The sequence below is a fragment of the Sphingomonas sp. MA1305 genome (genome assembly GCF_016107325.1).
Classification (GTDB): Bacteria; Pseudomonadota; Alphaproteobacteria; order Sphingomonadales; family Sphingomonadaceae; genus Sphingomonas.
In genome coordinates this window covers 170,215-285,557 of sequence record NZ_RCVT01000003.1, presented here as the reverse complement: position 1 = coordinate 285,557, position 115,343 = coordinate 170,215, and the positions used below count along the sequence as shown (strand labels likewise).

The 115,343-nt window shown below is 68.1% G+C and carries 95 protein-coding genes, 1 pseudogene and 2 riboswitches (1 of these 98 running past the window's edge); of the genes and pseudogenes, 44 read left to right on the top strand and 52 right to left on the bottom strand.

The genetic code is table 11. The annotated features are described in order from the left end of the window. The 5 genes from D9601_RS14270 to D9601_RS14250 all read right to left on the bottom strand — a co-directional run. Positions 1-403 carry the 5' portion of a GNAT family N-acetyltransferase gene (locus tag D9601_RS14270; RefSeq protein WP_198354705.1) on the bottom strand. 131 nt of this gene lie to the left of the window's left edge, so 403 of the gene's 534 nt are visible here — the first part of the coding sequence; its start codon is at positions 401-403; its stop codon lies beyond the left edge, outside the window. Continuing rightward, complete coding sequence (locus D9601_RS20150) at positions 400-984, bottom strand: 4'-phosphopantetheinyl transferase family protein (RefSeq protein ID WP_198354704.1); 585 nt, start codon at positions 982-984, stop codon at positions 400-402. The genes D9601_RS14270 and D9601_RS20150 overlap by 4 nt, the downstream gene beginning before the upstream one ends. Further along, positions 981-5,009: a Pls/PosA family non-ribosomal peptide synthetase gene (locus D9601_RS14260; protein ID WP_232474225.1), complete on the bottom strand. Its 4,029-nt coding sequence runs from the start codon at positions 5,007-5,009 to the stop codon at positions 981-983. Before D9601_RS14260 ends, D9601_RS20150 begins: the two co-directional genes overlap by 4 nt. 57 nt (positions 5,010-5,066) lie before the next feature. Then, positions 5,067-5,609, bottom strand: coding sequence for a DUF4337 domain-containing protein (locus tag D9601_RS14255; protein WP_332838009.1), 543 nt, complete (start codon positions 5,607-5,609; stop codon positions 5,067-5,069). 118 nt (positions 5,610-5,727) lie between these two features. After that, positions 5,728-7,188: a DUF4403 family protein gene (locus D9601_RS14250; RefSeq protein WP_198354702.1), complete on the bottom strand. Its 1,461-nt coding sequence runs from the start codon at positions 7,186-7,188 to the stop codon at positions 5,728-5,730. Positions 7,189-7,399: 211 nt separating this feature from the next. On the opposite strand from D9601_RS14250, the gene D9601_RS14245 reads away from it, so the two are divergent. From D9601_RS14245 to D9601_RS14215, 7 genes are all read left to right on the top strand, one after another. Next, positions 7,400-9,439: an HAD family hydrolase gene (locus tag D9601_RS14245; protein WP_198354701.1), complete on the top strand. Its 2,040-nt coding sequence runs from the start codon at positions 7,400-7,402 to the stop codon at positions 9,437-9,439. Further along, the gene (locus tag D9601_RS20145; protein WP_198354700.1) at positions 9,436-10,581 is read left to right on the top strand and encodes a glycosyltransferase; all 1,146 of its coding nucleotides are present in this window, start codon (positions 9,436-9,438) and stop codon (positions 10,579-10,581) included. The genes D9601_RS14245 and D9601_RS20145 overlap by 4 nt, the downstream gene beginning before the upstream one ends. After that, entirely contained in the window at positions 10,578-11,501 is a 924-nt protein-coding gene (locus D9601_RS14235) for a glycosyltransferase family 2 protein (RefSeq protein ID WP_198354699.1), read from the top strand. The genes D9601_RS20145 and D9601_RS14235 overlap by 4 nt, the downstream gene beginning before the upstream one ends. After that, positions 11,498-12,571 carry a glycosyltransferase gene (locus D9601_RS14230; RefSeq protein ID WP_198354698.1) on the top strand — a complete coding sequence of 358 codons (1,074 nt, stop codon included), beginning with the start codon at positions 11,498-11,500 and terminating at the stop codon, positions 12,569-12,571. Before D9601_RS14235 ends, D9601_RS14230 begins: the two co-directional genes overlap by 4 nt. Further along, positions 12,568-13,464: a polysaccharide pyruvyl transferase family protein gene (locus D9601_RS14225; protein ID WP_332838008.1), complete on the top strand. Its 897-nt coding sequence runs from the start codon at positions 12,568-12,570 to the stop codon at positions 13,462-13,464. The genes D9601_RS14230 and D9601_RS14225 overlap by 4 nt, the downstream gene beginning before the upstream one ends. A gap of 2 nt (positions 13,465-13,466) precedes the next feature. After that, positions 13,467-14,387, top strand: a complete 921-nt coding sequence (locus D9601_RS14220; protein ID WP_198354910.1) for a glycosyltransferase family 2 protein — start codon at positions 13,467-13,469, stop codon at positions 14,385-14,387. 79 nt (positions 14,388-14,466) lie between these two features. Then, positions 14,467-15,084, top strand: a complete 618-nt coding sequence (locus tag D9601_RS14215; RefSeq protein ID WP_198354697.1) for a 5'-methylthioadenosine/S-adenosylhomocysteine nucleosidase — start codon at positions 14,467-14,469, stop codon at positions 15,082-15,084. A gap of 16 nt (positions 15,085-15,100) precedes the next feature. Here D9601_RS14215 and D9601_RS14210 read toward each other — a convergent pair whose 3' ends face one another. The 4 genes from D9601_RS14210 to D9601_RS14195 form a co-directional block, all read right to left on the bottom strand. Next, positions 15,101-16,570, bottom strand: a complete 1,470-nt coding sequence (locus D9601_RS14210) for an HWE histidine kinase domain-containing protein (protein WP_232474224.1) — start codon at positions 16,568-16,570, stop codon at positions 15,101-15,103. A 163-nt stretch (positions 16,571-16,733) separates the two neighbouring features. Next, positions 16,734-17,018 carry a CsbD family protein gene (locus tag D9601_RS14205; RefSeq protein WP_198354696.1) on the bottom strand — a complete coding sequence of 95 codons (285 nt, stop codon included), beginning with the start codon at positions 17,016-17,018 and terminating at the stop codon, positions 16,734-16,736. Next, on the bottom strand, positions 17,015-18,355 hold the full coding sequence (locus D9601_RS14200) for a mechanosensitive ion channel (protein ID WP_198354695.1): 1,341 nt from the start codon (positions 18,353-18,355) through the stop codon (positions 17,015-17,017). The genes D9601_RS14205 and D9601_RS14200 overlap by 4 nt, the downstream gene beginning before the upstream one ends. A 42-nt stretch (positions 18,356-18,397) precedes the next feature. Beyond that, on the bottom strand, positions 18,398-18,745 hold the full coding sequence (locus D9601_RS14195) for a hypothetical protein (RefSeq protein WP_198354694.1): 348 nt from the start codon (positions 18,743-18,745) through the stop codon (positions 18,398-18,400). Positions 18,746-19,072: 327 nt separating this feature from the next. Between D9601_RS14195 and D9601_RS14190 the strand changes: the two genes are divergently transcribed. After that, positions 19,073-20,620, top strand: coding sequence for a cation:proton antiporter (locus D9601_RS14190; protein ID WP_198354693.1), 1,548 nt, complete (start codon positions 19,073-19,075; stop codon positions 20,618-20,620). A gap of 4 nt (positions 20,621-20,624) precedes the next feature. Here D9601_RS14190 and D9601_RS14185 read toward each other — a convergent pair whose 3' ends face one another. From D9601_RS14185 to gntA, 11 genes are all read right to left on the bottom strand, one after another. Continuing rightward, on the bottom strand, positions 20,625-21,137 hold the full coding sequence (locus D9601_RS14185; protein ID WP_198354692.1) for a hypothetical protein: 513 nt from the start codon (positions 21,135-21,137) through the stop codon (positions 20,625-20,627). A gap of 112 nt (positions 21,138-21,249) precedes the next feature. Next, positions 21,250-21,819: a hypothetical protein gene (locus tag D9601_RS14180; RefSeq protein WP_198354691.1), complete on the bottom strand. Its 570-nt coding sequence runs from the start codon at positions 21,817-21,819 to the stop codon at positions 21,250-21,252. A 60-nt stretch (positions 21,820-21,879) separates the two neighbouring features. Then, on the bottom strand, positions 21,880-23,328 hold the full coding sequence (locus D9601_RS14175) for a PAS domain-containing protein (RefSeq protein WP_332838007.1): 1,449 nt from the start codon (positions 23,326-23,328) through the stop codon (positions 21,880-21,882). Between the two features lie 89 nt (positions 23,329-23,417). Next, positions 23,418-23,582, bottom strand: a complete 165-nt coding sequence (locus tag D9601_RS14170; protein WP_198354690.1) for a hypothetical protein — start codon at positions 23,580-23,582, stop codon at positions 23,418-23,420. 13 nt (positions 23,583-23,595) lie between these two features. Next, positions 23,596-25,242, bottom strand: coding sequence for a histidine kinase famiy protein (locus D9601_RS14165; RefSeq protein ID WP_198354689.1), 1,647 nt, complete (start codon positions 25,240-25,242; stop codon positions 23,596-23,598). 219 nt (positions 25,243-25,461) lie between these two features. Next, the gene (locus tag D9601_RS20070) at positions 25,462-26,103 is read right to left on the bottom strand and encodes a methyl-accepting chemotaxis protein (RefSeq protein ID WP_269769685.1); all 642 of its coding nucleotides are present in this window, start codon (positions 26,101-26,103) and stop codon (positions 25,462-25,464) included. Between the two features lie 5 nt (positions 26,104-26,108). Continuing rightward, positions 26,109-26,495, bottom strand: a complete 387-nt coding sequence (locus D9601_RS14155; RefSeq protein ID WP_198354687.1) for a hypothetical protein — start codon at positions 26,493-26,495, stop codon at positions 26,109-26,111. 164 nt (positions 26,496-26,659) lie between these two features. After that, positions 26,660-28,933 (bottom strand): catalase/peroxidase HPI, encoded by a 2,274-nt coding sequence (gene katG, locus D9601_RS14150; RefSeq protein ID WP_232474221.1) that lies wholly within the window; start codon positions 28,931-28,933, stop codon positions 26,660-26,662. Positions 28,934-29,101: 168 nt separating this feature from the next. Then, a complete protein-coding gene (locus D9601_RS14145; protein ID WP_198354685.1) occupies positions 29,102-29,845 on the bottom strand; it encodes a VIT1/CCC1 transporter family protein in 744 nt (247 codons plus the stop codon). Positions 29,846-29,887: 42 nt separating this feature from the next. Continuing rightward, the gene (locus D9601_RS14140; protein ID WP_198354684.1) at positions 29,888-30,502 is read right to left on the bottom strand and encodes a DUF1989 domain-containing protein; all 615 of its coding nucleotides are present in this window, start codon (positions 30,500-30,502) and stop codon (positions 29,888-29,890) included. Between the two features lie 5 nt (positions 30,503-30,507). Next, a complete protein-coding gene (gntA, locus tag D9601_RS14135; RefSeq protein ID WP_198354683.1) occupies positions 30,508-31,206 on the bottom strand; it encodes a guanitoxin biosynthesis heme-dependent pre-guanitoxin N-hydroxylase GntA in 699 nt (232 codons plus the stop codon). A gap of 204 nt (positions 31,207-31,410) precedes the next feature. Here gntA and D9601_RS14130 point away from each other — a divergent pair, with 204 nt between their 5' ends. Next, entirely contained in the window at positions 31,411-32,880 is a 1,470-nt protein-coding gene (locus tag D9601_RS14130; RefSeq protein WP_198354682.1) for an aminotransferase class I/II-fold pyridoxal phosphate-dependent enzyme, read from the top strand. Positions 32,881-32,902: 22 nt separating this feature from the next. On the opposite strand, the gene D9601_RS14125 is transcribed toward D9601_RS14130, so the two are convergent. Beyond that, the gene (locus D9601_RS14125) at positions 32,903-34,048 is read right to left on the bottom strand and encodes an MFS transporter (RefSeq protein WP_332838006.1); all 1,146 of its coding nucleotides are present in this window, start codon (positions 34,046-34,048) and stop codon (positions 32,903-32,905) included. 120 nt (positions 34,049-34,168) lie between these two features. Next, positions 34,169-36,436, bottom strand: a complete 2,268-nt coding sequence (locus D9601_RS14120) for a beta-glucosidase (RefSeq protein WP_198354680.1) — start codon at positions 36,434-36,436, stop codon at positions 34,169-34,171. A 193-nt stretch (positions 36,437-36,629) separates the two neighbouring features. Between D9601_RS14120 and D9601_RS14115 the strand changes: the two genes are divergently transcribed. The 6 genes from D9601_RS14115 to D9601_RS14090 all read left to right on the top strand — a co-directional run bounded on the left by D9601_RS14115 (position 36,630) and on the right by D9601_RS14090 (position 44,736). Continuing rightward, positions 36,630-39,674, top strand: a complete 3,045-nt coding sequence (locus tag D9601_RS14115) for a TonB-dependent receptor (RefSeq protein ID WP_198354679.1) — start codon at positions 36,630-36,632, stop codon at positions 39,672-39,674. A gap of 105 nt (positions 39,675-39,779) precedes the next feature. Continuing rightward, positions 39,780-40,502, top strand: coding sequence for a SapC family protein (locus D9601_RS14110; protein ID WP_198354678.1), 723 nt, complete (start codon positions 39,780-39,782; stop codon positions 40,500-40,502). After that, positions 40,495-41,526 carry a cupin-like domain-containing protein gene (locus D9601_RS14105; RefSeq protein WP_198354677.1) on the top strand — a complete coding sequence of 344 codons (1,032 nt, stop codon included), beginning with the start codon at positions 40,495-40,497 and terminating at the stop codon, positions 41,524-41,526. Before D9601_RS14110 ends, D9601_RS14105 begins: the two co-directional genes overlap by 8 nt. After that, positions 41,523-43,016: a tryptophan halogenase family protein gene (locus D9601_RS14100; RefSeq protein ID WP_198354676.1), complete on the top strand. Its 1,494-nt coding sequence runs from the start codon at positions 41,523-41,525 to the stop codon at positions 43,014-43,016. Before D9601_RS14105 ends, D9601_RS14100 begins: the two co-directional genes overlap by 4 nt. After that, on the top strand, positions 43,016-44,068 hold the full coding sequence (locus D9601_RS14095; RefSeq protein ID WP_198354675.1) for a LacI family DNA-binding transcriptional regulator: 1,053 nt from the start codon (positions 43,016-43,018) through the stop codon (positions 44,066-44,068). Before D9601_RS14100 ends, D9601_RS14095 begins: the two co-directional genes overlap by 1 nt. Next, entirely contained in the window at positions 44,065-44,736 is a 672-nt protein-coding gene (locus tag D9601_RS14090) for a DUF6445 family protein (protein ID WP_198354674.1), read from the top strand. Before D9601_RS14095 ends, D9601_RS14090 begins: the two co-directional genes overlap by 4 nt. On the opposite strand, the gene D9601_RS14085 is transcribed toward D9601_RS14090, so the two are convergent. From D9601_RS14085 to D9601_RS14070, 4 genes are all read right to left on the bottom strand, one after another. Beyond that, positions 44,711-46,501 carry an adenylyl cyclase gene (locus D9601_RS14085; RefSeq protein ID WP_232474220.1) on the bottom strand — a complete coding sequence of 597 codons (1,791 nt, stop codon included), beginning with the start codon at positions 46,499-46,501 and terminating at the stop codon, positions 44,711-44,713. The two genes, D9601_RS14090 and D9601_RS14085, sit on opposite strands and share 26 nt — an antisense overlap. 284 nt (positions 46,502-46,785) lie before the next feature. Next, positions 46,786-47,637, bottom strand: a complete 852-nt coding sequence (locus D9601_RS14080; protein WP_198354673.1) for an outer membrane protein — start codon at positions 47,635-47,637, stop codon at positions 46,786-46,788. 38 nt (positions 47,638-47,675) lie between these two features. Further along, complete coding sequence (locus tag D9601_RS14075) at positions 47,676-48,659, bottom strand: ferritin-like domain-containing protein (protein ID WP_198354672.1); 984 nt, start codon at positions 48,657-48,659, stop codon at positions 47,676-47,678. A 28-nt stretch (positions 48,660-48,687) separates the two neighbouring features. Further along, positions 48,688-49,644, bottom strand: a complete 957-nt coding sequence (locus D9601_RS14070) for a ferritin-like domain-containing protein (RefSeq protein WP_198354671.1) — start codon at positions 49,642-49,644, stop codon at positions 48,688-48,690. 171 nt (positions 49,645-49,815) lie between these two features. Here D9601_RS14070 and D9601_RS14065 point away from each other — a divergent pair, with 171 nt between their 5' ends. The 6 genes from D9601_RS14065 (at position 49,816) to D9601_RS14040 (ending at position 55,711) form a co-directional block, all read left to right on the top strand. After that, on the top strand, positions 49,816-50,394 hold the full coding sequence (locus D9601_RS14065) for a sigma-70 family RNA polymerase sigma factor (protein WP_198354906.1): 579 nt from the start codon (positions 49,816-49,818) through the stop codon (positions 50,392-50,394). After that, positions 50,381-51,064: an anti-sigma factor gene (locus tag D9601_RS14060; protein ID WP_198354670.1), complete on the top strand. Its 684-nt coding sequence runs from the start codon at positions 50,381-50,383 to the stop codon at positions 51,062-51,064. Before D9601_RS14065 ends, D9601_RS14060 begins: the two co-directional genes overlap by 14 nt. Positions 51,065-51,145: 81 nt before the next feature. Continuing rightward, positions 51,146-51,694: a fasciclin domain-containing protein gene (locus D9601_RS14055; RefSeq protein ID WP_198354669.1), complete on the top strand. Its 549-nt coding sequence runs from the start codon at positions 51,146-51,148 to the stop codon at positions 51,692-51,694. 128 nt (positions 51,695-51,822) lie between these two features. Continuing rightward, entirely contained in the window at positions 51,823-52,695 is an 873-nt protein-coding gene (locus D9601_RS14050) for an SDR family oxidoreductase (protein WP_198354668.1), read from the top strand. Between the two features lie 45 nt (positions 52,696-52,740). After that, the gene (locus D9601_RS14045; RefSeq protein WP_198354905.1) at positions 52,741-53,022 is read left to right on the top strand and encodes a DUF427 domain-containing protein; all 282 of its coding nucleotides are present in this window, start codon (positions 52,741-52,743) and stop codon (positions 53,020-53,022) included. Between the two features lie 91 nt (positions 53,023-53,113). Next, on the top strand, positions 53,114-55,711 hold the full coding sequence (locus D9601_RS14040; RefSeq protein ID WP_232474219.1) for an ATP-binding protein: 2,598 nt from the start codon (positions 53,114-53,116) through the stop codon (positions 55,709-55,711). Here D9601_RS14040 and D9601_RS14035 read toward each other — a convergent pair. Further along, entirely contained in the window at positions 55,708-56,445 is a 738-nt protein-coding gene (locus D9601_RS14035) for an arylesterase (RefSeq protein WP_232474218.1), read from the bottom strand. The two genes, D9601_RS14040 and D9601_RS14035, sit on opposite strands and share 4 nt — an antisense overlap. 24 nt (positions 56,446-56,469) lie before the next feature. Here D9601_RS14035 and D9601_RS14030 point away from each other — a divergent pair, with 24 nt between their 5' ends. Then, entirely contained in the window at positions 56,470-57,144 is a 675-nt protein-coding gene (locus D9601_RS14030; RefSeq protein WP_198354667.1) for an ABC transporter ATP-binding protein, read from the top strand. Further along, positions 57,141-59,636, top strand: a complete 2,496-nt coding sequence (locus D9601_RS14025; RefSeq protein ID WP_198354666.1) for an ABC transporter permease — start codon at positions 57,141-57,143, stop codon at positions 59,634-59,636. The genes D9601_RS14030 and D9601_RS14025 overlap by 4 nt, the downstream gene beginning before the upstream one ends. Positions 59,637-59,643: 7 nt before the next feature. Here D9601_RS14025 and D9601_RS14020 read toward each other — a convergent pair whose 3' ends face one another. From D9601_RS14020 to D9601_RS14010, 3 genes are all read right to left on the bottom strand, one after another. Then, on the bottom strand, positions 59,644-60,243 hold the full coding sequence (locus D9601_RS14020; protein WP_198354665.1) for a TMEM175 family protein: 600 nt from the start codon (positions 60,241-60,243) through the stop codon (positions 59,644-59,646). A 135-nt stretch (positions 60,244-60,378) separates the two neighbouring features. Continuing rightward, positions 60,379-61,209 (bottom strand): exonuclease domain-containing protein, encoded by an 831-nt coding sequence (locus D9601_RS14015; RefSeq protein ID WP_198354664.1) that lies wholly within the window; start codon positions 61,207-61,209, stop codon positions 60,379-60,381. Then, the gene (locus D9601_RS14010; RefSeq protein WP_198354663.1) at positions 61,206-61,763 is read right to left on the bottom strand and encodes an alpha-ketoglutarate-dependent dioxygenase AlkB; all 558 of its coding nucleotides are present in this window, start codon (positions 61,761-61,763) and stop codon (positions 61,206-61,208) included. The genes D9601_RS14015 and D9601_RS14010 overlap by 4 nt, the downstream gene beginning before the upstream one ends. Before the next feature lie 239 nt (positions 61,764-62,002). On the opposite strand from D9601_RS14010, the gene D9601_RS14005 reads away from it, so the two are divergent. From D9601_RS14005 to D9601_RS13985, 5 genes are all read left to right on the top strand, one after another. Next, the gene (locus D9601_RS14005) at positions 62,003-62,470 is read left to right on the top strand and encodes a DUF2721 domain-containing protein (protein WP_198354662.1); all 468 of its coding nucleotides are present in this window, start codon (positions 62,003-62,005) and stop codon (positions 62,468-62,470) included. Then, positions 62,463-63,080 carry a ParB-like protein gene (locus D9601_RS14000; protein ID WP_332838005.1) on the top strand — a complete coding sequence of 206 codons (618 nt, stop codon included), beginning with the start codon at positions 62,463-62,465 and terminating at the stop codon, positions 63,078-63,080. Before D9601_RS14005 ends, D9601_RS14000 begins: the two co-directional genes overlap by 8 nt. A gap of 63 nt (positions 63,081-63,143) precedes the next feature. Further along, positions 63,144-63,974, top strand: coding sequence for an alpha/beta hydrolase (locus D9601_RS13995; protein ID WP_198354660.1), 831 nt, complete (start codon positions 63,144-63,146; stop codon positions 63,972-63,974). Then, the gene (gene kynU, locus D9601_RS13990) at positions 63,971-65,185 is read left to right on the top strand and encodes a kynureninase (RefSeq protein WP_198354659.1); all 1,215 of its coding nucleotides are present in this window, start codon (positions 63,971-63,973) and stop codon (positions 65,183-65,185) included. Before D9601_RS13995 ends, kynU begins: the two co-directional genes overlap by 4 nt. Positions 65,186-65,232: 47 nt before the next feature. Next, positions 65,233-66,111 (top strand): polysaccharide deacetylase family protein, encoded by an 879-nt coding sequence (locus D9601_RS13985; protein WP_198354658.1) that lies wholly within the window; start codon positions 65,233-65,235, stop codon positions 66,109-66,111. Between the two features lie 33 nt (positions 66,112-66,144). On the opposite strand, the gene D9601_RS13980 is transcribed toward D9601_RS13985, so the two are convergent. Next, the gene (locus D9601_RS13980; RefSeq protein ID WP_198354657.1) at positions 66,145-67,548 is read right to left on the bottom strand and encodes an MATE family efflux transporter; all 1,404 of its coding nucleotides are present in this window, start codon (positions 67,546-67,548) and stop codon (positions 66,145-66,147) included. A 319-nt stretch (positions 67,549-67,867) separates the two neighbouring features. Here D9601_RS13980 and D9601_RS13975 point away from each other — a divergent pair, with 319 nt between their 5' ends. Further along, a complete protein-coding gene (locus D9601_RS13975; protein ID WP_198354656.1) occupies positions 67,868-68,593 on the top strand; it encodes a CPBP family intramembrane glutamic endopeptidase in 726 nt (241 codons plus the stop codon). Positions 68,594-68,704: 111 nt separating this feature from the next. Then, on the top strand, positions 68,705-69,409 hold the full coding sequence (locus D9601_RS13970; protein ID WP_198354655.1) for a RibD family protein: 705 nt from the start codon (positions 68,705-68,707) through the stop codon (positions 69,407-69,409). 16 nt (positions 69,410-69,425) lie between these two features. Here the strand turns inward: D9601_RS13970 and D9601_RS13965 are convergent, their stop codons facing one another. Both D9601_RS13965 and D9601_RS13960 read right to left on the bottom strand, forming a co-directional pair. After that, positions 69,426-70,076 carry a UPF0149 family protein gene (locus D9601_RS13965; protein ID WP_198354654.1) on the bottom strand — a complete coding sequence of 217 codons (651 nt, stop codon included), beginning with the start codon at positions 70,074-70,076 and terminating at the stop codon, positions 69,426-69,428. Continuing rightward, positions 70,073-70,270 (bottom strand): hypothetical protein, encoded by a 198-nt coding sequence (locus tag D9601_RS13960; protein WP_198354653.1) that lies wholly within the window; start codon positions 70,268-70,270, stop codon positions 70,073-70,075. The genes D9601_RS13965 and D9601_RS13960 overlap by 4 nt, the downstream gene beginning before the upstream one ends. A gap of 81 nt (positions 70,271-70,351) precedes the next feature. On the opposite strand from D9601_RS13960, the gene D9601_RS13955 reads away from it, so the two are divergent. Beyond that, complete coding sequence (locus D9601_RS13955; RefSeq protein ID WP_332838004.1) at positions 70,352-70,831, top strand: YaiI/YqxD family protein; 480 nt, start codon at positions 70,352-70,354, stop codon at positions 70,829-70,831. Between the two features lie 16 nt (positions 70,832-70,847). Further along, positions 70,848-71,501: an FKBP-type peptidyl-prolyl cis-trans isomerase gene (locus D9601_RS13950; RefSeq protein ID WP_232474217.1), complete on the top strand. Its 654-nt coding sequence runs from the start codon at positions 70,848-70,850 to the stop codon at positions 71,499-71,501. Positions 71,502-71,510: 9 nt separating this feature from the next. Here D9601_RS13950 and D9601_RS13945 read toward each other — a convergent pair whose 3' ends face one another. Beyond that, positions 71,511-72,497, bottom strand: a complete 987-nt coding sequence (locus tag D9601_RS13945) for a glycoside hydrolase family 43 protein (protein ID WP_198354652.1) — start codon at positions 72,495-72,497, stop codon at positions 71,511-71,513. Positions 72,498-72,644: 147 nt separating this feature from the next. On the opposite strand from D9601_RS13945, the gene D9601_RS13940 reads away from it, so the two are divergent. The 3 genes from D9601_RS13940 to D9601_RS13930 all read left to right on the top strand — a co-directional run bounded on the left by D9601_RS13940 (position 72,645) and on the right by D9601_RS13930 (position 75,473). Then, positions 72,645-73,223, top strand: coding sequence for a DNA-3-methyladenine glycosylase I (locus D9601_RS13940; protein WP_198354651.1), 579 nt, complete (start codon positions 72,645-72,647; stop codon positions 73,221-73,223). Then, on the top strand, positions 73,220-74,584 hold the full coding sequence (locus D9601_RS13935; RefSeq protein ID WP_232474216.1) for an MFS transporter: 1,365 nt from the start codon (positions 73,220-73,222) through the stop codon (positions 74,582-74,584). The genes D9601_RS13940 and D9601_RS13935 overlap by 4 nt, the downstream gene beginning before the upstream one ends. 142 nt (positions 74,585-74,726) lie before the next feature. Further along, positions 74,727-75,473 carry a BPL-N domain-containing protein gene (locus D9601_RS13930; protein WP_198354650.1) on the top strand — a complete coding sequence of 249 codons (747 nt, stop codon included), beginning with the start codon at positions 74,727-74,729 and terminating at the stop codon, positions 75,471-75,473. A gap of 16 nt (positions 75,474-75,489) precedes the next feature. On the opposite strand, the gene D9601_RS13925 is transcribed toward D9601_RS13930, so the two are convergent. From D9601_RS13925 to D9601_RS13905, 5 genes and pseudogenes are all read right to left on the bottom strand, one after another. Beyond that, entirely contained in the window at positions 75,490-76,308 is an 819-nt protein-coding gene (locus tag D9601_RS13925; RefSeq protein ID WP_198354649.1) for a beta-L-arabinofuranosidase domain-containing protein, read from the bottom strand. Positions 76,309-76,469: 161 nt separating this feature from the next. Further along, a pseudogene (locus D9601_RS13920) lies at positions 76,470-77,483 on the bottom strand (glycoside hydrolase family 43 protein); the annotation flags it as partial. Further along, positions 77,480-78,520, bottom strand: coding sequence for an arabinan endo-1,5-alpha-L-arabinosidase (locus D9601_RS13915; RefSeq protein ID WP_198354647.1), 1,041 nt, complete (start codon positions 78,518-78,520; stop codon positions 77,480-77,482). The pseudogene D9601_RS13920 and the gene D9601_RS13915, both read right to left, overlap by 4 nt. Next, positions 78,517-79,614: a sialidase family protein gene (locus D9601_RS13910; protein ID WP_198354646.1), complete on the bottom strand. Its 1,098-nt coding sequence runs from the start codon at positions 79,612-79,614 to the stop codon at positions 78,517-78,519. Before D9601_RS13910 ends, D9601_RS13915 begins: the two co-directional genes overlap by 4 nt. Positions 79,615-79,624: 10 nt before the next feature. Continuing rightward, a complete protein-coding gene (locus D9601_RS13905) occupies positions 79,625-80,632 on the bottom strand; it encodes a cellulase family glycosylhydrolase (RefSeq protein WP_232474215.1) in 1,008 nt (335 codons plus the stop codon). Between the two features lie 610 nt (positions 80,633-81,242). Here D9601_RS13905 and D9601_RS13900 point away from each other — a divergent pair. After that, positions 81,243-84,101 carry a TonB-dependent receptor gene (locus D9601_RS13900; RefSeq protein WP_198354645.1) on the top strand — a complete coding sequence of 953 codons (2,859 nt, stop codon included), beginning with the start codon at positions 81,243-81,245 and terminating at the stop codon, positions 84,099-84,101. Positions 84,102-84,115: 14 nt separating this feature from the next. Further along, positions 84,116-85,123: a family 43 glycosylhydrolase gene (locus D9601_RS13895; protein ID WP_198354644.1), complete on the top strand. Its 1,008-nt coding sequence runs from the start codon at positions 84,116-84,118 to the stop codon at positions 85,121-85,123. Positions 85,124-85,142: 19 nt separating this feature from the next. Here D9601_RS13895 and D9601_RS13890 read toward each other — a convergent pair whose 3' ends face one another. Then, a complete protein-coding gene (locus D9601_RS13890) occupies positions 85,143-85,745 on the bottom strand; it encodes a class GN sortase (protein WP_198354643.1) in 603 nt (200 codons plus the stop codon). Continuing rightward, positions 85,742-87,892 (bottom strand): marine proteobacterial sortase target protein, encoded by a 2,151-nt coding sequence (locus D9601_RS13885; RefSeq protein ID WP_198354642.1) that lies wholly within the window; start codon positions 87,890-87,892, stop codon positions 85,742-85,744. The genes D9601_RS13890 and D9601_RS13885 overlap by 4 nt, the downstream gene beginning before the upstream one ends. Before the next feature lie 168 nt (positions 87,893-88,060). On the opposite strand from D9601_RS13885, the gene D9601_RS13880 reads away from it, so the two are divergent. Further along, positions 88,061-88,825 (top strand): helix-turn-helix domain-containing protein, encoded by a 765-nt coding sequence (locus D9601_RS13880; RefSeq protein WP_232474214.1) that lies wholly within the window; start codon positions 88,061-88,063, stop codon positions 88,823-88,825. A gap of 137 nt (positions 88,826-88,962) precedes the next feature. Beyond that, entirely contained in the window at positions 88,963-90,987 is a 2,025-nt protein-coding gene (locus tag D9601_RS13875) for a M13 family metallopeptidase (protein ID WP_198354641.1), read from the top strand. 302 nt (positions 90,988-91,289) lie between these two features. Here D9601_RS13875 and D9601_RS13870 read toward each other — a convergent pair whose 3' ends face one another. The 6 genes from D9601_RS13870 to D9601_RS13845 form a co-directional block, all read right to left on the bottom strand. Beyond that, complete coding sequence (locus D9601_RS13870) at positions 91,290-91,430, bottom strand: hypothetical protein (protein WP_198354640.1); 141 nt, start codon at positions 91,428-91,430, stop codon at positions 91,290-91,292. Between the two features lie 64 nt (positions 91,431-91,494). Beyond that, complete coding sequence (locus D9601_RS13865) at positions 91,495-93,291, bottom strand: glycoside hydrolase family 97 protein (RefSeq protein WP_232474213.1); 1,797 nt, start codon at positions 93,289-93,291, stop codon at positions 91,495-91,497. Between the two features lie 215 nt (positions 93,292-93,506). Then, entirely contained in the window at positions 93,507-95,819 is a 2,313-nt protein-coding gene (locus D9601_RS13860; RefSeq protein ID WP_232474212.1) for a S9 family peptidase, read from the bottom strand. 278 nt (positions 95,820-96,097) lie between these two features. Next, positions 96,098-98,272: a TonB-dependent receptor gene (locus D9601_RS13855; RefSeq protein WP_198354637.1), complete on the bottom strand. Its 2,175-nt coding sequence runs from the start codon at positions 98,270-98,272 to the stop codon at positions 96,098-96,100. A gap of 552 nt (positions 98,273-98,824) precedes the next feature. Continuing rightward, positions 98,825-99,862 carry a methionine synthase gene (locus D9601_RS13850; protein ID WP_198354636.1) on the bottom strand — a complete coding sequence of 346 codons (1,038 nt, stop codon included), beginning with the start codon at positions 99,860-99,862 and terminating at the stop codon, positions 98,825-98,827. Positions 99,863-99,890: 28 nt separating this feature from the next. Beyond that, positions 99,891-100,874: a putative oxygenase MesX gene (locus tag D9601_RS13845; RefSeq protein WP_198354635.1), complete on the bottom strand. Its 984-nt coding sequence runs from the start codon at positions 100,872-100,874 to the stop codon at positions 99,891-99,893. 123 nt (positions 100,875-100,997) lie between these two features. Then, a riboswitch (cobalamin riboswitch) is annotated at positions 100,998-101,222 on the bottom strand. Between the two features lie 114 nt (positions 101,223-101,336). Further along, positions 101,337-101,535: riboswitch (cobalamin riboswitch) on the top strand. A 104-nt stretch (positions 101,536-101,639) separates the two neighbouring features. Here D9601_RS13845 and D9601_RS13840 point away from each other — a divergent pair. Together D9601_RS13840 and D9601_RS13835 are read left to right on the top strand one after the other, a co-directional pair. After that, positions 101,640-102,401 carry an acyl-CoA thioesterase gene (locus D9601_RS13840; protein ID WP_198354634.1) on the top strand — a complete coding sequence of 254 codons (762 nt, stop codon included), beginning with the start codon at positions 101,640-101,642 and terminating at the stop codon, positions 102,399-102,401. Positions 102,402-102,872: 471 nt separating this feature from the next. Next, positions 102,873-103,868, top strand: coding sequence for an alpha/beta fold hydrolase (locus tag D9601_RS13835; RefSeq protein ID WP_232474210.1), 996 nt, complete (start codon positions 102,873-102,875; stop codon positions 103,866-103,868). Between the two features lie 299 nt (positions 103,869-104,167). Here D9601_RS13835 and D9601_RS13830 read toward each other — a convergent pair whose 3' ends face one another. Then, entirely contained in the window at positions 104,168-105,322 is a 1,155-nt protein-coding gene (locus tag D9601_RS13830; protein ID WP_198354633.1) for a YihY/virulence factor BrkB family protein, read from the bottom strand. Beyond that, positions 105,319-107,217, bottom strand: coding sequence for an AI-2E family transporter (locus D9601_RS13825; RefSeq protein WP_198354632.1), 1,899 nt, complete (start codon positions 107,215-107,217; stop codon positions 105,319-105,321). Before D9601_RS13825 ends, D9601_RS13830 begins: the two co-directional genes overlap by 4 nt. A gap of 286 nt (positions 107,218-107,503) precedes the next feature. Here D9601_RS13825 and D9601_RS13820 point away from each other — a divergent pair, with 286 nt between their 5' ends. Then, positions 107,504-107,884, top strand: a complete 381-nt coding sequence (locus D9601_RS13820) for a hypothetical protein (RefSeq protein ID WP_232474209.1) — start codon at positions 107,504-107,506, stop codon at positions 107,882-107,884. Between the two features lie 653 nt (positions 107,885-108,537). On the opposite strand, the gene D9601_RS13815 is transcribed toward D9601_RS13820, so the two are convergent. Beyond that, positions 108,538-109,671, bottom strand: coding sequence for a Gfo/Idh/MocA family protein (locus D9601_RS13815; protein WP_198354631.1), 1,134 nt, complete (start codon positions 109,669-109,671; stop codon positions 108,538-108,540). A gap of 187 nt (positions 109,672-109,858) precedes the next feature. Next, on the bottom strand, positions 109,859-110,194 hold the full coding sequence (locus D9601_RS13810) for a hypothetical protein (protein ID WP_198354630.1): 336 nt from the start codon (positions 110,192-110,194) through the stop codon (positions 109,859-109,861). A 120-nt stretch (positions 110,195-110,314) separates the two neighbouring features. On the opposite strand from D9601_RS13810, the gene D9601_RS13805 reads away from it, so the two are divergent. Continuing rightward, the gene (locus D9601_RS13805; protein ID WP_198354629.1) at positions 110,315-110,674 is read left to right on the top strand and encodes a hypothetical protein; all 360 of its coding nucleotides are present in this window, start codon (positions 110,315-110,317) and stop codon (positions 110,672-110,674) included. Between the two features lie 113 nt (positions 110,675-110,787). Continuing rightward, positions 110,788-113,088 (top strand): putative bifunctional diguanylate cyclase/phosphodiesterase, encoded by a 2,301-nt coding sequence (locus tag D9601_RS13800; RefSeq protein WP_198354628.1) that lies wholly within the window; start codon positions 110,788-110,790, stop codon positions 113,086-113,088. Between the two features lie 578 nt (positions 113,089-113,666). Here the strand turns inward: D9601_RS13800 and D9601_RS13795 are convergent. After that, positions 113,667-115,337 (bottom strand): FecR family protein, encoded by a 1,671-nt coding sequence (locus D9601_RS13795; protein ID WP_198354627.1) that lies wholly within the window; start codon positions 115,335-115,337, stop codon positions 113,667-113,669. Positions 115,338-115,343 lie beyond the last annotated feature (6 nt).

Here is a 115,343-nt window from a genome sequence, read left to right as displayed (position 1 = left end):
GCCACACCGCCGTGGTCTCGAAGCCGCAGCGTTCGAAGAACGGCGCGACCCGCGGCGAGGTGTCGACGGTCACCCAGCGCGTCGCCGGCTCCGCCGCCTGCGCCGCATGCGCCAGCCGCGCGAACAGCAGCAGCCGCCCGAGCCCGGCGCGGTGGAAGCGCCGCGACGCCATGCCCCAATAGAGCAGCGCCTTGTTGTAATGTTCCCAGAGCTCGTAACCGCCGAAGGCGGCGGCGGCACCGTCGACGGTGACGACGAAGGCCGGGCCATCGGGATCGTCCAGCGTCTCCTCCAGCCACTCGCGGTCGCCGGCGCCGAAATATTCGGGGAGGTTGCTGTCGAAGATCGCCAGCACCGCCGCCCGGTCCGCGGGATCATAGGCCCGTACCGCCACCCGGCTCATGCCATTCCTCCTGCATCGGTCGCCCATATCGCGACCGTTTCGATCGCCGTGCCGGTGTCGCGCGTCCAGCAACGCGACCGGCCGTGACATTCCGCCGTGGCGTGGACGGCGTCGACCAGCCGCGTCGCGATCGCCTCCGCCGCCAGCCGTCGCGGCGTGCCGACCAACTTGGCGTGCGCCTCCTTGATCGTCCAGCGACGCAGCCATGCGCGCGGCCGTTCGGGCGCGGGCAGCGCCCGCACCGCCGCCGCCTCATCGGCGGTCAGCATGTCCCACAACGGCGGCGCCGCATCGACGATCTCGCGGTCGACCGCGATCGGCACGTCGGCAGCGGCGACCAGACAGGTGCCGCCGCGCCGCGACAGGCTGATATGCCAGCCGCCGGGACTGGCGACGCGCGGCGCGCCCTCGACATCGCGGGCCAGCCGAACGCGGTCGGCCTCGCCGCCGGCGAGATGCGCGACCAGAGCCCGGGCCGCCGCCTGCCGCGCCATCGGCCCCTCGTCCGCCAGGGCCCAAACCACGGCGCGCGCTGCGGGGTCGATCGCGGCGAGAGGCCCGTCGTACCAGACCGGCGTCACCCGCCGGTTGCGAGCCGTGCCGGGCTGCCTTCCCAATTGGTGCCGTCGGGCAGGGTCTCGCCCTTCATCACCACCGACAGATCGCCGAGCTGCGCGTCGGCGCCGACCTCCGCATCGTAGAGCACGATCGCCAGCGAGCCAATCGTCGCCCGGTCGCCGACGCGGATCGCGCCGACCTTCATCACCCGGTCTTCGAACAGATGCGTCTGCAAGCCGGCGAAATCGTTGAGCGCGACGTCGTCGCCGATCGTCACCAGATCGTGCTCGGTGAGGTCGGTCGTGTCGATGTAGCAGCGCCGACCGACCTTCGCCCCCATCAGCCTGAGGTAGAGGCCGAGCCACGGCGTGCCGCGCAAGGGCTCGAGCAGATTGGCGACCGCGAGATTCTCATATGTCGCGGTGACCAGCTCGGTGCGCCAGACGAAGGTGCTCCACAGCGGCGCGGTGGTCGCCTTGTAGCGGCCGACGACGAGCCATTTCAGCGCCAGCACGAACAGGCCGCAGGCCAGGCAGAAGCCGACATAGAGGAAGGGGAAGCTCAGGCCGATGATCAGCCCGCCGCGTTCGAGGTCGTCGAGGTCGCCGACGACAGACAACAGCAGGCTGAAGAAGACCAGGAAGGCGGTCAGCGACAGCGTCGTGCGCACCGCCTCGATCGCCAGACGGGTGGCGATCAGCCGCTTGGACGGATTGAAGCGTGCGCCCTCGTCGAACATCGTCGCGACCTGGCGCACCGGCAGGCGGATGGCCGGCGAGCCGAACCAGGTGCTGCCGCCGTCGGTGGCGAGCTTCGGATCCTCGGGCGGCTTGGACAAGACGCCGATCAGCACCTCGTCGCCGATCTGCGCGCCGCTCGGCAGCAGCGCCGAATTGCCGATGAAGCTGCGCCGGCCGATGCGGGTGTGCGCCAGTTCGATCGTGCCGTGGCCGATCCGCGCCGCGCCGAAGATCACCGAGTCGGCGATGAAGCTTTCCGCGCCGATCTCGACCAGGTCGGGGACGATCGCGCTGGCGGTGGAGATCTCCGCCCGGCGGCCAACCTTGACGCCCAGGGCGCGGTACCAGGGGATGACGTAGAGCGTCGCGAAGATGGGATGCAGCAGCCGCAGCGCCAGATCGTTGATCTGCTTCACCAGCCAGTAGCGGACGTAGAAGCCGCTGTCGGTGGCATAGATGCCGGGACGCACCTTGCCCAGGATCAGCCGTTTGGCCGCGACGGTCAGCACGCACATCATCACCACATAGGTGACCGCGAGCAGCGGCGAGACGAGGACATAGGCATAGCCGGTCGTCGCCCAGTCGAGCTCGATCAGCGCGATCAGGCCGGGGGCGATCGGCAGGATCGCGATGATCGGCAGCAGCAGCGCGCCGACCAGCAGGCTGACCGTCGCCAGCGGCGATTCCCCACGTGCCGGCATCGGCCGCGCCGGCACGTGATCGGCGAAGGACGCGGGCGAGCCGGTCCAGCGCTGGCGCGCCGGGATCGCCGTGTCCGCCTGCAGCGCCGACATGTCGTCGAGTACCGCATCCTCGCCCAGAGCGGCGTTGCGGCCGACCACCGACTGGGCCCCGACGAAGGCGCCCGGCCCCAGCGTGACGGTGCCAAGCCGCAGCAGGCCGCGCTCGACCGAACTGGTCGCCAGCACCGCCTGGTCGCTGACGATCGCATCGTCGCCGCAGGTGAACAGGTCGACCGTGTCGATCGTCCCCGCGCCGATATGCGCGCGCTTGCCGATCTTTGCGCCGAGCATCCGGTAATAGCCGCGGATCATCGGCGTACCGGCGAGATAGGGCGTGGCGGTGACGCCGATGATCCGGCGGACCAGCCACCAGCGGAAGTAATAGCCGCCCCACAGGGGATAATCGCCCGCCTTGAACCGGCCGACGATCACCCATTTGGCGACGATGGAGAACAGCATCGCCGCGATCGGCACGATGGTGAAGAAGGCGGCGCTGAGCGCCAGCGCTGTCAGCCGGTCGACCCGCCCGGCGAGGTGGGTGTAGGCGAGATAGGGCGAGAACCATTGCAGCCCGGCGAGCGCATAGATCGGCAACAGCGCGATCGTCTGCGCGGCGACGCACAGCCAGCGCTTCCACGCCGCGATGCGGTGGAAGCTCGCCGCATCCTGGACGACGGCGGGTGCCGCGCCGGCGACGCGCGCGGCGAGCGTCCGGATCGTCGGCGCGGCATAGACGTCTTCCAGCGACAGGCCGGCGAGCCCCGGCACCTTGCGCGCCGCCGACACCAGCCGCGCCGCCTTCAGCGAATGGCCGCCCAGATCCTCGAACAGATCGTCGGTGACCGATACCGGTTGCGGCGCGAAGGCCTCTGCCCAGACGCGGTGCAGCGCCTCCTCCATCGGTGTCGCCGGGGCGACGATGGTGCGGCCGGTGTCGACGCTGATCTCCGGCCGGACCAGCGCCTTGCGATCGACCTTGCCCGATGCGGGCAGCGTCGGCATCGCGGCGAGCAGCTTGTAGGCGGCGGGCCGCATATAGGTCGGCAGGCGCTCGGTGACCTTCGCCTTGATGGCGTCGACGTCGACCGTCTCGCCATTGCGCGCGACGATGAAGGCGGCGAGGAATTCCGATCCGTCATCGTCGGTGAACAAATGCACCACCGCCTGCGCGACGCCCGGCGCCTCGCCGATCACCGCCTCGATCTCCGCCAATTCGACGCGGAAGCCGCGGATCTTGACCTGGGTGTCGATGCGTCCGACGAAATCGATGTCGCCCGCCGCGTCGAGCCGCACGAGGTCGCCCGATCGATAGATCCGCTCCGCGGCGCCGGACGGCGTCATGAACGGCGTCATGGTAAACTTCTCGGCGGTGAGGTCGGGCCGGTTGACGTAGCCGACGCCGACGCCGGGGCCACCGATCACCAGCTCGCCCTCCTGCCCCGCCGCCACCGGCTGCAAATGTTCGTCGACGATCCAAGCGGTGTAGCCGGGCAAGGGCTTGCCGATCGTGATCCGCTGGCCGGGCGCGACCTCGGTCCAGGTGGCGGTGACCGACGTCTCGGTCGGGCCATAGGTGTTGAGCAGGCGCAGCCCCGGCCGCGCCAGCCGCCGCGGCAGGTCGGGCGGGCACGCCTCGCCGCCCATGTTGATCAGGCGCAGGCTCGGCACGGGATGTTCGACCAGCGCGATCAGCGACGGCACGACGTGCCAGATCGTCGTCCCCGCCGCGTCGAGCGCGATCGCGATGTCCGGCCCGCTGCTCGCCAGCGCCTCGGTCGCGACGAGCAGGCGCGCACCGATGAAGAAGGCGCTCCACATCGTCTCCACCGACATGTCGAACGCCAGGCTGAAGCCGCCGAACACGACATCCGTCGTCTCCAGCGCCAGGATCGCGCTTTCGGACCGGACGAGATGGCAGGCATTGGCCTGGGTGATCATCACCCCTTTCGGCCGGCCCGTCGTGCCGGAGGTATAGATGATATAGGCAAGGTCGTCGGGCGTCGCGCCGGTATCGGCGCGGCCGAGCGGCAGCACCGGTTCGGCGGCAAGATCGCCGAGTTCCGCATCGATCGCCAGCGTCGTACCGCCGAGGTCGCCCGCCCGGCTGGCGACGGTCAGGATCAGCGCCGCGCCGCTATCCTCGACGATGAAGTCGATGCGGTCGCGCGGATAGCCCCAGTCGACCGGGACATAGGCGGCGCCGGCGCGCAGCACGCCGAGGATCGCCATATATTGATCGAGCCCGCGCGGCAGGCACAGCACGACGCGGTCGCCGCGGCCGATCCCCATCGCGCGCAGGCGATGCGCCAGCGCCAGGCTGCGCCGGGCGAGCATGTCGTAGCTCCAGCTGGTGCTGCGGCCGAATTCCTCGCTGGCGCCGATCAGCTGCAGCGCGGTCGCGCCGCCGTGCTGACGACAGGTCGCGTCGAAGATCTCGTGCAGCAGCTCGTCGCGCGCATAGGGCTCCTCCGGGCGCAGCGCCGGCGCCGGGGTGATCGACGCATGCACCGTCGGGGCGTCATTGCCACTGATCGTCCTGGGCTGCGTCATCACGTCTGGCTGCATGCTACGTCCGTTCATCGTGTCGGCCCCGGCGTTAGCGTGCCGGGATCAGGATTGGGATCAGAACCAGGCGCCGATGCTGAGGCCGATGCCGATCAGCGCGAACACCCCCGCCCCGCGCAACAGCCAGTGCCGCCGGGTCAGCGCGCTGATCGAGGCGAGCGCGATGCCGATCTGCAGCAGCGACATGGCGATCGCGAGCTTGGTATGCGGGCGCAGCGCGCGGCGCGCCTCCTCGTCGGCCGCTTCGGATCGCCGGTCATAGGATTCGGCTGTGGCGCGCAGCGCATGACCACGGTGGGCGTAGCGTGCGACATCGGCGGCATGACGCGCCTGGTCCGACGGTGACAGCGCCGCCGTCGTTTCGGCGAGGTGACGCTTGATGTCCTCCGCCTGATAATAGGCCCAGGCGTCGGAGGCGCGCGCCTTCATCAGCACCGCCTCGTTCTTGTAATAGAGCGCGTCATTCTGCTCGTGGCCACCGAGGAAGCTGACGATCGCCCCGACCGTCGCCAGCAAGGCGGAAAAGATCGCGACCTGCTGGCCGAACGGCTCGCGGTGGTTCGCCCTCTCCTCGACCGCTTCCTCGTGTGCGCCCCGCACATCCCATTCTTCTGCCACGCGTCGGTTACTCTGATGCCGGATCGTGCGGATCCGGTTGGTTATCATAGAGGGAGAATGTTCACCTTCGGCACCCGTTCCGCGGCGCCGCCCGTCGCCGTCACGGCTTGATCGTCACCGACGCCGTGCCCTTCGCCCAGACCGGCAGGTAGAGGCCGGCGCCGGCCGCCTGCAGCTGGCCGGTCCGCGCCTCGCGCAGGTCGGCGTGGATGACGATGCTGCCGGTGCGTTTCTCGGCGATGGCGCGATCGACCTTGCCGATCAGCTCGACGTAGTCGCGCTCGAAATTCTGGGCGAGCGTCTCCGCCACCATCGTCGCGATGCCCGGCGCGTTGACGACGTCGAGCACCAGATCGCCGCCGGTCACGTCGGTGGTGCCGCTGACCGCGAGACCGTCGAAGCCGACGCGGCGCGAATTGGGCCGTGTCACCGGCTTGCCGGTCAGCCAGACGGTGCCGCGCGCCGGCTTGCCGCCCTGCCCCTCGACCGCGGTGAAGGTCAGGCCGACGGCGATGCGGCCGCCGGTGGTGCCATAGATCTGCACCCGCTGGAAATGCGCGCGCACCGGATTGAGGCCGGGCACGGCGAAGGGCCGTTGCTCGCGCTTGCGCAGGGCGCGGATCAGCACCGGCTCGAGCACCGCATAATCGGAAAAGACCGGGATGAAGAAGGCGGCGTCGCCCGACGGCGCGGCGAGCGGTTCGAGCGGCGGCAGCGGCGTCGGCGTCGGTGGCGCCGGTCGCGGGCCGATATGCGTCGCGGTGATCGCGCGCATGCCAAGGTTGAGGTGCATCCGCCCGCCGTCGATCGTGTAGCCGCCATATTGGAACGATTGCGGCTCGATCCGCATCCACACGGGTGGATGGTCGGCGTTGAGCGAGACGGTGGCGAAGGCGGTGCGCCAGGCCTGTTCGACCGCCTTGCGCACGCCGATGCGGCCGAGCTCGCCGGGCAGTTCGCGCTCCAGCTTGGCGACGACGGGGGCGAGCTTGCGGTCGGCCTGTTCGGTCAGGTCGACCTTGACGCCGAGCAGGTCGATATGCGGCGTGTCGGTCCAGTCATAATCGAGGCGGAGCGTACCGCGCGGCGTCCAGTCGCGCGCCAGCGACAGCGTGATCACGGCATGTGCGACCGCATCCGCCGTCGCCGTCTCGTGCAGCACGCCGCCGATATCCTCGGCGCGGACGACGGCGTGGAGCGGAATCGTGGCGCGGATCGTCCGGCCGCTGCCGGCGATGCGGATCGCCCCGCGCGTCACGTCACCGACGATATGGCATTTGACCTTCGGGGTCTTCAGCTTGGCGATGCCAAGGTCGATCGTCTTGTGTCCGGCGCAGATCTGATCGGGCTTGTCGACCCGCCACAGCGTGCGCGGGACGTTGCGGTCGAGCAGCCGCTGCAGGTCGCCCATGTCGACATCGACCGGCACCGCGATTTCGGACGGAGTCGGCTTCACCGTGATCGCATCGTTGGCGCGCGGCGGCTGGCCCTGGTGCCGCTGGCAGCCGGTGAGCAGCATCGCGGCAACGATGATCGGCGCGGCCCAGCCCCGCGATACCATCCTCTCGCCCATGATCCTCCCGCTGCCGTCCTGATCGACGTTAGCTTTGCGAGATGCGCGGTGGCCGCCGATTTGACAAGCCGCCGCGGACGCACGGCGCCGACGCGACCCTGCGATCCCATCATGGGAAACTGATCCAAGTAATTAATTCGGGACCGATTCACCCTGTGTGGCGTTCGTCCCGTCGTAAAACAGCGAAAAAGGGGCGCTCGTGATCATTCTTCATCTGGCGCTCGGCGGCTGTCTGAAATCGCCCCCTACCCATTTCGGCATCACCGCTGATACCGGCGGTCATATCGCCTACGTCCTAGACGCGGCGTGCCACCAGGCGCTGCGCGACGACGTCGAGCAGGTGATCATCGCAACCCGCGCCTTCGACGACGCGCGGCTGGGCGCAGACTATGCGGTGGCGCGCGAGACGGTCGCGGCCAAGGTGGCGATCCATCGCATCGCGACCGCCGATCGACGCTATTTGGAAAAGGAAGCATTGGGCGCGGAGCTGCCCGCATTTGCCGAGGCCTTCTGCGACTATCTCGCCATGGCGCCGCGCCGGCCGGACGTGATCCACGCCCATTTCGCCGATGCGGCCGCCGTCGCGACTGTCGTGCAACGCCGGTTCGGCATCCCCTTCGTCTACACCCCGCACGCATTGGGCATCGACAAGCGCGCACAAAACATCGACGGCGCCGATCTGGACGCGCGTATCGCCGCCGAACGGCGCGCCATCGCCGGTGCCGCGGCGATCATCGTGTCGACCCGCGACGAGGCGGAGCGGCAGGTCGGCGGCTATCGGGTAGAGGTGGGCGAGCGCGTCCACCCCGTCGCACCGGGCGTGCCGCGCCGCGACCTGATACCGGCGGCGCCGACGATCGCCGACCGGCTGGGCGACTGGCTCGACCAGCCCGAACGGCCGATCATCCTCGCCATCGCCCGTCCGGTCGCCAAGAAGAATCTCGCGATGCTGGTACGCGCCTATCGCGACGACGCCGTGCTGCGCGACACCGCCAATCTGGTGATCGTCGCCGGCCAGCACGACCATGGCTGCGACGACGAACGCGCAGTCCTGGCGGAATTGCGCGATCTTGCCGCCGATCCGCGGCTGGCGGGACGCGTCGCGCTGCCGCGGCAGCACGACGTCGACGATGTCGCCGCCCTCTACCGGCGCGCCGCGGCGGGCGGCGTGTTCGTCAATGCCGCGCTGCACGAACCGTTCGGGCTGACCCTGGTCGAGGCAGCGGCGGCCGGCGTGCCGGTGGTCGCCACCCACAATGGCGGTCCGGTCGAGATCGTCGCGACGATCGGCCACGGCCTGCTCGTCGACCCCACCGACCCAGCGGCCATCGCCGCCGCCATCGCCGCGATCGTCACCAATCCCGCCCGCCACGCCGCCCTTGCCGCAGCCGGCGCAGCGGGCGCCGACCATTATTGCTGGCACCGCTATGCGGCGGCGACGCGCGGCATCTACGCGGATCTGGCGGCACCGCGTCTGCTCGCCAGCGACATCGACAATACGCTGACCGGCGATGCGGCGGCGGCAGAGGCCTTTGCAGCGTGGCGCGCGGGCAGCGCGTTGCCGTTCGTCGTCGCTACCGGGCGCAGCTTCGATGCCGCACGGATGATCCTGCGTCGCTGGCGTCTGCCGCAGCCGGATGCCTTCATCGTCGACGTCGGCACGCGGTTGATCCTCGCCGACGGCCATGGCGGGTGGCGCGAATGCGCGGACTATGCCGCCAGCCTCGACACCCAGTGGGACCGCGCGGGCGTCGCCGCCGCGCTCGCCCCGCTCGGCATCACGCCGCAGCCGCCGGCGACGGAGGGGCGGCACAAGATCAGCTTTTACGGCGATGCCGCGGACGCCGCCCGTATTCGTGCGACCTTGGCCGAGGCCGGCCTCGCCGCCCGCGTCATCTTCTCGCACGACCGGCTGATCGACGTGCTCGCACCCACCGGTGGCAAGGCCCAGGCGATCGCCGCTTATGCCGCGCGCTTCGGGTGGACGCTCGCCGACTGCATCGCCGCGGGTGACAGCGGCAACGACGCCGACATGCTGACCGCCTGTGGCCATGCCATCGTCGTCGGCAACGCGAGCGCCGACCTTGCCGATCTGCCCGTCCGCGCCGGATTGCATCGCGTCGCTGCACGCCACGCCGCCGGGGTGCTGCAGGGTCTTGCCGCACTGGGCCTGGCCGATGCCGATATCGCTGCGCCGCCGCTGGTGGCGGTGGCGGTGGCGGTGGCGGTGGCGGCGTGACACGTCCGTTCGGCTATTTCGTCCACCATCAAGGCCGTGGCCATGCCGAGCGTTGTGCCGCGATCGCGCAGGCGCTGCCGCCGACCCGGCCGATGACGGTGTTCTGCGCGCGCGACGATATTTTTCCGCCATTGCCCGCGCAGGTCGACATCGTCCGGCTGCCGTCGTTGTTCGAGCCGAGCGGCGACGAGCCGGGAACGATGGACTGGGTGCCGACGCCCGTCACGCTGCATTGCGCGCCGCTCGGCTGGCCCGGCATCCGCCACGCGATGGCAACGCTCGCCGCCTGGTTCGACCGCGCCGATCCGGCGCTGATGATCTGCGACGTCTCGGCGGAGGTGGCGCAATTGGCGCGCATCTGTTCGGTGCCGCACGTCAAGGTGTTGCAGCACGGCGACCGCGACGATCCCGGCCATCGCGCTGCCTATGACGGCGCCGCCGGCCTGCTCGCGCCCTTCCATGCCGAGCTGGCCCAGCCCGAATGGGATGCGGGTCTGCGCGCCAAGACCTGCTTCGCGGGCGGGCTGGGCGTCGACGTGCGAATTCCCGAGCGGGAGGTGGCACGTCAGCGGATCGGCGTCGGCGCCGACGAGGAGATGATCCTGGTCGTTTCCGGCGGCGGCGGCGAGGGCTTTTCGCAGGCGCCGCTGGGCGTCGGTGCCCGTGCCCGGCCGGCAGCCCGCTGGGTGACGATCGGCAAGGTGCAGCGCGACTGGCATGCCACCGAGCCGACCAATATCGAACATCGCGGCTGGGTGGAGGATGCCGCCGACCATATCGCCGCTGCCGACCTGATCATCGCCTCGACCGGCAACACCACTTGCCAGCAGATTCTCGCCGCCGGGCGGCCGTGGCTGGCGATCCCCGAATGGCGCTATTTCGACGAACAGCATCGCAAGGCGGAGGCACTCGCCGCGGCCGGCGTTGCCACCGTCCGCCCGCACCTGCCCTCGTCGGCGCATGCCTGGGACGCGGCGCTCGCCGAGACGCTCGCCGCGCACCGGCCGCTGCGCCAGCGCGCGATGATCGACGACGCCCCCGCCGATCGCATCGCCCTCTGGCTGGAAGCGCTTGCCGACCGGCTGTGGACGCCGCTGCCCTTTCCCCTCCCCCTCACGCCCATGGAGCGCCACCCCCAATGACATCCGTTTCCGTCGTCACGCTGGCGAAGGGCCGCCCCGATCACCTCGCCAATGTCGTTATCGGCCTGTCGCGGCAGACGCATCTGCCGATCGAGCTGGTCGTCGCGGTGATGCAGGACGAACTCTACGTCCTGCCGGAAGCGCCATTCCCGATCCGGCAGATGCAGGTCACGGCGGAGACGCTGCCGCTGGCGATGGCGCGCAACGTCGCCGCGGGCGCGTCGGGCGGCGACATCCTCGTCTTCCTCGACATGGATTGCATCCCGGCGCCCGAGCTGGTCGCCGATTACGTCGCGAGGATGGCGGAATGCGACGGCTTGCTGATGGGCGAGGTGATGTATCTGCCCGGCGGCGCGACCGCGGGCGATTGGCGCTACGATGCGTTCGCCGCGGTGGCGGAGAAGCATTCCGATCGCCGCGGCCCGCCGCCGGAGGGCTGGGAGATTTGCACCGACTATCGCTGCTTCTGGTCGCTCAATTTCGCGATGCGGCGCGACACCTTCCTCAGCACCGGCGGCTTCGACGAACGTTATGCCGGCTATGGCGGCGAGGACACCGATTTCGGCAAGACGCTGGACGCCGCCGGCGTGCCGATCGCGTGGATCAAGGGCGGCCTCGCCTATCATCAATATCACCCGCATCACATGCCGCCGGTCCACCACCTCGACAGCGTCGTGCGCAACGCCCAGCTGTTCGAGGCGAAATGGGGCTATCGGACGATGGGCCATTGGCTGCACGCCTTTCGTCTGATGGGACTGATCGACGACACGCCCGGCCGGCCGATCCGCATCGTCCGCCGCCCGGACGACGGCGACCTGTCGCTGACCGGCCAGCAGAGCCACCAGCCCTATGCCAATACCGCGCGCGTGCTGCAGCTGCTGGAGGCGGAGGCGGCGTCGCGGGCCATCGTCGCAGCATGAGGATCGCGATCCTTGCCCATGTCCGCCAGCGCATCGCCGAGCCGTTCGCCGGCGGCATGGAGGCGCATGCCTGGCAACTGGCGGCGGGGCTGCAGGCACGCGGCCATGACGTCGTCCTGTTCGCCTCCGGCGACAGCGACCCGCGCTTCACCATCGATCCCGTCGTCGCGCAGCATTATGAGCTGACCTTCCCCTGGGCGGAGCATCGCGGATCGCAGCCGCTGATCGCGCATCTCGACGCCGGCTATGCCGCCGCCTGCGACCGGATCGCGGCGGGCGGCTTCGACGTCGTCCACAACAACAGCCTGCATCGCTTCCCGCTCGAGCAGCGGCGGACCGCGATGGTGCCGACGGTAACCTCGCTGCACGTGCCGCCCTATGACGCGCTCCACTGGTTCGTGTCGTCGAGCCCCGCACCGCGCCACCGGCTGACCGTCACCTCGGCGCGGCAGCTCGCCGCCTGGTGGCCGGAGGGGGCGCCGCCCGAGGCCTCGGTGCTGCACAATGGCATCGACGTCGCGCGTTGGCCCTATGTGCCGCAAGGCAATGGCGAGGCGATCTGGTGCGGTCGCATCACCCCCAACAAGGGTCCGCATCTCGCCGCCCGTGCGGCGCGACAAGCGGGCGTGCGGCTGACCCTGTTCGGCGCGATCGAGGACCCGGAGTATTGGCAGGCGGAGCTGGCGCCGCTGATCGGCCCCGACATCGTCTATGGCGGTCACCTCGACGCGCAGGCGCTCGCCGCGGAGCTCGGCCGTGCCTCGGTGTTCGTGTTCACGCCCTGCTGGGACGAGCCCTTCGGTCTGGTCGCGGCGGAGGCGATGGCCTGCGGCCTGCCCGTCGCCGCCTTTGACGCCGGTGCCGCGCGCGAGGTGATCGGCGACGCCGGCGCCTTCGCCGCGCCCGGCGACGTCGACGGCCTGGCGCGGGCGATCCAGGCCGCGCTGGCGATCCCGGCGTCGGTGCCGCGCGAGCGCGTGCTGCGGATGTTCACGCACGACCATATGCTCGACCGCTGCGAGGCCCTGTACCACGCCGTCATCCATGGCGACGCGGCCCTCGCCGCGTGAGCGACGTGATCGCGACGCAGCGGGCCGCCCTCGACCGGATGTACCGCACGCATGTCGGCCCGGGCGACGCCTATGCGCTGCTCGACTTCCCCGATCACGCCAATGTCGGCGACAGCGCGATCTGGCTCGGCGAAGTGACGATGCTGCGCGCCATCACCGGACGCGAGCCGGATTACGTGTGCTGCTGGCACGACTTCGATCCCGCCGCGCTGCGCCGTGCCTGCCCCGACGGCGTCGTGTTCCTGCACGGCGGCGGCAATCTCGGTGATATCTGGCCGCATCACCAGCGGCTGCGCGAGGCGGTGCTCGCGACCCTTGCCGACCGGCGGGTGGTCCAGTTGCCGCAGTCGATCCATTTCGCCGATCCTGCCGCCGCCGACCGCTTCCGCCAAACCGCCCTCGCCCACCCCGATCTGACGCTCTACGTCCGCGACGCCGCGAGCCTCGCCATCGCCCGCGCGATGATCGGTGATCGCGCGCAGCTCGCGCCCGATTCCGCCTTCGCACTCGGCGCGCAGCCGCGCGGTGTGGCGACCGTACCGCTGCTCGCGCTGCTGCGCACCGACAGCGAGCGCAGCGAACGCAGCGGCCCTCCCCCGCCCGAGGCGACGATCGTCGACTGGCTCGACGAACCGCCGACGACGGGCAGTCACGAAGCGCAGGCAGCGGCGCGGGTCCGCCGCGGGCTCGATCTGCTTGCGCAGGGCGAGACGATCGTCACCGACCGGCTGCACGGCCATATCCTGGCGCTGCTGCTCGGCATCCCGCACGTCGTGCTCGACAATCATTACGGCAAGGTCGGCGCCTATCGCGACGCCTGGACCGCCGCCTCGCCGCTGGCGCGCCAGGCCGGCGACTGGGCGGAGGTGATGGCGGTACAGGTCGGGGCGTGACCATGACGCCGGACGTCAGCCTGCTGGTCTGCACGCGCGATCGCGGGGCGGCGCTGTCGACGCTGCTGGCGTCGATCACATGCGCCGCCGCGCAGGCGCCGGCGATCGTGATCGAGGCGGTGATCGTCGACAACGGCTCGCGCGACGACACCGCGGAACGGCTGCGCCGCTGGGCCGCGGACCAGCGCTTTCCAGTACGGCTGCTGCGGGAGGAACGGCCCGGCCTCGCGCGCGCCCGCAATGCCGGCCTGGCAGGGGTGCGCGGCCGGATCGTTGCGATGACCGACGACGATTGCGTGCTCCATCCGGATTATTTCCTTGGGCTGGTCGATGTGTTCGCCGAGGTCGACCGGCCGGCGGTGATCGGCGGGCGCATCCTGCCGGGGAACGCCGCCGACCTGCCGGTGACGCTGAAGACCGAGGATCATCCGATGGTCGCGGCGCCCGACGCCTTTCCCGGCGGCTTCGTGATGGGCGCCAATCTCGCCCTGTCGGCCGAGGTGATCGCGCGGGTTGGGCGCTTCGACGAGCGGTTCGGCGCGGGCGCGCGCTTCGTCGCCGCGGAGGACACCGACTTCCTGCTGCGGGTGCAGCATGCCGGTTTCGCGATCCTGTACGACCCGCGCTTCACCGTCGACCATCATCACGGCCGTCGTGCGATCCCAGACGAGACGCGGCTGCTCGCCGGCTATAGTTTCGGCGACGGCGCCCTCTACGCCAAACACTGGCGCGGCGACCGGCGGGTGCGCGTCTTCCTGCTCCGCGACGTCGCCAGCGTCGCGCAGGACGTGACACGGCCGATCACCACCCACCGCGGCATCCGCCACTTCCACCTTTTCCGCCTGCGCCACAAATTGCGCGGCATGGTCGCCTATTGGACCGCACCGGCCGAGGCGGAGGGTGCGCCGCGACACGCCGGCTGACGAGAGGGTAGAACGGCGATAGGAGCGTGGCCGCGCGTTGAGTGCTAGGCAGCACGCGTCCAACCGGGAACCGACACCCATGCAACTGACGACCGCGGGCGATCGCCGCATCCTGTTCGTGATGGCCACCGATCACGAATATGGCACTCACCTGCGTGCGCGGATCGATCCGCTGATCACCGGCGTCGGCCCGATCGAGGCGGCGATCGGGACAACGCTCTGCCTGCAGACGCTCGCGGCGTCCGGTGATCGGCCCGACCTCGTCGTCTCGCTCGGATCGGCGGGATCCCGGCGGTTGCCGCTCGCCTCGGTGCATCAGATCGCCAGCGTTGCGTGGCGCGACATCGACGCCTCGCCGATCGGCTTTCCGCGCGGCATCACACCCTTTGCCGACCATCAGGCGGTGATGCCGCTGGCGACGCCGATCGCCGGCATGAGCCTGGCGACGCTGTCGACCGGCAGCGACATCGTCGTCGGCACCGCCTACGACGCGATCGACGCCGATTTGGTCGACATGGAGACCTTCGCGGTGCTGCGGGCCTGCCAGCGGTTCGGCGTGCCGCTCGCCGCGCTGCGCGGCGTGTCGGACGGGCCGGGCGAACTCGACGGCGTCGACGGCTGGACCGCCCTGCTGCCGGTGCTCGACCAGCGTCTGGCCGAGGCAGTCGACCGGTTGGTCGGCCGGCCGAGCGAATAACCGCCGGCGGGCGGTGTCAGCGACGGGTCGAGGCGGCGAGCGGCGACACGGCGGTGAACAGCACACCGCTAGCGCGATACTCGACCTCGGCACGGCCGCCCGTCTCCTTGGCGAGCAGCATGCGCAATAGCCGTGTCCCGAAACCGTCGCCGGCCGGCGCGGCGACCGCCGGGCCGCCATGTTCGCTCCACGTCAGGTGGAGATGGTCGCCGTCGTCGTCGGTGGCGATCGACCAGCTGACGTCGATGCCGCCGTCCGCGACCGACAGCGCGCCATATTTCACCGAATTGGTGGCGAGTTCGTGCAGGCCGAGCGCATATGCAGTGACCAGCCGCTGCGGCAGTTCGAGATCGGGCCCGGTCAGCGTGAAGCGCGCCGCATCCTCCACCCCGAACGGCGCCAGCGTCCGCTCGATCAGTTCGCGCATCGAGATGCTGCCGAAATCGCCGCGGACCAGCAGGTCGTGCGCCGCCGCCATCGCCTGGATTCGCGCGCGGATCGCATCCTCCGCCGCCTCGATCGATCCGGCCCGGCGCAGCGTCTGCGACACCATGCCCTGCATCACCGCCAGCGTGTTCTTGACGCGATGGCCGAGCTCGCGCGCCTGCAGCACGCGCTGCTCCTGCACCAGCCGCCGCGCGGTGATGTCCTGCGTCGTGCCCGCCAGCACCAGCGGCGTGCCGTCGACGGCATAGGTCGCCTCGCCGCGGATCTGCACCCAGCGTTCCTCCCCCGCCGGGGTCGTCACGCGATATTCCGTGTCGAGCAAGGTGCGATTGGCGATCGCCGCGTCGATCGCCTCGACATGGCCGACCAGATCGTCGGTGTGGATCGAGGCGCGCAGATCGGCGAGCGTCAGCGGCTCGTCCGGCTGGCGGCCGCAGATCGCCTTGCATTGGTCGGAGGCGGAAAGGCTGTTGTCGCTGAGGTCGATGCTCCACACGCCGAGCCGGCCGGCCTCCAGCGCGAAGCGCAGCCGCTGCTCGGTCGCGACCAGTTCGAGCGTCCGCCGCGCCACCTCCCCTTCTAGCTCGCTGCGATCGCGCTCGAGCAGCGCGAGCCGTTCGCGCTCCAGCGTCACGTCGAGCTGCGATGCGAAGAAATAGGTGAGCGTGCCGTCCTCGTCGAACACCGGCGAGACGAGCAACCGGTTCCAGAAGGTGGTGCCGTCGGCGCGATAGTTGAGCAGGTCGAGTTCGATCGTCTCCCGATCGGCGATGGCGGCGGCGAGCCGGGCGACCTCGGCACGATCGGTGTCCGGCCCCTGCAGGAAGCGGCAATTGCGGCCGAGGATCGCCTCGCGGTCATAGCCGGTCAGCCGGGCGAAGGCGGCATTGGCGAAGACGATGGGATTGTCGTCGAGCCGCGCATCGGTGATCAGCATCGGCATCCGAGTCGCGCGCACGGCCGACGAGAAGGGATCAGGCCCACCGCCCGCCCGTGTCAGTTCGCGGACGATCCGCGCCTCTTCCGTAAAGTTCGGCAATCCCTGTTATTCCGGCTTCTGGCCCCCCGGCCCACCCAAACCATACACATAGGTTAAAGATAGTCGAGATGGGGCGGCGGCTTCCGCGCCGATCGGGCGCCTTTGGTCGGCAGCCGGTCGATGGCGAGCGGGGCAGGAACGTCCGCGTCCCTGCCCCGACCCATTACTTGCCGCGCAGCGTGTTGAGCACCGCGATGCCCAGGACCCCGCCGAGCGCCGCGGCGGTGAACGGCCGTTCGTGGATGAACTGGCGGGCATAGTCGACGACGGGGCGGATCGTCCCCTCGACCATGTCCTTGGCGTCGCCATAGGCCTGGCGGGCGGTGCCGGTCGCCTGGTCGGCCTTGCCTTCCGCCTTCAGCGTGGTGTCACCGGTGGCCGATCCCAGGCCTTCCTTGATCTTGCCGCCAAGGTCGGCGGCCTGGCCGGCGATGCTGTCGAGGTTCATTGTGCGTCTCCATCACGATGGGGGGTGGACAGGGAAGTGTCGGACTCTGCCGTAAAGCGCGTATCGGCCGTTTGGTTGCGCGGCGCGGCGTCGTCGTGGCGACCGGCGAGCAGCCGGGCCACCGCCCGCTTCGCCGGTTCGCGGCCACCCAGGCCGAAGGCGAGCGCGAACGCCACCGCCAGCGCGCCGAGTAGCAGTCCGAATGCCATGTTGATGATGTCGTTGGCGAGACCCATGAAGCGCAGGCCGATCGCGGTGCCGAGGATGATGATCGCGACGCGTACCACCGGGGCGGCGATGCGCGTGCCGTCGTCGGCGCTGCGCTCGATCGCGCGGCCGATCAGCCGGGCGATGACCACCGCGGCAAAGATGATCACCGAGCCGAACACGACCTGGCCGAACAGCGTCAGCACCTCGGCCATGATCCGCGAGCCATAGGTGAACTGCAGCTGGCGGAAAGCCTCCATCAGGCCGAAGATCAGCACCGCGACCAGCACGCCGTTGCCGACCAGCGCCGACGGACGGTAGCGCGCCGCCTCGCCCGACTGATTCCAGATGCCCGTCGACATGACGGCGCGGTCGAAGCCGGTGGTGCCGAGGAATTGGACCAGCAGCCGCGACGCGAAGCGGCCGATCGCATAGGCGACCGCGAGGATCAGCGCCGCGGCGATGACGTGCGGAATGGCGTCGAGGATGATGCGCAGCATCGCGGTCGCCGGCTGCGAGATCGCCCCGATGTTGAGCGTGTCGAGCGCCGCGATCGCCACCGGGATGATGATCAGCGCAAAGACGATCGCGCCGAGCGTGCGCGACAGCATCGTCGGATCGGCGGGCGCGGAATCGCCCAGGCGCGCCGAGAAGCGTTCGACATGGCTGACCGACACCACCGCCTCGACCGCCTTGCGCGCCACCTTGGCAAGCACATAGCCGAGGAAGAAGATCAGGCTGGCGCCGATGATGTGCGGAACGGCCTGGCCGAAGCCGCGCAACATGTCGGCGAGCGGTCCGGTCGCGCCGGTCAGGCCGAGCGGCTGCGTGGCGAGAAACAGCGCGATCAGCAGCACGACCCAATAAGCGGCGTCGCCGACCTGGGCGCCGATGCTGGACGGATGCCGCACGTCGAGGCCCGGTTCGTTGGCGTGGCGGGCGAGCGGCGTGCGGTTGACCAGCTTGGCAACCGCCCATTTCGCGCCGCGCGCAACGACCCAGCCGATCACCAGGATGATCAGCGCGGCGAGGATGCGCGGCAGCCATTGTTCGGCGAAGACGAGCAATTGCGTGCCGAATTCGCGGCCGTTCGACACCACGGTGTCGCCGGCATAAGTCACGTCATTCATGAAGATACGGGTCCTTTACGCAGGATCGGGAGAGCCCGAGAGTCAGAGCGCGGCGGGAATCTCGGTAAGGATGCCGCAGCCGGCGGCGGCGCGGGCGACCTCGACCGCCACCTTCGGATCCTTGACCTGTCCTGCGACACGGACGAAATCGCTCGCGGTCAGACGGCCCGGCGTGGTGTCGCCCTCGCGGGCGGCGCGGGCGGCGCGTCCGAGTTGCTGCAGCTGACCGATCGACAGATTCGCCTCCAGCCGGTCGCCGACGCACTGCGATTGCGCGGGCTGGAAGCCATAGCCCTCCAGCGACGACGCGATCCGTGCAGACGGATTGACGCAGCCCGACACGGCACAGGCCGCCAGCAGCGGCGCAACGAGATATCTAGCCCTCATCATGGTCTTTCCCCTGAATGTCGAGGATCAACCGTAACGACGATCATTGTATCCTAGTATCGATGCACTACGGCGTCTGGTATATCAGCAATGATCAGCCTTGTCGTCACGCGCGAAGAGACAAATCCGACATGTATATAGCAATCACATTGACCTAACAGAGTGTGTCTTACGCTGACGCCGATCGACATCGACGAGCGGCATGATTGTGTCGCAGTATCACTGTCCTTTATCGACGCGGCTCGAGGAAGCGTTCGTAAAACCAGTAAAATGAACGAAATCGTTTCTGCCGCGTCTTTCATGCCGAAGCGGGAGAGGACGTGGTGGCGATTGCAGACGCTTGAACTGGTCCTGCTGCTGGTGGCGGCATCGCTTGCCCTGACCCTGCTCGCCAATCGCCTGCAACTGCCCTCGGCGGTGCTGCTCGTGCTGGGCGGCATGGTCCTCGCCTTCCTGCCCGGCCTGCCGACCGTCGAATTGGAGCCGACCTTCGCGCTGGCGCTGTTCCTGCCGCCGCTGCTGCAGGCGAGCGCCTTGCGCACCGACTGGAACGCCTTTCGCGAGAACATCCTGTTCATCGGTCTGCTCGCCTTCGGCGCGGTGCTGTTCACCGCCGGGGTCGTGGCGGTGGCGGCGCGGCAGCTGCTGCCCGAATTGAGCTGGGCGGCGGCCATCACTCTGGGTGCGATCGTCGCCCCGCCCGATGCGGTCGCCGCCGCTTCGGTGCTCAAGCGCTTCCGCCTGCCCAAACGGATCCTCGCGGTGCTGGAGGGCGAGAGCCTGATCAACGACGCTTCGGCGCTGGTCCTGTATCGGGTCGGCGTCGCCGCGACGATCGCCGGCACCGTTCCCGCCAAGGGCCTGTTCGGCGCGATCGTCGTCCCGGCGCTTTCCGGCGTGGCGATCGGTGCGGCGTTCGGGATCGTGACCAACTGGCTGATGCGCCATCTGAACGACCGGTTCCTCGAAATCGTCACTTCCTTCCTCGCCGCCTTCCTGAGCTATCTCGCGGCGGAGCAGATCGACGGGTCGGGCGTGCTGGCGGCGGTGGTCTGCGGCGGCCTGATCGGGCGGGCCCAGCTCAAGCTTTCCGCGCAGACCCGTCTGGAAACCAACAGCGCCTGGGAATTGGTCGAATTCACCCTGTCCAGCCTCGTCTTCCTGCTGGTCGGTTTGCAACTGCGCGGCATCCTGTCGCGGATCGCGCATTATCAGCCGGGCGAGCTGCTGATGCTCGGCGCGATCGTCTCGCTGGTGCTGATCGTGTCGCGCTTCCTCTGGGTGTTCGCCACCTTCTACCCCGCCTCGGCAATCATGGCGGTGATCCGCGGCGGATCGTTCACCCCGCCGCCCAGCTATCCGACGATCATCTCCTGGTCGGGGATGCGCGGCGTCGTCAGCCTGGCGGCGGCGCTGGCGCTGCCGCTGTCCTTTCCGGGCCGCGACCTGATCATCTTCCTCGCCTTCTACACGATCTTCACCACGCTGGTGGTGCAGGGCACGACGCTGAAGCTGCTGATCCGCTGGGTCAACATCGACGATCCGCAGATCCACGAGGTCACGCCCGCAACCCAGACCGCCCGCGAGATCGTCGCGGCGGCGATCGCCGGCGTGGGGCCGAGCCAGCCCGACGCCGCACGCCATCCGGTGCAGGCGATGCAGCATCAGGAGGATCGCGCCAGGCAGCGGGGCACCCGCCCGTCCGCGATCCCGCTCGCCACGACGCTGCAGGACAAGCTCGCGCGTATCCAGGCGGCGCGCGAGGATCTGCGCAGCCGCCGCGACGCGATCGACGGCGAGACGCTGATGACGCTGACCGAAGAGTTGGACCTCGAAGAGCGGCAGATCCTGCTCGCGCTGGGCAAGACCTCCGAATAGCGGGTCAGCCGTCCGCCTTGCGCAGACGACCGTCCGAATCCTGCAGCATCCAGAAGCGCGACCACGACCGCACACGCGGCAGGATCAGCCAGGTCAGCGCGCTGGTCAGCAGGATCGACGACACGATCTGCTGCACCACGCGGGGCAACGACGGTAGCGCCCAGCCGACCAGCCCGCTGACCGCGAGCAGCGTCGGCACCACCCCGACCCAGGTGACGATCGCCGTCTTCCACTTCTTCGCCGCCGCTTCGCTCGGCAGGCTGAAGCCGACCTCCGCGCCCGTCTTGCTCTGCGCGAGGCCGACGGAGAAGGAGTCGGCTTCGGCGGCAAGCCTGCCAAAGGCGTCGCTGCCGCGCCAATCGTCGAGCGCCTGCCGATCGTCGAATTGCAGCACGCTGTGATGCAGGCCGCCGGCCTGATCGAGGCGGATGGCGGACCGGAAGCCATGGGCAGCGGTCGCATCGCGGATCAGCCGCTCGATCCAGGGGTCGTATTGCGCTTCGTGGCCCGGCCGCATGACCCGGCTGATGGTGAGGGTTGCGGTGCTGGCGTTCATCCCTGCTCGACCCGCGACCGGCAATCGGGTTCCGTGACCGGTCGATCGGACGCTGGCTCCGTGGCCAGTGCGATCAATCCTGATCCGCCCGCCATCGCGCCAGCGCCTCGCGATAGGCGACCTCCTGGTCGTGACGCCCTGACTCCAGCGCCGCTCGTTCCCGCTCGCGGTCGGCGTCGAGCGCGCGCCGCTCCCGGACCAGCGCCGCCTCGCGCGCGGCGATGTCCCGCCGCGCCGCCTCGAAGCGCGCGTCGGCGTCGGCGATCGCCTGCTCCGCCGCGTCGAGGTCGGCGCGACTCGGACGCGGCTTGGGTTTCGGCTTGTGCTTCGGTTTCGGCTGGGCCTTCGCTTTCGCTGGCGCCCCCTCCTCGCCGACCTTCTTGGCGGCGGCTGGGCGGCGCGGCGTGTCCGGCAGGGCGGCGAGATGGTCGTCGACCGAACCGCGCAGCTTGCGGATCACCACCCCCGGCTGAGCGAGCGGCTCGCGGATCAGGTCGGGATCGGTGACCTGTTCCGCCGCGCCACGTGCGAACAGGTCGACGTCGGCCCCCCAGGCCGCCAGCGCGGCCTTGCGGCTGGTCGCCGCGACATAGGCGTCGTGGAAGCCGATCGGCGTACGAAAGACCTTCAGCGCCCGCGCCATACCCTCACAACGCCGGCGAGCCGCGAAGGTCCCGATCGCCGCAATGCGTGCGGCCCTGCGCTAGATCGTGGTCTCGATCTCGAACAACACGCCGGTCGCGGGGTAGCGGATCACGGCGCCGCCGCGGACATGCCGGTGTAGCATCCGTTCGATCATCCGCGTGCCGAAACCGGTGCGCGTCGGCGGCGTCACCGGCGGACCACCCTGCTCCTGCCAGCGGAAGCACAGGCGCCGTTCGCCGTCGGCCGTCTCGATCGCCCAGGCGATGCTCACCTTGCCGTCCGGCACCGAGAGCGCGCCATATTTGACCGCATTGGTGGCGAGCTCGTGCAGCGCCATGCTCAGCGCCAGCGTGATCTCGGGCGACAGCCGCACCGATGGCCCCGCGATCGCAAAGCGACTGCCGTCGCGGGCCATGAACGGCAGCAGCGCGCGCCGCACGATGTCGTCGATCGCCGCCCCCTCGACCTCGTCCTGGATCAGCAGTTCCTGCGCCGCGCCGAGGCTGGCGATCCGCCCCGACACGCTGGCCGCCGCATCCGCCAGCGAGGTCGCGTCGCGCAACGTCTGGCTGACCACGGCATTGACCGTCGCGAGCGAATTCTTGACGCGGTGGGTCAGTTCGCGGGCAAGCACGGCCCGATGCTCCTCGGCGAACTTGCGCTGCGAGATGTCGGTGGAGAAGCCGGTCATCGACAGCGGCGACCCGTCGGCGCGATATTGCATCTCGCCCTGAATCGCGACCCAGCGCTGCTCCCCGTCGGGGGTGAGGATGCGATATTCGAGCTGATAGAATTCGCCCGTGTCGAGCGACCGGCGCAACGCCGCCTGCATCCGCGGCAGATCGTCGGGATGGATGGCGTCGAGCAAGGCGTCATAGGTGAAATCCTCGCCCGGCGGGCGGCCGAAGATACGCTTGCAGCCGGCCGAGGCGTGGAGCGTGAGATCGGGCAGGTCCACCGACCACATGCCGAGCGAGCCGGCCCGCAGCGCCAGTTGCAGCCGCGCATTGTTGGTGGCGAGATCGGCGTCGCGCTGGGCGATCTCCGCCGCCAGCGCCTCGCGGTCGCGCTCGAGCTGAGTGACGCGATGCCGTTCGACCGTCACGTCGATCTGCGAGGCGACGAAATAGCGTAGCGCGCCGTCATCGCAGAACACCGGCGCCACCATCAGCCGGTTCCAGAACGGCGTGCCGTCGCGGCGGTGGTTGAGCAGGTCGAGCTGGATCGGCTCGCGTTGCGCGATCGCCGCACGCAGCCGGGCAACATCGTCGGGATCGGTCAGCGGCCCCTGCATGAAACGGCAGTTGCGCCCTAGGATCTCGCTCGCCGGGAAGCCGGTCAGCCGTTCGAACGCGGCGTTGACGTAGATCAGCGGGCAGTCCGGCAGCGTCGGATCGCTGACCACCATCGCCACCGGCGTCATGTTGAACCCGACCTGCATCGGATCGCATGCGTCCAGGCCGCGCGCATAGCCGTCGATCGCCGCCTGAACCTCCGGCGACGGCACGAACGAACGGACGGGAGGGAAATCTACAGCAGCAGGGTCCAAAGCAGGAACACGCTAATTGATCTGGATCACAAATTCAAACCGGTGGATCACGGCCGCCCGGTCGTCTTGATCTCGGCGTGCCGCGCGGCCCGGTCGGCCATCGCCGTCCACACCGCCTCCGACCGGCGCAACCGCGCCTCGACATTGGGCAGCGTCGCGGCGTCCGCCTGTGCGGCGCAGCTCGCCGCCTGATCGCGATAATAGCTTTCCATGGTCCCCTCGTCGTTAGGCGCCGTGCGTGCCGACGCCGGTCGGGCCGTCGATCACCAGCCGGACCTTGGTCGCCAGCTCGGTGCGCTTGTACGGCTTCTGGATCAGTTCGAATTCCGCCCCGCGCGCGTCGACCCGCTCGATCGAGGATTCGGCGTAACCGGTGGTGAGCAGCACATTCATGTTCGGCCGCCGGCGCTTCACCTCGCGTGCCAGCATCACGCCGTTCATGCCGCCCGGCATGATCAGGTCGCTGAACAGCAGGTCGATCTTGCCCGCGCCGTCAAGCAGCTCCAGCGCCTCGCTGGCATTTTCGGCCCGCAACACGGTGTAGCCGAATTCGGTCAGCACGGTTTCGGCATAATCGCCGACGTCGACCTGATCCTCGACCACCAGCACCGTCTCGTTGCCGCGCTTGTCGGCGGCCAGCGGACGCGACGGCTGCGATCCCTGCGGCTCGACCGCGGCATTGTCGCAGGGAAAGAGCATCCGCACCGTGGTGCCATGCCCCTCTTCCGAATAGATGCGCAGGGCGCCGCCGGATTGCTTCATGAAGCCATAGACCATCGACAGGCCGAGGCCCGTGCCCTTGCCCTGGTCCTTCGTCGTGAAGAAGGGCTCGGTCACCCGCGCCAGCACTTCCGGCGACATGCCGGTGCCCTCGTCGGAGATGGTCACCATGACGTAGCTGCCGGGTTCCAGCTCGCCGAACCCCTTGTCGCCGCCCTCGACCGAGCGATTGCTCACCTCGATCGTCACCTTGCCACCGTCGGGCATCGCGTCGCGCGCGTTGATCAGGATGTTGATGATGGCCAGTTCGGCCTGGGTTGGATCTATCCGCGCATTGCAGGTCGTTTCCTGATGGACGATGCGCACCGCGACGCGGCCACCCGCCGTGCGCTCGATCAGCGGGCGCAGATCGTCGACCATGTCGACGAGGTTGACGATCCGGCCCTGCAGCTTCTGCTTGCGCGAAAAGGCGAGCAGCTGCTGGGTCAGCGTCGCGCCGCGTTCCGACGCCTGCAGGATGGCGCGCATCGACTTGGCGCCCTTCTGCCGGTCAAACTCGCTGCCGCTACGTTCCATGTTGTTGAGGACGACGTCGGCGAACCCCTGGATGACGGTGAGCAGGTTGTTGAAGTCGTGCGCGATGCCGCCGGTCAGCTGGCCGACCGCCTCCATCTTCTGCGCCTGGCGCAGCCCCTCTTCCGCGTCACGCCGCCGTGTCACGTCCAGCTGCGAGCCGAAATAATAGATCAGCTTGCCGTTGCTGTCGAAGACCGGCGACATGAACAGCGCGTTCCAGAAGGCGGCGCCGTTCTTCTTGTAATTGAGGATCTCCACCGCGGTTTCGCGGCGCTGCGCGATCGAGCGGCGCAATTCGCTGATCGTGTCCGGATCGGTATCCCGACCCTGCAACAGCCGGCAGTTGCGGCCGATCAGTTCGTCCCAGCCATAGCCGGTCATGTTCATGAAAGCGGGATTGGCGAAGACGATCGGATTGTCGGGCAAGTTGGGATCGGTGACGATCATCGGCATGCGCGTCGTCTTCACCGCCGCGAAGAAGATGCTGTTGCTGTCGTCCGACATGTCGTGATTCGCCGCCCCGGACAGATGAGGCGGCGGCCCCCCTCGGGGGGTTTCGGGTGTTGCGTCGGCCAAATGGGATCCAGGCGCTAGAGAAAGGCATGCCCCGAAGCGCCGGCCGTTAGGCCGATAACGTCGATCATTGATGGAAGTTCCGGAAGACCGGGACCGATCGCCGTGGCAGATCGGATCAGCGCCGTGCGCGTTGCGATCGCGGGGTATCTCGCCTTGTCCGGCACGGCGTCGGCCAAGTCAACCAATCGTGCGATAATGTCGCGCAACCGCCACCCGGCGTCATATCAGGCTGAGCGAGTCCTCATTCGCCCTGGCCAGCTCGACCAGCACTGCCGATGTTTGGCGGGACAGGTTGCGCACCTCCTCGGCGATCACCGCAAAGCCCCTGCCCGCCTCTCCCAATCTGGCGGCCTCGATGCTTGCATTGAAGGCGAGGATGCGCGTCTCGGTCGCGATCTTACCCACGGAGGCGAGCATCGCGCCCGACTGCCGGATCAGCGTGTCACGCCGCTCGCCGATCCGCTGCATCGTCCGTTGGTCCGTGACGTCGAGGAAGGTGAGCACCGCACCGCCCGACGCTAGCGGATCGAAGGTGATCTCGAACACCTTGCCGTCGTCGAAATGATGGTCCAGCCGCTGCGCCGCCCCCTCGGCCGCCCAGGCGCGATGGTTGGCGAGCACGCGCATGATCCGTTCCGGAGGCCAACCGACCGCGCGACCGACGCAGGCGATATATTCGGGCAGCGTCGATCCAGCCGCGATCGCGTCGTCGGCGAAGCCGAATATGCCACTGACGTGCGGATTGATCAGCAGGATGGTCTCGTCGCCGTCATAGACGACGACACCCTGGCGGATATGCGCCATGACCGCCGCAAGCTGTGCCGCCGCGTCCATCGCCGCGGTGCCATAGTGTCCGATCATGGCCGTCATCGGTCGGCCCAGCGTTGCTGCATCCACGCCCTAGCCTCATCGATCGACAGGAAGGTGCGGCAATTGTCGCCGATGAGATACCGTTCGGTCTGCAGCTTCGCGAGGCTGGACGATGCCACCGCTGCGACCGGGGCGGACGTGACCTTCATCGCCTTGGGCATGAACAGGGTCAGCAGGTCGACGACCGGGCCGGTGTGCACCGTAGACTGGCGCAGGTCGGCGAGGGTGCAGAATGCGCCATGGCGCAGCCGCAGCGCGGTCCCGCGCGCCAACACCTCGGCAGTGAACTTGCTGACCACCGGGATCGTCCAGAAGCCGCGTGCCGTGATGGTCAGCAGGGCCGCCGGCTCGTCGAACGCAATGTCATAGAACTCGCGAGACACTTTGCCACCTCGTACACGACAACCCGATCGCCGGCAGCGGCCGGCGCCGTCGACGACCGGCCAGCTCCGCCTGGGATGCCGTCACACCGATGGTCCCGAAGCGATTAATAAAACCGCTTCGGGCCCTGTACTGAACCGTACTGACCCCGATCGGCCTGCGGCGATCACTGATGCACGTCGTAGCGATCGAGCATCATCACCTTGTCCCACACTTTGACGAAGTCGCGAACGAAGCGGGCCTGACCGTCCGCCGCGGCATAAACTTCCGCGACCGCACGCAATTGCGAGTTGGCGCCGAAGATAAGGTCGCAGCGGCTTGCCTCGAACCGGGTTTCGCCACCGTCGCGGGCGATCAGATGGAAGGTCATGCCGCCCTCGTCCGCCTTCTTCCAATCGTAATCCATGCTGGTCAGCACGGTGAAGAAATCGTTGGTCAATGTGCCGACCCGGTCGGTGAACTGCCCGCGGCGCGAGCCGTCCCAGTTCAGGCCTAACGCCCGAAGACCGCCGGTCAGCACGACCCATTCGGGTGCCGACAGCGACAGCAAATCGGCGCGGTCGAGGAACATTTGCTCGGGCGACAGATGGGCGACGTTGACCTCGTCGAAGGCGGGATCGACATAGTTGCGGAAGCCGTCGACCACCGGCCGCAGCCACTCGAAGCTGTCGGCGTCGGTCAGCGCATCGGTCGTGTCCATGCGGCCCGGCACGAACGGCACCGTGACGCTGTTCCCGGCATCCGATGCCGCCTTCTCCACCGCGGCGCAGCCGGCCAGCACGATCAGATCGGCGAGCGACACCGCCTTGCCGCCGCCGGCGCGATCGGCGAAGTCCGCGGCAATCGCCTTCAGGCTGTCGACCACCGGCCGGGTGCGCGCGTTGATCGCCCAATCCTTCTGTGGCGCCAGCGCGATGCGTGCACCGTTGGCGCCGCCGCGCTTGTCGCTGTGGCGGAAGGTCGAGGCGGCGGAGAAGGCGGTATAGGCCAGGTCCGACACCGAATGGCCGGCCGCCCAAATCGCCTGCTTCAGCGCCGCGATGTCGGCATCGCCGATCAGCGGATGGTTCACCGGCGGGATCGGGTCCTGCCACAGCAGGTCGTCCTCGATCGTCCGTTCCTCGCCCAGGTAGCGCTCCTTCGGACCCATGTCGCGGTGCGTCAGCTTGTACCAGGCCTTGGAGAATTGCTCGGTAAAATAGTCGAAATCATGCAGGAACCGCTCACAGATCGGGCGATAGACCGGGTCGACCTTCAATGCGATGTCGCTGGTCATCATCATCAGCGGATGCGTCTTGCCCGCGATATGCGCGTCGGGCGTGTGCGGCGCGTCCTTGTCGACCGGCGTCCACTGCAGCGCGCCGGCAGGGCTGCGCGTCTGCTCCCATTCGAACCTGAACAGGTTTTCCAGATAGCTGTTGTCCCAGGTCGTCGGATCCGGCGTCCAACTGCCCTCGATGCCGTTGGTCATGGTGAATTCGCCGGCGCCGGTGCCCTCCGGATTGTGCCAGCCGAGGCCCATCTGCTCGATCGGCGCCATCTCCGGCGGCGCGCCGATGCGGTCGGCCTTGACCATCCCGTGGCTCTTGCCGAACGCATGGCCGCCGGCGATCAGCGCGACCGTTTCCTCGTCGTTCATCGCCATGCGGGTGAAGGCGACGCGGATGTCGCGCGCCGATGCCATCGGGTCGCCGCTGGCATAGGGTCCTTCCGGATTGACGTAGATCAGTGCCTGGTGCGTCGCGGCGAGTGGCTGTTCCAAGTCATAGTCGGCGTCGCCGTTCCGCCCGCGCCAGCGCTTGTCGCGGTTCACCATCTCATCGAACGACTTCACCGTCGTCATGTCGACATGTTCGGGCCCCCAATAGGTCGCGTCGTCCGCTTCCCAGGCGTCGTGGCGGCCGCCGGCGAAGCCGTAGGTCGGGAAGCCCATGATCTCCAGCGCACAATTGCCGGTCAGCACCATCAGGTCTGCCCAGGACAGGGCAGCGCCATATTTCTGCTTGATCGGCCAGATCAGCCGGCGCGACTTGTCGGTGTTGCCATTGTCCCACCAGCTGTCGATCGGGGCAAAGCGCTGCATCGCCTCGCCGGCGCCGCCGCGGCCGTCGGCGATGCGATAGGTGCCGGCGGAATGCCACGCCATGCGGATCATCTGCGGCCCGTAATTGCCATAGTCGGACGGCCACCAGGCCACCGAGCTGGTCAGGAACGCCTTGATCTCCGCCTTCAGCGCTTGGAGGTCGATCGCCTCGAACGCTGCCTTATAGTCAAAGTCCTCACCCAGCGGATTGGCGCGCGGACCGTTGCGGTGGAGCTGCTCGACCCGCAGCCGGTTCGGGTACCAGTCCTGCAACGTCGGCTTGCTGGTCTGCGCCCCGCCGATGCGGTCGCCGCCGAACGGGCACTTACCGGCGAGGACATTCTTGTAATCATTCATCGAGGCACGCTCCGGCATCGCTCATGGCGCGGAACAGGCGCGCAGCCGGACGATGCGGACGACCCGGCATGCGACAGGCGAACCTGATCCACATCAAGCCAGAACGTGGCGGGGGGCGCTGCGTTTCCTAAAATTTGCTTTAGATTAGTTTGGGTGCGGAAGCGGCGATCAGACGCTCGCGCCGAGCAGCCGTCCGATCATGGCGGTCACGCCCATGGCGATCGCGCCCCATAACGTGACGCGGACCACTGCTGGCAGCAGCCGCGCCCCGCCGACCCGCGCCCCGATCGCGCCGAGGATGGCCAGCGCCAGCAGCGCACCGAGCGAAACCGTCAACGCGACGGCCGAGCGCGGCGCGGTGATCGCCACCACCAGTGGCACGATCGCACCGGCGGTGAAGGCGGCGGCGGAGGACAGTGCCGCCTGGATCGGTCGCGCGGCAAGATCGTCGCTCAGACCCAGTTCGTCGCGGGCGTGGGCGCCGAGCGCGTCGTGCGCCATCATCTGTTCGGCAACCTGCCGCGCCAAGGCGGGCGCGACGCCGCGGGTCTCGTAGATCGCGGCGAGTTCCGCCGTCTCCTGTTCCGGCGCACGCAGCAATTCGCGATGCTCGCGCGCCAGATCCGCCTGTTCGGTGTCGGATTGGGAACTGACCGAGACATATTCGCCCGCCGCCATCGACAGGGCGCCGCCGACCGTCGCGGCACCCGCCGCGAGCAGCACCGCGCCGTGCGTCGCATTGGGCGCGGCGGCGACGCCGACGAGCAGGCTGGAGACGGAGATGATCCCGTCATTGGCGCCGAGCACCGCGGCGCGCAGCCAGCCCGTACGGTGGATCAGGTGATGCTCGCCCGGCCCGGCCGCCGCCGCGCCGGCCTCGCTGCTCAGGATGGTCGTCGCGTCGCTGCTCATGCCGATCTCCGTCGCCACCGAACCGCCGCGCACCCGATAGGTTCAATCGGCCGGCGGCGCGTCGTCGATGCGATAGTGGATCGGCTTGAACGACCCGCCGTTGGAGGCGGGCGCGGAACAGGCGGTCAGGCCGACGATCAGGTCCATCCGCGCCACGAAGCGGATGTGATCGCCCGCCCGGCTGATCGGCGGCAGCACCGACAGCGTGCCCGTCGCGCCGTCGATCGGCACGTTCATGAAGCAGTTGAACGCGACGGGGATCTGGTCCGGCACCACTCCGAACGGCGCCAGCGCCGCGGCCAGATTGCCGAAACAGCCGCGGTGGCGCGGCAGCTCAGGATAGAAATGGTCGAAGGTCGCATAGGAACACGGCGTCAGCAGGAAGTCGTGCATCCCGACCGTGTCGGCGACGATGTCGAGCATCACGTTCGACCGGTTCGAATAGAGCGAGTGGCCGGTGGTCAACCGGATCGTCTCGGCATAGTCCAGCGTGCGCCCCGACGAGATCACCTCGCCGAGATCGTCGGCGTTGAAAGCGAGCAGATCGGCGACCTGGCAGCCGCGCGGGTCGATCACGGTCAGCGACTGTCCCTTGCCCAGCCGGAAACCCGCGCCGCTCCGTTCCGCTATCTCGACCACCGCCGGCTCATCGGCCATGCGACTCATCGCCCCGAATACCGAAACGGGCATTGCCAGCCGCTGTCCACCGCCCGGCCGCTGTACTGGCGCGCCTCGCTCGCCTCGCCATGCCGGGACAGCATCGGATTGCGCGAGCCGGCGAGCATCTCGTCGCGCACCATGATCTTCTCGCGCATCGTTTCGTACCGCCCCTGCGCGCGCAGCGTCTCGAACTGGTCGTGCAGGTTGAAGATCATCGCCGGCCGGGCGAAACGCCGCGCCGGCCGGCTGGCACGCGGATGCAGGCCGACGACGAAGAACGCCTCGCCACCGAACGACAGCGAGAAATGCGGGCTGTCGGGATCGGCGCTGACCCGCTCGTCCCAGGTCTGTCCCAGCCACACGTCCTTGTCGGACAGCGACTGGATGCGTTGCCAGATCGCCCGCTCGAACGCCTCCTCGCTCAATTCGTCGGGGCCGGCGAAGACGACGGCAAGGCTGCGGAACAGCGTCGGCTCCGCGCGATAGCGTGCCGCGAAGCAGCGCAGCCGATCGTGGATGCGCAGATCGTCCCACGCGCTTTCGATGTCGCGCGCGCCGAGCACGTCGAGCGTGCCCTTGGCCAACGCCGCCTTGGCGCCGACGCAGGGGAAACCATGATCGGCGATATGGGCGGACAACAGGCGGCCCGCATCCGCCTCGCTGGGGTCGCTCCAGCTGAATAGAGGTTTGGATGACAGCATGACGAGCGAACGAGCCGCGCAGTATGGGCGTTCCTGCGTTTCCAGCCGAAGTTGATCCGCATCAACCTGATTTTGCCGGGTAAGTTAAAAACATAGGAGTCCCTTTCCCGGATCGGGACGTTGGGCGCGACGGATCGACGCGACCCTCCACCTGCGATCCCCGCCCGCCGTCCGGCGACCGGTTATCGACAAGGATCGCTCGCGATGGACCAGCATCAGGCCCCCCTGCTCGACGCCCTCAAAGCGCTTGAGCGCCGCCCGATCCACGGCTTCGGCGCACCCGGCCATCATCAGGGCCAGGCGGTACCGAAGGAGGCGAAGGCGCTGCTCGGCGCGCGCCTGTTCGCGGCCGACGTCATCACGCCCAAGGGCCTCGATGACCGAACCGAGGGCGCCCACGTCCTGCAACGCGCGCACGAGATTGCGGCGGAGGCCTGGCAGGCGGACTTCTGCCGCTTCGTCACTGGCGGCTCGACCCAGAGCCTGCACACTGCACTCGCCGCGGTCGCCGGCCCCGGCGACACGGTGCTGTTCGCCGCCAACGTCCACAAGGCCGAGCGCGCCCATGCGCTGGCCGCGGGCCTGGATGCGGCGATCGTCCCCGTGCTGGTCGATCCGCATTGGGACGTGGAGCATGGCGTCACGCCGACCGCGCTCGCCGACGCGCTCGATGCGCATCCACAGGCCAAGGTCTTCGTCGTCGTCTCGCCGACCTATTATGGCGTCACCAGCGACATCGCCGCGCTCGCCGACCTGTGCCACGCGCGCGGCATCCCGCTGATCTGCGACGCCGCCTGGGGCGGCGCCTTCGCCTTCTGCGAAGCGCTGCCGCACGATCCGCTGACCAAGGGCGCCGACATCGCCGTGTACAGCATCCACAAGACGATGGGTGCGCTGACCCAGGGATCGGCGATCCTCGCCAAGACCGGCTACGTTGATCTGCAGCGGCTGTGGATGGCCTATGAGCTGTTCCAGACCACCAGCCCGTCGGTACCGATCCTCGCCAGCCTCGACGCGGTGCGCCGTGACCATGCTCTACACGGCGAGACGCTGTGGCAGGGCGTGATCGACCGGGCGCTTACGCTGCGCCGGCAGCTGGCGGCGATCGACGGCCTGCGCGTCTTCGGCGAGGGCGATCTGCCTGCCGACAGCCAGCTCGACCCGACCAAGGTGCTGATCGACGTGTCCGGCTGGGCCGTCAGCGGCTATGCACTCGACGATTGGCTGGTTCAGCACCATCGGGTCAGCGTCGGCCTGTCGGACGCGCGTCACCTGCTCGCGGTGCTCGCCCCCGGCACGACGGCGCGCGACGTTCGCGCCCTGGTCAAGGCGCTGCGCGACGCGGCGCAACAGATCGCCGCCGGCACCAGTGGCCTGCCGCCCCTGCCGTCGTCCCTGCCGCGCATCGACACGCTGTCGGTGACGATGCGTCACGATCCCGCCGCGGCGCTGTTCGGCCCCGCCGAAAGCGTGCCGATCGAGGCCGCCGCGGGACGCATCGCCGCGGAGATGATCGCGCCTGCCCCGCCCGGTGTGCCGCGGCTCGTCCCGGGACAGCTGATCGAACCGGCGCATGTCGCCTGGCTGATCGCCAACCGTGATGCCGGCGCCTTCTTCCTCGACCCGATCGATCCGAACCAGCGTCGGCTCCGCGTTGTCGCCCTGCCGGGCTGATCTGGGGGAAAGAGCGAAGGGCCTAGCGCCCTTCGACCAGCATCATCGTCAGCCCGCCGCCGGCGACCAGCACCGCCAGCGCCACCATCACGCCGCCGAAATCCTGCGGCGTCGCGAACAGCCAGGCGAGCGGCGGACCGAGCAGCGAGGGCACGGTATTGGCCAGGTTGAGCAGGCCGAGGTCACGTCCGCGCCGGCGCGGATCGGGCAGCAGCTGCATGGCGATACCGGCATTGAGCGCGACGAACACCGCCGAACCCAGCATGTAGACGACGAAGGCGATCGCCCCGGCGGTCCAGTCGCGCGCCAGCGCCATGGCGAGCAAGCCGGCGGCGGCAGTGGCGGCCGCGGCGAGGATCGCGGGTTTGCGCCGCCGCGTCACGTCCGACACCCGTCCCAGGATCAGGGCCACCGGCAGCGGGATGATCAGGGCGATCGTCAGCAGATGGCCGATCCGCGTCGGCAGCCCGGCGCGGCCGGAGGCCGGCACGATGCTTTCGAAATAATAGAGCAGATAAGCCTGGGTGACGACCGCCGCGATCTGCACCAGCAGCCGCGCCACCCCGGCGACGACCAGTTCGCGGCGCGGCGGCGGCCCGTCGCCGGGCGGTGCGTCGAGGTCGACAGCAACGCGAGCCGGTGAGAGCAGCAACGGCGCGATGCACAGCCCCACCGCCACCGGCAGGATGGCGAATCGCATGTCCTCCGACAGGAACACCTGACCGAGCAGAAGGGCGGAGAAGGCGGAAGCGAGCGGCCCGCCGAAGGCGAACAGGCCGCCGACGATGCCCTTCTGCGAATCCGGCACCTCTTCGGCGATCGCCGCCATCATCGGTGCCAGCAGGACGTTGACCGCGATCTGGAAGGCGGCGATCGCCGCGACCAGCGCCACCGGCGAGGTGGCGAAGGCGATCCCGACATAGCTCGCGGCGGTGACGATCACCCCGGCGACCATCCATCGGCGCCGGCCGTGGCCGCGCGCGAACGACCGGTCGCTCAGCCAGCCGAAGGTGACGTTCGCCAGGCTGGCGGCGATGGCGCCGGCGACGACGGTGGCGGTGAACACGCCGATCCGCGCGTCCCCGGTCAGCCGCTCGACCTTGATCGGCAGCAGCAAAGTCAGCAGCGGCAAATAGGCGATCACCCCGCCGGCGTCGGCCAGTGCCACCGCGCCAAGAAAACGCGGTGACCGAGGTGGATAGCGAACGTTGCTCATCACCCACCCCTGCCCCGCTTTGCCATTCCCGGCAACGCCCGCGCGCGCAGGGCTCGCCGGGATGGCGGCGGATCAGGGCTTGAAGGTCTGCGCGGTCAGCGTCGCGCTCGCCATCATCGTCCGGTCGGCGGCATCCTGCGCCAGCGCGACACGATAGCTGCCGGCCGCGATCCGCCAGCCGGGCAGCTTTGTGTCGTAATCGGCGACGATCCGCGGTTCCGCGGTCAGCGTGATCCGCCGCGTCTCGCCACGCTTCAGCGCGACACGGGTGAAGGCGCCGAGCCGCATCGGAGCGCCGCCGCCGTCACGGCCGACATACATTTGCGGCACGTCGATGCCGTCGCGATCGCCGGTGTTGGTGACGTCGAAGGTCACGCTGAGCGTCCGGCCGCCGCGCACCACCGGGTTCCGATAGGCGAAATGCGTGTAGGACAGGCCGTGGCCGAAGGGGAACAGCGGCTTCAGCCCCTTCTTCTCATACCAGCGATAGCCGACGTCGGCGCCCTCGACGTAATCGACGGGGAAGCTCTGCAGCACATAGGTCGATGCCGCCGCCGGATTGGCGGCGGCCGCCGCCTCCAGCCCGCTCAGCCGGTCGAGCCCGACCGGATGCGGACGCGGCGGCTGCGAGGCGTCGGCGGGGAAGGTGATCGGCAGGCGGCCCGACGGATTGACCCGCCCGGTCAGGATCGCGGCGATCGCCTCGCCGCCGCGCTGGCCGGGATACCAGGCTTGAACCACCGCCGGCACCTTGGCCAGCCACGGCATCAGCACCGGCCCGCCCGTCTCCATCACCGCCACCGTATGCGGCTGCGCCGCGGCGATCGCCGCGATCAGCGCGTCCTGCTGGTTGGGCAGGTTGAGGTTCGGCACATCGTCCGCCTCAGTCGTCCATTGCGTTGCGAAGACGATGGCGAGATCAGCATTCTTCGCCGCCTCGACCGTGGCGTTGAGGCTGCGCCCGTCGACCCAGTCGACCCGCACGCCGGGCAGCGCCTTGCGCAGCGCGAGCAGCGGCGACGAGGCGTGATAGGTGATGCGCGCGAAGGACGCCGATCCGCCGGTGGCGAGCGGGATCTCGACCGGCGCGCCGCCGACCGAGCGGACCTGGCTCGACCCGCCGCCGGACAGCACGCCGACATCGGCATTGCCGCCGATCACCACGATCCGCTTCGCCGTCCGCGCGATCGGCAGCAGGTCGCCGTCGTTCTTGAGCAGGACGATGCCCGCCTCCGCGGCACGCTGCGCGACCTCGGCATGCGCGGCATAGTCGGGGGTCACCGCCTTGGCCGGCACCGCGTCGTTGAACGCGCCAGTCTCGATCAGCCCGGTCAGGTAGCGCGCCGCCATGTCGTCGATCCGCGCCATCGGCACCTGACCCTTTTCCACCGCGGCCTTCAGCGGCTCGGCGAAGTACAGCGCCTTGTCGAGTTCCTGCCCCGATTGCTGGTCGAGGCCGGCATTGGCGGCCTTGGCGGTGGAATGGACCGCGCCCCAGTCGCTCATCACCCAGCCGCGATAGCCCCAGTCGCGCTTCAGCACGTCGGTGAGCAGATGCTTGTTCTCGCACGCCCAGTCGCCGTTGACCTTGTTGTAGGCGCACATCACCGAGCCGGGCCGGCCGGTCTCGATCGCAATCTCGAAGGCGAGCAGGTCGCTCATCCGCAGGTCGGCCTCGCCGATCCGCGCGTCGACGACCATGCGCCCCGTCTCCTGGCTGTTGAGCGCGAAATGCTTGACGGTGGAGACGATGCGGTTCGACTGGACGCCCGCGATATGCGCGCCGGCCAAGGTGCCGGCGAGCAGCGGATCCTCGCCGAGATATTCGAAATTGCGGCCGTTCCACGGATCGCGGGTCAGATTAACGCCGCCGGCAAGCAGCACGTTGAAACGCTTGTCGCGCGCCTCTGCGCCGATCATCGTGCCGCCGGCGCGCGCGATCGCGGGATCGAAGCTGGCCGCGGTCGCCAGGCTCGACGGCAAGGCGGTGGCGACATCGCCCTTGCGCTGCTCGACCTGATTGGCAACGCCAAGCGACGCATCGCTCTCGCGCACCAGCGGGATGCCGAGACGGGCGAGGCCGTCGATGTGGCCGGCGGACGGGATCAGCTCGTTGCTGGTCTTGCCCGCCGCCATCGGCGGGAACAGGCCGTGCAGCAGCGCGATCTTCTCATCCAGCGTCATCCGCGCGACCAGGGCGTCGGCGCGCGCGCGCGCGTCGCTGCCCAAGGCCGCCGGTGCGGCGCGATTCGCCTGTGGCGGCCGGGCGGTGGCGGTGCCGCCGATCGCGATCGCCAGCGCTGCCAGCGATGCCCAGCGGGCGATGTGAGTCGTCGTCATAGGTCCTCCCCTTGGCCCTGTGTGTGTCCTTCGGGCCACGATCCTTCGCAAATAGACAAGCATATCGGGTGAACGTTCACAACCGATGCTTTTCAATGCTTAGGCTCGCTTGACAGGCTTCGCGACTTGGCACAAGTGAACGTTCTCAAGAAGCGCGGTCCAACCGCGTCGTTCGTCATTGGGGAGGATATCCATGCGTAGCGTTCGTGCTCGCCTGCTTTCGCGTTTTGCCATCGGCGTTTCCGCCGCCGCCTTCATCCTGCCGGCCGCCGCTGCGGCGCAGGACGCCGCCGCCACGATGGGCCAGCCAGGCCCCGCGCAGACCGATCCGGTGCCGTCCGCATCGGGCGACGTCGGCCGGGGCGACGGCGACATCGTCGTCACCGGTATCCGCGCGTCCTTGCGCGAATCGATCGACCTGAAGCGCAATGCGCAGGGCATCGTCGACGCGATCAGCGCGGAGGACATGGGCAAGTTCCCGGATACCAACCTCGCCGAATCGCTGCAGCGCATCACCGGCGTGTCGATCGACCGCACCGCCAGTGGCGAAGGCCAGTTCGTCACCGTCCGCGGCTTCGGTCCGGAATACAATCTGGTCACGCTCAACGGCCGCCAGATGCCGACCTCGACGATCGGTGACGGCAACGGCGCGCCCTCCTCGCGCTCGTTCGACTTCGCCAACCTCGCCTCCGAAGGCGTCGCCGCGCTGGAGGTGTACAAGTCCGGCCGCGCCACCGTGCCGTCGGGCGGCATCGGCTCGGTGATCAACATCCGCACGCCGCGCCCCTTTGACAAAATGGGCTTGCGCGGCTCGCTCTCCGCGCGCGGGGTGATCGACACGTCGCAGAACGGGCACAAGGACATCACGCCGGAAGTGTCGGGCATCTTCTCCGACACCTTCGCCGACGACCGCATCGGCATCCTCGTCACCGGCGCGTATCAGCGCCGCAACTTCAGCGCCAATTCGGCCAACATCGGCTGGCGCGACGGCTATCTCGGCAACGAGAACAACTGGGGTTCGCTCGCCCAGCCGGGCGATCCGCGCTACGCCAACATCACCAACCGGCCCAAGGCGACCGACGTCTACCAGGTGCCGCAGAACGGCGGCTATGACGTCGTCAATGGTCGCCGCGAGCGCATCAACGGCCAAGCCGTGCTCCAATTCCGCCCGATCGACAGCCTCACCGCGACGATTGACTACACCTATTCCCGGAACACCACGAACATCCGCGACAACAGCGTCGGCATTTGGTACAACCATAACGATACGCTAAGCGCCTGGACGAACGGCCCGGTCGCCGGCCCGATCTTCTACACCGAGCGCTTCACCGCTGCCGAAGCGAAGGACCTTGCCTATTCCGTCTCGCAGACGGCCGCCCGCAGCGAGAACAAGTCGCTGGGCGGCAACCTGACCTGGAATGCACCGGGCGGCGTGACGATGACGCTGGACGCGCATCATTCCACCGCGACGTCGAAGCCCGACAGCCCCTATGGCAACAGCAACTCGTTCGGCGCGGCAGTGTTCGGCATCCAGAGCCAGTCGATCAATTTCGACAAGGATCTGCCGGTCCTGTCGTATACCATGTATCCCGGCGTCGACGCGCTCAACCCGGCGAACATCGTGCCCACGGGCAACGCGTTCCGGAATTCCTACTTCCGTGACGAGATCAACCAGGTCCAAATCCGCGGCCACTATGACCATGATCACGGCTTCATGGACAGCCTCGACTGGGGTTTCGAATATACCGACAACAAGGTGCGCTCCGCGTACAGCGTGCTCCAGAACGACACTTGGGGCGGCGCGGGCGGCAGCACGCCGGAACAGCGCGCGGCGGCGGCCGCGCTGCTGCCCGACAACATCTTCCACCTGACCAGCATCCCCGACGCTTTTTCCGGCATCAGCGGATCGAACGACCCGAACATCATCAAGTCGTTCTTCACCTACGATCTGCCGACGGCGCTGGCGTTGACCGACAAGGCGTACGGCACGTGCGGCGGCAACCTGCAATGCTTGCTGCCCTACACCACCGACTCGCGCATCCATGAAAAGACGATCGCGCCCTATTTCCAGTTCAACGGCAAGTTCGACCTGCTCGCCGGCCCCGGTCACTTCATTGCCGGCATCCGCTACGAGAATACCGACGTGTCGGCGAGTGCGCTGGTGCCGACACCGGTCGGCGGTCAGCAGAATTCGCAGAACGAGTTCAACGTGCTGTACCAGGGCAGCGGCTTCACAACGTTCAAGGGTAGCTATCACAATTGGCTGCCATCGGTGGACGTCGACATCACGCCCATCGACAACGTCAAGCTGCGCGCGTCGTACAGCCACACCATCACCCGCGCCGATTACGGCAGCCTGCAGGGCGGCCGCCGCCTCGACACGCTGTTCCGCGTCGGCGGGGGCACCGGATCGGTCGGCAACCCCAATCTGATTCCGTACAAGTCCAAGAACATCGACCTGTCCGCCGAATGGTATTACGGCAGGGAGAACTATATTTCGGTCGGCTACTTCCACAAGGACGTGTCGAACTACATCGGCTCGACCCAGATTAACACCACGATCCCCGGCATCGCGTCGCCGACCACCACGTTCAATGGCGTCACCACCAATGGCCCCCGCTACCAGGCGGCGATCAACGCACCTGGCTATGACGGCACCTTCGCCTTCATCCAGAATTACTACATCAAAAACTTCCCGGCCTATGTCGGCAAGAACAACGTTCTGCTCGCCGGGCCGGGCGACCCGCTGGTCAACTTCGTCATCACGACACCGTTCAACAGCGACCAGACCGCCTCCGTCGACGGCTTTGAATTCGCGATCCAGCACAATTTCTGGGACACGGGCTTCGGCACGATCCTCAACTACACGGTCGTCAACGGCAACCGCGACTATGACAACCGCCTGCCGTCGAGCGTGGCGCAGTTCGCAATCGTCGGGCTCTCTGACAGCGCGAACGCCGTCTTGTTCTTCGACAAATACGGCATCAACGCCCGCGCCGCCTACAATTGGCGCAAGGGCTTCCTGCAGGGATCGGGTACCAATCCGGTCTATATCAACACCTACGGGCAGCTCGACGGCAGCGCGAGCTACGCCATCACGCCGCAGATCACGATCTTCGCCGAAGGCATCAACATCCTTGGCAAGGACCGGAGCGGGCATCTGCGCTCGGATCGCAACGTCACGTTCGTGGCGAAGCAGGACGCGCGCTATTCGGCCGGCGTGCGCTTCACTTTCTAAGCCCCCCCACGGCCTGCCAGCCTTCTTGCAAGAGAAGGCTGGCTTTTTGTGTGCGACGACGGCACGCCTGCGCACCATCCGATCCTGACGAGAGTTAAGCGTTCGATGACCAGCCAGCACGCGATCCTGACCGCCGAGGCGCATCGCGACCTGCGCATTCTTACCGAGCGTGACGCCGGGCTCGGCGATGCGCAGATGTGCTGCATCACCGTGCCGAGCGAATTCCGCGCGGTGCAGAGCGAATATCCGATCCTCTTCCGCCTCAATGACACCCGCGACCGCTTCACTGCGCTCGCCATGTTCGGCTTCGAGAATGGCGAGAACCTTTACCTGGACGGCGGGCGCTGGGACGCACGCTACCGGCCGCTGGCGATGGACATCCAGCCATTCCTGATCGGTGGTGGTCCCGATGACGACGATGCCAAGCAGGTCCATGTCGACCTCGCTTCGCCCCGCATCGCCGCCGGTGACGCCGGCATCCGCGTGTTCGACGAAATGGGCCAGCCGACGCCCTATCTGGAGCGTATCGCCGAACAGCTCGGCGCGCTCGACGAGGGATATCGCGGATCGGCCGATTTCTTCGCGGCGCTGCAACGCCACGATCTGCTCGAACCCTTCACGCTGGAAGTCACGCTGAACGACGGTTCGACCAACCGCTTGGTCGGCTTCCACATCATCGACGAGGACCGCCTCGCGGAACTCGACGGCGCGGCACTGGCCGAGCTCAATGCCAACGAGCATTTGCTGCCGATCTATATGGCGATCGCATCGCTCGCTCATCTCGGCGATCTCGTCGCGCGTCGGAACCGGCGGCTGGCGCGTGGCTGAGGCCGATCCGGGTCCGCTCGCGGGCTTGGCCCGGGTGCCGGAAGAGCAGGTCGCCGACGCCGCCACGCTCGACGCCCGGTTGCGCGGCGCGGAAACGCCGTTCGTGATCCGCGGCCTCGCCGCGGACTGGCCGCTGGTCAAGGCTGGCCTGCAGTCCGCCGACGCCGCGCGCGACTATCTGCTGCGTCACCACCGCGACCGGCCGTTCACGGTGTCGGTCAGCCAGCCGGGCAGCGGCGGCCGGCTGTTCTACGACGATGCGATGGCGATGAACTTCCGCACCTTCGACGCGAAATTGCCGGAGATCTTTGCGCGGATGGCGGCCTTCGCCGGGCAGCCGCAGGCACCGACCGTCTATCTCGCCTCGATCGACGTGCACCAGTTCTTCGACGGCCTGCACGCCGCCAACCATATCGACCTTGCTGATCGCGAACCGCTGGCCAGCATCTGGATCGGCACGCGCACGCGCATCGCCGCGCACAACGACGTGCCCAACAACCTCGCCGTGGTCGCCGCCGGCCGGCGCCGTTTCACGCTGTTCCCGCGCGAACAGTTCCGCAACCTCTACCTCGGCCCGGTCGACAACACGCCGGCGGGCCGGGCGATCAGCATGGTCGACTTCCACTCACCGGACCTCGAACGCCACCCGCGCTTTGCCGAGGCGATGGCGCATGGCCAGACGGTCGAGATGGCGCCCGGCGACGCGCTCTACATCCCGGCGCTGTGGTGGCACCACGTCGAAGGGCTGGAGGACTTCAACGTGCTGGTCAATTACTGGTGGCGCGAGACGCCGCGCTGGCTCGGTCAGCCGCAGGAGGCGCTCAATCACGCGCTGATGGCGATCCGCGACCTCCCTCCAGACCAGAAGGCGCATTGGCGGGACATGTTCGATTATTACGTCTTCCAAAACGACGATCAGGTCACCGCCCATGTGCCCGAAGGCGGCCGCGGCGTGCTCGACCCGATGACGCCGGAATTGGCGAGCCGGCTGCGCAGCTATCTGTTGCGGGCGCTCAGCCGATGACCGCCGTGACACCGCGTCGCATCATTGTCGCCGGCGGCGGCACCGCCGGCTGGATGACCGCCGCGGCGCTGATCCGGACGCTCGGCCGCACTGCCACCGTCACCTTGGTCGAATCCGACGCGATCGGCACGGTCGGCGTCGGCGAATCGACGATCCCGCCGCTGATCACCTTCAACCGGCTGCTGGGGATCAACGAGACCGAATTCATGGCGGCGACCCAGGCGACATTCAAACTGGGCATCCAGTTCGACGGCTGGAAAGGTCCGAACGACAGCTACTTCCATGCCTTCGGCCTGACCGGCAAGGATCATTGGGCCGCCGGCTTCCAGCATTTCTGGCTGGAGGGACGCGCGCGTGGTCACGACCAATCCTATGACGATTACTGCCTGGAGCTGATCGCGGCGCGCGAGAACAAATTCGCCCATCTGCCCGACGACCGGATGAGCTACGCCTATCAGCTCGACTCCACCCTCTACGGCCGCTTCCTGCGCCGCATGGCAGAGGGGGACGGGGCGCGCCGCATCGAAGGCAAGATCGCTTGCGTCGATCTCGATGGCGAGAGTGGCGACATCGCCGCGCTGGTGCTGGAGGACGGGCAACGGGTCGAGGGCGACCTGTTCCTCGACTGCACCGGCTTCCGTGCGCTGCTGATCGAGCAGGCGCTGCACGTTGGTTATGACGATTGGACGCACTGGCTGCCGTGCGACAGCGCGATCGCGGTGCAGACCGAGAGCGTGCGGCCGCCGGTTCCCTATACCCGCGCCATGGCGCACGATGCCGGCTGGCAATGGCGGATTCCGCTGCAGCATCGCTTCGGTAACGGCATCGTCTATTGCAGCCGCTACCTGTCGCGCGAGGCGGCACTCGACCGGCTGCTCGGCAATGTCGAGGGCAAGGTGCTGACCGAGCCCAACATGCTGCGCTTCGTCACCGGGGCGCGGCGCAAGCAATGGCATCGCAATTGCGTCGCCATCGGCCTGGCAGGCGGCTTCATGGAGCCGTTGGAATCGACCAGCATCCACCTGATCCAGCGCGCGATCCTGCGCCTGATCCGGCTGCTGCCGGCGGCCGGACCGATCTCGCCGCACGACGTCGCCGAATTCAACGATCAGCAACTGACCGACATGAATCAGATCCGCGACTTCCTGATCCTTCACTACAAGGTCACCGAGCGGCGGGATTCGCCGTTCTGGCGGCAGTGTGCGGCGATGGAGATTCCAGACAGCCTGGCGCAGAAGATCGGCCTGTTCCGCGAGACCGGCCGCGTCTTCCGCCGCAACGACGAATTGTTCGCGGAAAACAGCTGGATCCAGGTGATGCTCGGCCAGGGTATCACCCCGGCCGCGCGACACCCAATCGCCGCCAAGCTGCCCGACGAGGAACTGGCCCGTTTCCTGTCCGGCCTGCGCCAGGGTGTCACATCGACGGTACGCGGCCTGCCCGCGCACGGCGACTATGTCGCGCGCTATTGCGGCGCGGCGCCCGCCTGATGGCGCGGCGTCGACAAGCGGTGACCATCCGCCACGTCGCGGCGGACGCCGGCGTGTCGTTGCAGACGGTCAGCCGCGTCATCAACAAGGAGCCGAACGTCCGGCCCGAGATGATGGCGCGGGTGCAGGACTCGATCGCACGCCTCGGCTATGTCCCGTCGATCGCGGCGCAGCGGATGGCGGGCTCGCGGTCCTATCTGATCGTCGCGCTCAACGACCGCGAGCGGACCATCGCCGGCTGGCGCGACCGCCAGGGCACCGACTGGGTCGACCAGATGCTGCTCGGCGGCATGCTGACCTGTGCCGAACACGGCTATCGCATGATCGTCGAATTGGTCGACACACACAGCGACCATATCGAGCGCGAACTGCTCGCCGCGATCGCCGCGATCCAGCCCGACGGCGTCATCCTGACCCCGCCGCATTCCGAGAACCCGCTGATCACGCGCCTGCTCGAGGAACATCGCATCGCCTTCGCGCGGATCGGATCGCGCAACGCCGGCCCCGGCTTCGCCGTCGCGATGGATGAAGCGGGCGCAGCGCGCATCGCCACCGAGCATCTGATCGCGCTCGGCCATCGCCGCATTGGCTTCATCGCCGGTCCCGACGAATATGAGCTGAGCGGCTGGCGCACCGATGGCTGGCGGACGACGATGGTGGACGCCGGGTTACCGACCGACGGCCTGCTCGCCGCCGGCGACTTCGGTTTCGCATCGGGTCGGGCAGCGGCGGCGGCCTTGCTCGGCAGCGCGGTGCCGCCGACCGCGATCATCGCCTGCAGCGACCAGATGACGCTGGCGACGCTGGAGCTGGCACGCGAGCGCGGGCTCGACGTGCCAGGCGACCTGTCGATCCTCTGCTTCGACGACACGCCGATCGTCCGCTTCGTCCACCCGCCGTTGACCGCGATCGTCCAGCCGATCGCCGAGGTCACCGCGCGCGCAGTGGAGCAGGTGATCGGCGATCAGTCGGGCGATGTCGCCGAACCGATCATCGTGCCGGCGACGCTCGCGGTTCGCGCTTCGACGGGCGCCCCCCGATCACCGGCGTGACCCGCCCGACCATCCTCGCGCAGCGGCTGGGGCAGGAAGGCGAGCCGCTGGTCGTGATCGACGACTTCGCCGCCGATCCCGACGGCCTGCGGCAGGCCGCCGCGGCCGCCACGTTCGAAGCCGCTGGCCACTTCTACCCCGGCGTGCGCGCGCCGTTGCCCGAGAGCTACTTCCGCGATCATTTCCCGGTGATCGCGCAGGCGCTCGGCCGCCGCTTCGGACCGCACCGCCAGATCGGCGTGATCGATGCCAGCTTCTCGATCGTCACCGCCCGGCCTGATGCCCTCGACGTCCGCCAGCGCGTGCCGCACGTCGACGCCTATGGCCGCGACCGCATTGCGATGGTCCATTATCTCTCCCCCGCGCATCGCGACGGCACCGCCTTCTTCCGCCATCGCGCCACCGGCTTCGAGACGATCGACGACGCTCGCGCCCCTGCGTTCTTCGATCGGTTGCAGGGGGAAGTCGCCGCCGCCCCGCCGGAAGGCTACATCCTCGGCGACACGCCGTTGTTCGAGCGGATCGGCATGGCGGAGGCACGCTACAACCGCGCCATCCTCTACCGCAGCCAGCTCCTGCACAGCGGCGCGATCGCGCCAGATGCGATCCTGTCATCCGATCCCGCCATCGGGCGCCTGACCGTCACCGCCTTCCTGTCGATCGGCTGACCGCGCCCGCCGGGCCTATGCCCCCCCCGCCGTAGCGGACCAGCGTCTGGCGGATGCTGCCCGGCCTTGCGGCTGCCCCTGCCCCGTTGACCGGATGCGCGATCGTCCCCTTGCCGCCGCCCAGGGAAATGGTCGTCACATTGGACACGCGCACGCCAGGCGTGTCGGGTACCTCGACCGCGCTGGCGAGGACGATCGACGGGTCGGCGGTTAAGTTGGCGTAGACGCCCATTCCCACCGCCTCGTGCCGGCGGACGTGATCGGCGACCTTGTACGCCGCCCACCCGCGCGAGGAATCCGCGCGCCAGGCGCGCTGGCTCGGCGGATCGTAGGGCAGTTCGTTCTGGTAAAAAAAGGTCCGCCCGTCCTCGCCGTTCCACAGCGTCTGCCAGCCCTGGAAATGCTCGACGAACAGCCCGTAGCAGGTGACGTGATCGCCATTGACGACAAGGCCGTGCGTCGCCCGGCTCTCGTCCCAGCCGACATGGACGCGCCCGTTGTCGCGATCGCCATGATCGGCACGCCAAATCCACAGATGGTCGCCGATGACATGGTGGCTGTTGATCTCCAGGCAGGTGCCGGCATTGCCGACCGCGGCGCCGCCGACGCGAAAGAAGAGGTCGGCGAGCAAGGTCGGACGGTCGCGGTGATCGCCGTCTGCGCCGGGCGGCCCGATCTGCACCAGCACGGGCGAATTCTGTGCCCCAGCATCAATCAATAGGCCGGCGATCGTCACCCCCGGCACGTCGGCGACGGTCAGCGCCGCGGTGCCGCCCTCGACCAGCAGCGTCGCCAGCCCGAGGCCGAGCACCACCGTATCGGCCCGGGTCACCCGCAGCGGCTCGCGCAGGCGGTAGACGCCCGGCGTCAGCAGCAGATGGCGCCCCGCGGCGAGCGCGCGGTTGATCGCCGCCACCGGCGTCGCCGGATCGGCGATCAGCACGTCGCGCAGCGGCACGTTCCGGCCGGCGGGTGCCCGGTCCCACGACACTCCCACCGCATCATGGCGCAGCGCCGGGACGAAGAGGCTCCACGCGCCGTCCGGACCGACGCACAGGAACGGCTTCTCCCGGATCACCGGCACGGTCGGCAGCGTCGTATAGGGCGGCTTGGGGAAGCTCGTCGCCGGCGCGCCGGCCACGCCCATGAACATCATGTTCCAGTTCGACCCCTGCCAGCCGCCGATGCGGCTGTTGCGGGTGAACCATTGCTGCTGGGTGCCGGACCGGATCGTGCCGTCGACGCGGCAGTCCGCCATGAAGCCGCCGCTCGACCAGCCGCCGTCGTCCAACGCCAGATCGCCGGCGAGATGGATGCGGCGATAGGGCGCGGCCTGCGACACCGCCCAGCGATCGGCACCGTCGGGCGGTCGCACCGTCAGATTTTCCGCGCCGCGCCAGAAATTGACCAGCGCCATGCCGTTCGCCCAATCCGCCTCAGCGTGGACGTGACCGGTCACGGTCACGTCGCCAGGCGTGATGCCCAGCCCGGCGACCTGGGTGAAGAAACCGACCTTGATGTCGAGGCGATGGCTTCCCGGCTTCAGCAGGATCGCGCGGCGCCGGTCGGTGAAATGCGCGCGCTCCTGCTCGCCGAACCAGCGGGCGATCGTCGCCTGCGCGTCCGGCGCGCCGGGATCGACGATCAGGACGTTCGGCCCAAGGTCCGGATCGTTGGTGGTCATCGCCAGCGCGGGCTTGCCGATCGCGCCGATCCCGATCGCCGCCATGCCGGCGACCATGTCGCGGCGCGTCACTGGCTGCATTCTACCCTCTCCTGCTTTTGACCAGCGCATCGCGCGGCGTGACAGGTTAGGCAACTGATTCCGTATGAATAACTGAGCGCGCGAGGCAGGCGTTGCGGCCAAGGCGCTGGGGCACGAGACACTTTAGGAGCTCGCAGGCTCTCGGCCCGGCACCGCATGGTGCCGTATGCACTGCCGATCCCGATGCGGGGGATCAGCGACGCGTTTGCAACGATCATTGCCGATCGGCCGCGTCGCATCTTCCCATTCGCGGAAAGACACGACGCGGCCGCATCGGTAGAGGCTTAGAAGCGGAACGCCGCCGTCGCTCGCATGCTGTGCCAGCGGAAGATGTTGTCAGACCGGATGATGTCCGTGCCAGCCGTATTGGGAGTGAGCACGAACGGATTGGTCGCTGCCGCCGACCCCTGGGTCACGCGGACGCGGAAGTCGTTATCGTTGTAGCGGTGGTACATATATTCGAGGCCGATCGAGAAATGGCGGCCGATCTGCTGTTCGATACCGCCACCGGCCAGGAAGCCGAACTTGGTGTCGTCGCCCGACAGCGCGAAGGCGTTGGCGGTGTTGGTGGTCGTGAAGCTATGCTTGATCTTGGCATAGCCGGCACCGGTCGTGCCGTAGAATAGCGTCGTGCCGAAGGCGAGGCCGGCACGGCCGCGGATCGACGCCTCGTAATCGACATCGCGGGTCAGCACGTAGCTAGCCGGCGTGGTCGAATAGCCGCTGGTGCTGTCGGTGATCTCCGACTTGCCGAATTCGCCCACGAAGCCAACCACGACGTGGCCGCGCTGGGTGTCGGCACCGATCCGTCCGTAATAGGCCCAACCGTCCTTGTCGTTGCGGCAGCCGCCGGCTGCCGGCGTCGCACCGCGTGCCGCACCGTTGCAGAAGCCCGGTGCAAAGGCGTTGGTGTTGCCGGCGGTGACCACGGTGTCGCCGAAGCGACCGTCGAGGTTGCGGTCGAACAGCAGCCGCGCCCCCACCGGATTGGGCTGGACGTCATAACCGCCCGCCGCGCCGATATAGACGCCGTTGTACGGCTCCGGGTCGGCGCTCATGTCCTGCGCGGCGGCGGGCGATGCCGCCATCGCCGCCAGGACTGCGGCCGGGATCAGGCCGAGGAACTTGGTGTGCATGTCGTAACTCCCTGTAGACAGCAACGAAGAAGAACCGCTCAGACGCCCGAGCTCTGCCGTACGGTGCCGTTGACGCCCGACGGAAAGAATCCGCCGCTCGTCGTCGACGATGCGGTGAGATAGACGATGTTGAGCACCTGGCCCGGCGTACGGCTGAAGCAGATGCCGTTGCTGTCGGTCGGCACGATGTTCGACGTCGTGCTGTCGCCGACGATTCCCTGGTCGAGGTCGGTCGGCCCATCCAGGCTGTCGCGCGCGTCCGAAATCTGCCCGGCGGCGGTGCGCAGCGTCGGCGTCTGCAGGCCCTTGGCGTACAACAGCGTGCGGACCAGGCCGGCGTGATAGGCTTCCGCCGCATGGATACCGGCCGCCGCCTCGACATAGGTCTTGTTGTTGATCGAGGCGATCGAGCCCTTGTAGGCGGTGACGCCGACGTCCTCGAAGATGAATGCGCCGAGCAGGAAATTTTCGTCGGAGGCATAGGGATCGAACGTCCCCGTGCTGCCGACCACGCCGGCGGCGCGCGCCGCAGCGGTGAAGGCGCCAGTTGCACCGCCGTCGATGTTGATCGACGGCATCGCCACCGCCGACGAGCCGAGCGCGCTGCGCAGGAAGGCGACGTGCGCCGCTTCGTCCGCCGCGATCTCACGGGCGTATTGCGCGACCGTTTGGTCGCTGAACGCGACCTGCTTGCCGCCGGTGACGGTTCCCTGCGTGCCCGTGCCGCTGAGCTGCGAGTTCGGCAGGCCCGCTCCCGTGGCGGCGAACGAATAGAATTGCGCCTCGAGATATTCGAGGTTGAGCGCGAAGTTGAGCACGTCGGCGTCGGACACGGTCGGCGTGGGAGTCGGGAAAGGCGTCGGCTGATAGGCGTTGTTGTTGTCGTCCTTGCAGCTCGCGAGCAGCCCTGCGACGCCGGCGGTCGCGGCGGCGGCGCCGGCGGTGCGCAGGAACGCGCGGCGGTGGTGACGGCGCTGTTCGGCCGCGGCGAGGACTTCGGTCAGGACCTGATTGTCGTGCATCGTCTGTCTCCCTGGGATGCGGGCCGGATCAGGCCTGGGCCGTGCTGGTGCGGATGGAGCCGTTGACCCCGGCGGGGAAGAAGCCACCCATGGTGACCGCCGCCTTGGTCAGGTAGACGATGTTAAGCACCGCCCCCGTCGACCGGCTGTAGGCGAGGCCGTTGCTGTCGACCGGCACGATGTTCGACGCGGTGCCGCTGCTGATGGTGACCGGCGAGATACCCTGATCGTCGTCGCTGCTGCCGTCGAGGCTGTCGCGGGCGTTCGAGATGGCGTCCGCGCTGGTGCGCAGCGACGGCGTCGCAATGCCCTTTTGATAGAGCACGGTGCGGACGATCGCCGCGTGATACGCCTCCGCCGCCAGGATGCCGGCGGCGGCTTCCAGGAACGTCTTGTTGGAGATCAGCGGCGACGCACCCTTATAGGCGGTGACGCCGACGTCCTCGAAGATGAACGAGGCGAGCAGGAAGTTGTTGTCGCTGGCATAGGGATCGAACGACTGGTTGGTGCCGACCAGACCGGCCGCGCGCGCCGCGGAGCTGAAGGCGCCGGTCGCCGACGTGCCGACGTCGATCGCCGGCTGCGCCACCGCGGCCGAGCCGAGCGCGCTACGCAGGAAGGCGACGTGCGCGATCTCGTCCTGCGCAATCTCCTTGGCATATTGCGCGACCAGCGGGTCCTGGAACGCCACCGCCCGTCCGCCGGTCGCGCTGCCCAGCGTGCCGGTGCCGCTGGTCAGCGAGCTGTTGATGGCGGTGCCAAAGGCGGCGAAGGAATAGAAATTCGCCTCGAGATATTCGAGATTGAGCGCGAAATTGAGCACGTCGGCATCGCTCGGCGCGGTCTGGGCGGAAGCGGCGTCGGCATAAGCGAAGGCACCACCGACCGCGGCCGCACCCAGCACCATGCGGAACAGCTCGCGTCGTTCGTTGCGGCGGGTCACGCGCGCATCCAGCGCCTCCACCAGTTGTTCGCTCTGGGTCATCCGGCTGTCTCCCTTTGCTACGGCGAGGCCATCCCGGTCCCGCCAGCGAAGCTCGAGACTTCGCCCACGCGAGCTACGGAGCGGCGGATGCGGCGGATGCACGAATGTGAAAAAACTTTTCCCGCGCGACAGGTGCTTGCCCGCACCATTAACTTTAGTTAGCGCTTGGCCATGGAGAATGGCGCGCCCGAGAGCACCGACGACGCGCGCCACGCGCTGGTCGAAGCCTTGGTGGCGACGGGCGAGCAGGACCGGGCTGCCTTCGTTCGCGTATATCGGCTGACAGCGGCGAAGCTTTTTGGCATCTGCCTCCGTATCTGTGGTGATCGCACTGCAGCAGAGGATGTTTTGCAGGACGTATATGTCTCGGTCTGGAAGCGCGCGAGCGGCTTCGAACCCGGTCGGGCCAGCCCCATCACCTGGCTGGCGACGATCGCGCGCAACCGCGCGATCGACTGGCGGCGCGCCAATCCCATCCGCGATACTACGAGCGTTGAAGATATCGCCTCCTTGCCCGAACCCTCGCCATCGGCCTGCGACCAGATGCTGGTCGAGGAATCCGACCGCCGCCTGCATTTGTGCCTCGACCAGCTGCAGGATTCGCAGCGGCAGGCGATTCGCGCCGCCTTCTTCGGCGGCCTGACCTATGCCGAACTCGCCGACCGGGGCGCCGTCCCGCTCGGCACGGTGAAGAGCTGGATTCGCCGCGGCTTGGGGCGTCTCCGGGACTGTCTCGATGACGACGCCTGACGATCCGGACATGACCGCCGCCGAACTGGCGTTGGGGGTGCTGGAAGGCGAGGAACGGGCAGCGGCCAACCGCCGGTTGCTCGCCGATCCCGTCTTCGCCCGCGACGTCGCGCGCTGGCGCGCCCATTTCGCCACCCTGTTCGCCGAGGTGCCGGAGGTCGCGCCCCCGCCCCAGCTGGAGGAGCGGATCCTCGCCGCACTGGACCCGGCGCAGGATCGGGATGCCGTCCGCACGCTGCGCCGCTGGCGGTGGTTCGGCGGCGGCATGTCGGCCGTCGCCGCGGCGCTGCTCGTCACGCTGCTGACCCGTCCGGCGGCGTTGCCGCCCCGCCCGGCGCCGCGTCCCGACGCCCCGCTCGTCGCCACGCTTGCACCCGGCGAGGCGACGTCGATCGCGGCGGTCTATGACCGGGCCGCGGGTCAGGTGCGCACGATTGGCCGGATGGCGGTGCCGACGGATCGGGACGCCGAACTCTGGGCGATTGGCCGCGACGGCGTGCCCCGCGCGCTGGGCCTGCTGCATCGTGACGGCCGCACGCAGATCGTCGTTCGCGGCGTGACGATCGACCAGACGACGACGCTGGCGGTGTCGATCGAGCCGATCGGCGGCTCGCCAGGCCCGTTGCCGACCGGACCGGTCGTCGCGACGGGACAGCTCAGCATGATCTGACCAAATCGGGCGGCGCTGCATCCGTAGTGCCGGTGCGGCCGTACCTGTCGCCAGCGCCATTCCGGCGTAAGGAGAGACAGGATGAATCGGTATCTGCGCCCGGTGTTCGCGGCCGCGCTGTTGCTCAGCGCCGGCGGAGTGATGGCGAAGAGCAATCCGATGGTCGGCGGTGCCGCCATGTATTCGACCAAGACGATCGTTCAGAACGCCTCCCAGTCCAAGGACCACACGACGCTCGTCGCCGCGGTCCAGGCGGCGGGCCTGGTCGACACGCTGTCCGGCCCTGGTCCGTTCACCGTCTTCGCGCCGACCAATGCCGCTTTCGCCAAGCTGCCCGCGGGCACGGTCGACACGCTGTTGAAGCCGGAGAACAAGGCGCAGCTCACCTCGGTGCTGACCTACCATGTCGTCCCCGGCCGCATCACTGCCAAGGACATCGCCGCCAAGGCGAAGGCGAATGGCGGCACGGCGACCTACACGACCGTGCAGGGCGAGCCGCTGATGTTCCGCAAGTCGGGCAGCGGCTGGGCGATCATGGACGGCAAGGGCGATACCGGCCGCGTCACCATCGCCGACGTGATGCAGTCGAACGGCGTGATCCACGTCATCGACACCGTTATGATGCCCTGAGCGTCCAGGGGCGACGCGGCCAGGTCGGCGTCGCCCCGACCATCGGCTGGTATACGGCTTTTCGACGACGGCATGGCACGTTCCCGGTCGCGGGCCGTTCGGCACCCGTTCGATCGACAGGAACCGCCATGACCGACCCGCGTACCAGCCAGCCGACCAGCTTTCCCGGCGAGCCGCAGCAGCCCCGCCCCGGCCTGGTCGCGGACATGAGGATCAAGCCAGATCATGGCGAGGAGAGCTATGTCGGCAAGGGCCTGCTGACCGACAAGGTCGCGCTGATCACCGGCGGGGATTCGGGCATCGGCCGCGCGGTGGCGATTGCTTATGCCCGCGAAGGCGCGGATGTCGCCATCTCCTATCTCGCCGACGAGCAGCGCGATGCGGACGAGACGCGGCAATGGGTCGAGAAGGCAGGGCGTCGCTGTCTGCTGCTGCCCGGCGACATTCGCGATCGCGATCATTGCGTGCAGCTGGTCGAGCGCACCGTCAGTGAGCTCGGCGGTATCGACATATTGGTCAACAATGCCGCGGCACAGACAATCAATCAGGGCATCGACAGCATCGACGACGACGAGATGCAGGGCGCCTTCGCCGCCAACGTCTTCGCGATGATCCGCCTTGCCAAGGCCGCGGCGGCGCACATGAAGCCGGGCGCGGCGATCGTGAACACGACCAGCGAACAGGCCAAGGTCGCGGGCAAGACCATGATCGTCTATGCCGCGACCAAGGGCGCGATCTCCAGCCTGACGGTCGGCCTGTCGAACCTGCTGTCGGGCGACGGCATCCGCGTCAACGCGGTCGCGCCGGGGCCGATCTGGACGCCGATCCAGCCGATCGCCAAGACACCGCACGAGCTGGAAACGCTCGGCCAGGACACACCGCTCGGTCGCGCCGGCCAGCCGGCGGAACTCGCCCCCGCCTATGTCCTGCTCGCCTCGGCGGAAGGCAGCTATATGTCAGGCAACGTCATCGCGGTGACCGGCGGCGTGCCGATCTCGTGACGCCGACCCCAATTGACACGCGGCAGGCCCGCAACGAGGTGCATGATGATCGAAGCCTGGTGGAACGACACGCTGATCGCGCGCAGCGACGATACGGTGGTGGTCGAGGGAAACCATTATTTCCCTGCGGATGCGGTCGATGCGTCGATATTGAAGCCGAGCGACACGACCAGCGTCTGCCCATGGAAGGGCATCGCCCATTACTACAGCCTCGCCGTCGGCGACGCGGAGAACCGCGATGCCGCCTGGTACTATCCCGATCCCAAGCCGGACGCGGAATCGATCCGTGGTCGCATCGCCTTCTGGAAAGGCGTCAAGGTCGGGTGACGAAACGGCAATGCGGCCCGGCCGCATCCCGGTCCGGGATCGGTCCGCAATGCAACTTAACGGCTCGGCCGGTTTGCGGTAGGGACCGGTGATGGCCGCTGCCCTTCCCCCGCATGGCGACCCGTCGATTGGCGGACCGTCGGTCGTGCTGTTGCCGGAAACGCCGGGCTTTCTCGACGTGGCCAGCGTCTGCGGCCTGTTGATCGCCCGGCACGACTGGACGGCGACTCCGCTGGGGCCGATCGATGCCTGGCCCGCGGCGTTGCGGACGATCCTGGCGACGCTGATCCGCTCGCCGCTGCCGATGGCACTGCGCTGGGGCGATGCCGGCGTGCTGCTCTATAACGACGCCTATGTGCCGCTTGCCGGTGGGCGGCATCCGCATCTGCTCGGCAGCTGGCTGGGCGATGGAACGCCGGACGAGACCGGCTTCGACGATCGCGTGCTGGCCGTATGCCGTGCCGGCGGCGCGCTGCGCTACCGCGACCAACAGCGTATGTTGACACGCGATGATCGGGCCGAACCAGCCTGGTTCGACCTCGATTTCTCCGCCTTGGTCGATGACATGGGCCGGCCGGCCGGCGTATTGTGCGTCGCGGTCGATGCGACGGACCGGGTCGTCGCGGCGCGGCGCTCCGCCTTTCTGCTCAAGCTCGGCGACGATCTGCGCACGCTCGATACGCCGACCGCGATCATGGCGCTCGCGGCGGCGCGGCTCGGCGAGGAGATGGCGGCCAGCCGCGTCTTCTATGCGGAGATCACCAGCCGCGGCTGGATGACCGTCGAGCGCGATCATGCCCGTGGCGTGTCGTCGATCGTCGGCCGCCATTCGCTGGAAAGCTTCGGCCCCGATCTGCTCGCCGCCTATCGCGATGGCGCGCCGGTCGTCGTCCGCGACGTCGCCGGCGACGACCGGCTGAGCGAGGGCGCGCGCAGCGGCCTGCAGACGCGCGAGGTCGGCGCCTTCATCGACGTCGTGCTGTTCCAGGAGGACGAATGGGTCGGCCTGCTTGCGGTGCAGAACGCCACCGCGCGGGTGTGGACCAGCGGCGAGGAGGAGCTCGTCCAGGAGGTCGGCGAGCGGGTCAAGGCGGCGGTCGAGCGGACGCGCGCCGAGCAGGCGCTGCACGACCTCAAGGGCTCGCTCGAGCAGCAGGTGATCGATCGGACCGCGCAGCTGCGCCGCTACCATGCGATCGTCGATGCGACGACGTCGCCGATCTGCGCCTTCGACACCGATTGCCGGCTGGTCGCCTTCAACGCCGCGCACCAAAGCGAATTCCGCCGGGTCAACGGCTTCGAAACCAACATCGGCGATGTCTTTCCCGATCAGTTCGAAGGGGGGCAGCGCGCGACGATGCGGGCGCTGATGGAGCGCGCGCTGACCGGCGAGAGCTTTACGGTGACCGAGGCATTCGGTCGCGCCGGCTTGGGCACGCCGGCCTGGGAAATGTCCTATACGCCGCTGCGGGACGACAGCGGCCGCGTCATCGGCGCCTTTCACCAGGCGAAGGACATGTCCGCCGAACTGGCGGCCCGCGCCGAACTGGAGGTCGCGCAGGAGGCCTTGCGACAGAGCCAGAAGGTCGAGGCGATGGGCAGCCTGACCGGCGGCGTCGCTCACGATTTCAACAACCTACTGACGCCGATCATCGGCTCGCTCGACATGCTGATGCGCAAGGGCATCGGCACCGCGCGCGAGCGGCGGCTGATCGACGGTGCGCTGCAATCCGCGGAACGCGCCAAGACGCTGGTGCAGCGGCTGCTCGCCTTCGCGCGTCGCCAGCCGCTGCAGCCGACCGCAGTCGATCTGTCGCAACTGGTCGACGGCATGGCCGATCTGATCGGCTCGACGCTCGGCCCGACGATCGCGGTACGGATCGATGTCGGCGACGACGTGCCGCCGGCCCGCGCCGATGCCAACCAAGTGGAAATGGCGCTGCTCAACCTGGCGGTGAACGCACGCGACGCGATGCCCGCGGGCGGCACGCTGTCCATTGCCGTGCGGCGCTGCGCCGTCGGCGCCGGCGCGACGCATGCGCTGCCCGCCGGCGACTATGTCTGCCTGGAGGTCGCCGACACCGGGGTCGGCATGGACGATGCGACGCGCCAGCGCGCGATCGAGCCCTTCTTCTCGACCAAGGGCGTCGGCAAGGGCACCGGCCTCGGCCTGTCGATGGTCCACGGCCTCGCCGCGCAGCTGGGTGGCGGGCTGACCATCGACAGCGTCGCGGGCGCCGGCACGCGCGTCGCTTTGTGGCTGCCGCCCAGCGACATGATCATCGCAACGCCCCTGGCCGATCCGCCGCAGCCGCATCGTGCCGGTGCGGGCGTGGTGCTGCTGGTCGACGACGAGGAGCTCGTTCGCCTCAGCACCGCCCATATGCTGAGCGACCTCGGCTATACCGTGGTCGAGGCGGTGTCGGCGGCGGCGGCGCTGGACCTGGTGCAGGCCGGGCTGGTGCCGGACATCTTGATCACCGACCATCTGATGCCCGGGATCAGCGGCGCGCAGCTCGTGCGCGAACTGATCGCGCGGCAGCCGGGGCTAAAGACGCTGATCGTCTCCGGCTATGCCGAAACGCACGGCATCGATCCCGGCATGGCGCGGCTCAGCAAGCCGTTCCGCAACGACGAACTGGCCGCCAGCCTCGCCGCGCTCGACCTGCGGCTGCAGCCGACCGGTTAGCGCGCGGCGGCGTCCGCCGCCGGCAACGCGGCCAGCCGCTTCGTCACCAGCGGCGCGATCCGGTCGGCGATGCGCGCGACGCCCTTGGCATTGGGGTGGACGCCGTCGGGCAGCATCAGCTGGCGGTTGCCCAGCACGCCCTGCAGGATGAACGGGTCGAGCACCGCGTCGTGCGCGCGTGCCGCCTCCGGCCAGATCGCGTTGAAGCGCGCCGCGAAATCCGGGCCGAGGTTGGGCGGCGCCATCATCCCCGTCAGGATCACCGGGATATGCCGGCGCGCCAGCTCGTCGAGCATCGCGCTCAGGTTGGCGCGGGTCTCCGCGGGGTCGACCTGGCGCAGCACGTCGTTGCCGCCGAGACCGAGCATCACCAGGTCCGGCGCGGGCTTCAGCCGGTCGAGCGTATAGACGAGCCGCCGCCGCCCGTCGGCGGTGGTGTCGCCCGAGACGCCGGCATTGACGATCGTCGCGTCGATGCCCTGGCCGCGCAGCCGCGCCTGCACCGCGTCGGGCAGGCTCTCGCCGCGGCGCAGGCCGTAACCGGCGTACAGGCTGTCGCCGAACGCCAGGATCGTCCGCTTCGGCCCGTGCACCGCCACGCGCGGGATCGGCGTCGGCACCGGCGCGGCCGTGTCGGCGGGCGCCGGCACCGCATCGGGCTGGCGATCGCAGGCGGCGAGCAGCCACGCGGCTTGGAGAAGCGCGGCACCCGCCACATATGGCGTCCTGGTCATAGCTCTGATGGATTCCCCGCAATCATGGTCGCAGGCGATATGGTCATCCGCGCCGCGGATGTAAGGCTGACGCTCGGCGGCGCGACGCCGGTCGAGATTCTGAAGGGCATCGACCTGTCCGTCGCGGACGGCGAAAGCCTGGCGCTGCTCGGCGCCTCGGGATCGGGCAAGTCGTCGCTGATGGCGGTGCTCGCCGGGCTGGAGCGCGCATCGTCGGGACGGGTCGAGGTCGCCGGCACCGATTTCGGCACGCTCGACGAGGACGGGCTGGCGATCGCGCGGCGCGGCCGGATCGGCATCGTCCTTCAGGCCTTTCACCTGCTGCCGACGATGACCGCGCGCGAGAATGTCGCGGTGCCGATGGAGCTGGCCGGCGTCGCCGACGCCTTCGCCCGTGCGGAGGCGGAACTGACCGCGGTCGGCCTCGGCCACCGGCTCGATCATTATCCCGCGCAACTGTCGGGCGGCGAGCAGCAGCGCGTCGCCATCGCCCGCGCGCTCGGACCGCGACCGCGCATCGTGTTCGCCGACGAGCCGACCGGCAACCTCGACGCGACGACCGGCGGCCGGGTCATGGACCTGCTATTCGATCGCCGCGCCGCGACCGGGGCGACTTTGGTCATCATCACCCACGACCCCGCGCTCGCCGCGCGCTGCGACCGGGTTATCGAACTCGCCGATGGCCGGATCGCCGCGTGAGCGGCTGGACGCTGGCCTGGCGGCTTGCCCGGCGCGAGCTGTCCGCACGCTTCCGCGGCCTGCGGCTGCTGCTGCTCTGTCTATTCCTGGGAGTCGGCGCGCTCGCCGCGATCGGCAGCCTGGGCGATGCGATCGGCGACGCGCTGGCGGCACGCGGCCGGATCCTGCTCGGCGGCGACGTCGAGCTGGCCGTATCGCAACGGCTTGCCGACCCAGCGGAACGCGCCGCCATGGCTGGCGCCGGGCGGGTGTCCGAGACCGTGCGGATGCAATCCATGGCGGTCACCACCCGCGGGGCGACCGCGCCAGTGCAACTAAAAGCGGTCGACGGCGCCTATCCGCTGTACGGCCGCCTGACGCTGAGCGACGGCCGGACGGTGCGGCAGCCCGCCCCGGATCAGGTGTGGATCGGTCGCGCGCTCGCCGAGCGCCTGTCGGTCGCGCGCGGTGGCATGCTCCGCTTCGGCAGTGCCCGCTTCCGCATCGGCGGGATCATCGCCGACGAGCCAGACCGGCTCGGCGAGGGCTTCACCCTCGGCCCGGTCGCGATCGTCTCCCGCGCCGGGCTCGATCGTACCGGCCTGATCCAGCCGGGTAGCCTGTTCGCCGCCAAATACCGCATCGCCACCGCGCGCGACCCGGCGCGGGTCGCCGCCGGCTTCGCCCGCCGCTACGCCACCGCCGGCTGGGAGACGCGCACCCGCGACCGCGCCTCACCGGGCGCCAGCCGCTTCATCGCGCGCATGGCCGAGTTCCTGACCCTGGTCGGGCTCGCTGCATTGGTCATCGCCGGCATCGGTGTCGGCAACGGCGTCAGCTCCTATCTGGAGGCGCGGCGCGGCACGATCGCGATGCTCAAGGTGCTGGGTGCGACCTCCGGCCTGGTCGCGCGCGTCTATCTGCTGCAGATCCTCGCCGTCGCCGGCGTCGGCATCCTGCTCGGCCTCGCTGCCGGGATCGTCGCGGTGCCGCTGGTCGGGATTGCGGTCGGCGCGGTGCTGCCGGTCGCGCCCGGCCTGACGATCGCCCCCGCCGCACTGGCGCTGTCGGCGGCTTATGGCCTGCTGATCGCCCTTGCCTTCTGCGCGCGGCCCCTGATCGCCGCCGGGCGCGTGCCGGCGGCGGCGCTGTTGCGCGGCACGTTCGACGCGCGGGCGGGCGGCGGCTGGTGGGGAACCGTCTGGGCCATCGCCGCCGCCCTGCCCGTCGTCGCGCTGGCGCTGGCGACGAGCAGCCGCCCAGCCTTCGCCGCCGGCTTCCTCGGCGCGACCGCAGCGACGCTGGCGGTACTGGTCGCGATCGGTGTGGCGATCCGCGCGATCGCGGCGCGCCTGCCGCGGCCGCGCTCGCCGCTCGCCCGGCTGGCGCTCGCCGCGCTGCACCGGCCGGGATCGCGCACCGTGTCTCTGGTCGTCGCGCTCGGCCTCGGCCTCACCCTGTTCGTGCTGCTCGCCAGCGTCCGCACCAGCATCGACGGCAATATCCGCCAGACCATCCCCGCCCGCGCGCCCGCATTGTTCGCGCTCGACGTGCCGCCCGAACGCGAAGGCGAGTTCCGCCGCGTCGTTGCAACCGTCGCGCCGGGCGCCCGCATCGCGACGGTGCCGCTGATGCGCGGAACGATCACCGGCTACGGCACCACGCGCGTCGCCGATCTGGCGACCATTCCGGAGGGAGCATGGGCGCTCCGCGGCGAACGCGGCCTCACCTTCGCCGCCACCCTGCCCGCCGGCAGCACATTGACCGCCGGCCGCTGGTGGAGCGCGGCGGAGGGCCGGCAAAGCCTGGTGTCGATCGACGAGAAGCTTGCGGAGACGCTGCATCTCAGGATCGGCGATCCGGTGACGGTGTCGGTGCTCGGCCTCGAACGCACCGCGCGCATCGCCTCGTTCCGGCGCATCGCCTGGGATACGCTCGGCTTCAATTTCATCATGGTCTTCTCGCCCGGCGCGCTGGCCGACGTGCCGCACAACCTCGCCGCGACGATCGACATGCCCACCGCCCGCGCCTCCGCCGTGACGCGCGCGCTGCTGCCGCGCTTCCCCTCCACCTCGGTGGTCGAGGTCGGCGGCGTGCTGCAACAGGTGCGCGACGTCGTCGGTCAGATGGCGACCGCAATCACCGTCGCCGCCGGCATCGCGGTGCTGGCCGGCATCGCGGTGCTGCTTGGCGCGATCGCGGCGGCGCGCGCGGCCCGCACCTATGACGCGGTGATGCTGAAGGTGCTCGGTGCCACCCGGCGCCAGGTGCTGGCGATGCAGGCGATCGAATATGCGGTGCTCGCGGCGACCGTCGGCCTGGTCGCGCTGCTGCTCGGCGCGGGCGCCGGCTGGTTCGTCGTCACCCGCGTCTTCGACTTCGTCTGGCTGCCCGATTGGTCGGTGGTGCTGGCGACGCTGCTGGCCGGCGCCGCGGGGACGATCGCGATCGGCCTCGCCGCGACATTGCCGGTGCTGCGCGCGCGTCCGGCGACGGCGCTGCGGGCGCTCTAGCGCGCGATCACGCCTCGCCGGCGGCGCTATGGCGGGCATGGACCAGCCGCCGTACGCGCCCGTCCGGCACCAGCCACAGCAGCGCGACCGCGGCGTAGATCAGCGCCGCCACCGTAGGTTCCGGAAACGACAGGACAATGCCGATCGCATAGAGAAGCGGCGACAGCTTGCCCTTCCAGTCGCGGCCGATCGCCTGGCGCAGCGGTGAGGCGGCGCCCTGCGCCCGCACGATCACCGCCTGCAACAGATACCAGGCGAGCGCGCAGCACAGCAGCACAATGCCGTAAGCGGCGAGCGGCCACGGCCGCAGCCCGTGCTCACCGACCCAGGCGGTGGTGAAGAGGATCAGCGACAGCCAGAACAGCAGGTGGAAATTCGCCCACATCACCGCCCCGTCGACCCGCGGCGTCAGCGCGAAGAAATGGTGATGGTTGTTCCAATAGATTGCGACATAGAGGAAGCTCAGCACATAGCTGAGGAATACCGGCGCCACCCTGACCAGCGCCGCCGGCGTCGTCGCCTCCGGCGGGTGCAGTTCCAGCACCATGATCGTGATGATCACCGCGACGACGCCGTCGGTCAGGGCCTTCAGCCGATCCGATTCCATGTCCCGTCCCTCCCCGCTACGCCATGCCGATCATCGCCGATCCTGCGTCCCGCCGCCATCGGCCTCAGGTCAGATAGGCATGGACGATCTCGACCAGATCCTCGGCGGCGGCGCGTTGCGGGCTGTCCGCCGACGTCAGCCATCCAATCGCCGCCGCAGTTCCTCTTCGGTGAGGATCGCAATCGCGGCGCCGTCGTCACGCAGCGCCGCGGCGCGTCGATAGTCGGCATGGGCGGTGACGAAGCGGCCGAACGGCTGGTCGTCGCCGATCACCAGCAGCGTCGTCGTCGCGCCGACCGAACTCACCACCCGCGCCCCCGCCGCCGCCAGCCGCTGCGCCAGCGGGCCGTCGCGCGTGCCACCGAGCACCACCGCCCGTTCACCCTTCAGCGGGCCAGCCGGGGCAGGCAGCGGTGCCTTGGCCGCGCGTCGGGGCGGCGGCGACAGCCAGCCGGCCAGATCGACGCCGGTCTGCTCGATCGCGCGGACGATCACCATGCCGGCGGCGCGGGCGTCGCTCAACGCGTCATGATGGCGGTGCGGCACACCGAGGAAGGCGGTCAGCGCGTTCAGCCGATGGCTGGGCAGATGCGGCCACGCCCGCTTCGCGACGCGTACGCTGTCGAGCCAGCGCGTCTTGATCGCCGCCAGCTGGTGGATCGTGCAGGCGGCGCCGAGCGCCCCCTTGTCGAACATCGAATGGGCGACGGTGATCCGCCCGGCGAGATGCCCGTCGACCAGCTGATGGATGTCGGCAAAGGTCGGCGCGCCCCGGACGTGGTTGTCGGTGATGCCATGGATACGGACGTTGAACGGCGAGAAATCGTCGCGCGGGTCGACCAATGTCTCATAGGCGAACAGCTCCGCGCCGTCCTTGAAGCCGACGATGCCGATCTGGCAGATGCTGCTGACCCGCGAGCAGGCGGTCTCGACGTCGACGACGACGAAATCGGGCGCGTCCGTCATGCCGCCGCCAGGCTGCGGAAGGTGATCGACCAGCGCCGCCGGGTCAGCGGCGCGATACTGTGTTCCCACAGATGCCGCGCGTCGCCGCCGAGACGATAGGCGCCGCGCGGTGCCAGCGGCACCGACACCCGGTCGAAGCCGGTGCCGCGCCGCCGCCGGAACCGCATCGCCGCCGGCGCGCCCAGCGACAGGCCGACGACGTCGCCGTAGATCGGACGATCGCGATGCCAGCCGATGGCGGCACCGGGATCGTAGCGGATCAGCAACGCCTGGATCAGCGCCGCCGGGTCGAGCCCGGCAAACACCGCGGCGCGCTCGCGGAACGGGTGCAGCCAGTCGGGGATCGGCGGCGCCTCGACCGGCCGGCCGATCGCGAAATCGTAGCTCCAGCCGAACGCGCTGGTCAGCCGCTTGCCCGTCCAGCCTTGGAAGCGGAACGGCGTCAGGTCGGTGGCGTCGATCCGCGCGATCAGCATCCGCTCCTCGTCGGCGTCGATCAGCGCATCCGCCGTGTGGAGGCCGGGCAACAACGGCACATCGAACAGATCGGCCATTGTCGCACCGGCCTCGTGCGCACCCCTAGCGGGCACCGTCGCCATCCCTGGTCATCATCGATGCCCTATCTAGGGTTGCGCAGGGCATACGTCGATGCGGCGGCGGCGCTTATGTGCGGTCGCCGACCTGACGCATTTGTCACGCAACGCCGCCGCCCGCCCGATGGTTGGGCCGATATGGCCTGTTATCCGACGTTATTGCCCCTCTCCCATTCGCTCCGACATCGGGACCCGCGCTAGTGGCGGGATCGCTGGACAATGCCGCGCATGTCATCCAGCTGGCGCTGACCCCCGTCTTCCTGCTCACCGCGGTGGGATCGTTGCTCAACGTCTTCTCGTCGCGGCTCGCCCGCGTCGTCGACCGCGTCCACCAGATGAAGCGCAATGCCGAGTCCGCCGACAGCGCCGAGCTCGCCCGGCTGCGGCTGCGCTCGCAATTCCTCGACGCGGCGGTGCTCGCCGCGGCGGTCGCCGGTGCGCTGACCTGCGGCGCGGCGGCGACGATCTTCTTCGGCGTGCTGCGCGACGCGGCGACGGCCAGCGTCCTGTTCGGCCTGTTCGGCGCGGCCCTGGTGGCGGCGATCGTCGCCCTCACCTGCTTCGCGGCGGAAGTACTGCTGTCGGGACGCGCCGTACGCGCACACATCGACGATGCGCAGCCGACGAGTGAATGCCCAACCCAGCATCAGGAGACGCCCCGTGTCTAAGGACATTCCGATCGGTGTCGCCGTTGCCGACCTACGCCCGACTCAGATGACCGTGGGGCTGCATGAGGTGGCGGCGAAGCGACGACGCTGGCGCGACGCCGACAAGCATGACCGTGCGATCCTGCTGCGCCGCCACGTCCTGCCCGCGGTGATCGGACCCAAGGGCCGTCGCTACATCACCGATCACCACCATTTCGCCCGCGCCCTGCTGGACGAGGGCGCGAAGCACGCCGCCGTCTACGTGCTGGCGGATCTGTCGCATTTGCCGAAGCAGGAATTCTGGACCTTCCTGGACAACAGCGCCTGGTGCCATCCCTATGACGCGGCGGGCAAGCGCCGGCGGCTCGGCGCGATCCCCAAACATCTCTCAGATCTCGCGGACGATCCCTATCGGTCGCTCGCCGGTGCGCTGATCCGGGCGGGTGGCTGCGCCAAGACCAATCGCCCGTTCGCCGAATTTCTCTGGGCCGACCATCTGCGCCGACGCATCGATCCCGTCGATGTGCGGAAGGATTGGGATGCCGCGGTGGACCGCGCGTTGCGTATCGCCCGATCGGACGAGGCGCGCTGCCTGCCCGGCTGGTGCGGCGCCAATCCCGCCGGCCTGTGACGGCGTTGTCGGCGCGATGATGACGAGTGGCGCCAGGTCGCCGGCTGCGCTAGCCCGGCAGCGATGACCGCCACCCTGACCTGGCCCGATCTGACCGGCCGCCCGCGACAGGCGTGCGACGCGACGATCGCCTACGGGCCCGACAGCCTGCAATGCGTCGATCTGTGGCGGCCCGCCGGCCCGGGGCCGCACCCCGTCGTCGTCATGGTCCATGGCGGCTGCTGGCAGACCAGCATCGCCGACCGGCGGCTCATGGACTGGATCGCCGCGGACCTGCGCCTGCAGGGTGTCGCGGTGTGGAACGTCGACTATCGCGGCGTCGACCGCGCCGGCGGTGGCCATCCCGGCACCTTCCTAGACGTCGCCGCGGCGGCCGACCTGCTGCGTACCGCGGCAGCGGCGTACGACCTCGACCTGCGCCGCGTCGTCGCAATCGGCCATTCCGCCGGCGGCCACCTCGCCCTCTGGTTGGCGGCGCGCCCGCGACTACCACGGTCCAGTGCGCTCTACCGGCCGGACCCGCTGCGATTGGACCACGTCATCTGCCTCGGCGGCCTTCCCGACCTGGCGGCGGTGGCGGCCAGTCCCGACAATGGCTGCGGCACGTCCGTCATCGCCGATCTGGTCGGCGATCGTCCGGATCGCTTCGCCGACACATCGATACCGCCGCTGCTGCCGCTCGGCGTCGCGCAGACGTTGGTCAACGGGCGCGAGGATGCGATCGTCCCCTATCGCTTCGCCACCGACTATTGCGAACGGGCGCGGGCGGCCGGCGACGCGGCGGAACTGCTGACGGTGCCCGACACCGGCCATGTCGCGCTGATCACCCCTGGCACCCCCGCCTGGGCCGTCGCCCGCACCGCCATCCTCGACGCCCTGCAAGGACCGTTATGACCCGCGACGACGCGCGCGCGCTCGACCGCGCCGATCCCCTCGCCCGCCACCGCAACGCCTTTGCGCTGCCGGAGGGCGTGATCTATCTCGACGGCAACTCGCTCGGGCCCCTGCCCCGCGCGGTGCCGCCGGCGTTGGACGACACGCTGCAGCGGCAATGGGGCGAGCGGCTGATCCGCAGCTGGAACGAGGGCTGGATCGACGCGCCGCAGCGGCTCGGGGCGGCGATCGCGCCGCTGATCGGCGCCGGTCCGCACGAGGTGATCGTCGGCGACACCACCTCGACCCATTTGTTCAAGGCGATCGTCGCCGCGCTGCGCCGCGATCCGGAGCGCCGCACCGTGGTCAGCGAGGCGGGCAATTTCCCCACCGACCTGCATATTGCGGAGGGCGCGGTCGGCTGCGTCCCCGGTGCGCGGCTGAAGGTGGTGGCGCGCGACGCGCTGGCGGATGCGCTCGACGACGACACCGCGCTGCTGCTGCTGACCCATGTCCATTACAAGACCGCCGAGCGCTTCGACCTCACCGATTGGACCGCCCGCGCCCATGCCGCCGGCGCGCTGGTCCTGTGGGATTTCAGCCATAGCGTCGGCGCGGTGCCGATCGACGTCGCCGCGGCCGGGGTCGATCTGGCGGTCGGCTGCACCTACAAATATCTCAACGGCGGCCCCGGCGCCCCCGCCTTCCTCTACGTCGCCGAACGCTGGCAGGCGGCGCTGGCCAATCCGGTCAGTGGCTGGATGGGCCATGCCGAACCCTTCGCCTTCGAGGACGGCTACCGCCCCGCCGCGGGGATGCGCCGCTGGCTGGTCGGCACGCCGTCGATCCTGGCGATGGCGAGCCTGGAGGCGGCGCTGGCGATCTGGGCGGACGTCGACCAGGCGGCGCTCGCCAGGAAAAGTGCCGCGCTGTTCGCCATCCTGGCCGAAGCCGGCGCCGCCGCCGGCCTCCCCTGTATCACCCCCGCCGATCCGGCGGCGCGCGGCAGCCACATCAGCTTCCGCCACCCGCAGGCCTATGCGGTGACCCAGGCGCTGATCGCGCGCGGGGTGATCGGCGATTTCCGCGCGCCCGACGTGCTGCGCCTCGGCCTCACGCCGCTCTATCTGTCCCATGAAGACGTCTGGCGGGCGGGCGAGCTGCTGCGCACGGTGATCGCCGACGCGGCATGGCGCGATCCCGCCTACGCCACCCGGCTCGCCGTTACCTGAGCGCGCCGCCGGCGGCTCCCGACGCCGCCTCGCGCGTTGGGCGGCGGATGAGCCACAGTCACGACCGCTACGCCTATCGTCCGATCGTCGATCGCCCCGTCTACGACTGGCCGGAGGGGCGGCGGCTCGCCATCTATCTCGGCGTCAATTACGAGGTGTTCCAGTTCGGCAGCGGCCTTGGCGCACAGCTGGCGCCGGCGCAAACCGAGCCGGACGTGATGAACTATGCCTGGCGCAACTATGGCAATCGGGTCGGCGCCTGGCGCTTCTTCGACCTGTTCGACCGGCTGTCGCTGCCCACCACCGCGCTGATCAACGCCGATGTCCTCGACGCCTGCCCCGGGCTGGCGGAGGCGTGCCGCGACCGTGGCGATGAGATCGCCGCCCACGGCGCCAGCAACGCCGTCGCGCAGGGCCAATTGTCGCACCGGCGCGAGGATCATCTGATCGCCGACGTCACCACGCGGCTGGCGGCGCTCGGCGTCACCCCGACCGGCTGGCTCGGCCCGTGGATCTCCGAAACGCACGGCACGCCCGACCTGCTCGCCAAGCACGGCTATCGCTATGTGCTCGACTGGGCGCACGACGATCAGCCGACGCGCCTGTCGACCCGCCACGGCGGCCTGCTATCGATACCCTATTCGCAGGAGATCAACGACATACCGGCAATCATCGGCCGCCATCAGGAGGCCGAGACCTTCGCCGGCATGATCCGCGCCGCGGTCGAGCAGCTGCTGTCCGAATGCGACCGCCGGCCGCTCGTCCTCGGCATCGCGCTCCATCCCTATATCATGGGACAGGCGCATCGCATGCCGGCGCTCGCCCGCGTGCTGACCGAGCTGCGCGAGGCCGGCGATCCGCGCATCTGGTGGACCACCGCCGGCGCCATCGCCGATCATGTCGAGGCGCACCAGCTCGCCGTCTGAGCCGATCGCGGCGAAACGCTCGACGGCAAATGCTCAGCACGACGGCAACAGGCCGATCCGCGCCCGCGCCCGCCAGCGCATCGTCAGCAGCAGCGCGACGACCAGCAGTCCCGCCGCCAGTCCCCACCACACGCCGGTGCCGGCCAGCGGCGTCGCGAAGCCGAGCGCCACCGAACTGCCGAAGCCGATCACCCAATAGCCGAAGGCGGCGATCAGCATCGGCACGCGCGTGTCCTGCAGCCCGCGCAGCACGCCGGCCGCGACCGCTTGCGCCCCGTCGGCGAGCTGGAATACCGCGGCCACCGCCAGGAAGCGGATCGCCAGCGTCACCACCGCGGCATTGGCCGGCGCCTCCGTGTCGAGGTAGATGCCGATCAGGGCGCGTGGCGCGATCCAGATCGTCGCCGCGGTTACCGCCATGACGCCGATGCCCAGCGCCAGCGCGACATTGCCCGCCCGCGCGATCCACCGCCGGTCGCCCGCACCATAGGCCAGACCGACGCGGATCGTCGCCGCTTGGGCGATGCCGAACGGCAGCTGGAAGGCGAAGGCGGCGATGTTGAGCGCGATGGCATGCGCGGCGACGTCGGTGACGCCGATCAGCCCCATCAGCAGCGCCGCGCCGCCGAACAGCCCGCCCTCCAGCATCCAGGTCGCCATGATCGGGGCGCCGATCCGGCCGATGTCGCCTGCCCTCGCCCAGTCGATCGTCCACCACCGCCCGAACAGGTGATAGCGGCGCAGCCGCGGGTCGCGCAGCAGGATCACGACATAGGCCAGCGCCATCACCGCGAAGCTGACCAGATTGGCGATCGCCGATCCGACCAGGCCGAGCGCCGGCGCAGGCCCATGGCCGAAGATCAGCATCCAGTTGCCGACGATGTCGACCAGCAGCGCCAGTCCGGTGGCGAGGAACGCCCAGCCCGGCCGGCCCAGCGCCGCTGCCGTCGTCCGCATCACCCCGGCCGCGACGGCGAGCGGCACCGCGGCGAGCAGCACCATCAGGAAACCGCCGGCGCGCCGCGCCACCTCGGCATCCTGCCCCGCCAGGCGCAGCAGCGCCTCGCCCTGCCACAGCAGCAGCATCACCGGCACCGACCCGGCGATGCCGACCCACAGCGCCATGCGGACGCTGCGGCGCACCGCCCGCACCGCATGCGCCTTGCGCCCGCGCTCCGCCGCGATCAGCGGCGCCGCCGCGCTGGTCAGGCCGATCAGCGCATAGCTCAGCAGGTTGAACAGAAAGGCGGCGAGCGTCGCCGCGGCGAGGTCGACCGCACCGAGCCGCGCGACGAAAACCACGTCGACCGCGGCGATCGCCATCTGCAGCAGATTGGCGCCGACCAATGGACCGGCCAGCGCGAGCAGCGCCCGCCCCTCGGCAGCGGCGGACGACGGCGACGTGGCGACCAGCGACGGGGTGGCGGGGACTTCCATGGCCCGTCCCATACAGCAAAGCGCCGCCCCGCCGACCGTCTTCGTGACGCGCCGGCATCGTCGCTGGCCGACTGGGCATCGCAAAGCTCACGTTTGCGGTGTGCGGCGTCTAACGGGAGGATTCTCGCCCACGGCGGCCCGCGGCGCCCAAGGGTAAATGTCTCATCTTTCACGCGGCTTGGAGAAAGCGCAGTGGCTGTTCTCACCGAATAGCGGACAATCCTGTTTCGGGAAAAGAGACCGCCTGTTCCCCGGGACGAAGAGGTGTGTTATACGAACAATACGGCTGTAATCTGTCGGTCGTGCTTTGGAGCTCGCGATGGATAAGAATGAGATGCGACCGGGAGGTACCCAGGCGGTTCAGGCCGGAATAGCCTTGCAGCTCGTGATCTTTCTTGTCGCAGCAGCCATCCTCATACCTGCGCTGACCCCGGGCAGCGTGGTGGCTGGGGGTCTTTTGATCAAAGTCCTCTTCCTCGCTCGAATAGCTGCGCTCGTGGCACTCGCTGATTGGATGTTGCGCAGGCAATCCCTGAAATGGTCGGATGTAGGCCTTCATCGACCCGCGTGGCAGCGCTTCCTGCTTGCGCTGCTGATAGGGGCCGTAATGACGTTCGTGTCCTCTGCGGCAGCGCGAAACGTTATCATCTACTTCGGATTGCCTGCCCCTAACTATTCCGCTTTCGCACCAATCAAGGGTAATTTCGGCGAGTATCTGTACTGGGCCGTCCCCGTTACGCTAGTCTCGGCTGCATTCGGTGAGAAATTGATCTTCAGAGGTTTCGTCACGGACGCACTTCGCAGGCTCCTCGGGGAAACATGCGTCGCAGGGCCCTTTGCCGCCCTCTTGCTTCAAGCCGTGATCTTCGGAGCGCTCCATTTCTACCAAGGCGCAGGCGGCATGATCGCAGCGGGCCTCACCGGCTTCGCTCTCGGAACGACCTGGCTCATCGCCAGGCGAAATCTTTGGGCGGGGATCGTTCTTCATGCATTTTTGGATGGGACTGCGATGACTGCCATCTATCTTGGCTATGTTGGGCCCTGATTTACACTGCAGAGGGCAAAGCTGATGAGTCCGACCGGGGACGGTGCGGCGGGACCCGGCACGGCCGGTCGGCGTTGACGCGCGATCCCCCAGCCGCAGGAGCGCACCGCCATGTCCGACCGTCCCCGCATCATCGGTGTCATGACCGCATCGCTCGACGGCGGCCTGCACCCCAGCCGCTATACCGACAGTCCGGACGGCACGGTCGAGGATTGGACCGCCGCCTACGAACAGCTCCATGACCGGCTCGACGCGGACGCCTGGATCGTCGGGCGGGTGACCATGGCCGAGATGGCAAAGGGCGATCCCCGGCCGGCGCGCGCAGGCACCCGCCCGCCGCGCCCGTCGCTGTTCCAGGCGCGCGATGCCCGCCCCTTCGCGATCGCGATCGACCGCAGCGGCAAGCTGCATTTCGCCAAGGGCGACGTCGGCGGCGACCATGTCGTCGTATTGCTCGGCCAGGGGGTCGACGACGCCCATCTTGCCGAACTCGCCGCCAACGGCGTCTCCTACCTCGTGGCGGACGGCGACGACATCGACCTCGCCGACGCGCTGGGCACGTTGCGCCGCGAACTCGGCATCGCGACGCTGCTGCTCGAAGGTGGCGCCGGCATCAACGGCACCTTCTTCGCCGCCGGGCTGGTCGACGAATTCCACGTGGTCATCGCGCCCGCCCTCGACGGCGGCGACGACGCCGAACGGATCGTCGCGGCCGGCGACGGGCTGAAAGGCAAAACGACGCTGTCGCTGGTCGATTGCGAGCGGCTCGCCGGCGGCGCCGTCCACCTGCATTACGCGGTGCGCAAGCCGGGCTGAGGCTCGCCCGCGCCGCTCAGCCGCAGCAGCGTTTGTGTTTCCGGCCCGAACCGCACGGGCAGGGATCGTTGCGGCCGACCTTCGCCGCCGGGGCGGCCCTCGCGGATTGGGCGGCAGCTTGCGGCAGGGCGGCATGGAGCACCTGCACCGCCGCCTTCAGTTCGGCGACGGCATGCTCCTGCAGCGCGTTGATCGCGACGCTGTCCAGCTCGCTCTCCTCGCGCGCCACCGCGATCAGCGTCTCCAGCCCGGCCACCGCCGTCGCCGTGCGCGGCTGGTCGGCCATCGTCTCCCACAGCTCCGGGCGCAGTGCGATCGCCTCGGCGAAGCCATGGATCCAATCATCCCACAGCGGCTCGCCGTCGCGCTCGTCGACGTCGATGATCGGCTGCAACCGCCCGCGTGCGAGGTCGCGGACGATCTCGTCGCGCCGCGCCGCCACCGCGCCGGCGAACCATTGCACGTCGAGCGGGTCGTCGAATGCCGGGATGCCGTCGGTCTCCGGCCCCCAGATCACCGCCATCCATTCGATCGCCGGTATCGCCGCCGGCAGCACCGACAGGCCGGTCAGGAAGCCGTCGAGTTCGGTCAGCAGCATCGGCTCCTCGACCGGCAGGTCGGCGAGCGCGCCGTCCAGCCGGCGGAAGCGCGACGGCAGCGCCCTCACAGGCTGATGTTGCGGCGGCGCATCTCCGCCGCCGTGATGTCGCGCAGCGGGGTCGGCGCGCCGGCCGCGAAGATGTCGGCCAGGTCGAGCAGATCCTCATCGGCCAAGGCGATCACCGACGCCTCGATCGCGGCGAGCCGGTCGAGCGCGCGGGCCGTTGCCGCTGCCCGGCGTCTGGTGCGTAATGTCAGCATCGCCCCTCGCTAGCAGGATCGCCCGGCTTTGACAGCGCCGCAGATTAGGCCGGCACGCGCAAATATGGCACAGCGGCATGCGTGACCGTGCCCTCCCCTGCCCCCGTCCGGATCCTCGTCGATGCCGACGCCTGCCCCGTCAAGGACGAGATCTATCGCGTCGCCTACCGGCTGGAGGTGCCGGTGACGGTCGTCAGCAACGCCTTTCTGCGCGTGCCGGCGCATCCGCTGATCAGCCGGATCACCGTCGACGACGGCTTCGACGCCGCCGACGACTGGATCGCGGAACGCGCCGGCCCTGCGTCGGTGGTGATCACCGCCGACATATTGCTTGCCGACCGTTGCCTGAAGGCGGGGGCGACGGTGGTCGCGCCGAACGGCCGCCCCTTCACCACCAGCTCGATCGGCAATGCCATCGCGGTGCGCGCGATCATGGCCGATCTGCGCGCCGGCGGCGACCGCATCGGCGGGCCGCCGCCGTTCGGCAAGGAGGATCGCTCGCGCTTCCTGTCGGCGCTTGACGCCGCGCTGACCCGGCTGATCCGCCAGGCGCCACGCTGACCGGCGCCGACGGCGCTTGATCTCGCCCGCCGAGGCCGATTACGGCGCGGCGATGCGCCATATCGCCCCCGCCCCGCTCGCCCTGATCCTCGCCGCCCTGCCGCTGACCGCCGCCCCGGCGCAGGTCAAGGCGCCGCGCCCCCGCGCCGCGGTCCGCACCGCCACCCCGGCGCGCACCGCCGCCCCGGCGCCCGCCGACACGACGATCATCCCACTGCCGCTGCAGCCGATCGTGCCGGCGGCGCAGCGCAGCTGCATGGCGCGGACCGCGACCGGCCTCGGCTATACGATGCTGCGCCCGGCGACCGGGGCGAAGCCGGCCGCCGACGCGACGGTGCTGGTCAACTATATCGGCTATCTCGCCGCGACCGGCGCGGTGTTCGACCAGAACACCCAGACGCCGATGCCGGTCGCCGATGTCATCCCCGGCTTCTCGCAGGGGTTGCAGATGGTCGGCCGCGGCGGCGTGATCCGGCTCTGCATCCCCGCCGCGCTCGGCTATGGCGCCCGCGTCTCGGGCCCGATCCCCGCCAATTCCGACCTCGTTTTCCAGGTTGAGCTGCTCGACTTCAAGACCGCGGCGGAGATCGACGCGATGCGCAAGGCCGCATCCCCCGATGCCGCGCCCGCCGCGTCGGCGACGCCGGCGCCCGCCACGCCGAAACCCTGATTCTCTCCGTCACCGGCCGGTCATCACCACCGGCCGGATCGTGCCGTCCGCGTTGAAATAGAGCCGGTCGACCGCCAGCACGCGGTGGTCGCCCTTGGTCTCGCTCAGCGGCCGGCGGTGATAGGCGATCCACCAGCGGTCGCTGCCCGGTTCGCGGATCGCCGAATGGTGCCCCGCCCCGCGCGCGACCCGGTCGTCCTGCGCCAAGATCGTGCCGCGCACGGTGAAGGGGCCGAGTGCGCTCGGCCCGGTGGCATAAGCGACGCGATAGTCCGGGCCGGTCCAGCCGCCTTCCGACCACATCAGATAATAGATGCCGCGCCGCTTGATGAGGAACGAGCCCTCGACATAGCCGGGCGGCGTGATCTCGCGATAGGTCGTGCCGTCGGCGAACGGGCGCAGGCTTTTCAGGTCGGGGGCGAGCCGCACGACGTTGAGATGCCCCCAGCCGCCGTAATAGAGGTAGAGCTGGCCGTTGTCGTCGCGAAAGGCGAACTGGTCGATCGGCTGCGCGCCATGGTGGATGCCGCCGATCAGCGGCTTGCCGATCAGATCGCGGAACGGCCCCTGCGGCCGGTCGGCGACCGCGACGCCGATCCCGCCGATCTCACCCTCGTGCACGTCGTTGGCGCCGAAGAACAGGTAATAGCGCCCGTTGGCGCGGATCGCCGACGGTGCCCAGATCGCATAGGCGGCCCAATCGACCCCGGTCGTGTCGAGGATGCGCGGATGCCGCGTCCAATGGACCAGATCGGGCGAGGAAAAGGCGTCCAGATAGGTCTGGGTCAGGAAGGCGGGGCGGATGTTCGGCGCGGCGCGCATTCGCCGCTGCGCCGCGTTCAGCCGCGGCGCGGGCGCATCCGCCGGTGCCTCTGACGTCGTCGGGTATATCCAATATTGTCCGCCGAAGCGGCGGATCTCGGGATCGGCATACCAGCCGGGCACGATCGGATTGTGCGGCACGGCGGCGGGGCCGGCGGCGCCGATCAATAACATGGTTAACGCGGCGAAAAGGCGCTTTGCCCGGCGGTCCAAGGTCATGTGCTTGATCTGCCAAGACTTTGCCGGCACCGCAACCGATCCCCCTGGCGCTGCGGCCGCGCGGCCATCGACAGACCGGCCGAAGCCGGGCATCCCCCCGCCATGGTCAGCCCCTCTCCCGCCGCGCCCGTCCACCGCTGCCGCTGGGCGCAGGGCGATCCCCTGCTCGCCGCCTATCACGATCGCGAATGGGGCGTGCCCGAATATGACAGCCGCGCCTTGTGGGAAAAGCTGATGCTCGACGGCTTCCAGGCCGGGCTCGCCTGGATCACCATCCTGCGCAAGCGGGACGCCTTTCGCGCGACCTTTGCGAACTTTCAGCCCGACCGGGTCGCCCGCTTCGACCAGGACGACGTCGCGCGACTGCTCGCCGACCCCGGCATCGTCCGCTCCCGCGCCAAGATCGAGGCGACGATCGGCAATGCCCGCGCCTATCGCGCCATGCAGGCGGCCGGCGAGGACTTTGCGGCTTTCGTCTGGAGCTTCGTCGGCGGCGCACCGCAGGTCGGCGACGGCCATGGCCAGCGTACCCGCTCGCCGGAATCGGAGGCGCTGTCCGCCGCGCTGAAGGCCCGCGGCTTCAAATTCGTCGGCCCGGTCATCGTCTACGCCTGGATGCAGGCCTGCGGGCTGGTCGACGATCACGAGGCAGGCTGCTTCCGCCGGCATGCCGCGGCATGAGCGGGGACGAGCGGCGCGCGGTCGCGCATCCCGCCGGCACCATCGCCGCGACGATGCTGGCATCCAGCCTCGCCTTCATCGACGGGTCGGTGACCAATGTCGCTTTGCCTGCGATCGGCCGCGAGCTCGGCGGCGGGGCGGGCCATCTGCCCTGGGTGATCAACGCCTATCTGCTGCCGCTGTCCGCCCTGCTGCTGATCGGCGGCGCGGCGGGCGACCATCTCGGCCGGCGGCGGATGCTGATCGTCGGCATCCTGCTGTTCGCTGACGCCTCGATCGGCTGCGCGCTCGCCCCCGACCTGACTGTACTGCTCGCCTCGCGCGCGCTGCAGGGGATCGGCGCGGCGATCCTGATGCCGAACAGCCTCGGCATCCTCGGCAGCAGCTTCACCGGCGAGGCACGCGGTCGCGCCGTCGGCACCTGGGCGGCGGCCGGCGCGATCGCCAGCGCGGTCGGCCCGCCGCTCGGCGGCTGGCTGGTCGACACGCTCGGCTGGCGTGCGATCTTCTACGTCAATTTGCCGGTCGCCGCGGCGGCGGTCGCCGTCGCCATCGCCTATGTCCGCGAAAGCGAGACGGAGGCGCAGCCGCTCGATTGGCTCGGTGCGATGCTTGCCACCGCCGCCCTCGGCGGGCTGACCTGGGCGCTGACGCTGTGGTCGAGCCGCCACGCCGCCTCGCCGGCGATCTGGACCGGACTGGCCGGTGGCCTGCTGCTGCTCGCACTGTTCGTCTGGCACGAGGTGCGGCGCGGCGACCGGGCGATGATGCCGGTCGCGCTGTTCGCCTCGCGCCCGTTCGTCGGACTGACCCTGCTGACGCTGCTGCTCTACGGCGCGCTCGGCGGACTGCTGGTGCTGCTGCCCTATCTGCTGATCGTCGCCGGCGGCTATAGTCCGACCCAGGCGGGGCTGGCGCTGCTGCCCTTCTCCATCGTGATCGGCACGGTGTCGCGCCTGGTCGGTCGGCTCAGCGAGCGCATCGGGCCGCGCTGGCCGCTGTCGATCGGGCCGGTCGTCGTCGGCGCCGGCTTCGCGCTGCTCGCCCGCGCCGATCCGCAGGCGAGCTATTGGACGGGCGTGCTGCCCGGCATGGCGGTCGTCGCGCTCGGCATGGCGGGGGCCGTCGCGCCGTTGACGACGGCAGTGCTCTCCGCAGTCGACGCGCGCCACACCGGCACCGCCTCCGGCTTCAACAGCGCGATCGCCCGGACCGGCGGCCTGATCGCGACGGCGCTGGCCGGCGCCGTGATCGCGGTGCCCGCCGCCGCGATCACCGGCGCCTTCCACCTCGCTGCGCTGGCCGCCGCCGGCTGTGCGGTCGCGGCGGGCGTGACCGCCTTCCTGACGCTCGAGCGCTGACGGGGCCGCGCCCAGCCGGGGTTGGTCCGCCGCGACGCTGATCCCGGCCGACGGAACGATCCGCGCCGTCGCGACTTCCACCCCGCGGACGCGACACACTGCGTCCGCCATTCGATGTTCGACCATCGAGCGAGCAGGAACCATGAAGTCTGTGATCGCCCTTGCGGCGCTGACGGCGTTTGTCAGCGCAACTTCTTCCGCGTCGGCGATCCGCGCGGACGACGCGATCGTGCCGGTCGCGATCTACCGCGGTCCTGCTGCCTGCGACGACTGCCCGGAGGCGCTGGCGCGCGCGATCACCCGGGTCAGTCCACGCTACCGCGTGACCTTCGTCGGCCCGAACGAACGTCAGGACATCAGCTACGCCGGCTTGCGGCGCTTCAGGATCTACGTTCAGCCAGGCGGCGGCCAGGACATCGCGGCTGCCCTTGCCCAGCTGGGGCCGCAGCGGGTGCAGGCGATCCGCCGCTTCGTGATGGACGGCGGCAATTACCTGGGGCTGTGCATGGGCGCCTATCTCGCCGACCGCAGCAATATCGGTCTGATCGACGATCAGCTCGACAGCGAGGTGCGTCGCCCCGGCTCATCCGCCGCCGATGAGGACGATACGGCGGTGCCGGTCCGCTGGGGCGGCCAGGTGCAGACGCTCTATTATCAGGATGGGCCCTTCTTTCCGGCGCATGCCGATGGCCGCGGCTTTCGCCAGCTCGCCGCCTATCGCAACGGCGATGTCGCGGCCGCGCATTATCGCGCCGGCTCCGGCAGCGTCGTGCTCAGCGGCCCGCATCCGGAAGCCGATGCCTCCTGGTTCGCCGACGCCGACCTGCCCCGCACGATGATGCCGGCCGGCGCGCCGATCAAAACGTTACTCGACCAGTTCGCGCTGTAGCGACCGGCGGCGTCCCCTAGACGACCGCCTGATACAGGCGGGTCGGGATGGCGGGCGGTACTGCGGTGAAGGGCAGGAAGGCCTTTGGCCCGCTGTCGGTCGCGACCGTCCACGCCGCCCTGTCGCCGACCTGCCGTGCGCCGGTCAGCTCGGCCCGGCGGAACGGCACCAATTGCTCGCCGGTCTGGAACAGCGCCAGCGGCCCACGCATCAGCGCCACCCGATCGAGCGTCTGCGCATCCACCGCCTCCAGCCGCAGCGGCATGGCGCAAGCAAGCTCGACGGTATCGCCGCTCGACCAAATTCGGTCGATGGCGGCGAACCGGCCCGGCTGCACGGCGACCCCGGCCGGACGCCCGTTGACCAACATCGTCGTCCCGCTCGTTGCCCAGCCGGGTATGCGCAGGCGGATGGCGAAGCGGCGCGGTCGTGCCAGGGCGACGGCGATGCGCGTGCGCGGCGATGCCGGATAGTCGGTCTGCTGGGTCAGGGTCACGCCGTCCCATCGCACCACCGACGGCAGATAGAAATTGACGTAGATGCCCTGCGCATCGTGGAAATAGCTGCTGATGTTATAGTCGGCCGCCAATTGCCCGATCGTTCCCGAACAGCACGGGCATTGGTATTCGAAATAGGTCTTGGTCCCGAGGTCGTTGTAATCGGCATAATAAAAAGCAGTGCCGTTCGGCTTCAGCGGCAGCACGCCGAGCGCGACATTGTGGAGCAGCCGTTCCATCGCATCGCCCCAATGGCTCTCGCCCGTCGCGGCGATGAGATAGCGGGCCGCCTTGAAATGGCCGTAGCTGCCGCACGGCGCCTCGAAACTCTGGTGCATGGTCGATAGCGATCGGCCGCCCTACCGCGCCCCGCCGCACTGGCGATCGCCAGCGCTCCGCCCGCCGCCAGCAACCCGCGCCGGTTACTCGCCATCACCTGCATCGCATACTTCCCCCCCACTCGGTCGCCGCCGCATGGTCGGCCTCAGACCACCTCTCCGGGAACACCGAAATCGGGCGTGCCATCCGGCCGGTAGCGGAAGTATTTCGCACGGGTGTGACGGTTCGGGTCGAATAGCGGATCACCGACGATCTTGTCGTAATCCCGCGCGTGGTAGATCAGCACGTCGCGCCCCGCATGATCGACGGTGAAGCTGTTGTGACCGGGTCCGTAGCGATGATGGGCGGCCGAGGTCTGGAAGACCGGCTGCTGCGACTTGGTCCAGCTCGCCGGGTCCATGATGTCGCTGGCGGCGTCGGCGGTCAGCATACCCAGGCAATAGCGCGAGTCCGTAGCGCTCGCCGAATAGGTCAGGAACAGCTTGCCGCCATGTGCGAGCAGCGCCGGCGCCTCCGCCACCTTGTAGCCGCGCACCTCCCACGGCAGCGTCGGCACGGTTAGCCGGGCGGGCCGCGCCGCCAGCGTCAGCGGGGTGGCGAGCGGCGCAAGGTAGATGTTGCTGTTGGTGTCGATCCCCGGTTCGCGCTGCGCCCAGGCGAGATAGCGCGTGCCACGATGCACGAAGCTGGTCGAATCCAGCGTGAAGCTGTCCCACGGCGTCTGCAGCTGGCCGAGCTCGGACCAGCGGCCGGTCATCGGATCGCGGCCGTCACAGCTTAGGGCAAAGGTCCGGATGCGGAAGACGTCGGCACCGCCGCCGCTCGGCCCGGCGGCGAAATACATGATCCACTGGCCGTCGATCAGGTGCAGTTCCGGCGCCCAGATGAACCCCGACATCGGCCCGCTCGCCGGATGCCGCCACAGCACCGTCTCCTTGGCTGTCGCTAGTCCGGCGATCGACCGCGCGCGGCGCAGCACCAACCGGTCGTATTCGGGAACGGAGCCGGTCATGTAATACCAGCCGTCGCTATGACGGAAGACCTGGGCGTCGGCGCGCTGGCGGACCAATGGATCGGGAAAGCGCTCGCGGGGCGGCGGCGTCGCGGCGAAGCCAGGACCGGCCAGCAGCGTCAGCGCGCCGGCCACGAATAGGCGGCGTCCGGTATCGGTCATTGTGGCTCTCCCTCGTTGCTGGCGACCGGCCAGCCGTCCGCCCCCCAGCGCAACCGCGCCAGCCGTAGGGTCGGCACGCCGCCATGGTCGCGGTCATAGGCGTGATAGACAATATAGTCGGTGCCGTCGGCATCGCGGGTGTGGCCGACATGCCCCGGCCCGCGAAACCTTTGTTTCTCCTGCAGGTCGGCGCGCAGCAGGATCGTGCCGCCGCCGGCCATCATCGCGCTGCCGTCCTTGCCGCGATAGGGCCCCTCGACCCGGCGCGAGCGGCCGATGACGCTGTAATAGGTGCTGTTCACGCCCTTGCAGCAATAATCGTAGGATGCGATCAGCCAGTACCAGCCGTCGTGTTCGAAGATGTAGGGCGCCTCGACGATCGACGGCGCGCCGGCCGGGACCGGCCGGCGTGCGATGGCGATCGGCCTGGCGCCGGGATCGAGCAGCTTGCCGGTGCGCGGATTGAGCCGGAACAGCTTCAGCCCGGTCCAGAAACTGCCGAGCGACAGCCATTGCCGCCCCTTCGCATCGGCAAGGAAGGCCGGATCGATCGCGTTGTAATCGTCCGTCGGCGTCGACATCAGCACCATGCCTTCATCATGCCAGCCGAAATCGGGCGATGCCGGGTCGAGGCTGCGGCTGGTGGCGAGGCCAATCGCCGACCGGTTCGAGCCGAAGGTCGAAACCGCGTAATAGAGGCGGTATTGGCCATCGACATAGCTGATGTCCGGCGCCCACATGTTCTTCGCGCCCGGGATCGTCCGGCTCGTCCAGGCGGGCAACGCGGTGAACGGCGGCCGTTCCCGCTCCCAGTGGAGTCGGTCGCGGGAATGGCGGGCCGACAGCAGCCCCTGCCCCTCCGCGCCGATCCCAGTGGAAAAGACGTGATAGCCGTCGTTGGCGTGAATGATCACCGGATCGTGCACCGGCGCGACGTCCCCGGTCAGTGGCAGCGACGGCGTCTGCGCGAGGGCGGCGAGCGCGACGCCACCACCGATGACGATGGCGACATGCGCAATGCGGCGCACGACTGTCATCGCAGCACTCCCTTCCCAAAATAGGCCCGGCACCGATGCTGCGCGTCGTAGGCGGAGGCGATCATCATCAGCGTTCGCCCATCGTCACGGGGTATGAGCATGCTGGCATAGTTCGGACAGTAATTGTCATATGCATCGGTCACCGGTACCGGCGCCGCGATCGGCCGCCACGCGCCGCCGGTGCCACGCCGTTCCAGCACGACCCGGCCGTTCAGCGGCGAGATGCTGCCGTCCGCTTGATAGACCATCTGGCCGACGACCAGCAGCCGGTCGCCGCTGACCGCGACGGTCGGCGCATGCGCCAGATACTCTCCGGGGGCGGTCTGGATGCGCGCCCCCGGATCGCCGGGGTCGCCATAGTCCCAGCCGTCCCGCGAGTAGCGGATATGGACGGCGCAGCGATCGGGGCCGCAGATCTCATAAGTCATCGCGGTCCGCCCGTCGGCCAGCCGCGCGGTCGTCGCCATGCCGGGCCGGTCCGCCTGCCGATGCCCGCGGACGAGATCACCGACATCGCGCCAGTCGAGCCCGTCATAGCTGCGCGCGCGACGCAGCCGCTGGCTGCAGCATGGATCGGTCTCGTCCGACCAGAAGACGACCAGAGCACCGTCGCGTGCGACGTCGAATTGCGGCTCCCACACGCCTGTGCCGATCGGCCCGCCCGCCGCGACTTCGCTATGCGGCCGCCAATGCACTCCGTCTTCGCTCCGATAGACGCGGATCGTTGTGCGCGGGCCGAGATGGTAGGTCGCCGCATAGAGGAAGCTGCCCGCCGCGAGATCGCCGACGCGGTGCGGCAACTCGTACAGGACGCCGCAGCAGCGTTCCGTCGTTCCCGGCGGCGCGGGGATCGCGCCGACCGGCGTCCAGCTGCGCCCCTCGTCGCTGCTGGCGACGATGCCGGCCAGCGTCGCCAGCAGCAATTGCCCTTTCAGCCGCGCATTGTGCCGCACTACGAACGCGCGTGGATACAGCGTCGCGCCGGGGATCACGCTTGGGCCGTTCGCCGTGTCGGCGGATGGCGTCGCCGCGGTGGCGGCGACCGGCAGGCCGAACGCGACGGCAGCCGCCCTCAGCCAGGATGCCGGCCACATCGCCATACGATCAGCGCCGCACGCGCCGTGCCGGCACCACGGGCATCTCGGCCGGCGGCGGGGGCACCACCCCCTTCGGCGCGGCGCTCATCCGCCGGATCAGGTCGGTCTCCGCCTGACGATAGGGCGTGCCATCGGCCCGGAACACCTCGTGGAACCAGATCGTCGGCTCATCCATCGTATAGGGCTTCTTCCAGCTGTCCCACGGCAGCCGCGTCTGCGTCTTGCCGTCGACGAACCCCCAATTGATCATGCCGACGTTCAGCCGTTTGCCGATCGGCAGGATGGTGTCGAAGGTCGATCCGTTGCCGCGCGCCATGTATTCGGTGCAGATCACCGGCCGGCCATAGGGGATCAGCTGGCGTGCGCGCCGCTCGAACGTTTCTGGCCAGCTGTAATCGTGGAAGGTGATGACGTCGGACTGGCCGAGCTGCAGCTTCTCCATCGGCGTCAGCTTACCTCCGGTGGGCGACCAGTCATCGTGCCACCACACGGCGGACGTGACCGGCTGGCTTGGATCGGCGGCGCGTGCCCAGTCGAACACCTGCGCCAGCATGGCACGCACCAGCGGCTCCTTGCCCTCCTGCCCCTTGTACTGATCGGCCGGATTGTCGGGCTCGTTCCACAAATCCCAGCCGAGGATGCGGTCGTCGGCTTTGAATGCCCCGATCACCCCCTGGACATAGGCCTTGTACTTTGGCCAGCCGGCGCGATCGCGCAGACCGGGCAGGCCTGGACCCTGTACCCAGCCGGAATTGTGCACGCCGGGGATCGGCGGATGTTGCGGCCCCAGCTTGGGATCCGGGTCCCAACAGCTGTCGAACAGCACGAACAGCGGGCGGATGCCGTGGCGATGCGCGATGGCCAGGAATTCGTCGATCCGCCGCTTGAAACCCTCCGGATCCTGAGCCCACAGCTGGTCGTGCAGGAACACACGCATCGTGTTCATGCCGATGCCCTGTGCCAAGGCCAGCTCGCTGTCGATGCGGCGCGGATCCCAGGTCGCGGCCTGCCACATCTCGAGTTGGTTAATCGCACTGGCAGGCGCGTAATTGGCTCCGACCAGCCAGGGCTGCCGCGCATACCAGCCGCTGGCCTGCGCCTCGCTCCACCGCTCACGCGCGGCGGCGGGTGAGGCTGTCAGGACAGCCGCGCTGGCGATTAGCAGGGCGAAAATTGACTTCGTCCCTACCCGTTCACGTCGTTGGTCAGCGCGATTGACACCGGCGATGCCTGGCCGCCTCTCCGCCTTGTCAGGCAAGATAACGGATGATTTTGGGCGGCTTGATACGTCGATTTGGCGGAGCAGATGCGCCCACGCGCCAGCCGGTTTCTGCAAGGCGCACGCGGTCCCCTCACCAGTCGCGCCACGCGTAGACGGTGTACGAAACGCGGTTCTGGCACGTAGCAGATGCCTCATATGATCCTCCCTCAATCGTCCGCGATGCGGTCGCGTGCCCATTCTGCGGGGCGGCGCCATCTTTGCGGCATGGCGCCGGGAAGACAAGGGTCTGACACACGCTTTCTAAAACTAATCAGACAATTAGCCGTTGGCAGATACGATTAGGTACGGTACGGACCACTGACCGACCTTCGGAACCAACCGAATGGCGGGACAAGGAGGGGATATGAACACCAAGGGGTTGTTGCGCGCGTCGGTGGCCATCACCGCGCTGCTGGTCACCGTGCCTGCCGCCGCGCAGGACAGCGGGACGACCGCCACCAAAGCGGCATCGCAAACCAAGGACGATGCCCAGGACCTGCCGAAGCCGGAGGTCGCATCCGATCAGAGCGCCAACCCGGCCGCCGCTTCGTCGGTGCAGGAGACACCAGTCGACGGCGAGGGCGACGTCGTCGTCACCGGTCTGCGCCGCAGTCTTGAATCGGCGCAGGCGATCAAGCGCACCTCCGACGGCATCGTCGATGCGGTCGTCGCGCAGGATATCGGCAAGCTGCCGGACACCTTTGCCTCGTCCGCGCTCCAGCGTGTTGCCGGCGTCGCCGTGACGCGGGGCGGCGGCGAGTCGGCCGGCGTTACGGTGCGCGGGCTACCCGATCTCACCACCACCTATAACGGCCGCCAGATCTTCACCGCCGAAGGCCGCTACGTCCAGATCCAGGACTTCCCCGCCGGCACCGTCGCCGCGCTCGAGGTCTACAAGTCGGGCACCGCCAACCAGATCGAGGGCGGCATCGCCGGCGAGATCAACGTGCGCGGTCGCAAGCCCTTCGACTTCAACGGCTTCGAACTGTCCGGCTCGCTCAACGGCGTGCTGTCGCAGCAATCCGAACGGATCGTGCCCAACGGCAACCTGCTGATTAGCGACCGCTGGAACACCGGCATCGGCGAGATGGGCCTGCTGCTCAACGCCTCGTACGTCGGCATCAACTTCATGGATTCGTCGCGCGAACAGTCGGTGGTGATCGCGACCACCGACGCCAACAACGCGCCGGGCCAGACCGCCGGGCTGCGCTTCCCCGACGCGCAGGGCAATTTCCTCGGCTATGGCGCGCGCTACCGCCCGTCGGCCAATGCCGCCTTCCAGTGGAAGCCGACGCCGGATCTCGAGATCTACCTCGACGGCCTGTACCAGGGCTTCCGGTCGAAGGACTACAACCGCTGGATGTTCATCCCGAACTTCGGCGGCATCACGCTGTCGAACATCACCACCATCCCCGGCACCAACAAGATCGCCCAGGCGACGGTCACCGGCGCGGTGCGCCCGGACGGCTATACCGGATCGTTCAACGGCAAGACCGACACCTATCAGGGCGGCGGCGGCGTCAACTACACGCACGATCGCCTGACCCTGTCCGCCGACATCGCCTATACCGACAGCAAATACACCGCCGATCTCGTCAATGTCGATTACGCCACCCGCGGCGTGCCGACGCACATCTCCAATTTCGACGTGTCGAAGGACCTGGACGGTGGCCCGTCGCAGACCTTCCTCAACTATTCGATCACCGATCCGGCCAATTTCGTCGCGCGCGGCCTCTATCAGGAACTGACCGTGGTCAGCGGCAAGGATTGGCAGTCGCGCGCCGACCTGGCCTATGATCTGGGCAACGGCTTCCTGCGCCGCCTGCAGTTCGGCGTCCGCTACGACGACCGCGATGCCTCGCGCGACTTCGGCAACATCTACAACAATGTCTTCACCCCCGGCACCGCCACCAGCGCGCCGGTCTATTTCGAGGACCGGCAGATCCCGCTGACCGCGCTGCCCGGCGCCGACGTGCGGACCACCCTGCCCGGCTTCACCTACAACAATGCCCAGCCGAACGTCGCCTATGCGGCGATCACCCGCGACAGCATCCGCAACAACCTGCCCGCGCTGCGCGCCTTCTTCCTGGAGCCGGCGGGGACGGTCGCCTTCGACCCGACGCAGCAATTCCGTGCCAATGAAAAGGCCTATGCCGCCTATGGCCAGCTGAAATACGGCTTCGACCTGGGTGGCGTGACGATCGACGGCCTCGCCGGCCTGCGCGTGGTCAAGACCAAGGATCGCATCCAGGCGCAGCAGAACATCGCCGGGGTCGTCTCCCCGGCCAATGCGACCAACGGATATACCGATTATCTGCCGAACGGCAGCGCCCGCATCGCGTTCGACGACGGGCTGCAGCTGCGCCTCGCCTACACCAAGACGCGGACCCGGCCGAACTTCATCGACCTGCGTCCCAATCTGTCGCTGGGTACGCCGCCCACCTTTCCGGCGGGCAGCCCCTGCCTCGATCCGACCAGCGCCACCTACAACAGCCGCAACTGCGCCCGCGGCGGCTCGGAGGGCAATCCCAACCTGCAGCCTTTGGTGTCGAACAATTATGACGCCAGCCTCGAATATTACTTCTCGCGTTCGGGCTTCTTCAGCGCCGCGGTGTTCCGCCACGACGTCAAGGGCTTCCTGTCCACTGTGAACGTCGTCTCGCGCGACCCGACCTATGGGCTGATCGCGATCGACCAGCCGGTGAACCTCGGCAGCACGCGCCTGCAGGGCGCGGAGGTGCAGTTCACCAGCTTCCTCGACATCGCCGGCCTGCCCGACTGGGCCAAGGGCTTCGGCATCCAGGCAAACGGCACCTACATCGATGCCAATGGCGATCTGCAGAAGGATTTCGCCACGTCCTATAACAACCAGCCGCAGACATTCCCTGGCGTGTCGAAATGGGCTTACAATATCGTCGCCCTGTACGAAAAGCCGCAATTCTCGGCCCGGCTGGCGTACAATTACCGCTCGCGCTTCGTCTCTTTCTATTCGTACGAGACGTTCGATCCGATCGCGCATCCGACGATCGAGGAAGGGCGCGGCCAGCTCGACTTCTCGACCTCGGTGACGCCGGTGCCGAACATCACGCTGGCGTTCGACATCGTCAATCTGCTCGGCAACCCGATCCAGCGGTCGCGGCAGTTCAATACGGGCGACAGCTATCTGCGTCAGGTCCTGTATCTCGAGCGCAGCTACTCGCTCGGCGTGCGGTTCCGCTTCTGATCCGGGAATAGACGATGCGCTCCAGCCGCCTTGCCCGCCGCCTGCTCCTGGCCTTGTGCCTGTCGTCCGCCGCGATGGCGGCGGCGGACAATCCGCAATTCCAGGGTGCCGATCCGCACGCGATGATCATCAACGGCGAGATGTGGGTCTTTCCGACCGGTGGACCGGGCGGCAGCTGGAGCGCCGACCGGTTCGGGGCCTTCTCGTCGCGGGACCTGCGCCACTGGCGCAGCCGCGGCGTGCTGATCCGGCGCGACGACATCCGCTGGATCGGCGACGACGGCGCCCGCGAGCATTTCCTGTGGGCGCCGGGAGTCGCCCGCCGCAACGGCCGCTACTATCTTTATTACTCCGTCGGGCCGCAGAATCCGACACCCAGCCGGATCGGGGTCGCGGTCGCCACGCGACCGGGCGGCCCCTATCGCGACAGCGGCACGCCGCTGGTCACCGGGGGCAACGGCTTCGAAGCGATCGACCCGATGGTCTTCACCGATCCCCGTTCGGGACGCAGTTACCTATACGCCGGCGGCAGCGCCGGCGCGCGACTGCGCGTCTGGCGGCTCAAGCCCGACATGGTGACGATCGCGCAGGAGGAGCATGTCGACCAGCCGCCCGAGTTCACCGAGGGCGTGTTCATGCACGAGCGGAACGGCGTCTATTATCTGTCGTACAGCCACGGCCACTGGAATGGCCCGGACTATTCGGTCCATTATGCCACCGCCCCCTCCCCGCTCGGCCCGTGGCGCTATCGCGGCGCCATCCTGCAGAGCGACGCCACGCATCAGGGGCCGGGCCATCACAGCTTCGTCCGCACCCCGCGCGGCGAATGGCTGATCGTCTATCACCGCTGGGACCAGGCGCCCGGCCCGATGCCGCTGCGCGGCGAGCGGCAGGTCGCGATCGACCGGGTCCGCTACGCCGCGGATGGTGCGATCCTGCCGATCCGGATGACCGACGGCGCGGTGTCGCCCCACGACATCGCCCTTAGCGCAGGTCCCGCCAAGCGCCCCACCCGGCGATGAACCCGATCGCGGCGGCGCGTCAGCGCCCGTCGACCAGCACCGCCTGCACCACATAGCGAAGCGGTCCGTGACGGACCGCGTCGAAGGGGTAGCAGGTCGACAGCGCCAGACCGCTAGCACCCGCCTGCTCGGGCACCGCGAACCGGTCCCAACGGACGATCTGCTGGCCGGTGACGCGGTACCGGCGGTGCGAACCGTCGACGCCGTCGACATCGATGCCGTCCCCGACCCGCAGATCCCTGAGGAACCCGAAATGCGTGTCGCGATGCGCGGCGATCACCGCCACGCCCGGATCGCCCGGTCGCGCACTGCCGGGCAGCAGGGTCGGCCCGAAGGCCATCGCCTGCCCCGACCCACTGTCCAGGACGATCCGGTCGACCCCCAGTCGCGGCACGCCGAGCCGGAGCACCGGCGCCATGTCCGCCCAGAACCAGGGCTTGACCGGCCGATGCTCCGCCCGACTGCGGTCGAACGCGCGCTCGAGCAGGAGTTGCGCGGCGATCGCCTTGGCAAGGATCACCGCGCCTTCGCCGATGCGAGCAAGACCGGTCAGGCACAGGAGCGACAGAAGGATCATCGCGATCCGATGCCCGACCGGCATGGCGGCAACGGCCCGCGTCATGCCCGCATCCCCCGGCGGCGGAGCAGGAGCAGGCCGGCCACCCCGATCAGCAACACGCCCAGGCCTTCGGCGATCATCCCCCAGAAGCCGGTCGCGGTCTGCGGCAGATCGAGTTGCCGTGCCTGCGCAGCCGCCAGACCGCCGAGCGTATCGGCGTTGCGCATGGCGGCGCGCCCGCTGTCCCCGCCGAACAACGTGTCGAAATCCCATCCGGCCGGCAGGTTGATCGGCAGGTCTTCCTTGACCAGTCCCGTGCCGGCCGGGCGTACCGGCGTTTCGTCGACGGCGACCAGGCTGGTCTGGCTGGTGACAAGGCCGCTGGCGATGCCGATGTCGCCGATCGCCGCGTCGGCGGCGCGATCGTCCAGCTTGCCGAGGGTCCGATCCGCCTCGATGTCGTCGATCCGCCGACGCGCCCAGAGCCTGGCCACCGAGCCGCTGTCCTGCGCCTGGGCGACGTCGATCGTCCGCGACCAATGCTCATCGCCGAACGTGCCGGACACCGTGACCGTACCCGCCAGATGATCGGTCCGCCCGACCAGCACCAGCGGCTGACCGGCGTAAAGGTCGGGCAGGACACGCGGAGTGAGATCGAGCGCGCCGCCAGTGACCTTGACCGTCAGATCCCGCATGGCGGGATGGCCGAGCATGTCGAGCAGCGGGATCATGCGCGCGGCGACCTCGTCGGGCGTACCGACATGCGTGTAGGCCCCCCGCCCTATCTGCGCCATCCGGCTCATCAGATGATCGTTCGGCGCCGAGCCGATGCCCACGAAAAACACGTGGCTGCGCCCGCCGTCCCGGCCGAGCGTCGCAAGCATCTCCTGCTCGTTCGACACTTCGCCGTCGGTCAGGAAGACTACCTGGCGAAGCGCCGCCGGCCCGTCCGCGGCATCCTGCAGCGCCGCCTTGAGCGCCGGCAGCATCTCGGTGCCGCCGCGCGCCTTTAGCCCCTGCGTGAACCGCCGCGCCAGGGCGATCTGATCGGGGGTGGCGGCGACGCTGTGGTCGAACAATTGCGTCATCGTGTCGTCGAATCGGATGATGTTGAAGCGATCCTGCGGGCGCAAAGTCGCGAGTGCGTGCAGCAGGCTCGCCTTGGCCTCGTCCATCGAGGCGCCGCCCATCGATCCGCTGTTGTCGATGACGAACACCATGTCGCGCGGCGGCGACGGTAGCCGGGTCAGGTCGGCCGGCGGGGTCACCGTCGCCATCAGATAGTCGCCGTCGTCGGCGTGCTCGCGGAACAGCGCCAGCGTCGGATCGGCGGCGGCCGAACGCCAGCTCAGTTCGAAATCGCGATCGGCCGGAACGCTGCCGGCGGCCAGCGTGACGGTCCGCTCATCGGCACGCCCGCCGACGAGGATCTTGTGATAGGGGCTGATCACGTTGGCGGCAGCGAAACCGGGGCGCAGATGCACGGTGATCGACGTCGGGTTTAGCGACATGCCAGTGCGCGGGTCCATCACCGGCGCGGCGGTGACCGCATTCGCATCCGCGACGGCCGCCCGATCGGTGAGCGTGTGCGGCGGCGTATAGCGGGGTCCGACCACCAGCGGCAGGCGCAGCGTGTAGGTTCCGTTCACCGGCACCACGGGCGCCTGGTAATCGATCGCGATCAGCACGGTTTCGCCGGGACCGACATTGGCGACACTGGTGGAGAACATATTGGGTCGCTGCTGCTCGACCAGCCCGGTCTTCTGGCCGCGCGCCTTCGCATGGTCGTAGATCGCCCTGGCGGCAGCGCGCTTCTCGATCCGGCCGACGATGACGCGGCTGCCGACGACCATGTTCAGCCCGTCGACCGCGCCATCCTGCGGCAGGGGGTAGAGGTAGGATGCCTCCATCCATTGGCTGGAGGTGTTGCGGAACGCCTGGGTCACCCGGACGCGCGCGATGTTGCCGGTCACGGTGACGTTCATGTCGGTGCCCAGCCGCACGGCCGGCATTGCCCTCGTCGCCTTCAACCCGCGCAGCAGCAGCGTGCCGGCGTGCGGTCCGTCATCCGTCACGTCCGCGGCGGCGGCGCCGCCGCCGCTAGTCGCGGCGACGACCGGGTGAGCGGCCAACGCACCGGCGATCGGCCAGGCGAGCATCATGGCGGTGCCGGGGATCAGGGCGTGGCGGAACTGGTGAAGGCGGGGCATGTCGAAGCTCCTCTGCAAGCGGGAGCCGTCCCTCTATGCGCGGCCGATGCCGGACAGCCATCAGCACTATCGTCCTCTTCCTGCCCGATGCCGCCGCGACGGGTGGAGCCGTGCAACGATATTGACGCCGCGTCCGGATCTGTGCGGTTATGTGCGGAGGGAGGCGGCATGCGGGACCAGGAATTGATCGGGGCCGAGGCGGCAGAGGTTGGCCGCCGCGTCCGCGAGGAACTCGCCCGCCGCCGTATCTCGCGACAGGCGCTCGCCGACATGGCGCGGGTCAGCCTGTCGACGCTGGAAAAGGCGCTGGCGGGCACCCGGCCGTTCACGCTGGCGACGACGATCCGGCTGGAAGAGGCGCTCGGCCTCCCGCTGCGCCCGGCGGCGTCGCCCGCGTCGACGCGCCAGACGGCGCCCGAGCATCTCGGGTCCTATGCGCGGGCGGCGGTGGGCTGGCTGGAGGGGCGCTATCTGACGCTGCGCCCGAGCTTCAACACGCCGGACGGCATCTTCGCCTATCTGACGACGATCCGCTGGAGCGACGAACTCGGCCATCTCGGCTTCGTCGAATCGGAACGCGCCGACGCCCGGTTCGAACAGGCCGGTCACGTGTCGCTGCCCAATTTGTCGGGGCATATCTATTTGGTGACCAACGAACAGGGGCAGCATCGCCTGCAGACGCTGTCGCGACCGGCCATGGATGGCACGTTGTACGGCGTGCTGGCGACGTTGCAGGCGGGCCGCGGCTCACAATTGATGCCGGTCGCCGCGCCCGTCGCCATGGCGAAGGTGCAGGATACGTCGGCCTGCGCCTTCGGCCTGATCGTCCCCGGTGCGGATGGCTACGACCGCTACTGCCGGATGCTCGCAGCCGCGATCAGCGACAATTACGTGCACCTCTACCAGGCACCGGGCACAGCGGAGCCGCACTGAGCGCGCCGCCCGGAAACGGATCGGACGCGACCCTTGCGAACGGCGCCGCCGCCTGAGCCCTCGCGCCGCAAGGTTGCGCTTGGCGCGGTCTCGTCGCTTCGCCTAAGCTGCGCGCTCGACCCGATCCGGAGTTCTCGATGCGCCGTACCGCCCTGCTCGCCCTCGCGCTGGCCTCGCTGCCTGCCCTCCTCGCCGCGCAGACCGGCGCGCCCCGCTATCAGCCGTGGGGGCTGGAGCTGAAGGATATGGACCGCAGCGTGAAGCCGGGCGACGACTTCTACAATTATGCTCTCGGCACCTGGCTGCGCGACCATCCGATCCCCGCCGACAAGGTGGGCGCGGGCTATAATTACGACCTGCCCGACGAGATCGAGGATCAGGTCCGCCGCATCGTCGAACAGGCGGCGGCGACACCGACCAGCCCGACCGCCAGCAAGGTGGGCGACTTCTACGCCGCCTGGATGGACGACCGCGCGATCGAGGCGCATGGCCTCGCCCCGCTCAAGCCGTGGCTCGCCCGGATCGATGCGGTGCAGACCCGGCCCCAGCTGATCCAGCTGATGATGCGCCCCGGCTATGCCGCCCCGATCAACATCGGCATCTCCACCGACGCCGACGATCCGACGCATTATATGGCCGATGCCGGCCAGGCGCGGCTCGGGCTGCCGACGCGCGATTATTACCTGCTGACCGGCGAAAAATACGACGCGATCCGGCGCGCCTATCGCGCCTATCTCATCCGCCTGCAGGACCTTGCCGGCATTTCCGATGCGGCGGCGAAGACCGACCGGATCATCGCGCTCGAAACGCGGTTGAGCCAGGACCAGTGGACGCCCGAACAGCGCCGCGATCCGGTCAAGACGCACAATCCGATGACCCGGACCCAGCTGACGGCGCTCGCCCCGGAAATGGACTGGACGCCGACCCTCGCGGCGATGGGCCTTGGCGGCGCGGCCAAGGTCAACGTGTCGGAACCGAGCGCGGTCGCCGCCGCCTCGAAGCGGCTGGGCGACGTGCCGCTGTCGACGTGGAAGGAATGGATGACGGTGCGGTTCCTATCGAACGCCGCGCCGTTCCTGCCCAAGGCCTTCGACCAGGCCAACTTCGATTTCTATTCCAAGACTTTGCGCGGCGTGCCGGAGCAAAGGGCGCGCTGGAAGCGGGGCATGGCGCTGATCGACGACGCGCTCGGCGAGGCGGTCGGGGCGATCTACGTCCAGCAATATTGGTCGCCCGCTACCCAGGCCAAGGCCGACGAACTCGTCGCCGACATGCAGGCCGCCTACAAGGACAAGATCGACGCCGCGACCTGGATGGACGACGCGACGCGCAAGGCCGCGCTCGCCAAACTCGCGACCTTCGATCCGCGCGTCGGCCATCCCAAGAAGTGGATCGACTATTCGACGCTGACCGTCAGTCGCACCGATCCGCTCGCCAACAATCTGGCCGTTGCCGATTTCCAGTGGCGGCTGCAACTGCAGCGCTTTCCCAAGCCGGTCGATCGCGGCCTGTGGTACATGACGCCGCAGACGGTGAACGCCTATTACGATCCGACGATGAACCAGATCACCCTGCCGGCGGCGATCCTGCAGCCGCCGTTCTTCGACGCCAGCGCCGATCCTGCGGTCAATTATGCCGAAACCGGCGCCACGACGATCGGCCACGAGATGGGTCATGGCTTCGACGATCAGGGCCGCCAGTTCGACGAGAGCGGCCGGTTGCGCGACTGGTGGAGCAAGGACACGGCGGCCAAGTACAACGTCCAGGCCGACCGGCTGGCGAACCAGTTCGACCAGTACGAACCGATCCCCGGCGTCCATATCAAGGGCCGCCTGACGCTGGGCGAAAATCTTGCCGACCTCGGCGGGTTGGAGACCGCTTATGCCGCCTATCGTCGCTACGTCGCCCGCCATGGCGAGCCGCCGGTGCTCAACGGCATGACCGGGGATCAGCGCTTCTTCCTGGCGTTCGCCCAGGCTTGGCAGGGCAAGCGGCGCGACGAGGCCGTGCGGCAGCAATTGCTGAGCGATCCCCACTCGCCGGATAAATATCGGGTCAACGGCATCGTGCGCAACTTCGGGCCCTGGTATCGCGCGTTCGACGTCAAACCCGGCGACGCCATGTACCTGCCGCCGGAGCAGCGGGTGAGCATCTGGCATTAGGATCGATCGCAACGTCGGGCGCATCACACCGGGCTGACGGTTACGTTGCACGCTACAGCACCAATGGGAGAGACCGGCTGGGCCGACTTGCAGGCGGTCTATGACAACCAGCAGACGCGGCTGTACAACTTCTACAGCCAGCCGGCGAGCCGCGTCGCCTTCTGCGCGGTTACCCGTCAGGAAATGGCTGCAGTCGCCCCCGTCGCCGACGCCGCCCTGCCGCTGCACGCCCGCGGCGCGCTGGCGCGGCTCGACAAGCCGTTCATCGACTTCTTCACCCCGTTCGATAAATGGCGCAATTATCACGAGCCCAAGGTCACGCCGCCCCCGGTCGTGGCCATGCTGCCGCCGGCCGTGGCGACGGTCGCCGCCAATCCGTATGCCGCCGCGCCGGTACCGGTGAAGGACGTCCGGCCGGCTGCCGCGGTCGACGCACCTGCCACGCCTGACGCGACGATCGTCGCACCTGCGACGTCCACCGCTGATGGAGCAACTGCCCCTAACCGCTTACGACCCGGCCTTCGGCCTCGGGCGAAGCCATGCCACCAGGCCTCCCCGCCCTCGCAGCCCCGTCGCGATCGAGTCCGTGGACCGCACATCCCGTTGGCTGCGAACGAAGGCGGCAGGACGAGCCGGATCGTCAGTCAGGGAGACAAGGGACCATTCACCGCGTCCAAGAAACCGCAGGTCCAGTGAGAGCAGTCGATCCTTGGGACCGTTGATGACGCCGATGAACCAATCTTTGTCGCGCCGACGGGCAAAGCCCGCCATCACCCCCGGCTCGCTGCCCGGTAGCACGATCGTCTCGTCCCACACGGCCGGTATGGCGCGGAGCAGGTCGGCCGCAGGATTGTCCAGATAGGTGCGGGGATGTCCCCCCATCGTTAGGAACGGTGAGGTGAAGATGATCGCTTGGGCTAGCTCATGTGCCCAACTGTTGCCTTGCAGCTCATTCGCCGCGAAGACCGTCGGTGTATAGTCGCCCGGGCCAATCACGTAGCGGGTGAAGGGGATGATCGTATCGTGCTCCGCCGGCAGGACGCGATTGTAGCGGGTGATTTGCCATTCATGACCACGCACCGCCTCGCGGGTCAGCACGTTGGGCCAGGTCCGTTCGGTGCCGGTCGGCTTCACCGCACCATGGAAATCGATCATCAGCCGTTCTGCTGCGGCATCGCGCGCGACCGCCGCATACCAATTGCTCCAGACGCGATCCGGCGGCTCGGGGAAATCGACCTTCACGCCGACGACGCCAAGCGCCGCGAAACGCCGGAGCAGCGCGCGCCGAGCGGCGGCATCGACCATCATGTTGCTATGGACCCACAGCCAGACACCGACGCGCTGGCTCCTGGCATAGGCCACTGTGTCCGCGAGCGTTGCCCAAGGCGTTTTCCACGCCGCCCACCCGTCATCGACCAAATAATATTCGAAGCCGAGCCGCCGCGTCCAATCGACCCAGCGATGCTGATCGGTTTCCAACGGTGCACCGATCGCCAGCCATTGCCACGTCGACCTGCCGGGGCGAATCCATGTGGCATGCGCCAGCGAAGGCGCCGGCGGCGGGTTGAGATCCTGGATCAGGGTGGAATTGACCAGCTTCGTCAAATCGCGCGCGACGATCGTCACCCGCCATGGTTGGGTGACGGCCTTGTCGGTCCGCCAACCGGCAGGATCGGCATAGAGCATGCCCGTCAGCAGGCCGTTCGCATCGGGCGTGACCGCCAGATCGCCATAATCGACACCGGCGGCTTCGCTGATCGTGACCCAATATCGATTGATCTTCGCGGTCAACGGCAGGGCGAGCGGTTTACCTGCGACGCTGCGGAGCGTCTCGGTCGTGAAGACCTCCTCATAGCCGGCACTGCGCCTGCTGGCCCAGACGCGCGGATCGACGGAGGCGAGCTGCCACCCGGAGCGGTCCGCGTCGACATGGCGTCCCGGCTTCGCCGGCAAGCGCAAGCGGACGCCGACGCCGTCATCCGCCACCCTGACGTCCGCCTCATAGGGCGTGCTGCTGGAATGGATGGTCAGGGTGGCCTGGTTCGCATGCGCGATCGCCCAGGCCTTGCCGCCGAAAAGCCGGTAACGGTCGCGGAACGGGCGCCGGCGCACCGCGTCGATGACGGCATGGTTGCCCAATTCGACGCCATCGACCCGCATCGTCACGGGCGAAGGATCAAGAATGGCCCGCCCGTCGATGGTCACCCGATAGCGCAGCTCGCCGGCCTCGTCGGTCAGATCCGCCCGCACCGTCCCGTCCGGACTTGATACGGAAACCGTTTTCGCGTCTGCCGCGGGGAGCATCAGCAAGTACGCGATGCCAAGCCCTACCACGCATGCCCAAGCATGGGTCGCGGTCGAAGACGGTCGCGAGCGACGCCACGACGGGACGAAGGGTTGACGAGCAGTAATGTCCATTACAGACTCATGCCACGCCGAGCCGCCGGTCTCAACGCGGTTCTTCTCCTATAGACCGGTTTGACCCGCTCGCACTTTTCACCACCACGGGTCCCCGGGGGTCACCGGGCCGCGCCGGGCCCAACGATCGCATATTCCTTGGGTGGCGTTGCCCCCATCAAATTTTCGACGAAATAGTCCCACCGACGCCGCATCATATAGGCGGACATGTCGCCATAGCCGTGGTGCGCCCGCGGGAAGAGGACCAGATCAAAGTCCTTGTTCGCCTTCTCGAGCGCGTCGACCACGAGCAAGGTGTTGGAGACGGGCACGTTGTCGTCGAGCAGGCCGTGGGCGAGCATCAGCTTGCCCTTGAGGTTCTTCGCCAAGTCCTGATTGGCCTGCAAGTCGTAGTTCGACCCCTCGCCGTTGCGCTGCAACAGCCCGAGATATTTCTCGTAATAATCGTCCTCGTAATTGCGATTGTCGTGGTTGCCGCTCTCCGCGATGCCGACCTTGAAGAAGTCGGGATAGCGGAACATCGCCGCCGCGGTCGCATTGCCGCCGCCCGAATGCCCCCAGATGCCGACGCGATCGGTATCCATCCAGCGGTTCCGCCGGGCGAGGTCCTTGATGCCGGTGACCTGGTCGGGGACCGCCTGCTGACCCATGTCGCGGTAGTAATAATCCTGGAAGGCCTTGGTGCGGCGTGGCGTCCCCAGCGCATCGATCTCCACCACGGCGAAGCCGAGCTGCGCCAGTGCATTGGCGTCACCCATCGACGGCGAAAATTGGCGGGAGGAGATTGTGCCGGTGAACGGCCCCGGATAGATATAATCGATGACCGGATATTTCCGCTGCGGATCGAGCCCCGCCGGTTTGAAGAGCAGGCCGTAGCACAGCGTCTTGCCGTCGGCGCATTGGACGGCAATGTTCTCCGGCGGCTGCCAGCCCGCCGCGCGCAACCGCGTCACGTCGCCCTTCGCCAGTTGCTGGACGATCGTGCCGTCCGCGCGGCGCAGCACCGCCGTCTGCGGCTCCTGCGGCGTCGAATAGATGTCGACGAAAAACCGCCCGTCGCTCGACGGGATCGCGATATGATCCTGCTTCTCAGGCGTCAGCAGCTTCGGCGCGGCGCCATTCAGGTCGATCGCGTAGATACGGCGATAATAGGGATCGACGCCGGGTTCGCGGCCGACACCGGCGATCAGCATCCGGCCGCTGCGCTCGTCGATGTAGACCGGATGGTCGACATTCCAGCGTCCATGCGTCACCTGCCGGACCAGCTTGCCGGTGCCGGCATTGTACAGATAGTAATGGCCCCAGTCGTCGCGCTGCGACCACCACAGGATCTCGCCGCGCTCCGACAGGTAGCGCCAGTTGATGCCTTCGTCGTTATACCCGCTGTCGAACCAAGTCGGCACGGTTTCGGCGAAGACGTCGCGGACCGCGCCGGTGGCCGCATCGGCGATGCGCATCGTCTCCACCTTGTGGTCGCGTGACGTCGACACGAACGCGAGAGTGCGGCTGTCCTTCGCCCATTGCATGTCCTGCGGACCGGCGCCGCAAACCACGTCGTCGCACAATGACGAGCGATGCAGGTCCGGCGATATCTTCAGGCGAACGACACGGCCATCGTCCGTGTCGACGATGACGCGCTGGATGTGGATGATCTCCTTGTCCCCGACGAACGGATATTTCCACGTGTCGACGCGGGAGTGACCGACTTGCGTCGTCGTGATCGAAAAGTCGGCGACCCCGCGCTGATCCTGCTGGAAGGTCGCGACCTTCTTCGAATCCGGCGACCAGATGACGATCGGCTGGTCCGAATGCTTCCAGCCGGCATTGTCCGTCGCATAGCCGAAGTCCTTGACGCCATCGCGCGTCAGCTGGCGCTCCGCCCCGCTGGCGATGTCGCGGACCCACAGATTCCAGTCGCGCAGGAAGACCGCCCGCTTGCCGTCCGGGGACAGCACCGCCGCCACCTGACCACGTTGCGCGAGATAACCGGCGATCTGCCCGGCGTGCAGCGGCGGCAGCTTCGTGCACACATAAGGCTTCGCCAGCGCGCAGTCGTAGCGATCGCCCGCGATGCTGACGATCGCGCTATTCTTCGTACCGTTCGGCTCCAGATTCTCAAAGGCCAGCTTCGTCGCGTCGCGCTCCTTCAGCCCGGCCGCGTTGAGCGATGCGAGCAACGGGACGGTGTCGAATGCCGGTGCCTTGGTGCCCTTGGCCGCGTCGCCCAGCATGATCGTCGGCACGCCGTTGCTGGTGTCCTGATACCAGAAGCGCGTCGCATCGATCCAATGCGCCGAACGCACCGCGTGATCGACCAAAGGCGCGGTCCAGGGGATCAGCTGGCGGTTGGCGCGAGTGTAATCCGCGGCCGTCACCGCCGGTCGCTGTTGCGCCGCCGCCGGAACGGCGATCATGGAAACCCAGAGTAAGCAGGCGATCGCACGCATCGAGGAGCTTTCTGAAGGCAATCTGACGCGCCGCGGACGGCGTGGACGCGGGCTCGTCGATCCCGTCGCTGCTCCACACGCATCCCCGTCACAGCAGGACAGGATAGCGGTCATTATGCAGACCGTAGCCCCGATCACAATAGCTTGCCCCTTCCCGAAAAGCCGTGACGTCGCTTCGGCAAGTGACCGAGGCGGACAATGGGATACTGCCGCCTGCCGGCCGGCTCATACGCCAGACAAGTCGCTCAGAACGCTTTCGACAGGCCGACGAAGAATCCGCGGCGCGGCCCGAATTGCGGCGCGCCGACGCCGACCCCGGTGCCGTCGCGAATTTCGTAGACATGGTCGAGCAGGTTGATGACGTCGACACGCACGTCGAGGTTCGGCCCAGCGAGATGCCGGCTGGCGGTCAGATTGAACTGGGCATAGGGCGCCAGCTTCGCGCCATTCGGCACGTTGTTGACGTCGTCGTCGCGGCGCAGACCCGACCCGTAGATCATGCTGCCGCCGATCTTGTTGGCACCGAAGGTATAGGACAGGCCGGCCGATCCGGTGAATGTCTGATCATGATCGAGGTAGATGTACCGGTTGGCGATATAGGCGAGATCATCGGATGAGAAGCTGAACTGGCTGGAGACGATGTCGCGCCCCTTGGCCTTGGCCGCCGCGAAATTGGCATAGGCAAGGAAGCCGCTCCGCGCGTAACTCGCATTCGCCTCGATCCCGCCGATACGTCCTTGACGGTAATTGAACGGTGTCAGGATGATCGGCGCACCGAATTGCCCCTCGTCGATCAGGTTGCGCGAGATGCGGTAATAAGCGTCGACACCATAGGTGAAATAGCGGCCTGCCTTGGCCTGGAAGCCGACGTCGAAATAATCCTGCCGCTCAGCGAACGGCACGGTATCGTCGGTGACGGCGGGATAGGCGCTGGTGCCAATGAATTTGGCGATGCTGGTGTCGGCGACCAGCTCGAACGGGGGCGGCACGAAATAGCGGGAATAGCCGGCGTGGACGGTATAGGCCCTGTTCGGCTGCCAGACCAGATTGGCCCGCGGCGACAACTGACCCTCGCGACGATAGCCGTTGTAGAGATCGTAGCGCGCGCCGTAATTGAAGGTGAGCGTCGGGGCGAGCTTCCACTCGTCCTGCACATAGGCGCTGACGCTGGTCGCGGTCTTGCCGCCGCGGTCGCTGATGACGATCGGTTGGCCCGCCTGCTCGCCGTTCGCCTCGACCGGAAAGACGCTGGTGCTCGTATCGCTGGTCGACCGATCGCGGCTGACCAGCAGGCCGCTGCGCAACGTGTGCGCGGCGCCGATGTGGTAGACCGCATCGACCTGCCCGCCGATCGCGAAGTCCTGCTTATAAGCCTGCTGCGCCTGCCCGTTGTAGAGCAGTTCACCGAGCGTATCGGGGCGGTAGCGGAGCGATGAGTAACGCGCGAACAGCGATGCCTGGACCGTCAGCGGCTCGGCATCGTGCAGAAAGGCGAGCTGGCCGAACCCGGTCTTCTCCAACTGGGTTTCCCGCAGATTCTCGCTGGGATAATTCGCCTGGCCGTTGATGGTCCAGGTGCCGTCGGGCTGCTGGCCGACCGGATCGGGAATCTGGAACCACTGGTTCGAATAGCCGCCGACGAATGACACCCGATTGTTCGCATCGAGGATGTGATCGAGATAGGCGAAGCCCTGATATTGATCGGTGTCGTCATGCACCGGATTGGAGCGTCCATCGACGCTCTCGATCCCGAGGCCGCTGTGGCGATAGTCGCCGGATACGAAGTAGTTGGTGCTGCCGGTCGAACCGCCATAGGTGACGCTGGGCTGCCACGTATCGTGGCTGCCCCCATAGATGGACGCGGTGCCGCCGTTCTGGAACAGGCCGCTCTTCGTGGTGATATCGATGATGCCGGCGGTGCGCAGCCCATATTGCGCGGGGAGCGCCCCGGTCAGGATGTTCACCTTGTCGACGAGCCGCGGCGACAGCGTCTGACCGAACACCGCCAGTCCTTCGGGAAGGACGGTGCCGTTGATGCGATATTGCAGACCGTTATGATCGTCGCGGACGTGAAACTGACCAAAACCGTCCTCCACCACGCCCGGCGCCTGCAGCAGGATCTGATTGAACTGCTGGTTCTCTCCGCCGGGAAGCGCCTTGATGGTGTCGCTGGTGATTTCATAGTTCGACGCGCCGAGGCTTGGCTGGATATGCTCGCGCGCGGCATCGAGTCGCTGTGCAGTGATGACGATATCGCCGCGCTGTGGTGGGCTGGCAGCCGTGGTTGCACCGGTGCTGGACGAAGTATCGCCGTTGGCCTGCGCATCGGGAGCGGCGCTGCGTGTCTGCGCGATCGCCTGGCCGGACGACAGGGCTAGCGGGGCTGCAGCGACACAGCTGAGCAGAATCGACAGACGCATGGCATGACTCGCGATGTTACAACGTAACGCCAAGCTGGCGTCGGCTTGCTTTGCGCCGCGATCTCGCCGGCTGACAAGCCGTAGGCCAATTGATGACAGATTTTTTATTGATCCGTCATGATCCTCCGACGGCTGTTCCAAACGTGATGCAGCCAAATCGAGGTGCTTGTAAGCATAGCCGACAATCACCCGGCATAGTCAGGCTGCACCATCTCCTTCTACATTTGCTGAGGCTCGCGTTCCAACAGCTATCGGATAGCAATCCCGTCCCTTCGGCTCATGCGACAATCATCAATTCGATCAAATCGAACAACGCGCCCCGCTCGGCGTATCGCGCAAGCACATCTCAGCCCCTCTCGCAATTGCCCGCTCTACTTGATCCTGCCTCCGAGCCCGCCGTGCGGTTCATGCCGCCTCGGCGAGCCGATTAGCGGCCGAACAGGCGCTGAGACGCCGCCTGGACGTCACCACTGCCGTCATCCAGCGTCCCCCGGGCCCGTCGGTTGTCACGTGGGTGGATCACCCACGCCCGCCGCAGCATGAAGCAGGAGGTCAGCTGCTTCCGCTGAGAATTTCCTGGCGGATGATCTGCGCACCAGCCGCCAGCGCTCTCAGCTTGCCCTGAGCGACGTCGCGCGCCAGGGGGGCCATGCCGCAATTGGTGGCGGGGTAGAGCTTGTTCGCATCGACGAAGCGCAGCGCGCCGCGCAACGTGTCAGCGACCTGTTCCGGCGTCTCCACCGTGGCGGTCGCGACGTCGATCGCGCCGACCATCACCTTCTTGCCGCGGACCAGTTCGATCAGGTCCATCGGCACGCGAGAGTTCTGACATTCCAGTGAGATGATGTCGATCGAGGACCGCTGCAGGTTCGGGAAGGTCCGCTCATATTGCCGCCATTCTGATCCGAGCGTCTTCTTCCAATCAGTATTGGCCTTGATGCCATAGCCATAGCAGATGTGGACTGCGGTTTCCGCCTTGAGCCCTTCCGCCGCGCGCTCCAGCGTGGCGATGCCCCAGTCGTTGGCCTCGTCGAAAAAGACGTTGAAGGCGGGCTCGTCGAACTGAATGATGTCAACGCCCGCCTCTTCCAGCTCACGCGCTTCCGCGTTGAGGATGCAGGCGAATTCCCACGCCAGTTTCTCGCGGCTGCGATAGTGCGCATCATAGAGCGTGTCGATCATCGTCATCGGCCCCGGCAGGGTCCATTTGATCAGCTGATCGGTCTGCGCGCGCAGGAAGCGGGCATCCTCGACGAACACCGATTGCGGGCGGGAGACGGCGCCAACCACGGTCGGCACGCTGGCGTCGTAGCGGTCGCGGATGCGCACCGTCTCGCGTCGGTCGAAATCGACACCATCGAGATGCTCGATGAACGTCGTGACGAAATGCTGGCGCGTCTGTTCGCCATCGCCGAGGATATCGATACCCGCCTGCCGCTGATCGTCGACCGCCAGCCGCACCGCGTCCCGCTTGCCCGCGACCAGTTCCGCGCCCGCCAGCTTCCAGGGCGACCACAAAGTCTCGGGCTGGGCGAGCCAGGAGGGCTTGGGCAGGCTGCCCGCGGTGGTCGTCGGCAACAATGTCGTCATCGGAAAATACCTTGTGCGAGAAAGGGGATCAGAGGGCGCAGTCGGCGGACCAGCGCCGCAGCGCGGCGCCGTGCGGGCGCATCAGATGCTCCTCGGCGAAGCGGCCCTGCTCGAGCGCGAGCCGGCTGCGCTCCTGGCGATCATAGACGATGCGGGTCAGCGAATAGTCCTGATAGGTCAGGCTCGGCTGGTATCGCTCCGCCGCGACCGAATTGGCGTTGTAGATCTCGGGGCGATAGATCTTCTGGAACGTCTCCATCGTGCTGATCGTGCTGGCGAGTTCGAGATTGCTGTAATCGCTGACCAGATCGCCGACATGATAGAAGGCGAGCGGCGCGACGCTGTGCGGCGGCATGAAATAGCGCACCGTCATGCCCATCTTCGCGAAATAGCGGTCGGTCAGCGAGGATTGGTCGTGCCGGTATTCGACGCCGAGGATCGGATGGACATTCGCCGTGCGGTGATAGACTTCCTTGCTCGACACGCTGAGGCAGATCACCGGCGCCTTGCGGAAACGGTCGCGATAGACGTCCGATTGCAGGAAGCGCTGGAAGAGGCGGCCGTGAAGCTCGCCGAACCCCTCCGGCTCGCCGCCCTGTCCGGTCTTGAGATGATCCGGCAGCACGACGCTGAAGTCGTAATCGCGGATGTAGGAGGAGAAATTGTTGCCGACCATGCCGTCGCTGCGGACACCGCTGGTCCGGTCGGTGACGGCGGTGTGCAGCATCTCGATCAGCGGAAAGGCCGCATCGCCCGCGCCCTCTCTGGAAGCCAGCGCGACCGAGAGGATGGTCAGCGCCACCGCATAGCGGTCGCCCGTCGGATTGTCCCAATGCATCAGCGCGTTGAAGCGGCGGTCGATCATCACCAGCGTGTTGCGCAAATTTTCCCGCCGCCGCTCGCCGCGGGCGAGATTGGCGAAATTGGTGGTGATCCGCGTATTATCGGCCGGGCGATACTCCTCGTCGAAGGGGATGCTGCCGATCGTGAATGTGAACCCGCTGTCCGTCATGACTCACCTGCTTGTGCGGACAGCGGTCAGGTGAGAGCGCGCAAGGCGGACGCGAGCCCGGACAGCGACAAGCCACGGACCACGGCGTCGTGCGCGATCCACCGGAGGAACCCCGTCCGAGGAACGTTATGGCGTCGATCGGCAGGTCTCCTGGCTTACGGGTCAATGCAGCGGCTCCGGCCTTCCCAGGCTCCTTGCAAGAGCCCAGTGACACGTCATGGAGCCGCCACTCGCCGCTTACAGTTGCGGGGGCAGCGCCGGACTCTGCCCATCACGGGCACCACCGGCTTCCCGTCTTAGCTCCATCGCCATGCCTGGGATGGAGAACCTCGACACGGCCTATCCACACCAACTCCGCCGCCATGTCAATCCTGATATAAAGATATGTTTATATCTTGATGTTTCGCGGTTTGATGGTCGGGCTTGGTAAGCAAAGCTTGACGCCGGAGTCCGGTTTCTGCGATCGCCGGGGCGTCGAGGTTCCTTCGCCGAATGGCCGAAGGCTAAGACGGGAAATCGGTGCGATGCCGATGCTGCCCCCGCAACTGTAAGCGGCGAATGGCCATCCCCTTTGCGTGTCACTGGCGTTTCAGCGCTGGGAAGGCCGGGATTGCCATGATGACCCGTGAGCCAGGAGACCTGCCGATCGACGCCATAACGACCACCGGCGGGGTGTCCGGTCTGGCCGCTGCGTCGCTGCGGGGAATGGCCCTTCCCCGTCCGCCTCTGGCGTCTGGAAACCCTCGCGCTTGATTGAGGACCAGCATGTCACAGGACGATCGCAGCCCCCCTATCCAACTGATCGACATGGTCTTTCCCGGCGACGCCAATCACCATGGTACGTTGTTCGGTGGCATCGCCTTGGCTCATATGGACAAGGTCGCCTTTTTGGCCGCGTCGCGCCATGGTCGCGCGACGTTCGTCACCGCGTCGTCAGAGAAGATCGACTTTGCCGCCCCGGCCCGCGTCGGCGATATGGTCGAGGTGACGGGACGGGTCGTCCGGGTGGGACGAACGTCGCTGGACGTCGAGGTCGAACTGGTCGCGGAGGCGCCCGTCTCGGGACAACGACATGTCTGCACCCGCGGTCGGTTCACGCTCGTCGCGGTCGGGATCGACCATCCCCTGCCCCCGATCGCGTCGCCGGTACCGCCAGAGCCGCCCGCTCCGCTGCGGATGGTCGACATGATCTTTCCCAATCAAACCAATCACTATGGCACGCTGTACGGAGGGGACGCGCTTCGCATGATGGGCAAGGCGGCCTTTATCGCATCCACCCGCCATGCCCGGGCGGTGATGGTCATGGCCGCGTCCGACCGTATCGACTTCCGCTCTCCCATTCGCGAAGGAGAAATGGTCGAGCTGGCGGCCAAGGTGCAGATGACCGGGCGAAGCTCGGTACAAATCGGTGTCGAGCTTCGCGCCGAACATCTGTTGACCGGCGAAACGCGGCATGCCGCCACCGCGACGTTCACGATGGTGTCAGTCGATGACCGTGGCCAGGCGAAGCGGTGGCACGCGGCGTGATGTGCCGAACGGCGGCTCGCATTTCGGTCGTGGATAGAGAATGACACGTCTTCTCAACGCTGGGAGTCCGAAGCGGAAGACGACATCAAAACCATCATCTTCGTGAGCCTAGCCGCCTCCCGCCGGTGTCGCCTACCCGCTCGCTGGCTGGGCGGGGAGTGGCTTAGGGAGCGCACAGCCAGTCACGTCCGTGGCGAGGTGCCCCGCATCACGCGCACTCAGGGTTATCGCTTCGCCCCCCGTCAGCTTTATCCCGCCCGATGAGGGGGCCTTTCATTCGACCATCGCCCGCCGCCCTGCTACCGATCGATGGGCCGTCGTCTACCGTCGCCGCCGCTGAGCAGGCTGGCCCTTGGGACGCGCCGCATGGCCGCGATCCCAATCCAGCCAAGCCCTCGTCACCGCGACGCCCAACGCTCCCGTAGATGCTTGCGTCAGGGATATCGCCGCGGCGTCCGGGGTTGGGCGTTGATGCTGCTTCGTCTTCTCGCCGCCTCCCCCATCATGCTCGCAACCGCCGCCGCGGCGCAGACCGTGCCGCTCGGCGTCAATCTCGAACGGTTCAACTATCCCGCGCTGGTCCACTGGTTCAACGCCACCTCCCAGGGGCGACCCGTCCGCATGGCCTATCTCGATTGGCCGGCGACGGGTCGGGCGAACGGCACCACCGTGGTGCTGTTGCACGGCAAGAATTTCTGCGCCGCGACGTGGGACGAGACCGCTCGGGGGTTGGCGGCCGCCGGGTACCGCGTCATCGCACCGGACCAGGTCGGTTTCTGCAAATCGTCCAAGCCAAAGGGCTATCAATACAGCTTCCACGCCATGGCGACGCTGACCGCGACGCTTCTCGATCGGGCGGGCGTCGGCAAGGTGGTCCTCGTCGGCCATTCGACCGGCGGCATTCTCGCCGCCCGTTTCGCACTGCTTCATCCCGATAGCGTCGCGCATTTGGTGCTGGTCAACCCGCTCGGCCTCAACGACACGCTCAGCGAGGGCGTGCCCTACACCGATTTGGGTCAGCTGCGTGCCGAGGAGGCGAAGACCGACGCCGCCTCGATCAAGGCCTATCAGCTACGCAATTACTATCATGGGGTGTGGCGCCCGGCCTACGACCGTTGGGTCACCATGCTGGCCGGCCAATATGCCAGCCCCGATGGCGACATCGTGCGGGATGCCCAGGCGCGTCTGTCGGACATGATCCAGACCCAACCCGTCGCCGCCGAGCTGCCCCGCCTGGCGGTTCCGACCACCCTCATCATCGGCGAGCGCGACCGCACCGCCTTTCGCGCAAGCAGCGCCCCGGACGATCGGCGGGCAAATGTCCATACCGTGCCGCAAGCGGCCGAGGAGGCGGTGGGTCGCATTCCCGGCGCTCGCCTGATCCGCCTCGATGATCTCGGGCACGCGCCGCAGGTCGAGGCGCCGGCGGTGTTTCTGGGTGCACTCCGCTCCACATTGGCGCCGTGACGCGGCAGGCGATCGTCATCGGATGTGCCGGCGACATCCGGTATTGGCGATATACTTGCACCTCGCTTTGAGGATCGCCAAAGCTCACCAGATCATACGGCGTGATCGCATGATCTGAAAAGTCTACCTACCGTCTGAAAGCCGCTCGGCGGAAATGCCGCCGTTGCGGAAGAAGCGCCTTGGCGCCGCGGCAAAGTCTGCCTTCCGATCGCATCATGGTTGCCAGCATGACGAAACGAAGCAGATCTCGAAGCCCGCCTCGACGTCGGCCAACCGCCAGGACGAGCAGCCGAGCGACATCACCCGGTTCCCCCATGGTCGCTCACCGCCACGCGACGTCGGCGCCGCCATGCCGCAAAGGCGACGAAGGCAACGAGCATCGCGCCCAGCGGTCGCGCTCGCCCCGCCACACCTGGTCCAGAGCGTCCCGCCATCCGATCATCCCTTGAAGCCGAAGCTGCGCCGCCTGCCCCGGTCCATCCGGACTGCTCCGCCATGGCGCTGGCCGGATGGACATGAGCAGGCGGGCGACCATCATTTCCGCTCTGCTCCGTCGGGCGTAGAGGCGCCCCTCCTTCCACCTGCCGTTCGAGTTCCGCGTTGAGCTCGGCGCCCAGCAGAAAGACGTAGGCGGTCAGCCATAGCCAGGTGAGGGTTACGATCACCGCGCTCAGCGAACCGTAGGTCGCCCCGTAATTGCCGAAATGCGCGACATAGAAGCCGAATGCCGCCGTCCCGGCCAGCCACAGCACCGTCGCGCCGATCGAACCCGGCGACAACCATATCCAACGGGGCTGGCGATTGTCCGGCCCGTAACGGAAGAGCACCGCCGTCGCCGTGACGACGAGCAACGCCAATGCCAGATAACCGGCAACACGTATCGCGGCCAACACGATGCCCGGCGCGTTCGGGACCAGGCCGCCCAAGAAGGTCAGCAGCATCGTCGTGCCCATCCCGAGGAAGATCATCAGCACGCCACCCGCGACGACGGCGAAGCGCAGGACATTGAGCCGGACGAAGCCGCGCGTCTCTTCCGTGTCATAGGCGACGTTCAGGCCCGTGATGATTGCCGACGACCCTTTCGTCGCGCCATACCAGGCCAGGATCGACGCGATGATCAGGCCGACCCCCTGCTTGTCCTTTGCACTCGCGGTCACGGTCAGCAGCTGATCGGTGATGATCGAGGCGGCATCGCGCGGCAGCGATGCGAAGACCGCCTCGACGTTGTGCCGTACCGTCTCGCCATCGGCGAAGAGCCCGTAGCTCAGGACGACCGCCCCAAGCGTCGGAACGATCGCCGCGAATACGTAGAAGGCGATGCCGGCGGCGATGATGCCGATATTGTCCTTGTCCATCTCCTTCCAGGTGCGCTGGAGCACCGCCAGCCACCCCTTTGCGGGCACCTGCATCGGCGAGTGCGCGCCTTCGCCGGCGCGATGATCCGAAACGCTCATGCCGCCTGCTCCCGGTCGCCGACGGCATGCTCCAGACTGGCTTCGACGGCAGCGCCCAGGCTCCCGACATAGACGTCGGCGCCCAGCGTTTGTTGTATCTCGCGGCTGGTCAGCGCCGCCTCTCCTTCCGGCCACAGGCCGACGAGGATGGGCACGTTGCCGGCCCGCGACCGGATACGACGGATGAGATAGCGCAGCTTGGATGGTGATCCGCTGATCTGCAGATAGGAGATGCACACCAGTCGCGCCCGCGACACGTCGAGGCGGTCTATATTCACGCGCGAACCCGCCTCATGCGAGACACGGCTGACGCCGAACCCGCGCTTGGCCAGGAGCTGCTCCAGCATGGCGGCGACCGCATCGTCGAGCACGCCGCGGCCGGCGATGCACAGCACGCTTCCGTCGGCTTGCCAGGTGATCGGAGCCAGTGGGAGCGTGGACGGCGCGGTTTCCTGAAATCCCGCATCGCCTTCCGGCAGCGGGGTCAACGAGCTGCCACCCAATTGTGCTGGGCTCGCCGTATCATCCTGCTCCCGCAATTCATCGACGAGCACGAGCATCGAGTCGACCACCTTGGCGGCGCGCTCGTGCGTGATGGCACCCCGCTCGACGTCCGCCGCCGCCATCTTCAAGGCCGCCAGCGCCACTTCGTCATAATAGGCCGTCAGGGACCGAGTCGCGAGTTGGCTTTCCGCCTGCTCCAGCGCTTCATCGGGATCCTCGGCGAGCATGCGCTGGTAGAAACGTTCGACCGGCGTAAGTGCCGGACGATCACCGAGCAGCACGTCTAGGAACTCGAGGCTGGGGATGTGGCGCCCTAAGACGACGAGGAGCAGCGTGAGCGGCATCGACAGCACAAGCCCGACCGGACCCCATATCCACGTCCAGAAGACGGCCGCGAGCACGACCGACAAAGGTGAAAGGCCCGTGGAGTGGCCGTAGAGGAGGGGCTCGACGACATAGCCGATCAGCGGCTCCAGGATCAGGAACAGGGCCGCCACCATCAGCACGGTGGACCAGCCGGGGTCTCCGCCCGCCGCCACGACCAGAGGCAGCGCCGCTCCCAGTAAGGCGCCAATATACGGGACGAAGCGCAGCACTCCGGCGAGAATGCCCCACAGCGCCGGGACCGGCAGCCCGATCAGCCAGAGGCCGATACCCACGGTCAGCCCAAAGCTGCCGTTCACGGCGAGCTGAGACAGGAAATACCGGCTGAGACGCGCTCCGGCGTCGTCCATCGCCGCCGTCGTGCGATGCAGATCCGACGACCCGAATAGACGGATCAGGCGGTCGCGCAGATCCTCTTTCTGCATCAGAATGAAAACGGCCACCACGAGCACGATCACGAACGTCTCGAACGGCGCCACCACCGGACTAAGATAGGTGCCGACCTCTTCCAATACCGGAGTCTGCTTCTCGACCACCCGGACGATCATCGGATGAGTTCGCGTACCACGCTGGACACCCGGATCAGGCGCCGGCGCCGACATTGGGGTGGTTGGACGGAGAAACGGCAGGCGCTTGGTCAGATAGCCACTTGCGCCATCGATCTTGGTCTGGATCGTGGCGACATAGCTCGGTGCCTTGTCGGCAAGAGACGCCGCCTGGGTGCCGACCAAGGTGCCCACCCCTCCCAATATGCCGAGTGTGCCCAGCACCGCGACGAAGATCGCCAGTCCCTTCGGCATCCGCAGGCGCCGCAGCAACAGCACGATCGGCGACAGCACGAACGACAACAGGATCGCCAATGTGATCGGAACCAGGACGTCCTTTGCCAGGAACAGCCCTGCGATCACGACGACAGCCACGGCCAGACCCAGCAAACCGTCCCGGCTGGGCACCTTTGCGGCAATGACGCCGTTTGCCCGAGCCGCCTGCGCCATCCCCTTATCCATTTACGTTCCCTTCGGAATAGGCAAACTCCCGCTGGCTTGGTTCGGTCCACCCGCGTGCCGACGGACGTACAAGGGGCTTCTAACAGGCGATTGCTCGGGCGGCCGTGGACCTGCTCTCCAACCCCGCGGGTCGGACTGATCGGATAGCGGCGCCGTCGGCTCGTACGACAATGGCGAGGAGCAGCGATATGGCCGTGGTGAGAAAAGGGCAGTCCCGCGGGAAACCCGGCGTGCACTCTTCGTTGAGCGGTGCCGGCATTCGCCGGCTGACACGAGGATGATCCCGATGGCTGTGAAGTTTGCTGGAACGATGAATGCGATCAATCGCGGCCTGGACGCGACCAAGCCCACAAAGGGCGCCGACATGGTGGAAGATTGGGAAGCTGCGCTGGCCGACGTCGAGATTTCCGGGGCGAAGGGTATCCTCCGCGATCTCGCATCCTTGCGCAAACAGCTCGAAAAAGGCGAGCCGGATGCTGATCGGGTTCACGCCCCGCTTCACCGCCTGGGGACCGCCACGACCAAAATCGCTGACAAGGCGGACAAGAACCAGGATAAGCTGAAGGCTCTCGGCGAGGCGCTCACCGAGGCTGGCGAGGATCAGCCTGACGAGGAAGAAGATGTCGCGGCCGCTGCCGCCCCGAAACGGGCGCGCAAAAAGGCATAAGCGTTCGGGAGCGGCGCAATGCCGCTCCCGCCGTTGCATCGCCGAAACCGTCACTCCGATCGAAAGGCCTACGTGCTATCTTATTGCCGCCGCCGGTCATGGCGGATCATCAAGCGCATCCTGTCACGGCCGCGGATTCGGCGGCGCAATCTGACCGCCAGCACCGCCTCATGATCAGATCGGCATGCGTCACCGCCAATTTGGCACCCACATCCGGGCGGCCCGTGCTTCGGGCAGACGGTCCGACGGCTGTCGGCTCGATCATCCCCGACGCGATACGGTGGTAATGCGAGGCACCGAGCCGCCAGTCACCCCTGATGGCCGATACATCGTCGTTCGCGGGCGCCTGTGGCGGAAAGCCAACCCCGCGCTCGCCGCGGAGGCTCGGCAAACGCTCGTCGCAGATTTGATGAAGGCTAGGCGAGCCGTGCGGGACGCCGTTCGGATCCGGGACGATATGTCCCTTCGCCAAGCGCGCCAAAGCGTCAACGACGCCAAGGTTGCCCTCGGAGAACGCGGCCCGGTTTGGTGGACGGATGGCGCACCCGACCTCAATCGGCGCCTGGCGCGTAACACCATCTATGCGGAATGGTACGCAGCCTTGCCAGACCAGCCCTGACGATCTGGCCTAGACTGCTCCCCACCAGACGAAATCACTTGCCGGTGGGAGGGGCCGCGTGAACGGGATCAGGCGCGGACACCATGCGCAGCGTCTGCTCCTGACTGTCCGGATCGATCCGCCGCGTGCGACCGATGTGCGCGACCTTGACCGCCCGGCCGGTCTGCAGTGCCTCGACAATCGCCTCGATGACCAGCAGGTCGGCGAGACCTTCTTCCCCGTCGGGTTCAGGGCTGCGCTCCTCGAGAATGCAGTCCGAGAAATATTTGAGCTCACCGCCGAACTGGTCGGTAGCCTTGAATGTCTGCTCGGTGAGCTCTTCGCCGATGCGCCGACGATGGGCCAGCCCCTGACCGAAGCCGAAGGCGGGGTCCATCTGGATAGACCCTTCCGTCCCGGCGATCGTCAATTGGTCGACCTGATTGGCGTAATAGCTGACGGTGAATTGTGCGAGGCGACTACCCGGCATGCGCAGCGTGACGGCGAACGTATCGTCGAGATCGCCGAAACCGGACTCGGGATGCCGGGTCGCCACCGCGGAAACGACCTCGAGCGGCTCCGCTCCGAACAGATATCGAATGGCGTTGATCGGATAAGGCGCCATGTCGAACAGCGGTCCTGCCTCGATCCCGTTCGACGCACGGTGGTTGGCGGGATCGACCATCTGCGTGAAGCAGGCGGTAAAGGCGATCAATTCGCCGAGTTCGCCGGCGCGTATCCGCCGGATCGCGTCGAGTGTCGCCGGCTCGAAGTGCAGGCGGTAAGCGGTCATCAACTGCGCCTTGCCCTTGGCCGCCGCGGCGATGATTTCGCGTGCCTTGGCGGACGACACGTCGAGCGGTTTTTCGGAGAGCACGTGAATACCCGCCTCCAGGGCGGGCACGGCGAATTCGGCATGCCGCCAATTGGGCGTAGCGAGGTAGATCGCGTCGATCTCGCCCGATGCCAGCAGGGCCGGAAATTGTTCGTAGCCGTAGAGGCGCTTGACGCCGTAGCGCTTGCCAAGCTTGGTCAGCTTCTCCGGATCGCCCGACACCAGTGCGGTGATGGTCGAATTGCCGGTATGCGACACGCCGGGCATCAACGCCTCCTGCGCGATGTCGCCGAGGCCGACGACGGCATAGCGAACCTTGCGGCCGCCGAGGCCCAGTGCCGAAGCGATACTCATCCGAAGCTCCTGATCGTGATCCATGGCGCAACCGCTTCGGATGGGCAGATGGTTCCCCGCCGGGAACTCGCGATTGATCATCCGTCCAAATCGATCAGAGCATCGCCGGCCAGGTCGGGACGCGACGGTGATACCGCGCCACCGCCCTAGACAGCGACGCCGCCCCGCCCGGCCGAAGGCCGCACCGTCACCGTTGCTTCTTGGTGATCGTCGCGGTGAAATCCGGATCCTTCTTGGCGACCCAATCGACGAACTTCCGCACGTTCGGATTGTCCAGCAGGCCGGTGACGTTCATGCCATGCCGCTGCAATTCGGAATTGGTGAAATTTGCGGTCAGGGTCTGCTGGCAGATGCCATGCATCGGCACGACGTCGCGCCCGCCGCGGCTTTTGGGCACGGGATGATGCCAGACGATGATCTTTCCGGTCGGCCGTCGGCAGAGCCAGCACGGGACTGGGGCCGCCGGCGCGTCCTCGTCCTGCGGAAGGTGATCGTAGGGATCGTGTTTCGAACGCCTGGCCATGGCTCGATCTGACTGCGTTGATTGCCGCCGCCTGTAGCGAAGCGGTCTGCTGCCGCATATAGCGCGTTTGCACGCGGCAAGCCGCCGGCAGTATCCCGGAAGGGTCTCAAGGGAAAAGCAATGACGGATTCGCTCAAACCTTGGGACGCGTCGCTGGTCCGCTTATGGCTGGAGCGGCGTTTCACGGCCTCTCGACTGGATCAGGCGGCGCCGGACCGGCGCGGCTATGAAGGCCGGGATGATTTCGACAAGGCTGCGGCCGAAGAATGGGTCTGCCGCCTGCTGAAGAACGCCGACTGCACGAATGACCAGATGACGTTTGCCACCCGCCTGAAGGCGCTCATCGCACAGGAGGATTATCCTGCGACGGGGATGAACGACGATGCCCGGTTCGAACGGCACGTTCGGTCCTATGTGCGGAAGCTCGCCAAGATGACGAAGGCCAACGACGGCTTCGGAAACACCTTTCGCCATCAGTAAGCGCGCGCGTCCGTGTCGGCGAGCGGCGCCGAGGGCTTCGGAGCCATGTGATTGGCCGGTAACCAGACGTAAGGAGCGAGGCGCTAGGTCGGGACCACTTGTCAGGAGCCCGAATGCCGATCCTCTCCGCCACGTCCCGCCGCATCAAGATCCTGATCGTGCTCGTGATCGGATTGTTCGTGGGCGTATCACTGATCGCTAGCGGCCTCGATCGGCATGCCGATCGCCTGTTCGATCCCCTGCGGGCGATCGCCGCCCCGCGCACCCCAAGCGGCAAGATCGTCGTCGTTGAAATGGACGCAGCCAGCGTCGCGGCGATCCGGCAATGGCCGTGGCCACGCGATCACTATGCCATGGTGACCGATCGCTTGCGCCGCGCCGGCGCCGCATCGATCACCTTCGATGTCGACCTGTCGTCGGCCAACACGCCTGCCGGCGACCGCAGCCTCGCCGCCGCCCTCGCGCGGGCGGACGGGATGGTCGCGCTGCCGACCTTTGCCCAGCAGGCCCGATCCGGCGACCGCCGTTCGATCGACGCATTGCCGCTGGCTATGTTCCGCCCGCATGCCGCCCTCGCATCGGTCAGCATGCAGCCCGACAGCGATGGTGTGGTGCGGCGCGCGCCCTTCGGCACGATCACCGTCGGCACGCCGCGCCCGTCGCTGTCGGCCTATATCGCCAAACGATCGGGCAGCGCCGACACCTTCTTCCCCATCGATTTCGGAGTGAACCCGGAGCGCCTGCCGCGCCTGAGCTTTATCGACGTGCGCGATGGACGCTTCGCGCCAGATGCGGTGCGGGGGCGGGACATATTGATCGGCGCGACCGCGATCGAAATGGGGGATCGCTACGCGACGCCTCATTGGGGCGTAATACCGGGTGTCATCGTTCAGGCCCTCGCCGCGGAAACCCTGCTGCGCGGCATACCGACGTTCGGCAGCGCGGCGATCCCAATCGCGCTGGCATTGCTGCTCGGGGCGCTGGCCGTCGTGCCGCGGCGTCTAGTCTCGGCATGGCTACTTGCTGCTGCCGCACCGATCGGTCTCGCCGGTCTCGCGATCGTTGCGCAATCGACCCTCGGCATCGTCTATCCGGTGACCGCGCCGATGGCGGTGCTGATCGTCATCCATGGCATGTGGCTGCTGCTGCGCCTGGCCGACCGTGCGGAGCAACAGCGCTGCATCGACGAGGATACCGGCATCGGCAACCAGCGTGCGTTCCTCCGCGACTTCGGGTCCGCGGCACCCGCGCCGGTCCTCGTCGCACAGGTCGGCAATTTCGATACGGTGGTGACTCTGCTCGGCGAGCGCGCCGGGCACGACCTGATCCTGCGCCTCGCCGAGCGGTTGCGGATCGCGGCCGCCGATGCGGCCGTCTATCGGATTGGCGACCGGCTGCTGGCGATGCGCCTCGACATGTCGGCGGAGGAGCGGGTCGACTTCCAGGAAGGACTGCGTGCGCTGCTGACGCAGCCGGTCGAGATCCTGGGCCGTCGCGTCGACGCCGCCGTCCATGTCGGCATCGCCGATCAGGGACAGAGCCTACACGACCGCCTGATCGACGCGACCCGCGCCGCCAACGAGGCCGCAGCCGAAGGCGTATTCCGTCGCGACAGCACGGTGGACGTCGAAGCGATGGAGCGCCGCCTGGTGCTGATGGGCGAATTGGATCAAGCCATCGCCCGCGGCGAGATCGAGGTGCATTACCAACCCAAGCTCGATATCGGCACCGATCGCATCACCAGCGTCGAAGCGCTCGTGCGATGGCGGCATCCCGTACGCGGCCTGATCGGGCCCGATGCCTTCATTCCCTTTGCCGAACAGTCGGACCGCATCGGGCCGCTCACCCTGTACGTGATCGAACGCACGATGCGCGACCTCGGGCAATGGCGCGAACACGGTCTGATGCTGAGCGGCGCCGTCAATCTGTCGGCGACGCTGATCGCCCTGCCGGCATTCGCGCAGGCTGTCGATACGCTGCTTGCCGGCAATATCGTATCGCCCGAACATCTGATTTTCGAAGTGACCGAATCCGCAACACTGGCCGACCCCGAACGCGCCGCGGCAACGCTACGCCGCTTCCGCGCCCAAGGCGTCGGCATATCGATGGACGATTACGGCACCGGCCAATCGACGCTCAGCTACCTGCGCCAGCTGCCACTGACCGAACTCAAGATCGACCGCAGCTTCGTACAGCACGCTGCCCACAACCACGCCGATGCCCTGATGGTGCGATCAACCATCGCGCTCGCCCACGATCTGGGCCTCAAGGTCGTTGCGGAAGGGATCGAAGACCAGGACTGTCTCGCATTCCTGCGCACGGCGGGATGCGACATGGCGCAAGGCTATCTGATCAGTCGCCCGCTACCGGTCGATGCACTCGGAGCGCTGCTGCGGAACAGGCTCGCCGCTTAGACCCCGTCGAGCCGTCGGCTGTCCTTCGCAGCCCGTCCCGCGCGATCCGGGGCTGCCATGTGCCGGCCTGCCCCGCCAGCCGGGGTGCAATGGACACGATCGCATGGCGGGGAAGCCGCCGGTCTCCTTCCGGAAAGCAAGCCTGTCTCAATAGCCTCGTGGGAGTGCGGGGAGGCTCATAACGAGGGGGTCGGCTGGCGTATCGCTGATGAGGGAAGTGGATTCCGGCGCGCGACACCGTCGGGTCAGGTGTCGGGCAGCTCGAGGGCTTCCGAGATCTGCTCGGCGGTCAGGGCTGCGTCGCACGAAAGCGCCGACCCCAAATGACGTCACATGACGCGAGCGCCGTGGCGCCTGACCGAACAATCGCACCTGCGCCACCTCCCCGACGCGCGGCGCGGCGCGGCGCGGCGCGCATATGCACGCACGTGCCCGACGCAGAAAGGTTCAGGCGATGGGCCCGCTCGATCGCTTCCGTCAGCGTGACTTCGGCCGGCAAGAAGGTCCCGTCGCGTCGCGATCGAAGTTGATGCACGGCGCGCCTCCGGATTCATTTCCTCCAGAGTAGCAGATGCACCCTAAACCTTGATCTTCTTCAGGATACCATCAGCGGCAGTACCGGCATCCTTGGCCGCTTTTGCCGCGGCATCCGCGGCCGCCTTTGCTGCATCCTCGGCGGCCTTCTGTGCGGCCGTCGCGATATCGGCTTGCTGCTTCGCGGCATCGGCCGCTGCTTTCGCGGCTGCCTGCGCCGCGTCCTTCGCGGCCTTTTCTGCGTCCTTGGCCGCTTTATCCTTGGCCATCTGGTCCGCATCCTCTGCCGCTTTCGCGGCATCGGCGGCGGCCTTCTGCGCCGCTTGATCGGAGGCAGCTTTCGCTGCTTCCTTGGCGGCCTTGTCAGCGGCCGCCTGCGCGGCCTGGGCGTTGGCCTTCTCCGCCGCTGCCGCCGCATCGCTCGCGGCTTGCGCCGCTTGCGCAGCGGCTGCCCGCGCCGCGTCATCCGCATTGGCCTGGGCGGCCGCCTTGGCCGCATCGTCCGCCATCTTCGCGGCTCGTGCCGCATCCGCCTGTGCCTGCGCGAGCATGGCCGTCTTTGCCGCAGCATCGGCTTCCGCCTTCGCGGCTGCCGCAGCGGCGTCTGCTGCCGCTTGCGCAGCAGCATTGGCCTGAGCGGCGGCGGCGGCTTTGGCGACATCGCTCTGCGCCTTGTCGGCGGCGGCCTGTGCCGCCACGCTGGCGGCTTGCTGAGCCGCCGCCGCTGCATCCATGCTCGACTGCTCGGCGATCCGTTTCGCTTCGGCGGCTGCAGCCGCGCTCTCGGCCTGCCGTGCCGCGGCCTCGGCAGCCTCATGCTGCCGGGCAGTCGCGGCGGCAGTGGCCTCCGCCAGTTCGACCGTCTTGGTGGTGCTGGTGGCCGCCTCGGTGGCGATCTTCGTCGCCGTCGCCACGGCCGCGATATCAGCCGCGCCACCGATGTTGCCCGATACCAATCCGTTGGTCGTCTTGCTGAGCGAAACCGGGGCTTCGTACACCGACGTCACGATGGCGCCGGCCGCGGCGGGGGCAACGCCGACCGCGGGCGATGCGGAAGCGCCGTTTGCCCCCTCGGCAGGAGCATCGGTGCCTGCCGGCGCGGAGATCGCCGGACCGGCGGTGCTGCCGGACGCCGGCTGAGCCGGAGACTGAATGGTGCGACGCACGCTTCCCGACTGGATCTGCAACTGGAAGACGTTGCTCGAGCCGATGAAGGCAACGGATCCTGGCCGCACAAGCTCATGGGCGCCGCCGTCCCCGGTGGCGACGTCCACCGCGCCTTCCAGCACCTGCACGGACGATCCTTGCGGGGTCACGCCGACGCTGAACGTCGTGCCTTTGACGACCGCGGCCAGATACGGCGTCTTGACCTCGAAATGCGGCGCCATCTTCTTCTTGATCATGAAGACGACGTTGCCGAATTCCTGGAAGACCTGGGTAAGCCCGCCAGCATTGGCTTCGACTGGCAGGCGCAGCTGCGACGCAGGGGCGACCATCATGAATTCCGTGCCGCGGACCAACACGGCGCGGGCGCCGGTGCCGGTGGTGACGACGTCACCCGGCGCCACGGCATTGCCACGGACAGCGACCTTGGTGATGCCGGCATGGGAGATGCGCACCGCGCCGCTCGATTCGCTGATCGTCCATCCCGGCTCCTGCGCAAGAGCCATCGTCGAGCATCCAGCGGCCAGTATCGCCAGCGTGCGCTTCAGCATTTCGTC

Bases quoted from the DNA above. Each gene is read 5' to 3' on its own strand.
- D9601_RS14050 (WP_198354668.1), top strand. From the start codon at position 51,823: ATGACCGACCCGCGTACCAGCCAGCCGACCAGCTTTCCCGGCGAGCCG.
- D9601_RS13795 (WP_198354627.1), bottom strand. From the start codon at position 115,337: ATGCTGAAGCGCACGCTGGCGATACTGGCCGCTGGATGCTCGACGATG.
- D9601_RS14130 (WP_198354682.1), top strand. From the start codon at position 31,411: ATGGACCAGCATCAGGCCCCCCTGCTCGACGCCCTCAAAGCGCTTGAG.
- D9601_RS13875 (WP_198354641.1), top strand. From the start codon at position 88,963: ATGCGCCGTACCGCCCTGCTCGCCCTCGCGCTGGCCTCGCTGCCTGCC.
- D9601_RS14250 (WP_198354702.1), bottom strand. From the start codon at position 7,188: ATGGTATCGCGGGGCTGGGCCGCGCCGATCATCGTTGCCGCGATGCTG.
- D9601_RS14260 (WP_232474225.1), bottom strand. From the start codon at position 5,009: ATGCAGCCAGACGTGATGACGCAGCCCAGGACGATCAGTGGCAATGAC.
- D9601_RS13980 (WP_198354657.1), bottom strand. From the start codon at position 67,548: ATGGAAGTCCCCGCCACCCCGTCGCTGGTCGCCACGTCGCCGTCGTCC.
- D9601_RS13995 (WP_198354660.1), top strand. From the start codon at position 63,144: ATGACCGCCACCCTGACCTGGCCCGATCTGACCGGCCGCCCGCGACAG.
- D9601_RS14065 (WP_198354906.1), top strand. From the start codon at position 49,816: ATGGAGAATGGCGCGCCCGAGAGCACCGACGACGCGCGCCACGCGCTG.
- D9601_RS13825 (WP_198354632.1), bottom strand. From the start codon at position 107,217: ATGGATAAGGGGATGGCGCAGGCGGCTCGGGCAAACGGCGTCATTGCC.
- D9601_RS13840 (WP_198354634.1), top strand. From the start codon at position 101,640: ATGTCACAGGACGATCGCAGCCCCCCTATCCAACTGATCGACATGGTC.
- D9601_RS14095 (WP_198354675.1), top strand. From the start codon at position 43,016: ATGGCGCGGCGTCGACAAGCGGTGACCATCCGCCACGTCGCGGCGGAC.
- D9601_RS13925 (WP_198354649.1), bottom strand. From the start codon at position 76,308: ATGCACCAGAGTTTCGAGGCGCCGTGCGGCAGCTACGGCCATTTCAAG.
- D9601_RS14045 (WP_198354905.1), top strand. From the start codon at position 52,741: ATGATCGAAGCCTGGTGGAACGACACGCTGATCGCGCGCAGCGACGAT.
- D9601_RS14015 (WP_198354664.1), bottom strand. From the start codon at position 61,209: ATGACGGACGCGCCCGATTTCGTCGTCGTCGACGTCGAGACCGCCTGC.
- D9601_RS14185 (WP_198354692.1), bottom strand. From the start codon at position 21,137: ATGCGGCCGGGCCACGAAGCGCAATACGACCCCTGGATCGAGCGGCTG.
- D9601_RS14115 (WP_198354679.1), top strand. From the start codon at position 36,630: ATGCGTAGCGTTCGTGCTCGCCTGCTTTCGCGTTTTGCCATCGGCGTT.
- D9601_RS13860 (WP_232474212.1), bottom strand. From the start codon at position 95,819: ATGATCGCCGTTCCGGCGGCGGCGCAACAGCGACCGGCGGTGACGGCC.
- D9601_RS14200 (WP_198354695.1), bottom strand. From the start codon at position 18,355: ATGAATGACGTGACTTATGCCGGCGACACCGTGGTGTCGAACGGCCGC.
- D9601_RS14055 (WP_198354669.1), top strand. From the start codon at position 51,146: ATGAATCGGTATCTGCGCCCGGTGTTCGCGGCCGCGCTGTTGCTCAGC.
- D9601_RS13855 (WP_198354637.1), bottom strand. From the start codon at position 98,272: ATGCGTCTGTCGATTCTGCTCAGCTGTGTCGCTGCAGCCCCGCTAGCC.
- D9601_RS14180 (WP_198354691.1), bottom strand. From the start codon at position 21,819: ATGGCGCGGGCGCTGAAGGTCTTTCGTACGCCGATCGGCTTCCACGAC.
- D9601_RS14030 (WP_198354667.1), top strand. From the start codon at position 56,470: ATGGTCGCAGGCGATATGGTCATCCGCGCCGCGGATGTAAGGCTGACG.
- D9601_RS13805 (WP_198354629.1), top strand. From the start codon at position 110,315: ATGACGGATTCGCTCAAACCTTGGGACGCGTCGCTGGTCCGCTTATGG.
- D9601_RS14085 (WP_232474220.1), bottom strand. From the start codon at position 46,501: ATGCAGCCAGTGACGCGCCGCGACATGGTCGCCGGCATGGCGGCGATC.
- D9601_RS14075 (WP_198354672.1), bottom strand. From the start codon at position 48,659: ATGCACGACAATCAGGTCCTGACCGAAGTCCTCGCCGCGGCCGAACAG.
- D9601_RS14230 (WP_198354698.1), top strand. From the start codon at position 11,498: ATGAGGATCGCGATCCTTGCCCATGTCCGCCAGCGCATCGCCGAGCCG.
- D9601_RS14080 (WP_198354673.1), bottom strand. From the start codon at position 47,637: ATGCACACCAAGTTCCTCGGCCTGATCCCGGCCGCAGTCCTGGCGGCG.
- D9601_RS14020 (WP_198354665.1), bottom strand. From the start codon at position 60,243: ATGGAATCGGATCGGCTGAAGGCCCTGACCGACGGCGTCGTCGCGGTG.
- D9601_RS13835 (WP_232474210.1), top strand. From the start codon at position 102,873: ATGCTGCTTCGTCTTCTCGCCGCCTCCCCCATCATGCTCGCAACCGCC.
- D9601_RS14205 (WP_198354696.1), bottom strand. From the start codon at position 17,018: ATGAACCTCGACAGCATCGCCGGCCAGGCCGCCGACCTTGGCGGCAAG.
- D9601_RS13810 (WP_198354630.1), bottom strand. From the start codon at position 110,194: ATGGCCAGGCGTTCGAAACACGATCCCTACGATCACCTTCCGCAGGAC.
- D9601_RS14215 (WP_198354697.1), top strand. From the start codon at position 14,467: ATGCAACTGACGACCGCGGGCGATCGCCGCATCCTGTTCGTGATGGCC.
- D9601_RS13880 (WP_232474214.1), top strand. From the start codon at position 88,061: ATGCGGGACCAGGAATTGATCGGGGCCGAGGCGGCAGAGGTTGGCCGC.
- D9601_RS13850 (WP_198354636.1), bottom strand. From the start codon at position 99,862: ATGACGACATTGTTGCCGACGACCACCGCGGGCAGCCTGCCCAAGCCC.
- D9601_RS13905 (WP_232474215.1), bottom strand. From the start codon at position 80,632: ATGTGGCAGGCCGCGACCTGGGATCCGCGCCGCATCGACAGCGAGCTG.
- D9601_RS13940 (WP_198354651.1), top strand. From the start codon at position 72,645: ATGGTCAGCCCCTCTCCCGCCGCGCCCGTCCACCGCTGCCGCTGGGCG.
- D9601_RS13935 (WP_232474216.1), top strand. From the start codon at position 73,220: ATGAGCGGGGACGAGCGGCGCGCGGTCGCGCATCCCGCCGGCACCATC.
- D9601_RS13885 (WP_198354642.1), bottom strand. From the start codon at position 87,892: ATGCCCCGCCTTCACCAGTTCCGCCACGCCCTGATCCCCGGCACCGCC.
- D9601_RS13895 (WP_198354644.1), top strand. From the start codon at position 84,116: ATGCGCTCCAGCCGCCTTGCCCGCCGCCTGCTCCTGGCCTTGTGCCTG.
- D9601_RS13890 (WP_198354643.1), bottom strand. From the start codon at position 85,745: ATGACGCGGGCCGTTGCCGCCATGCCGGTCGGGCATCGGATCGCGATG.
- D9601_RS13845 (WP_198354635.1), bottom strand. From the start codon at position 100,874: ATGACGGACAGCGGGTTCACATTCACGATCGGCAGCATCCCCTTCGAC.
- D9601_RS13830 (WP_198354633.1), bottom strand. From the start codon at position 105,322: ATGAGCGTTTCGGATCATCGCGCCGGCGAAGGCGCGCACTCGCCGATG.
- D9601_RS13910 (WP_198354646.1), bottom strand. From the start codon at position 79,614: ATGTGGCCGGCATCCTGGCTGAGGGCGGCTGCCGTCGCGTTCGGCCTG.
- D9601_RS13900 (WP_198354645.1), top strand. From the start codon at position 81,243: ATGAACACCAAGGGGTTGTTGCGCGCGTCGGTGGCCATCACCGCGCTG.
- D9601_RS14120 (WP_198354680.1), bottom strand. From the start codon at position 36,436: ATGACGACGACTCACATCGCCCGCTGGGCATCGCTGGCAGCGCTGGCG.
- D9601_RS13970 (WP_198354655.1), top strand. From the start codon at position 68,705: ATGTCCGACCGTCCCCGCATCATCGGTGTCATGACCGCATCGCTCGAC.
- D9601_RS13975 (WP_198354656.1), top strand. From the start codon at position 67,868: ATGGATAAGAATGAGATGCGACCGGGAGGTACCCAGGCGGTTCAGGCC.
- D9601_RS14100 (WP_198354676.1), top strand. From the start codon at position 41,523: ATGACCGCCGTGACACCGCGTCGCATCATTGTCGCCGGCGGCGGCACC.
- D9601_RS13800 (WP_198354628.1), top strand. From the start codon at position 110,788: ATGCCGATCCTCTCCGCCACGTCCCGCCGCATCAAGATCCTGATCGTG.
- D9601_RS14145 (WP_198354685.1), bottom strand. From the start codon at position 29,845: ATGAGCAGCGACGCGACGACCATCCTGAGCAGCGAGGCCGGCGCGGCG.
- D9601_RS20070 (WP_269769685.1), bottom strand. From the start codon at position 26,103: ATGATCGGACACTATGGCACCGCGGCGATGGACGCGGCGGCACAGCTT.
- D9601_RS13815 (WP_198354631.1), bottom strand. From the start codon at position 109,671: ATGAGTATCGCTTCGGCACTGGGCCTCGGCGGCCGCAAGGTTCGCTAT.
- gntA (WP_198354683.1), bottom strand. From the start codon at position 31,206: ATGCTGTCATCCAAACCTCTATTCAGCTGGAGCGACCCCAGCGAGGCG.
- D9601_RS14040 (WP_232474219.1), top strand. From the start codon at position 53,114: ATGGCCGCTGCCCTTCCCCCGCATGGCGACCCGTCGATTGGCGGACCG.
- D9601_RS14110 (WP_198354678.1), top strand. From the start codon at position 39,780: ATGACCAGCCAGCACGCGATCCTGACCGCCGAGGCGCATCGCGACCTG.
- D9601_RS14195 (WP_198354694.1), bottom strand. From the start codon at position 18,745: ATGATGAGGGCTAGATATCTCGTTGCGCCGCTGCTGGCGGCCTGTGCC.
- D9601_RS14010 (WP_198354663.1), bottom strand. From the start codon at position 61,763: ATGGCCGATCTGTTCGATGTGCCGTTGTTGCCCGGCCTCCACACGGCG.
- D9601_RS14140 (WP_198354684.1), bottom strand. From the start codon at position 30,502: ATGGCCGATGAGCCGGCGGTGGTCGAGATAGCGGAACGGAGCGGCGCG.
- katG (WP_232474221.1), bottom strand. From the start codon at position 28,933: ATGAATGATTACAAGAATGTCCTCGCCGGTAAGTGCCCGTTCGGCGGC.
- D9601_RS14220 (WP_198354910.1), top strand. From the start codon at position 13,467: ATGACGCCGGACGTCAGCCTGCTGGTCTGCACGCGCGATCGCGGGGCG.
- D9601_RS13820 (WP_232474209.1), top strand. From the start codon at position 107,504: ATGGCTGTGAAGTTTGCTGGAACGATGAATGCGATCAATCGCGGCCTG.
- D9601_RS14060 (WP_198354670.1), top strand. From the start codon at position 50,381: ATGACGACGCCTGACGATCCGGACATGACCGCCGCCGAACTGGCGTTG.
- D9601_RS14070 (WP_198354671.1), bottom strand. From the start codon at position 49,644: ATGACCCAGAGCGAACAACTGGTGGAGGCGCTGGATGCGCGCGTGACC.
- D9601_RS13960 (WP_198354653.1), bottom strand. From the start codon at position 70,270: ATGCTGACATTACGCACCAGACGCCGGGCAGCGGCAACGGCCCGCGCG.
- D9601_RS13915 (WP_198354647.1), bottom strand. From the start codon at position 78,520: ATGACAGTCGTGCGCCGCATTGCGCATGTCGCCATCGTCATCGGTGGT.
- D9601_RS14035 (WP_232474218.1), bottom strand. From the start codon at position 56,445: ATGACCAGGACGCCATATGTGGCGGGTGCCGCGCTTCTCCAAGCCGCG.
- D9601_RS13945 (WP_198354652.1), bottom strand. From the start codon at position 72,497: ATGTTATTGATCGGCGCCGCCGGCCCCGCCGCCGTGCCGCACAATCCG.
- D9601_RS14235 (WP_198354699.1), top strand. From the start codon at position 10,578: ATGACATCCGTTTCCGTCGTCACGCTGGCGAAGGGCCGCCCCGATCAC.
- D9601_RS13985 (WP_198354658.1), top strand. From the start codon at position 65,233: ATGAGCCACAGTCACGACCGCTACGCCTATCGTCCGATCGTCGATCGC.
- D9601_RS13930 (WP_198354650.1), top strand. From the start codon at position 74,727: ATGAAGTCTGTGATCGCCCTTGCGGCGCTGACGGCGTTTGTCAGCGCA.
- kynU (WP_198354659.1), top strand. From the start codon at position 63,971: ATGACCCGCGACGACGCGCGCGCGCTCGACCGCGCCGATCCCCTCGCC.
- D9601_RS13865 (WP_232474213.1), bottom strand. From the start codon at position 93,291: ATGCTCCCCGCGGCAGACGCGAAAACGGTTTCCGTATCAAGTCCGGAC.
- D9601_RS14170 (WP_198354690.1), bottom strand. From the start codon at position 23,582: ATGGAAAGCTATTATCGCGATCAGGCGGCGAGCTGCGCCGCACAGGCG.